Raw genomic sequence first — 110,984 nt, 5'->3', positions numbered from 1 at the left:
CGTGGCCGACCGGCGCAGCTCCTCCGGATGCATCGCGTCCACGAACAGGACGCCCGCGACCCGCTCCGGCCGGGTGTCGGCCAGCCTGCGCGCGACCAACCCGCCGAACGAGTGCGCGACGAGCACCACCGGCTCGTTCACCTCCAGGCCGTCGAGGACGCGGTCGAGATCCTCGGCCAGCCGGGGTATCGAGCGCGGGCCCTTGCCGGTGTCGCTCCAGCCGCACCCGGCCCGCTCGTAGCTGATCGTGCGGGTGTCGGCGGCCAGCGACTCCTGGACCCATGACCAGGTCTGCAGGGGGGACGCGAGCCCGCTCTCGAAGACGACGGTCGGCGCGGTGGTCGTCCGGCCCCGGATGAGGGCGTGCCGCTTCCCGTCTCCGACGTCGACGAGTCGTCCTGCCGGTTCGCTGGGAACGGTGCTGGTGCGGACCATGATCGTCACCGACCTCCTCGGATGATGGGTGCGTGCCCCGCCTCCCGGCGTGGTGCACCGTTCGGCGCGGCGGAGCCGTTGCTGCCGTTCGGTGAGTGCTGGGCCGGAGCCTGGGCGCTGAACTGGATGGACGTCAGACGCTGGTAGAGCGGGCTGGACCGCATGAGTTCGATGTGCGAACCGATCGACTGGACCCGCCCCTGGTCCATCACCACGATCTTCCCCGCGTCGACGACGGTCGACATGCGGTGCGCGACGCTGATGACACTGCACTCGTTCGCCACGTTGCGGATGGTGTTGCGCAGCGTCAGTTCCGACTCGGAGTCCAGATTGGACGTCGCCTCGTCCAGCAGCAGGACGGTGGGCCTGCGGATCAGCATCCTGGCGATGGACAGCCGCTGACGCTGACCGCCGGAGAGACCGACGCCGCTGTCCCCGAGCGGCGTCTGCAGTCCCTTCGGCAGCCTGCTCACCATGCCGTCCAGGCCGCTGAGCCACAGTGCCCGCTCGACCTCGGCGGTGGTGGCGTGCTCCTCGCCGTAGACGAGGTTGTCGCCGATCGTGCCGTGCAGGGTGGTGCTCTCCTGCTGTACGTAGCCGACGAGACCGCGCAGCACGTTCACCGGGATCGACTCGACGTTCTCGCCGTTGAGCAGGATCCGTCCGCCCTGCATCGGGTAGAAGCGCATCAGCAACTGCAGCAGCGTCGTCTTGCCCGCTCCGGACGGCCCGACGATCGCGGTCAGTCCGCGCGGTGGCACGGCGAACGAGACCCCGTCCAGCGTGGGCTCGTCCTCGTAGCCGAAGCTCACCTGCTGGAACTCGACGCCCCGCTTGCCGTGTACCACGGTGTCCTGCGCGGAGACGATCTCGCTGGGGCGTCCGGTGACCGCCGCCGCGTCGGCGGGCAGCCGCACCGGCGCCTCCTGATCGACCGCGGCGAGTTCGTTGATCCTGGCGATCGCGGCGCGGCCCTGCTGGAGCTGGCCGATCCCCATGAACAGCGTGACCAGCGGTGACACCAGGTAGAACAGGTACATGATGAACGCGGTCAGGTCGGCCGCCTCCATCGTGCCGGTGGCGACCCTGCCCATGCCGGTGACGATCACCGCGGCCAGTGAGGCCTGCAGGCCGATGCTCATCGCGGGGGACAGCAGCGAGCTGAGGGCGCTGACCTTGATGCCGGATCGGCGGGCCGACAGCGCAAGCCCGCCGATCCGGTTGCTTTCCAGGGATTCCGCGCGGCAGGCCTTGACCGTGGTCATGGCCCCCATCGCGCGGTGCAGGTCGGCGCCGAACTCGCCCATGATCGAACGCTGCTTCTGCGCGACCTTGCGCAGCCTGCGCGCCAGGATCAGCGAGAGCACGCTGGAGACCGTCATGCACAACGCGGTCACGCCCAGCAGCAACGGGTCGATCAGGAACATCAGGACGAGGCCGCCGATCAGCATGGCGGCATCGACCAGGATCGAGGCGAGGCTCTGCGAGAGCGCGATCTTCAGCATCGACGTGTCCGCGACGATGCGCGAGGAGATGTCGCCGAGCCGGAGCTTCGTGAACGCCTTGACGTCGGAGAACAGCACCTTCTCGATCAGCGCCGTGCGCGTCTCGTAGACGATGCGCTCACCGGTACGGCCCATCGAGTACGCCTGGAACGCGGTGAGCGCGGCCTCCGCGCAGAACAGTGCCAGCACCACGATGATCGGGATCAGCATGTCGGCGTTGGAGCCGACCGCGGAGATGAGCTGGCCGATCAGCGCCGGTTGGGCGAGTCCCGCCGCCGCGGCGAACAGGCCGAGCACCACCGCGCCGATGATCTTCCAGGTGTGCCTGCGGGTGATCGCCCCGACCCAGTCGACGTTGCCCTCGGAGTCGAGCCGGTGCGGTGCGACGTCACCGTGCGGGGCCGTCGCCTGTGCGGCGGTCATGGTCACTGCTTCTTCCCGCGTCCGAGGGCCCGCGAGCAGTAGATGATCGCCGGATACGTTCCGAGGAACGCCCAGACGAAGCGGTTGAGCCCCATGCCGACGGCGTTACCGACGTGGAAGCCCGCGCCGACGCCGATCAGCGCGCGGGCGATCGGCTTCGGGGCGACCAGTACGAGCGGGAACAGCGTCTCGCCGACGATCGTGACCTGGCCGAGCGCGCGGGCCATCCGCGGCCGGTCGCGCAGGACGGAGAAGGCCAGCTTGTGGCCGAACATCTTGGTACGGAAGATGTCCCGCACCGCGCTGCCGTCACGCCACACCGGGGAGATCGCTTTGGCGGCACCGGCGATGCCGTAGGAAAGGCAGGACTGCGCGGCGATGAACCACAGGCACGCCTGGCGGGCGCGCGGGTCCGCGCCGAACCAGCGGCTCAGCGCCAGCGTGGTCAGCGAGATCGTGAGTACGGTCTCCGAGCCGTCGGAGCCGTACGGGCTGCGGGCGTGCACGGCGAAGTTGGTCCCGGCCAGATACGTCGCCGCCGCGGTCTTGCTCTGCGCGGACGCCCTCGGGTTCATCAGGGTGGCGGCCGCGAACACGCGCATACCGAACAGAACCTGGATACCGGGCTTGTCGAAGACGGCGGCGAGAGCCTTCTCGGACTTGCCGGACATCCAGCGGTACCGGGTGCGGGCCGTCTCCCAGCTCAGCAGCTCTCCCCGGTCGAAGTCACGGGAGGAGGCGAGGTATTCGAGGGAGGAGACTGCGGCGCCGAGGCCGGTGAGTTGCTCGACGCGGTTGAGAGCGTGGTCCTGTTCGCGTCGGTCGATGGGCCTGGGGGACCGGTTCTTGCGAATATCGATAATGGCCACGCGAAGTCATCCCTGTCTGCGATGGAGGATTACCCTGACACCACGGAACTTCTCCGTCACACCACGTGCATCAGCAGAACTGTTGATTCTCGTGATCGGCTGAGCCGCAGTGGGTGCCGGGCGACGTGACGCCACGGAAATGGTTCGCCCGTGGCGTCACGTTGCATCAGCCGATCAGTTGATGCTGGAGATGCGCATGCCCAGCAGCTCGTCGACGGAGCCGTAGGCAGGCACCGGGCCGGTCGGGGTGACCTCGGCGGCGTGGTGGTCCTCGACCGAGTCCGAGATCAGGCCCGCGGTGAACACCGCGGCGGCACCGGCGGTGTAGGCCGCGTACGCCGGGGTGGCCAGAACCGGGCCGAGAGCGGTGGTGACCTGAAGCGGGTTCAGCACGCCATCCGCGTTCTCATTGGCGAACGCCTCAACATTGCTCATTGTCATCTCCTAGGTGCAGAGTTTTCCTTGCCTGACAAAACATATGTGTGCGATCTGGTCCGCTCATCCACCAGAGTAAGGATCTCGGATCGTGATTTTCCGTCCGTACGCCAGTAGATTGACGCCTTCACAACACGAATTGGGGTACGTAGTCGCCGAACTGCGCGTTGGTCACCTGACGTTCGGTGACCTGGCCGAACACCCACTGCTGCCCCACCGTTTCGCTGTCCCGCCAGCGCGATTCGAGTGGGTGTCCGATGTAGAGTGCGGAACCGCCTGCCTTCGTGAACGCGAATCGGACGGCTTCGTGCGCGGCCTGCTGGGCGTGCAGTTGTGCCGCGGCCAGGTTCGCGCGGGTGCCTCGGGGGATACCGGCCGGTGTACCCGTCGAATCGATGATGCGGGCGGTCTCCGCGAGCAGAAGTTCCCGCCCCGCGCGGAAACCCTGCACCACCCGGTTCAGATCCCTTCGCATGAGCGGCTGTTCCGCCATCCGCGAGACCGAGCCCAGCCGGGAACGGTGCCGCGCGGCGGAGGCGAACTCGTACAGGGCGCGGCGGGCCAGGCCCAGCGCGACGGCCACCGCTGCCTGCCGTCCGGCGGCCGCGAAGGGCAGCGTGCCGGAATACCCGCCGGAGGACGGTGGTGGGCCGAACGGGTCGATCACCCGTGCCGTCGGAACCGCCGCCTCGTCCACGTGCACGTCTCGGCAACCGGCGCCGTCCAGGCCGATGCCCGCCGTGGCGGAACCCAGTCGTACGGCTTCCGCGGGCAGCAACACGGCGGTCGGCACTTCGCCGGACCAGACCGGCAGGGCGAACCACTCCGCCTCGGCCGCGCCGGGGACACCAGCCCAGCGGCCGGAGATCCGGTACGCGTGCCCGTCGGCCTCGATCCGGCCCTCCGGCGACGGTGATCCGGTGACGAACGCGCCCGCGGTGACTTCCTCGCGCACGGCCTGCGGGGCCCAGTGCAGCAGGCGGGCACTCTGGGCCGCGGCGAGCAGCCAGCCCGCCGACCCGTCGGCGTAGGCGATCTCCTCGATGGCGTACAGCACTGTCCGCGGATCCGCGGTCTCCGTACCTTCCGTACCGGTCGCGGCCATTTCGAGCAGGCCGTGGGTCCGGAACGTGGGGAGCGCGGAAGCGCCCTCGGCGATGTCCGCCGCGGCCGCCCCGATCACATCCGTGGTCCGGTGGTCCTCTGCTTGCACGGCAACAGACATCGATCCCTCCGGGCTTCGCTGGTCAGGCCTGGGCGCCGGTGAACCGGTGCGCGTTGCGCTCGTACACGTCGTCGCTGACCGCCAGGTGCTGCCCGGCGCCGTACACATCGCGCAGGCAGCGCTGGAGCGCGGCACCGCTCTCTTCGAGTGCGGCGGGTCCGGCGAGTTCCACCGCCCGCTCGACGATCCGTTTCGCGGAGTCCACGGTTCGCCGCAACACCAGCGCGAGCCGGGAGCCCGCTGCTTCGCCGAGCCGTCCGCCGCCGTCCAGCACCGACCAGTGATCATCCACAGTGGACATGACCAGGCTTCGTCCGGCGGCCAGCTCGATGTCCAGCCGGGCCCGGTCGACGGCGGTGTCCGCGAGTGAAAGACCGGTGTGGCCCGCCGCGGTCATCACGGTGAGCTCGTCCAGCGCGCGGCGCGCGATACCGAGCGGCAGGCCGGCCATCAGCACTGCCTGGATGTTGTACGGGCTGAGCCGGTGCAGCGGATCGGTGAAGCTCGACGGCCCGCTGAACAGCGGGGCGAGCCGGGCCGCGGGCACCTCCACCTCGTCGAGCACAAGGTCGTGACTGCCGGTTCCGGCGAGGCCCGCGACGTTCCAGGTGCCCAGGATGCGGCCCGCCCGCCAGGGGACGAAGGCCAGCATCGGCCCCGGCACGCCGTCCGGTCCCGGTACGGTCACCCCGCCCATCAGCCAGTCGGCGTGCAGGCAGCCGCTGTTGAACCGCCACCGTCCGCTGATCCGGTAGGTCTCCTCGCCGATCCGCTCCGCCTTGCCGGAGATCGCGGTGGACCCGGCGAGCACGAAGCCGCCGTCCGGTCCGACCAGTTCGCGCAGGCTCGGTTCCGGCAGCCACGCCGCGTACGCCGACTGGTTGCCGATCAGCGTGCACCAGCCCGCGGCGGCGTCGGCGCGGCTCAGTTCCTCGATGGCGGCGACGATCGTGTGCGCGTGTGCGCCGAGCCCGCCCAGTTCGTGCGGGACACCGATGCGGAACAGCCCGGCCGCGCGCAGGCCGGCGACCGCCCCGGCGTCCAGGGTGAACGCCCTGGCGGAATGGCCGGCCCGTTCCCGCAGCATCGGGGCGAGCCGGGCGGCGGCGTCCACCGGGTCGCCGGAGTCGCGGACCTCGTCGAGTTGTTCGCTCCACCGTTCCACCTCGGCGGCGAACGACGGGGCCTGCCGCCACAGCGCGGCGATCGGCTCCGGCAGGGTGCCGGTGGGCTCCCAGCTCAGCGAGCACTTCTCCGACTCGTCGGCGACCGCAAAGCGGAGGGTGGCGCTACTCTCGGTTCCGTCCGTGGTCAGGGTGGCGGAGTGGCCGTCCCGGACGAAGCTGCACTCGCAGGATTCGCCGTCCCGGTCGAACCGGTACCGGGCCTGGTCGCCGTGCCGCTCGATCAGCGTCACGCGGGTGCCGGTGTCGCCGAGCCCGTTCCAGCTCGACGGCGTGCCGAACACGGTCCACGCACGCTGCGCGGGGACCGCGATCCTGGTGGCCTGCGGAAGTGACTGGTCCATGGTTCTCCGGTGCGTCTCGGCTGGGTGTCGACGCCAGGTTCCGACGCTAGGTGCTCGGAGGGGGCGTGACCTCAGTAGATCGACTGATTTAGTCCGCGGCCGTGCTGGAACTGGCCTGCTCCGGCTGGTTGTCGCTGTTTTGGTCCGCGGCCGTGCTGGAACTGGCTTGCTCCGGCTGGGGTTGGGTGACCGGTGCGGGTTCGCTGCCGGGTGCCGGTGCCGGGATCCGCCCGCTACCGCCGGACCACCGGGCCCAGCTCACTCAGTCCACTGTGGACGGCGTCGGCATCGCTCAGCACCACGGTCACCGCGTTCTCCGGTGCCAGATACCGCTTCGCGGCCCTGGTCACCTCGTCCTCGGTCACCGTTTCCAGTCGCGCCACGTGCTCGCCCACCCAGTCGAGGCCCGCGCCCTGGGCGTCGAGTTCGATCATCAGGTCCGCCACGCCGGCGTGCGAGGTCAGCGACAGCCGCTGGCCGCCGAGGGCGTAGCGGCGGGCACGGTCCAGCTCCACCGGGTCGATCGGCCGGGTGGACAGGGTCTCCAGTTCCTCGCGGGTCTCCCGCAGCGCCGCCGCGGTCACTTCGTTCGCCACGTCCAGAGCCACGATCACCTTGCTGCCGCCGCGGGTGTGCAGCACCATCGATCCCGGCGTGTACGTGTAACCGTTGCGTTCCCGCAGGTTCTCGACCAGGCGGGAGGAGAAGTACCCGCCCAGCACGATGTTCGCGAGCTGCAGGGCGGCGAAGTCGGGATGGCGCACTCCGACGCCCGGCAGCGCGATCCGCACCGAGGACTGCACCGAACCGGGCCGGTGCACGAGCTGCACCGGGCCCGGAGCCAATGGTGGCGTCGGCGGTAGGCCGACGGTGGCACCCGTGCCGTCCCAGCGGGCGAGTACCCGCCCGGCGAGGCCGAGGGTCACCACCGGATCGAGGTCGCTCACCAGTACCAAGGTGGAACCGGCCGGGCGGACCCGCTGGGCATGCAGTTCGGTCAGGTCGTTCCGGCCGATGGCGAGAACCTGCTCGGCGTCCGGTGTCGCCTCGCCGTAGGGGTGGCCGGGGTAGAGCAGGCCGTTGAGCTGCTCGTGGATGGCGAGCGCGGGCTGCGATTTGGACACCCGCATCGTCTGCGCCACCCGCGCTCGCGTGGCGTGCACCGGGGCGTCCGGGTAGGTGGCACCGGACAGCGCGTCGGCGAGCACATCGAGCAGCGTCTCGGTACCGGAGGACAGGGCCATGCCGCTGAGCATCAGGCTGTCGGCGTTGACCGAGGGAACCAGTTGCCCGCCGACGCCCCGCAACTCGGCCCGGATCTCGTCCGCCGTCCGGCGTCGCGTCCCGGCCAGCAGGGTCTCGCCGAGCAGCACCGCAGGAGCGGCGGGAGCGGCGGCCATCGGCACGCTCAGCCGGATGTCCGTCAGCGGCACCGGACGGCGAGCGGCGACCACGCGCAGCCCCGTCGGCAGCGTTGTTTCCCGCCACTCGGGCAGCACCAGCGACCCGTACGGCGAAAACTCGGGAACCGTCATGGCGTACCACCCGGGACGATTTCCACGGTCGCACGTCGTTCCGGCACCAGCGTCGAGGCGGCCGCCGCGAGCTGCTCGGCCGTCACGGCGTCGACCATCGCGGGCAGGTCTTCGGCGAAGCGGGGCCTGTTCCGCTGGAGGGTGCCGGCGGTGGCCCAGACGGTCCGGGCGCGCAGATCGTCGAGGTTACGGATCAACCGGGCGTTCATCCTGGCCCGCACCCCGGCCAGCTCGCCCGGCTCAAGGCCGTCGGCGGCCAGCCGGTCGGTCTCCTCGCGGATAACCTCCAGCACCGGCTCGACCTCGCCGTTCTCCGGCAGGTACCCGGCGATGCGGAACCCGGTCGGGGAGCGCACGCCGAACGGGTCGCCCAGCAGGTTCGCGGCGGCGTTCACCGTCATCACCGTGTGGTCGGTGTGCACGAGCCTGCGCACGAGGCGGGAACGTTCCCCGCCGGCCAGCACCTCCGCCAGCACCACGAACGGCAGGAACTCGGCGAACTCGCCGATCGGGTCCGGCACCCGCCAGCCGGAGGCGAACGCGGGCAGCGGGGTCAGCGGATCGTGCTCCCGGTGGTGCCGCGAGGCCGTCAGGTCCGGCTCGCCGAAGTCGGGACGATCCGGGGCGTCCCGGCCAGGAATGTCGGCGAAATGCTTGTGTACCAGGGAAAGAGTTGCCTCGGCGTCGAAATCCCCGGTGACCACCAGGGCCGCGTTCGACGGGCTGTAGAAGTGGTGAAAGAAGTCCTCGGCCTCGGCCACGGTGGCCGAGCGCAGGTCCTCGAACGAACCGTAACCGTCGTGGGCGTTGGGAAAGGTGTCGAACAGGACCGGGCACAGCCGGGTTTTCGGGAAGCCGCCGTACGGGACGTTCAGCACGTTGACCCGGATCTCCTCGGAGACCACGTCGATCTGGTTGCGCAGGTTCTCCTCGGTGATCCGCGGACCGCGCATCCGGTCCGCCTCGAGGAAGAGCGCTCGTTCCACCCCGCCGGAGGGCAGGATCTGGTGGTAGACGGTGCTGTCGGGGCGGGTGGACGCGTTGAAGCTGCCCCCGGTCTCCTCGATGATCCGCGCGTGCGCCATCTTCTCCAGGTTCACCGAGCCCTGGAACATCAGGTGTTCGAAGAGGTGCGCGAATCCGGTCCGGTCCTCCGGCTCCGAGCGGGTGCCCACGTCGTAGGCGACGGCCGTGCACACGGCGGGTACCGCGTGGTCGGGCATCAGCACGACGCGCAGCCCGTTGCCGAGCCGTACGTCGACGTCCTCGCTGATGGGAGCAGGTGCGGATGGCATCGCCTTCGATGATTGTCGGTCACCTGTGCGGGGGCATCCATCAAACTGCGCAAATGGCGAGGCTCGTCAGGCGCGGCGTCCGGTTACCACGTTCGTCACCGCCACGCTCAGCACGAGCAGACAGGACGTCAGCAGCACGGCCGTGACGGTGTGGCCGGTGAACGGCTCCTCGTTCCCCATCGCCCGCAACATCGGGTTGACCAGCGGAACCTGGCGCACCAGCAGCACCACGGCCAGCGCGGCGAGCGCCAGCGCGACGGAGTAGCCGGGGCGCGGCACCAGCATCCGCGAACAGGGCAGGCCGACCGCGATCCCGGTGAACGCGCAGGCCAGGTGCGCCAGCATCGCCGGCCACAGCTCGTCCGGTGCGAGCCCGCCGTGCACCACCGCCGCCCAGCCCGCGGACAGCGCGGCCACCGGCACGCACAGGATCAGCACGGCCAGCGCCGCCGAGGCCGTCAGCAGCAGCGGACGCCGCGCGTGACTGCGGGTGATGAGCTGCTGCACCGGGTCTTCCAGGTCCAGCAGGGCAACGGTGATCCAGCAGGCGAACACCGTCATCGCCCCCGCGCTGACGGCCGACTCGGGCGGGACGGGTGCGTTGCCGTCGGTGTAGAGCACCCCCAGCACGGCGACGTAGGCCAGCGCGGGCGGAAGGTAGCGCTGGGAGTGGCCGAGCAGCGCGAATCGGTAACGCAGTAGTCCGGTCACTCCGGCAGCACCTCCCGCGCGTCCGGCAGGTCCCGGACTTCCCGGACTTCGCGGACGGAGGCGCCGTTCCGCAGTGCCTCGGCCAGGACGGCGTCGCAGTGCTCGGCGTGCACCAGTAGTTCGGTGCGCTCGTCCCGGACCGTGCTGGAGATCAGGCCGTCCGGTGCCCATTCCGGGTCGGTGCCGGTCAGCACGATCCGCATCCGCGCTGTCGCCGGCGAGGTGGGTACGGCCGGGATCAGCCGTCCGCCGGAAAGCCGGTAGAGCGCGGTCGTGTGCGCGGCGGCGACCTCGGTGCGGTGCTCGCTGAACACGACCGCGCCACCCTGTTCGCGCCGTTCGGCGATGACGTCCGCCAGTACGCCGTGCGCGGAACGGTCGAGTCCGGAGAAGGGTTCGTCCATCACCAGCACGTCGGGATCGTGTAACAGCGCCTGCGCGAGCCCGACCTTCTGTGCGTTGCCCTTGGACAGTTCCCGCAACGGCACCGCCCCGTCCCGCTCGGCGCTGGTCAGTTCGAGCCGGCGCAGCCACGCCGCCGCCCGCGTCGAAGCGTCCCGAGTGGACAGTCCGCCGGCACGGCCGAGGTGCGCGAGGTACGCCGGGGCGCGCATCCGGTGCCCGGCAGGGAAGCGGTCGGGCAGGTAGCCGAGCACCGGGTGTCCGGTGCGGGTACCGGTGGACGGCCTGGCTACCGCCGCGAGGATCCGCAGCAGCGTCGACTTCCCGGAACCGTTGCCACCGAGGATGCCGATGACGTCGCCGCCCGCGACGTCGAGCGACACCCCGGCCAGCACGGCGGGCGCGCGGCCGTAGCGCTTCCCGACGTCGCGCAGGCTCAGCAGGCTGGTCGTCATGGATCGACGCTACCGCCATATGCGGCCGGGGTCTGTGTCGGTGGTGAAGGGGTATTGGTCGGGTGCGTTGCTGGGGTCTGTACCGGTGGCGAACGGGTATCGGCCGGGTGCGCTGCCGGCCGGTTTCGGTGGTGTCGGGCGTGAAGGGCGAGTACCTGGTGATGCGGTTTGCGGTGGCTTCGGGCGAGGTACTGGTCGGTCGGTTGGTACCTGCGTGTTCACGGCGAGGCGCAGCTTGGACGTGGCCTCGTGTCCGGACTCTGTCGGCGGGGCGTTGCCTGCGGCAGCGGTCGGCGTGGGAGCGAGGGCGGCGCGGTCCGGGGCCTCGCGTGTCGGCGGGTTGCCTGCGTGGCCGCCGACGGTTCTTCTGGGGCGCCGCGGCGTGTCCGGTGGGAGGCCCCAGGTTCCGGTATCGGCTTCGGGGTCTGGTTCGCTGGGCCGATACGTTCGTGCCGAGTGGGTTTCGTGGTGGTGTCTCGGGTTTCGGGCACGCCTTCGGCGCGCCGCGGGGAACTGCCGCTCCTCGGGTCGTTCGCCGTTGACGGTCACCAGCGGCAGTTCCCCGCGGAACGGTCTTCGCGGTCCCTGTTCGTTCGTGGTCACCTGGCCACTGCGGCCGGGTGCTACGCGCTGCGGGCTGGTCGGTTCGCCCGCTGCTCCGCTCCGGTGCCTGGTAACGCCGCTTGAGGCCGAGGTGGGACGTTCCGGTTTCGTCGGTCCGTCCGTGCCTGTGCTGGAGGTTGGCCCGGCGGATTTGGTCTCGTCGCTGGTGTTGGGATCGCGGACCGGTAACGCTTCGCTGGGACGTCGGCCGGTTCGGGGGCATCCGGCACCGGTCGTCCGGTGTGCCGCCGGGAGATGGGAACCCGCGTTCTCGTCGGCCGGCTTCTTCGTTCACCTCCTTGAACGGGTAAGCGGCGCCTGGCGGCTCGGCGGGTCACCTGCGGTTGGCGCGCCGGGCGCAACGGTGGGCTGGTGGGTCTGGCGACGGTTGGCCGGCGGTCCGTCAGCGAGGCTGTTTGGGTATGGCGCTGTCCGGGCGGGTGTCTACCTGACGGAGTTGGGTTACCGGCGGATGGCTACCTGAGGGCAGCGCTGCCTCGGTGCTGGTCTCGGTGCTGCTCGGTCGGCTCGCCCGCGAGGTCGACAAGTTGGCCGAGCAGGTCCCGGCAAGCTGCTGCGGCTTGGCGCTGCCTGTGGGCTTTGCCGGTTTTCGGTGGCAGGCATCGGTATCGCGCACGACGGTCACGCGTGCGGGCCGGTTCGCTGCGAAGTCGGCGTCGACTGGCTTCGTTCGGGCGGGGGCGTGCAGCGTCGGGGCGTCAGGGGTCGGGGGGTCGGGCGGTGTCGGTTCGGGTGCCGGTGGCAGGTCGCCGGGCGGGCACCGTATCGCTCGGGGGGGGGCGAGACGGTCACTCGTGTTGAGCGGGTGGTTCGGCTAGAAGGGTGCTGGCAGGTTGGTTGGTGGGTGGAGGGGTTGGGGTTGGCTGGTGTGGTGTTGTTTGGTGGGGGTGGTGATGTGGAGGGTTCCGGTGGTGTCTTGGTGGAGGTGCCAGCCGGGGGTGTTTTTGAGTTGGTGGTGTCGGCGGCAGAGGCTGGTGAGGTTGGTGTCGGTGGTGTTTCCGCCGTGTGCCCAGTTGTGGGTGTGGTCGATGTCGGTTGTGTGGGTGGGTCGGTGGCAGCCGGGCATGCGGCATTCGCGGTCGCGGGCTTTGATGAGTTCGGCCAGGGCGGTGGGTGGTCGGTAGCGGGTGCGTCCGATGTCGCGCACGGTTCCGGTGACCGGGTCGGTGACCACTTTGCGCAGCACGGAGTTGGGGGTGGTGGCGAGGTGTCGGGCGAGCCAGGCGGGGATGGGTCCGTGGCCGGAGAGTTCGGCGGGGTGCTGGTCGGCTCCGGCGAGGGTGGTGGCGGCGACGTGGATGAATATTTCGGTGCGTGTTTCGCTCTGGCGGTGGCCGAGGCAGAGTTCGGCGAACACGTCAGCACGGAGTTGTTCAAGGGTGCGGGTTTCCGTGGCGCCGCGGAGGGTTTTGGCGATGCGGTCCACGCGGGTGTAGATGGTGGTGGCGGTTTCGGTGGGCAGGTCGGCGATGAGGGTGCTCATGGCGTCGTCTTGGTGCACCAGTTGCAGGCTGCGTTCTTGGCGGCGTTTCCGGGCTCGTTCGGCGTGCCCGTCGGGGTCAACGTGTGCGACCTGGCGCACGACCGCGCGGCGAATGCTGGATGGATTCCGACCGTCCACTCGACCAGCCATTGCGGTGTCCACCGCAATGGCGTGCTCGTCGGACAAGGGTGCGGTGGCGTCGACGATTTTGGCGGCTTTGTAGGCGTCGATGACGCCGGTTTCCATTGCTGTCAGTGTTGCTGGTAGCCGGGTGGTCAATGCTTGTGCCATCGCGACCATTCGCTGCGCGCGGTGTTCGGTGGTCGCCAAGGTCAGTGCGATCTCGGTTGCCACCCCACGCGGGCCTTCGGATAGGGCAGCGAAGCGGGCCATGGCCCGCACCTGCACGGCGTCGGCACGGGAGCGTGCGGCCTCGGCATCCCGCATGACCCGTAGCAACCCCCGCCGCGACAACCGTCCGAGCCTGACACCGGTCGGCCCGCCGTGGTTCACACCGCTGTGGTCGACGCGCACTGTTTCTCGCGATTCCATGTCCAGAATCGTGGATAGCTGAACTTCGACAGATCCCCCATCGATCATGTGTTCATTGTAGCGGGCATTCACGAGAGTGGAAATAACACCATCAGGTGCCCCCAATATGTGAAAGTCCCATTCGTGGCCCGCCCTGTCACGCTAATGCCACACTAATCCACGAAAACGTGGCACCGGGCATGAGAAACGGCCACAAGTGACGCCTTCGTAGGGCGCTATGCAGGGGATTGGGCCGTTCGAGTGTGGCCGGAACCCCGCCTGGGTGGTGACAGCGCGTAGGTGAGGCTGGGTGCGAGCGCACTACGGCGGCATGCCGCGCCCTTGGGGGCAGGTGTCGCCGACCGCCGTGAGCTCGCGCGGCCGGGGACTCGAACGACGTCAAGCTGCCCGTGCGATCAGGAACCGGACAGCACCAAGTCGCCACCGGTGCCCCGCCCGACTCGGAACCAAGCAGCACCAAGCCGTCCGGCCCCCGCGCGATCAGGAACCCGACAACACCAAACCGACCAGCACCAGGCCCCGCGCAGCCAGGAACCGAACAGCGCCAAGCCGACCAGCGCCACCCATCCCGTCAAGCAGGCCCCCGAAGGACAACCGGACGCAGCAGCCGGGGTACGAACCCGAACGCGACACACCCAACCGGACGCGACACCCCACCCGCACCGAACCAGACAGCACCGAGAAACCCGTTCCGTGGGTAACTGTCGCTGGTGACCATCAACGGCGAACGCCCCGTGCAGCGACAGTTACCCACGGCGCGCCGAAGGCGTGCCCGAAACCCAAGTCACCACCCCGATACCCCCCAACCCGCAAAACCCAACCCCCAGCCAAACAAGCCCCCCGCCAAAACAAGCCCCCCGCCCCGCCAAACGAACCCCCCAGCAGAACTCAGCCCCCAGCGGAGCAACCCCCCAGCCAAACCCGGCCCCCGAACCAAGCCCCGAACCAAGCCCCCCGGAGCAACCCCCTCGTTCAGGCCACCGCGGACTTCTGCAAGGTTCTCGTCTCCCGTTCGAGCTCCGCGACGGTCGCCGGAGCGACGGCGTGCCCGGCGTCGGCCATCCAGTTGGCGAGCATCCGGTGACCGCCCTGGGTGAGTACCGACTCGGGGTGGAACTGCACACCCTCGACGGGAAGTTCCCGATGCCGCATACCCATCACCACCCCTGACTCGGTACGCCCCGTCACCTCGAACTCGGCCGGGATGGTGTCGGCCAGCACGGTCAGCGAGTGGTAGCGGGTTGCCGTGAACGGGTCGGGCAAGCCGGCCAGCACGCCCTTGCCCTCGTGGCGTACCTCGCTGGTCTTGCCGTGCAGCAATTCGTGCGCCCGGTCGACGGTCGCGCCCCAGACGACACCGATCGCCTGGTGGCCGAGGCAGACGCCGAGTACCGGAACTCCGCTGTCGGCACACCGCCGGACGACGTCCATGCTCTGCCCGGCCCGCTCGGGGGTACCGGGCCCGGGGGAGACGAGCACGCCGTCGTACTCACCGATCGTGTCGAGGTCGACTGCGTCGTTGCGCGCAACGACGCATTCGGCGCCGAGTTGGGCCAGATACTGGACGAGGTTGTAGACGAAGCTGTCGTAATTGTCGACGACGAGGACGCGCATCCCCCAAGGGTAACCGTCCACCCCGAGGCAACCAGCGCCCTCAGTACACGCTTAACCAGGCTGCGAAGCCAGGTCCGTGCGACCGACGGTGAGACTGGGCCGTGCAGCGAAGACCGGACAGGGCGACTCGGCCGGAACCCATACCCCGCAACTCGACCGCAACTCGACCGCGACTCGACCGTGACCCGGCAGCGGGGCCGGGCGGAGTGACCGTGGCAGGGGGCCGATCGCGAGACCGGGGCGGGAAGCCGAGACCGGACATCGCGGCCAGAAGGCGAGGCCGGCCGGTGGTTCCAGACCCGCGACGCTTACCGTGCCCAGGCCGCGAACCCAACCGTTACCGAGCCACGTAACCGGACTGGGTAACCGAGCCGCGTGACCGAGCCGCATGACCGAACTGCGTAACCGGACTGGGTAACCGGACCACGTGACCGGACTGGGTAACCGGACCACGTAACCGGACCGGGTAACCGAACCACGTAACCGGACCACGTAACCGAACCACGTAACCGGACCACGTAACCGGACCGCGTGACCGAACCGCGTGACCGGACCGCCAGGCCGAACCTAGACCCGATCCGTCCAGATGCTGGACCGTACGCCAGATCACAATGAAAGTTAGGCTGCCCTAATTTACCGTGGACGGTGCGAACCGAACTCGATTTCCGAAGAGGTGTGCCTTGAGCCGTCCATTCCGCGTGGCGATCGTCGGTGCAGGACCGGCCGGCATCTACGCCGCGGACATCCTGGACAAGTCTGACGCGCCCGTCACCATCGACCTGTTCGAACGCATGCCGGCCCCGTTCGGCCTGATCCGCTACGGCGTCGCGCCCGACCACCCACGCATCAAGGGCATCGTCAACGCCCTGCACAAGGTGCTCGACCGGCCAGGCATCCGGCTGCTCGGCAACATCGACTACGGCACCGATCTCAAGCTCGACGACCTGCGCGAGTTCTACGACGCCGTCATTTTCTCCACCGGCGCTTCGAGCGACCGCACCCTGGACCTCCCGGGCATCGACCTGCCGGGCAGTTACGGCGCCGCGGACTTCGTCTCCTGGTACGACGGCCACCCCGACGTCCCGCGCACCTGGCCACTGGATGCGTCCAGCGTGGCGGTGCTCGGCGTCGGCAACGTCGCGCTCGACGTGGCGCGGATCCTCGCCAAGACTGCCGACGAGCTGCTGACCACCGAGATTCCGCCGAACGTCTACCAGGGCCTCTGCGCCAGCCACGTCACCGACGTGCACGTGTTCGGCCGCCGCGGCCCGGCGCAGGCCAAGTTCACCCCGATGGAGCTGCGCGAGCTGGACCATTCGCCGAACGTCGAGGTGATCGTCGACCCGGAGGACATCGAGTTCGACGAGGGTTCGATCGCCGCCATCCGCGGCTCCAAGCAGGTCGACATGGTCGTCAAGACCTTGCAGGACTGGGCGATCCGCGACACCGGTGACCGGCCGAAGCGGCTGCACCTGCACTTCTTCCACTCGCCCGCGGAGGTCACCGGTGACGGTCGGGTCGAGGGCCTGCGCACCGAGCGCACCGAACTCACCGGGGACGGGAACGTGCGCGGCACCGGCGAGTTCCACGACTGGGACGTGCAGGCCGTGTACCGCGCCGTCGGTTACCTGTCGTCGGCGCTGCCGGAGATTCCCTTCGACCACGGCACGGGCACCGTCCCGAACGAGGGCGGCCGCGTGCTCGACCTGGACGAGGCGCACGTGCCCGGCGTGTACGTCACCGGCTGGATCAAGCGCGGCCCGGTCGGGCTCATCGGGCACACGAAGGGCGATGCCGCGGAGACGGTGGCGAACCTGCTGGCCGACGCCCCGGAGCTGCACCGCGCCGAGTACGACGACCCGGACGCGATCCTCGCCTTCCTGGCCGAGCGTGGCGTCCCGTTCACCACCTGGGAGGGCTGGGGCAGGCTCGACACGCACGAACGTGGCCTCGGCGAGCCGCACGGCCGGGACCGGGTGAAGGTCGTGGAGCGCGAGGAGATGGTGCGCGTCTCCCGGGAAGTATGACGCGCACGTCCGGTGAGCCCATGCGGCAAAATACGGATGGAGAATCGCAGGAATTGTGATCAATAACCGTAGGCGCAGCTCTGTCAATAGGCCGAACTGACGTCGATCCCGATCACGCAAAGTGTTTTCCTCCAATATTCGAACCCCGTATGTCATGCTGCGAAACATGGCCACAGTTCTGGTGACCGGCGCCGCGGGCTTCATCGGGTCCCACTTCGTCCGGTACTGGGTGGACACCCACCCGGAGGACGATGTGGTGGCGCTGGACGCCCTCACCTACGCCGGGACCAGGACGAACCTTGCCGGAGTACACCGCAGGATCAGCTTCGTCGAGGCTGACATCGCCGATGGGGACCTGGTCGGCAGGGTCCTCTCCGCGTACGAGATCGACATCGTGGTGAATTTCGCTGCCGAATCGCACAACAGTCTCGCGGTGGTCGATCCGACACGGTTCTTCCGCACCAACGTACTGGGCACCCAGGTGTTACTGGAGGCATCCAGACGCTCGGGAGTTCGCCGTTTCCATCACATATCCACCTGTGAGGTCTACGGCGATCTCCCGCTCGACGCCGACACCGCGTTCACCGAGGAGTCGCCGTACCGGCCGCGTTCTCCCTACAACGCGAGCAAGGCGGGCGCCGACCACGCCGTCCGCGCCTACCACGAGACCTTCGGCCTGCCGGTCACGATCACCAACTGCGTCAACAACTACGGCCCGAACCAGTTCCCGGAGAAGGTGCTGCCGCTGTTCGCCACCCGCGCGCTGGACGGTGAGCCGCTGCCCGTCTACGCGGCGAAGGAGAACCGGCGCGAGTGGATCCACGCCGCCGACCACTGCCGCGCGATCGATCTCGTGCTCGACGGCGGACGGATCGGCGAGACTTACCACGTCGGCACCGGCACCGAGGCCAGCGTCGAGCAGCTCGCCGACCTGGTCCTCGACGAGCTCGACCTGCCCGCCGACCTGAAGACCACCGTCGCCGATCGTCCCGGCCACGACCGCCGATACCTGCTCGACTCGGGCAAGATCCGCCGGGAACTCGGCTGGCGACCGGAGATCGACTTCGACGAGGGCGTCCGCGACACGATCCGCTGGTACGCGGGCAACCGGGACTGGTGGGCGCCCCTGCTCGAACGAGCGCCCGTGGTCGAGACGGCGTGGGCGTCCGGGAACTGAGAAGCCGGGAACCGAGAAACGATTGCCGCCAAGCAGGTACATCCGGCGGTAGCCCCTTGTCGCGGCCACATCCGTTGCAGTAGCCAGGAAGTTCAGGGTTCGACGGATGGAGGTTCGATGTCACTGGACGTGTCACCCACGTTGCTCGACAAGGCCGGACGTGGAGAGGTCGACGACGCTGAATTCGTAGCCTGTGTAAGGGATTCCCTGCCGTACGCCTGGGACGTGATCACCACGGTGATCGCCGACCTGGAAAGCTCGGGCAACGGTTTCGCCGACCACGAGATCCCGCCGCCGAGCGAGGCCGAACGTGGCCAGCTCCTGCGCGCGCTCGCCTCCGACGCGATCCGCGGCGGGCTCGAACGGCACTTCGACGTCCGGCTCGCCTTCCAGAACTGCCACCGCGTCGGCGCGTTCCGTCCGTCCGAAGTGGACAGTGATCGGTACCGTGCGTTCGTGTCGGCGCGCGGGCAGTTGCTCAACCAGAGCCCGGAACTGCGCGACTGCTAACGCAGAGCCGGTAGTACCTCGGCGCCGATCCGTTCGATGTTCGCCAGCGTCGAGTCGAGCGCGCCGGCGGCTTCCACCATCATGATCACGTGGGAGACGCCGGTGCGCTCCGCCGCCGAGCCCAGCCGGTCCACGCAGTACTCCGGGCTGCCCACCGGATGCAGCTCGCACAGCCGATCGGTGTAGGCCACCGGGTCCCGTTTCGAGCGCGGCCGCCCGTCCACGGTCACGTGCGCGGCGAGGCCCTCGGCCAGCCAGCCCGGCAGCGTGGACCGCACCCGGGCGACGGCGGCCTCCCGGGAGCCGCCGACCTCGCACAGCACCGTCGAGACGTGGCGGGCGTCGCCGCCGTGCGCGGCCACGGTCCGCGCCTTCTCCGCGTCGTCGGCGTGCATTCCCAGCAACATCGGCAGCCCGCGCCGCGCCGCCAGCCGCACCGAGGCCGATTCGGCTGCCCCGCAGGCCACGACCACCGGCACCGGGTGCGGTGACCGCGGCACCATCGGGACCTCGCGGAAGGAGAACCACTCGCCGTCCGCCCGCACCGATGGCGCACCCAAGGCGGACAGCAGCAGGTCCAGACCTTCCGGGTAGCCGCGCTCGTAGCGGTCCAGCCCGGTGCCGAACACCTCCAGGTCCTGCCACGGCCCGCCCCGGCCGACACCGAGCCGCAGCCTGCCGTCCGAGACGGCGGCCAGCATCGCGCACTGCTCGGCCAGCGCCACCGGGTGCGCCGTCGACAGCACGCTCACCGCCGTGCCCACGTCGATCCGCTCGGTGCGGCCGAGGGTGTACGCGGCGAGCGTGATCGCCGAGGGGCACACCCCGTACGGCATGAAATGGTGCTCGGCGAACCACACGTCGTCGAAACCGGCCCGTTCGGCTGCCCGCGCCGCCGTCACCGACCGGTGCAGGGCAGCCGCGTCGCTCTGCCCCGGAAAACGGCCGCAGAGCAGGAAGACGCCGAAGCGCACGCAGGCCTCCGCCGGACCTACTGGACGGAGACGTCGTTGAACGGCAGCATCGGCTCCACCCACGGGAACACGACGAACATCAGCAGGGCCACCACCCCGGCGATGAGCACCACGGCGGTCAGCACGCGCAGGGCGACCGGGCCGGGCAGCCGGCGCCAGATCCAGCCGTACATCAGCGGGCCTCCCCTTCGAGTTCCGGCGGCGCCTGGCCGGGATTCGCCGGGTCCTTGCGGTACTGCTTCGTCAGCACCGAGTGCACGATCAGCCGTTCCCGGTCGGAGAACTGCGGGTGGCAGGTGGTCAGCGTGAGCAGCGAGGCGCGCGCGGACGGCGTCGACTGGTCCTCCGGGCGGTACGGCACCGGCGCCACGGCGTCCCCGCGCGAGGGCAGCACGATCTTGCGGCCCGCCGTCGCCCCGTACGCCCCGCCACCGTCCTGCGTGGCGTCCTGCAGCGTGGTCACGCCGGTGCAGCGCGGATCGGTGCCCTTGCCCTCGGCCCAGCCCGCCGCCTCGTCCTGCATCGGCAGCACGCGGTAGACGAAGAAGTCCTCGGCGGTCTCCACGATGATCGCGTCGCAGGAGTTCAGCAGGTCCAGGTCGTTGAACGGCGCGCCCTTGCCGACCCGGTGCCCGGCGACGCCCACGTTGCCCGGCTCGCCGGGACGGGCGGTGCCCTTGTAGTGGCCGGGGCCGACCTCCAGCGTCTTCGCGTCGACGCCCTCCTGGATGGTGAACTTGTAGTCGGTGCCGAAGGACGGGATGTAGAGGCGCGCGAACGCCTGCCCGTCGAGCAGATCGGTCTGGAGCCGGCGCTCCTTCTTCCACTCCTCGTCCAGTGCGGCGCTCGCCTGGTTCTGCTTGTCGGCGGAGAACAGGTTCGTCACGTACAGCTCGTAGACGACGAACAGCAGCACCACCAGGCCTGCCGTGATCAGCAGTTCGCCGACCGTGCGGACGGCGCCACGCCCGGCGCCGCCACCACGGGGCTGCTCGGGCGGCTGGTCGGACGGGCGGCGCGGTGGCCGGGAAGGGGGATCGGGCGGCGGCGAGGTCTCGCCGCGCGGCCCGCGGGCTTCGGCCGGCGAGCCGACGGCGGCAAACACCTCGGTGGGCGCGTCCCGGTCAGCCCGCGCGCGTCCGTACTGACTGGAATCGACGTGCTTGGCCACCCAGGCTCCTCTCGAGCGATCCCGGCGTCGACCCGGCCGTGCGGCGTGTCACGATCGGGCAGCAAGGACGCTCGTCCCCGGTTCTGACGCGTCCTCGCTTACGTTAACGTGTTCAGATGGCGCTGGTTGCGCAACCCGGCCGAGCGTCAGCCCGCTGACCGATCACCGAAGACCGATCCGGCGGGAACGAACGGCCCGGCTGTACGAACGACAGCAGAACGAACACGCGAGGACTCCGATGCCCAAGTCCAAGGTCCGCAAGAAGACGGCGTACACGCCGCCGACAGATCGCCGCTCGCCGGTCAAGGTGCGCGCGGCGGGACCGTCGCACCCGCTCTACAAGGGTGTGATGTTCGGGCTGATGCTGCTCGGACTCGTCTGGCTCGTCGTGAACTACATCGCGGGCGACAAGATCCCGCTGATGACCGAACTCGGTAACTGGAACTTCGCGATCGGTTTCGCGCTGATGATCTCCGGCCTGCTGATGACGATGAAGTGGCGCTGACGGACGCAATTACACCGTGAGCAACCCGATGTTCACCAAAATTGGCCCATTCAGCCGATTGACGCCGAATTACACCGGTGTGACTAGTCCCCAGTGTGGATAACCCCTGTGGATAACCCTTCTGCGAGCTGGTCTCCGAAACCCGCCCTGCTCGTCATCGGCTGGCTGCTGGCCGCGGTCACGGCGACCGCGGCCGTCTTCACCGGGCTGGCCGGTGACCGGGGCGGGATGGTGCTGTTCGGCGTCGGCGCGCTGCTGTTCGCGGCGCTCTCGGCGTACGGGACCGTGCTGCGGCCCAAGCTCACCGCGAACGCCGAGGGCATCGCCGTCCGCACGCTGAGCGGCACCCAGCGGCTCGCCTGGACGCAGACCCGCGTCCGGCTGGTGCGTACCCGGCGGCTCGGCAGGGAGACGCCGACGCTGGAGATCGAACACGGCGACCTGTTGCTCGTCCTCGGCTGGATCGAGCTGGGCGCCGACCCGCACGACGTACTCGACGTGCTGGGCGCCTTCCGCGCCTGAACCCGCGGCTCTCAGACGCGGGCGCAGAAGCCGAACTGGTCGCAGATCTGCTGGGTGAGCTGGACGTCCCGGAAGATCACCAGGCCGGCCACGGCCACGGCGAGGAAGGCGACCGTGCCCGCCTGCCAGCCGTTGCGGCCCTTCTCCGGCGAGTAGACCATCGCCGCCATCGCCAGCCCGCCGAGCACCAGCCCGCCGAAGTGGCCGAGCAGCGAGATCCCCGGGATCGTGATGCTCAGGACGACGTTGATGCCGATGATGCCGAGCGCGCCCGCCGGGTTGAGCTTCAACCGGAAGACGGCGATCGCCATGGCGCCCATCAGCCCGTAGATCGCTCCGGAGGCTCCCGCGGTGCCGGTGTTGGGCTCGCCGAAGGCGAACACCGCCGCGCTGCCGCCCAGCAGGGAGATCGCGTAGACGGCGATGAAGCGGACCCGCCCCAGCAGGATCTCCAGATCCCGGCCGAGGACCCACAGGGCGAGCATGTTCATCGCCAGGTGGATCAGCCCGTAGTGCAGGAACCCGGAGGTGAGCAGGCGTAACCAGTCGCCGTCCCCGCTGATGGCGTACGGCCAGAGCACGCCGCTCTCGAAGAACGCCGAGGTCTGGTTCTCCATCGGGTTGCCCGACTGGACGGCGGTGAGGCCGTAGACGAGCACGTTGATCGCGATCAGGATCGGCGTGACGATCGCGGTTTTCGGCGCGATCGCGCCCGCGACCGTGCGCCGGCCGAAGCCCGAGCTGCGGTACTGCTTGTTCGCCGAGCGCTGCTGGGCCTGGCCGGTCTGCACGCAGTCGATACACTGGTAGCCCACCGACGCCTCGCGGAGGCAGTCCGGACAGGCAGGCCGGTCGCAGCGAGTACACCGCAGGCCGGTCTGCCGGTTCGGATGCCACCAGCAGGCCGGTGCGGCCTGCTGGTACTGAGGTCCGGTCGGCTGCTCGGGCGGCGGAGGAAACGGAGGTTGAGTCACGATTCCTCCAAGATACCGGCAGCCGGTCCGTCCATCAGCCCTTGGTGATCTCCACGCGCTCGATGACGATGTCGTCCAGCGGCTTGTCCGCCGGGCCGGTGGCCGTACGGCCGATGGCGTCGACGACGGTCCGCGACTCCTGGTCCGCGACCTCACCGAAGATCGTGTGCTTGAAGTTCAGGTGGGTGGTCGGCGCGACCGTGATGAAGAACTGCGAGCCGTTGGTGCCGGGGCCCGCGTTCGCCATGGCCAGCAGGTACGGCTTGTTGAACTGGAGCTCCGGGTGGAACTCGTCGCCGAACTTGTAGCCGGGGCCACCGCGGCCGGTGCCGGTCGGGTCGCCGGCCTGCAGCATGAAGCCGTCGATGACCCGGTGAAAGATCGAGCCGTCGTAGAACGGTCCGGACTTCTCGCCCTTCGCGTTGGGCTGCGTGTACTCCTTGCTGCCGTCGGCCAGACCGGTGAAGTTCGCGACGGTCTTCGGCGCGTGGTCGGGGAACAGGATGAGGTTGATCGCGCCCTGGTTGGTGTGCAGGGTCGCCTTCAGCGAGCCACCAACAGGGGATTCGTTGCTTTCGGTCACGCGACTCATCGTGCCATCTACAGCGAAATCGGCCGTTAAGGGGCACGATAGGCATTGCACGAGGTAGAAACGTGTCGAGGACGACTCGTGTGGGAACCCTGTGGACGTAGTGGACCGCAGCGGTCGACAACTTCAACGGAAACAAACGATTGACGAGGTGAAGGCCATGACTCGGGCCGCAGATTCGGTGGGTGAGTCGGTCAAGACCGGCTTGGTCGGCCTCCGCCGCCGCGCTGTCGAGGCGGGCAAGGCGGGTGCCGAAGCTACCGTCGGTGCCGCTCAGGCCGCGGAGAAGAAGCTGGGCGAGCGCGGACTGGCGCCGGGCCAGCTCGGCGAGGCGCTGGCCGGTACGGCCGAGAACGCGCGGAAGGAAGCGCTGAACGCCCGCAAGGAGGCAGCCAAGAGCACCAAGGGCAGCCGGAAGAAGGTCGCCCGCAAGGCGAAGAAGACGCGCAAGGAACTGGCCAAGAGCGGCGGCGCGGCCCGTCGCGAGGCGCTGGAGCGGCTCGAGGAGCTGCGCAAGCCCGGCCGCAGGGCGAAGAAGGCCGCGATCCGTGCGGCCAAGGCCGCGGGCGAGTCGAAGCGCAAGGGGCGCAAGGAGTTCAAGTCCGCGAAGAAGGACTTCCGTGCCGCCGTGCTCGACGCGAAGGTGGCCGCGAAGGGCGAGAAGAAGAGCCGTCGCTGGCCGTGGATCATCGGTCTGGCAGCCGTGGCCGCCGGTGCGGCAGCGGTGCTGCGCCAGAAGCCGGAGCCGCCCGTCGCCCCCGCGCCGCCGCGGGCCCCGGAGCCGGCGAAGACCGACGCGGCGAAGACGGCACCGCCTTCGGTGGTCAGCCCGCCCGCGGGTGCCGCTGGTACGAAGGGTTCCCCGGCGGGGGACGCTCCGGCCGCGCCGAAGCCCACGCCCGGCAAGCACGCCGCGGGTGACGCGCCGAAGGTGCCGCAGAACGGTTCGCAGCCGTCGAACAAGCCGAGTTCGGAGAAGAAGAACTAGCCGAAACGGTGTGGCCCCGCACAGGGGCCGTTACGCCAAAGGGCCGAGGCGGTTGCTCCGCCTCGGCCCTTTCGCTTGCTGTCGCTACGCCTCAGGCGGTGGCGGCGTGCTTGTCGATCAGCTTGCCGAGGCGGGGGAGGGCCTCCTCGACGTTCTTCTTGCCGTTCGGGCGGAGCTTGCCGTAGACCTTCTTGATGCTGTCCCGGCTGCTCTTCTCGGCGTGGCTGTCGGTGACACCGAGCAGCGCGTCGGCGGCCTCGTCGCTACGGCTGGTGAGGTAGGCGCCGAAGTCGTTGCCGCCCTTGGCGCGGTGGTCGGCCCAGAACGGCTCGAGCGCGGTGACGAACTCGTCCAGGAGGCTGTCCACCGCAGACTGGATGATGCCGGGCTTGATCTTCTTCACGGCCGCGTAGCCGGTCTTGATGACGGCGCCGGAGACGCCGCTCTTGTCCGAGACCTCTTCGTCGATCAGCGTCTGCAGGTCCGTGACCACCGCGGGACGGCGGGTGGAGTCGAGCAGGATTGCCTTGAGGGTGTCAGCCACGAATTCCTATCCTTCTTCACATCGAGCTACCAGGGGGTTAAACCGGGAGCCGCGCGCAATGCGCGAGACCGCACAGTCTCGGCCGCTGTGTGCGGCACTTGTGTGCGAGAGGGCCCAGGGTAGTACAAGCCGAATTTCGCTTTCACCAGGCGGGAACCTCCGCGCGCGATCAGAAGCCGAGACCGGCGATCGCCTGCGTGGCCACGGTGCGTGCCTTGATGCTCTGCTCCTGGTTACCGGTCACCAGCACGGCGTTGCCCTCCTTGGCCACGGCGTACACCGACCCGGACTCGACGGCCTGGTAGCCGCCCTTCCAGCCGGCCGGCTCGTTCGCCGGGTTCGAGGTGTCCACCGGGGCGGCCTGGTCGACCAGCGCCGTCGCCACGGCCGGATCGCCGCTGTACACGCGGACGGTGAGCTGGAGTTTGCCGCCGAGGGTGTAGAAGAAGCACGCCGGATGCGGGGTGTCGGCGGAGGTCTGGACCTTCGACACCATCTGGCCGTTGGCGTCGGCGACGAACGCCTCGTCCAGGTACGGGCACGGTCCGGATGCCGTGGGCTCCGGCTCGGGCGGCAACTCCGGCGCGGCGGAGGTGCTGGGTTCCGGGGCGGGCGTGGACCCCTGCGGCTCGGCGGGCTGCGGCTGGGAGCACCCGGCCAGCAGGGTCGCGGCCGCGATCGTCAGGAGGACTCGTCGCATAGCGCGGTCAGTCAACCAGATCGCCTGTCCCGCACCCGACCGGAGTATCCCGCGATGCGGCCGTGCGCCGGTCGTCTCGTACGGCTGGCGCGGCAAGGACGGGGTATCCCGCGATGCGGGCGTGCGACGATGACGGGCGCTGGATCGGCAGGTCGAAGGAGGGCACGTGCTCACCCCCGAGCAGTACCTCGGCGTCGTCGCCGAACGCGTGCAGCGGACCGGCGGCCGGGTGTACGGCGTCCCGTTCGGCCCGGTAACGGCACTGGTCGGGCTGTTCACCGAGTCCGTGATGATGTCCACCATCAACTACTGCGTTTTCGCCGCGCCGTGGCCCGAGGTGAACGCCTCGACGCTGCACCAGTTCACCGGGCACGCCACGCAGCACGCTCGCGCGAACGTCGTCGGCACCGTCGGCTGGACGGCCTCGTCGGTGGTGATCGCCGGGCTGGTCGGCAACCGGGTGCTTCCCGACGGTGCGGCCGCGGCGATGGCGAAGCCCGGCAATCAGCTCGCCGCCGAGACGCGGATGGTGGCCGTCGACGTCGGTGCCGGGCAGGTGCACATGTTCCGTGGTTCGCGGTTCTGGGGTGCCGCGATGCAGGGGTCGATCAACGCGCGCACGCACTTCGCCTTCCCGGAGCCCGCCGAGGTGTACGAGCAGCTCCGCTGGCAGGCCTGGCAGCGAGGGCCGGGAACGCCACCGCCGGGAATGCCACCGCCGCGAGGGTTTTCGCTTTAGGGCCTTGCGCCGATTGCGAGCTGTCCCTGTTTACGCGGATATCGTCACCGTACTTTGGAAGGGTTGACGATTGACATGCTGGGAAAAGCCGGTGTGACTTCCCGACGAACGGTGGGTTGTGGGCTCCCCGCGCACAGAACACGCTGAATACACAACTTTTAGTGACCATTCGGAGGCGATATGTTCACCAAGCGTCGCACCTGGACGGGTTTGGTGGCGGCGGTGGGGCTCGCAGTCCTCGCCACCGCCACGTCCGTCCCCGCCGGTGCCCAGACCGGCGACCAGGCCGCTGCCCCCGCGCGCGGCATCTACTCGGTGCAGGCGGACAAGGCCCAGCGCAACGCCATCGAGGCCGGTGGCGTCGACGTGCTCGGCCAGCGTGGCGGCGCGACGGAGTTCGTGGCGACCCCGCAGCAGCTCGACGAACTGCGCGCCGCGGGCATCGCCCCGACCCAGATCGGTGACCTGGACAAGCAGCTCGCCGAGCGCAACAGCCGCAACGGCGGCAAGGCGGCGGCCAAGGCGGACGAGTTCCCCGCGGGCGACGAGGCATACCACACCTACGACGAGGTCAACGCCGAGCTGGAGAAGGCCGCGACCGACCATCCCGACCTCGCGGCCGTGTCGAGCATCGGCAAGTCCGTCGAGGGCCGCGACCTCAACATGATCAAGATCAGCGACAACGCGGGCACGGACGAGGACGAGCCGGAGGTGCTGTTCAACTGCAACCAGCACGCCCGCGAGCACCTCACCACCGAGATGTGCATGCGCGTCGTCTCGCGGCTGACCGACGGCTACGAGACCGACGCCAAGGTCAAGGAAATGGTCGACGGCAAGGAAATCTGGGTCGTCCCGATGGTCAATCCCGATGGCGCGATGTACGACATCGAGGGCGGCGAGTACAAGATGTGGCGGAAGAACCGGGACGGTGAGGGCACCGACCTGAACCGCAACTGGGACTACAAGTGGGGTTGCTGCGACGGTTCGGACACCGACCCGGGCGGCGAGACCTACCGCGGCACGGCGGGCTTCTCCGCGCCGGAGACCAAGGCGCTGTCCGACTTCGTGCTCTCCCGCAACGTCAACGGTGCGCAGCAGATCAAGGCGCACATCGACTTCCACACCTACTCCGAGCTCGTCCTCTGGCCGTTCGGCCACACCGACGAGACGGTCACCGAGGACATGACCCAGGAGGAGTACGACCGCTTCGAGACCATCGGCAAGGAGATGGCGGGCACCAACGACTACACGCCGATGCAGTCGAGCGGCCTGTACATCACCGACGGTGACTCGAACGGCTGGATGTGGGGCTCGCAGAAGATCCTGAGCTACACCTTCGAGATGTACCCGGGTCAGGGTGGCGTGGACGGGTTCTACCCGCCGGCCAGCGTCATCGAGGAGCAGACGAGCCGCAACGACGCGGCCGTCGACATCCTCATCCAGAACGCCGCCTGACCGGCGCCGGAAGCACGAACCATCACGGCCCTGGCCGGTGGCACAAGCCATCGACCAGGGCCGCGATGTATTCCGACCACGCCGAGAGCATCCGTTCCACGTCGATCCGCAGCGGGCGTGCGCCGAGGGTGACGGTGGAGCGGTAGAAGTTCACCAGCGACCCGAGTGTCAGCACCGCCGTCGCCTCCAGGTCCACCCCGGGTCGCAGGTGCGGTCCGGACCAGCGGCGCAGCAGTTCCGCCATCGCCAGGTAGGCCCCGTCCGAGACGCGCTCGCGGAACAGGTCCCGCAGGGCGGCGATCCGATCGCCCTCGCGTTCCAGGATGTCGATGATCAGCCGTTCGGCGGCCAGCTCGTCCAGCATGAACCGGCCCAGTGCGAGCGCTTCCGAGCGGACGTCGCCGACCGGCAGCTCGACGAAGCGGTCCCTTCCGTCGCGCACGGCTTCCAGATGCCTGCGCACGGCCGCCTCCAGCAGTGCGTCCTTGGTCGGGAAGTGGCGGTAGAGCGCGCCGCGACGTGGTTGCAGGCCGGCAGCCGCCTCGATCTCGCCGACCGTCGTCGCGCGGAACCCCCGTTCGGCGAACAGCCGCAGGCCCTCGGCGATGAGACGCTCGCTGGTCGGCCGCGTCTCGGCGGTCTCCTCGTCACCGGGCGCTTCGTCCTCGGTGATCATGCGCGGCCCGGCTGACCGTCGTTGGTGCGGATCATCGTCGTATCGTGCCCAGCCGTACGCCCGGAAGCCAGCGCACAAGGTCGGACACGACGGGACAAAACGCGGATCGGAGGTACCCGGACGTACTCAGCCCGTGCGGTGCGAGAGTTCGGCGAGCAGCGCTCGGACCCGGCGGTCGATCTCGTCGCGAATCGGCCGGACCGCGTCGATGCCGTGGCCGGCGGGGTCGTCGAGCTGCCAGTCGAGGTAGCGCTTGCCGGGGAAGACCGGGCAGGCGTCGCCGCAGCCCATGGTGATCACGACGTCGGAGGACCGCACGGCTTCGGTGGTCAGCGGCTTGGGGAACTCCTGGGTCAGGTCGAGGCCGAGTTCGGCCATGGCGGCCACGACAGCGGGATTGATCGAGGCGGCGGGCGCGGACCCGGCGGATCGGACGACGACGCGGCCTCGGGCGTGCCGGTCGAGCAGCGCGGCGGCCATCTGGGAGCGGCCGGCGTTGTGCACGCAGACGAACAGCACCTCGGGCACGGTGGCTGCTTCGCTCGCGGCGACGGCGCTATCGGGGCTGCCTTCGTCGTGGTGTCGGGGCACGGTCATGGCCGGTTCCCGTGTGGGGTGGCGGAGCCGAAGCGGCGGCGCAGGGCGAGCGAGACGTACACGAGCCCGACCAGTACCGGCACCTCGATGAGCGGGCCGACGACGCCGGCGAGGGCCTGGCCGCTGGTGGCGCCGAACGTCGCGATGGCGACCGCGATGGCGAGTTCGAAGTTGTTGCCCGCCGCGGTGAACGCGAGCGTCGTGGTGCGTTCGTAGTTCAGGCCGAGCGCCTTGCCGAAGGCGTAGCCGCCGCCCCACATGATCGCGAAGTACACCAGCAGCGGCACCGCGATCCGGACCACGTCACCGGGACGGCTGGTGATCTGATCTCCTTGCAGGGCAAAGAGAACCACGATGGTGAACAGCAGTCCGTAGAGCGCGGCGGGCCCGATCCGGGGCAGGAACCTCGTCTCGTACCACTCGCGGCCCCTGGCCCTCTCCCCGAGACGGCGGGTCAGAAACCCCGCCACCAGAGGGATTCCGAGGAAGATGAGGACGCTCTTCGCGATCTGCCACCCGGACACGGCCAGATCGGTCTGCGCGAGACCGAGCCAGCCGGGCAGCACGGACAGGTAGAACCAGCCGAGCACACCGAACATGACGACCTGGAACACCGAGTTGAGCGCCACCAGCACGGCGGCGGCCTCACGGTCACCGCAGGCGAGGTCGTTCCAGATGATCACCATTGCGATACAGCGCGCCAGGCCGACGATGATCAGCCCGGTCCGGTACTCGGGCAGGTCCGGCAGCAGCAGCCAGGCCAGCGCGAACATCAGCGCGGGGCCGACGATCCAGTTCAGGACCAGCGAAGCCCAGAGGAGCTTGCGGTCGCCGGTGACGGTGTCGAGCCGGTCGTAGCGGACCTTCGCCAGCACCGGGTACATCATGATCAGCAGCCCGATGGCGATCGGCAGTGAGATCCCGTCGATCTCGACCGCGTTCAGCGCGGTGTCCAGGCCCGGGACCAGGCGGCCGCCGAGCAGGCCGATGATCATCGCGGCGGCGATCCAGACCGGCAGGAACCGGTCCAGGGTCGAGAGCTTGCCGACCACACCGGGCCGGCCGGCGTCTTCGGTGACGCTCATGCGGGCACCGTCGTGGAGCCGGCCGGAACCAGCACCGCGGACAGTCGCGCGAGCACCCCGGGATGCACGCGGTAATACACCCAGGTTCCGCGTCGTTCGCCGTCGATCAGGCCGGACTCCCGCAGCACCTTGAGGTGGTGCGAGATCGTGGGGCCGGTGACGTCGAAGGCATCGGTCAGGTCGCACACGCATGCCTCGCCGCCCTCGTGGGAAGCGATCAGCGAGAGCAGACGCAGCCGGATCGGGTCGGAGATGGCCTTGAACACCTTCGACAGTTCCACGGCCTGCGGCTCCGAGAGGGGTTCGCGGGCCAGCGGGGAGCAGCAGGCGTCCATCGCCATCGACAACGATTGCTTCGACATGTGTTTATGTTGACAGATGTCTATTCAGGCGGGCAACCTGAGCACGTCTTGTTTAGATGAACGTCTACTTAAGGAGCCCGTCCATGTCCCGTGTTCAGCTCGCCCTCCGCGTCGGTGACCTCGAAGGCTCGATCGGGTTCTACTCGAAGCTGTTCGACACCCAGCCGGCCAAGCGCCGCCCCGGCTACGCGAACTTTGCCATCGCCGAGCCCGCGCTCAAGCTGGTCCTGCTCGAAGGCGAGCCGGGCCAGGCCACGGTGATGGACCACCTCGGCGTCGAAGTCGAATCCACCGAGCAGGTCGACGCCGCGGCCGAACGCCTGACCGGTGACGGCATGAAGACCTTGCAGGAGAACGGCACGACCTGCTGCTATGCCGTGCAGGACAAGGTCTGGGTGCACGGTCCCGGTCGGGAGCCGTGGGAGGTCTACACCGTGAAGGATGACTCGGCCTCGTTCGGGCAGAACAGCCCGGCCGTCGTGGCTGCCGCTGCCTGCTGCACGCCCGTCGCCGCGACCGGCGAGGAAGCTCGGCCCGCCGCTCGCGACGCCTGAGGACATCGGCGGGCTACCTGTGGTCGCCGGCAACCATTGGGCGTACGCGGGCGCGGGCCGACGCTGTCCGGGGTTCGTCCAGGACCACGAGGCTTTCGAGGGGAACGTCCGGGGCGCCCGCGCCTCGGCGACATCGACCACCGGTGCGGCCTCCGGGAGTCCCCGAGCTGCCTGGGAACGCCGTCCTGCAACTCGGCGACGACGGTCGGCCGGTGAAGGCGAAGCACGCGGGCCGTGAGCACGAGGCGGGACCTCGTGCTCACGGCGGCTCAGCGGACGGCGCGCAGGAACGCCCGCCAGGCGGGGGCGGGTACGGCGAGGTGCCCGCCGGAGCGGTCCTTGGTGTCGCGGACGCCCACGTACGCGGCGTCCTCGGCGTGGCCTACCTCGACGCACTCGCCGCCGTTGCCGCCGCTGTGGCTGCTCTTGCGCCAGCCGGTGAACGCGATCTCGACGCAGCTTCCGCCGTTGCCGCCGCTGTAGCTGCTCTTGATCCAGGTGGAGCCGGTGAAGTCCGGGGCAGTCATGGCACACCCCTTCAGGTGGCGGTCTAGGTGTAGGACCGCGCCAGTTTATCGAGGAACTCGCGGGAGTCCTCCGGGGACAGGGCGTCACCCCGTAGGCGGCCGAAAACGACGCTGTACTGGGTGAACTCCTCGGGCTCCTTGAGGTAGGTCGCGCCGAACAGGTCCTCCAGGTACACGGTGGAGAAGTTCTGCTCTGCCAGGCGGAACAACTCGAAAGCTGCCGGGGTGGTGATGCGATCCGGCACGTCGAAAGGCAGTACCCGGATGGTGATGTTGGGCCGCTTCGAGGCTGCGATGAGGTGCTTGAGCTGCGCGCGCATGATGGCCTTGCTGCCCTGGATCCGGCGCAGCGCCGCCTCGCTGATCACCGCTTCCAGGCGGAGTGACGGGCGACCGGTGCGCTTGAGCACCACCTGGCGGTCCATTCGGGTGGCCACCTGTTTCTCGATCAGCCGCTCGTCCGCCTCCGGTTCCCAGGCCACGATGGTCGACCGCGCGTACCCCTCGGTCTGCAACAGGCCGGGAATCATGTCGATCTGGTACGTGCGGATTTCCGTGGCGTCCCATTCCAGGGCAAGGAAGCGGCGGAACCAGTCCGGCACCGCGTCCCGCTGCGCCGAGCGGCGGCGGCGACGGCGCTTGGGCTGCGCGTCGGCCAGCGAGACCAGGTACTCCTTCTGCTCCGGTGTCGCGCGGTAGAAATCCGCCAGCTTGGCGATATCGTCCGGATCGGCCGTCTGGTTGCCGTTCTCCAGCTTGGACAGCTTCGGGGTCTGCGCCTCGATGGCCTTGCACGCTTCGAGCGCGGTGAACCCGGCCTCCTCGCGGAGCCTGCGCAACTCGATACCCAACTGGGTCTTCAACAGCTCCGGATCGGATGGAATGTCCATTCCGGAGACTCTAGCAGTTGCCAGGAGAGAAAGTTTCTCGCTATGGTCCCCGGATGGATGAGAACGAGAAAGACTTCGAGACCCCCGCTGAGCCGCTGCGGTCGATGCTGGCGAACGCCGCCGAGGACCTGAAACCGCGACTCTTCGCCATCTACGGCACGGAGAAGCAGGAGCCGGACGAACTGGTACTCGGCTGGGGCATGGAGTTCGCCAACGACGACGGCGCCGTCTTCCGCAAGTGCGGCAGCCGCAGCATCCACACCGGCGACACGGCGGAACGCCTGTTCCGCACCCAGTCCATCGTCGGCGACGTCGAGCTGAAATGGCTCGACCGGTAGGACGGCCCGCCCGGTGACACGACAACGGGGCGCCGTGCGCGATGCACGACGCCCCGTCAACGAGGAACGGCGGTTACGGACCGGGCAGCGGGAAACCACCCGGCCGGGACGTCGAGGTCTCCGTCGGCGTCCCCGAGGGCGAATCGCTCTTGCCGACCAGGATCGAGATCGCCTGATCCTTGGTGATCTGCGAACCGGCCACCGGGTTGGACTTGGTCACCTTGCCCTCGTCGTCCCTGTCCGCGTCCGGGTCCGGCTGCACGCTCAGCTCGCCCTGCCAGCCCGCGTCCCGCAGCGCGGCCCGCGCCTCCTCCTCGGTCTTGCCCTCAAGGCGCGGGAGCTGGATCTGCTCCTTGGAACCGTTCGACACCTCAAGGGTCACCGTGCTGCCCTCGGGAAGCTGCGCGCCGTTCGGCTTCTGCGAGATCACCGTGTCCGCGGGCTGATCCGAGTCTCTGTCCGTCCGCTCGACGTTGAACCCGGCACCCTCCAGGCCCGCCTTCGCCTCGGCATAAGGGCGTCCCGAATAGTCGTTCACGGTGACCATGTCCTTGGTCTTGCCGACGACGATCGAGATCTTGCTGCCCCGCTTGATGTTGATCCCGGAGGGCGGGTCCTGACCCTGCTCGGCGAGCACCTTGCCGTACTGCTCGGTGTCCTCGACGTCGCGCTCCTCGACCTGGCCGAGCAGCAGCCCCACACGGGCGAGTTCCGCCTTCGCCTCATCGGTGGTCTTGCCCGCCAGGTTCGGCACGCCCACGTCCTCCGGCGAGGCACCCACCTGGACCACGATCCGCTGATCCGGCGGGAACAGACCGCCACCGGGAGCCGGGTCGGTGCCCAGCGTCTTGTCGATCTGGTCGGCCTCGCACGGCGGCGGCGCGTCGGGAAGCGGGGCGCACGGGACGTCCGCCCTGGCGATCGACTGGAACCCGGCGTTGCGCAGCGTCTGCTCGGCCTGCTCGTAGGTCTGGCCCTGCACGGCAGGGATCGCCCTCGGCTCGGGCGCGTTGCTGTCGAACACGCCGGTCCGCCACATGATGCCCGCGATGGCCAGCACGCCCACCACGGCGAGCGCGATCAGGATCCGGTTGCGGCGCTTGCGTTTGCGCGCGTCCTCCTCGTCCGGATCGGGGCCGTCGTAGTCGTCGTAGGCGTCGTAGGCACTGGATCGGCGACGGTCGTCCATCACCTGGGTGCGCTCGTCGTCCGACATCACCATCGGCGCTGCCGGACGCTGACCGGACAGCGTGCGCACCAGGTCGGAACGCATCTCCGCGGACGACTGGTAGCGGTTCGCCGGGCCCTTCGACAGCGCCTTGAGCACCACCGCGTCCAGCTCCGAGGAGACGACGGGGTTCACCGTCGACGGGGCGTGCGGATCCTCCCGGACGTGCTGGTACGCCACCGCGACCGGCGAGTCACCGGTGAACGGCGGCTCCCCGGTGACCAGTTCGTACAGCACGCACCCGGCGGCGTAGACGTCACTGCGCGCGTCCACGGTCTCGCCGCGCGCCTGCTCCGGCGAGAGGTACTGGGCGGTTCCGATGACGGCGGCCGTCTGCGTCATCGCGGACTGACCGTCGTGGATCGCCCTGGCGATACCGAAGTCCATCACCTTGACCGCGCCGGTCTTGGTGATCATCACGTTCGCCGGCTTCACGTCGCGGTGCACGATGCCGTGCCGGTGCGAGAAGTCCAGCGCCGCACAGACGTCGGCCATGACCTCCATCGCGCGCTTCTCGGTCAGCGGGCCCTCGGTCTTGACGATGTCGCGCAGCGTCTGGCCCTGCACGAACTCCATCACGATGTAGGGCAGCGGACCGTTCTCCGTCTGCGTCTCACCGGTGTCGTACACGGCGACGATCGCCGGGTGGTTCAGGGCGGCCGCGTTCTGCGCCTCACGGCGGAACCGTTCGAGGAACTGCGGATCGCGCGCCAGATCGGCGCGCAGCACCTTGATGGCCACCTCACGCCCGAGCCGGACGTCGTGGCCGTGGTGTACCTCGGACATGCCGCCATAGCCGAGCGTGTCGCCCAGCTCGTAGCGGTTGGACAGCAGTCGGGGGGCGCTCATCGACGTCCTCGCTCGTTCCTCACATCGGCCGCCCCGCGGGCGAATCGGGCTGCAAAAGCGTTCAGTACGCAGGCGTGTTTCGCCAGGTGGAACAGGTCGCTGCGGTGCTCGTCGCTCACTGGTCCGTGCCGTTCCGTTCCGTTCCGTCCAAGGTGTCCATCATGCCCCGTTCACCGTCGTCTTCAGGTGAACGCGCGAAGCCACCCGGCGCGTTGTCCTGTGTGTCCGGCGTTTCCCGCGTTTCCTCCGGCTGGGGCGTCCGATCGGTCGGGCGACCGGTCGGCTGTGCCGGGCGAGACGGTCGTTCCCCCGGAGGTGGCTGCTCCGGTTGTTCCACCACCGGCGGTTCCTGCTCGTCGGGCGGCAGCTCCCCGGCCGGCCCGCCACCGTTGTCCGGGGCGGTGGGCGTAGGGGTCGCCCCGCCCGGTGCCGGGTCCTCGTCCGACCCGACGAGCCGGGGCAACAGGATCGCCGCCGTGACGATCAGGCCCACCGCGACCAGGGCGACCGTGACCCAGATGCCAGTGTGACCGCGTTTCTGCTGCGGCAGCGGACCCACGCCGGTGTGCGGCCCGTGCTGCGGTGACACCGGCTGCATCGTCGGACGCGAGGCCGGGCCCACCGGCGCCATCGCCATCGTGTGCGCCGGTGCGGGAGCATAGGCGGCCAGACCGGACGGCGCCGGAAGCGGCAGCCCCGCACGGACCGCGGCCACCGCGCGGGCGAACTCCCCGCCGGTCGCGTACCGCTGCCGCGGATCCTTCACCAGCGTCGCCTCGATCAGCGCCCTCGGCCCTGGTGGGACGTCCGCGGGCAGCGGCGGCGGCAGGTCGCGGATGTGCATCATCGCGACCGTCACCGCGTTCTCCGAGAGGAACGGCCGGTAGCCGGTGAGACATTCGTAACCGCAGACCGCGAGCGAGTAGACGTCGCTGGTCGGCTCGGCGTCGTGACCGAGGGCCTGCTCCGGCGCGATGTAGTGCGCCGTCCCCATCACCATGCCGTTGCGGGTGACCGGGGCCGCGTCCGCCGCCTTCGCGATACCGAAGTCGGTCAGCTTCACCTTCCCGGCCGCGGTCACCAGGATGTTGCCCGGCTTGACGTCGCGGTGGACCAGCCCCCGCTCGTGCGCCGCCTCCAGCGCGTAACCGGCCTGCTCCAGGATGTCGAGCATCTTCGAGTAGTGGATCCGGTGCTCGCGCGCCAGGATCCCGGCCAGCGGCTCGCCCTCGACCAGCTCCATCACCAGGTAGGCGATCGAGTGCTCGCCGGCCGTCGTCTCGCCGTAGTCGTGCACGCCGGCGATGTTCGGGTGATTCAGCGAGGCCGTGGTCCGCGCCTCGGTGCGGAAGCGGTGCAGGAACTCCGCGTCGTCGGACAGCTCGGCCTTGAGCACCTTGACGGCGACGGTGCGGTCGAGGCGGGTGTCGTTGGCCTCCCAGACCTCGCCCATCCCGCCGACCGCGATCCGCCCGGAGAGGCGGTACCGCTCGGCGAGGAGCTGACCGGTGGACAGCATCGCGCTACCCACCTCCGAGTGCGGCGTCGATGGTGGACCTGGCGATCTCGGCCGCGACCGTGCCACCGGTCGCCGCGAGCCCGCGGTTACCACCGGACTCGACGATGACCGCCACCGCGACCTTCGGGTCCTCCGCCGGGGCGAACGCCGTGTACCAGGCGTGCGGCGGGGTGCTCTTCGGGTCGCTGCCGTGCTCGGCCGTACCGGTCTTCGAGGCGATCTTCAGGTCCGGGCGCTTGCCTGCCCCCTTCGTGTTGTCCTCGGAGGCCAGCATCATGTCGCGCAGGATGTCGGCGTTCGCCTTGGACAGCGCGGGATCGCCGGTCAGTTCCTCGGGGGAGACGTCGGAGATCGTCGACAGGTCCGGCGCCAGCAGCGACTTCACCAGGTTCGGCTTCATCGCGACCCCGCCGTTGGCGACGGTCGCCGCCAGCAGCGCGTCCTGCAGGGGCGTCAGCCGGACGTCCCGCTGACCGATACCGGTCTGATAGAGCTGCGGCTTGCCCGCCATCTCGCCCAGCCCGGACTGCGCCACCCGCAACGGGACCGTCAGGTCGTCCTGGCCGATACCGAAGTTCGCGGCCGTCTCGTTCATCTTGTCCGCGCCGAGGCTGCCGGACAGCTCCGCGAACGGCACGTTGCACGAGTTCGCCAGCGCGTCCCGCAGGGTGCTGCCCGGGCAGGGATTGCCGTTGAAGTTCTCCAGCGTCGTGTTGCCCGCGCCGGGCAGTCGCACGTTCGGCGCCGGGTTCACCGCTGTGTCCGGGGTCGCGCCGTCCTCCAGCGCGGCCGCGGCGGTGACCAGCTTGAACGTCGACCCCGGCGGATACGTCTCGGAGATCGCCCGGTTCAGCATCGGCTTGTTCTCGTCCTCGTTGTACCGCGTCCAGGCCTCTTCCTGGTCGGCGGCGACGTGCGAGGCGAGCTGGCTCGGGTCGTACGAGGGCGTCGACACCATCGCCAGGATCTCCCCGGTCTTCGGATCGAGAGCCACCACGGCGCCCCGGTAACCGCGGCTGGACATCTGCTCGTACGCCGTCTCCTGGGCGGCCGGCTTCACCGTCAGCCGGACGTTCCCGCCACGCGGATCGCGGCCGGTGACCATCTCGGAGAGCCTGCGGACGAACAGCCGCGGATCGGAACCGTTGAGCACCTCGTCCTCGGCGCGCTCGATACCGCCCGCGCCGTACCGCACCGAGTAGTAGCCGGTGACGGGCGCGTACGCGGGGCCGTTGAGGTACGTCCGCTGGAACTTGAGCCGGTCATCGACCGGCTCCACGCCCGCCAGCACCTGCCCGCTGTCCTGGGTGACGATCTGGCCGCGCTGACGCGCGTACTCCTCCAGCAGCACCCGCTGGTTGCGGCCGTCGGTGCGGTAGTCGTCCGCCTTGACCACCTGGATGTAGGTGGCGTTGACGAGCAACAGCAGCACCATCGCGAGCATCGCGACGCCGACCTTGCGCAGTGGTGTGTTCATCGGGCCGCCTCCCCTGAGCCGGTCGAGCCGCTGGGCCGCTGCACCATCACCGTGTGCGCGTCGGCGATCGGCGCCTGCGGTTGTTGCCGGGGTTTCGCGGGCGCCTGCGGACGGCGGGCCGCGTCGGAGATGCGCAGCAGCAGAGCCACCAGGATGTAGTTGGCCAGCAGCGAGGAACCGCCGTAGGACAGGAACGGCGTGGTGATACCCGTCATCGGGATCAGCTTGGTGACCCCGCCGACGATCACGAAGACCTGCATGATGATCGCGAAGGACAGCCCGCCGCCGAGCAGCTTGCCGAAGGTGTCGCGCACGGCCAGCGCGCTGCGCATCCCGCGCATCGCCAGCAGCAGGTAGATCATCAGCAGCGCGGTCAGGCCGATGAAGCCCAGCTCCTCGCCGATCGCCGCGGTGATGAAGTCCGTATTGGACGCGGGCACCATCTCCGGACGCCCCGCGCCCAGCCCGGTACCGCCGACCCCGCCCGTGCCGAGGCCGAACAGCCCCTGCGCGATCTGGTAACCACCGCCCGGATCGGAGTACGTCTCCAGCGGGTCCATCCAGTTGGCGACACGCTGCTGGACGTGCGTGAACAGCTTGAACGCGATCAGGCAGCCGACCAGGAACATGCCGACGCCGAGGACCACCCAGATGATCCGTTCGGTGGCGACGTAGAGCATCACCAGCACCACGCCGAAGAACAGCAGCGAGGTACCCAGGTCCTTCTCGAACACCAGGATGCCGAGGCAGGCGCCCGCGGCGATCAGGATCGGTCCGAGGTCGCGGGCACGGGGCAGCTCGATACCGGCGACGCGCTTGCCCGCCGCCATGAACAGATCCCGTTTCGACACCAGGAACGATGCGAAGAAGATCATCAGCAGGATCTTCGCGAACTCACCCGGCTGGATGGACGCGACGCCCATCTTGATCCACACCTTGGCGCCGTTCACCTCGGAGATCGAGGACGGCAGCACGGCAGGCAACGCCAGCGCGACGATGCCGATCAGCCCGGCGGTGTAGCCGTAGCGGGTGAGCGTCCGGTGGTCCTTGACCACGATCAGCACCGCGAGGAACAGCACGAGCGCCAGTGCGGTGAACACGACCTGCTTGCCGACCTCGGCGGAGTAGTCGTCGTTGTTCTGCGTCGCCTTCTCCGCCAGCGCCAGGTCGATCCGGTGGATCATCACCAGCCCGAGCCCGTTGAGCAGGGCCACCAGCGGCAGGATCAGCGGATCCGCGTACGGGGCCCACCGGCGTACCGCCATGTGCGCGCCCGCGAACAGGCCGAGGAAAGCCAGGCCGAGCCACAGGATCGAGAGGCTGAGCTCCTGCTCCTGGTTGGCTTCCACGAGCACCAGCGCGCCCGTGACGATGACCGCGGCGAACGCCAGCAGCACGAGTTCGGTACCCCGGCGGGTGGGTAGCTGCCGGGGCGGGCTGGTGGCGTACTGCGCGGCCGATGGGTCCGTGACCGGTTGCCCCATCAGCGTCCCCCGGAGGTCGGCCTCGGGCGGCAGTCCACCCCCGGCTGCCCGCCCTGCTGAGGCTGCTCGGCCGAGGTGGTCGGGGCGGGCGGTGTCGGCTCCGGCTGCTGACCGACGCCGCCGACGAGCCCGCCACCCGGCGCGGGCGAGGGCTCGGGCTGCGGGGCGGGCGCGGGCTCCGGGCAGAGTTCGAGCGTCATCTCCCTGCGCAGCAGGGCGATGTACTCGCGTGAGTCGGCGAGGTCCTCGCGCTGCACGCCGTTGGCGACGGTGGTGCGCGCGTCCTGACGAAGGTCGGTCAGCCGCAGTGGCTCGCAGAGCTGCTGGCCGGGCGCACAGGAGCCCTCGGCCTCGCGCTGTAGCGCGAAGCCCAGCGCGCTGCCGGACACGCCCTGGAAGACCACGACCTCCTGGTCCGGCCCCTCACCGACGTAGTAGTTGCTCAGCACGACGTACCGGGCGGTGATCGCCGCCGCAGCCAGCAGGATGATGGCCAGCCCGAGCCCGACGAGCCAACGGATCCGCTTGCGGCGCTTAGCTTTTGGGTCGGGTGGAGGCTCCGCGGGTTCCATGCGCGGCGGCTGCGGCTGGGGAGCCGTCAACGCTCGGGCGCGGGCCGCGGGCGAATCGCCCTGGGGAGTGTGCTCGTCGCTGCCGTCGCCGGCGGCCCCGCCCACGATCGGCGCGTCGTCACCGAAGTCGACGTCGACGACGTCGGCGATGATGACCGTGACGTTGTCCGTGCCGCCGCCCTTGAGCGCCAGCTCGATCATCCGGTCCGCGCAGTCCTGCGGGTCCGGGATCTGGATCGCCTCGGCCAGCGTCTCGTCGCTGACCATGCCGGAGAGGCCGTCCGAGCAGAGCAGGTAGCGGTCGCCGGAACGGGCCTCGCGGACCGTCAGGCTCGGCTCCACCTCGTGCCCGGTCAGTGCCTTGAGCAGGAGCGAACGCTGCGGGTGGACCGCCGCTTCCTCCTCGGTGATCCGGCCCTGTTCGAGCAGCTCGTTGACGAAGCTGTCGTCGCGGGTGATCTGGGTGAACTGGGAGCCGCGGTACATGTACGCACGGGAGTCGCCGACGTGCACCAGGCCCAGCCGGGAGCCGGAGAACAGGACGGCGGTGAGCGTGGTGCCCATGCCGTCCAGATCCGGGTCGCCCGCGACGAGTTCGGAGATGGCCGCGTTGCCGTGGCCGACCGCCTCACGGAGCTGGGAGAGCAGGTCGTCACCGGGCTCGTCGTCGTCGAGCGGCGCGAGCGAGGCGATGACGACCTTGCTGGCCACCTCACCGGCGGCGTGGCCGCCCATGCCGTCGGCGAGGGCGAGCAGGCGTGGCCCGGCGTACACGGAGTCCTGGTTGCTCGATCGCACCAGGCCCCGGTCGCTGCGGGCGGCGTAGCGAAGGACGAGAGTCATGGGCGCAGCTCGATCACCGTCTTGCCGATACGGATGGGGACCCCGAGTGGGACTCGGAGAGGTGCAGTGACCTTAGCCCGATCAAGATACGTGCCGTTGGTCGAGCCCAGATCTTCCACGTACCAATCCTCGCCACGCAGCGACACCCGGGCGTGCCGGGTGGAGGCGTAATCGTCGTCCAGCACCAGCGTCGAGTCGTCCGCCCTGCCGATCAGGATGGGCCGTCCGTCCAGCGCGATGCGGGTTCCCGCCAGCGCGCCGTGGGTGACGATGAGCTGGCGCGGCATCTTGCTGTTGCCGCGCTGCTTCTTCTCCTTGCCACGGCGCAGCGAGGGCATCGCCACCCGGAGACCGGACGCGGCGTAGAGATCCGAGCGCACCACCCGGAGGGCGGCCAGCACGAACAGCCAGAGCAGGATGAGGAATCCCGCTCTGGTCAGTTGAACGACCAGCTCTGGCACTTGTTGTGTCAGCTCCCGCCTAGTTTCGCGACCCACGACGTTCGGCTTGCCGCGGGTCCCCGCGGGTAATTCTGCGGGACACCCCGTCGTCGTCGAAGTCGGACCCCCGGATGGCGGGTCCGACTCGCGGGGTTGCACCCAGCCGGCGGAGCCGAGTTGCCGATTTCTCCCGGTCTCAGCCCTGGGTGCGGAACACCAGGGAGGAGTGGCCGACGCGGATGACGTCGCCGTCGGCGAGCTGCCACGTCTGCACCGGGGTGCCGTTGACGGTCGTGCCGTTCGTTGAGCCGATGTCGGCGAGAGTCGCGCTCTGGCCGTCCCAGGTGATCTCCAGGTGACGACGCGAGACGCCGGTGTCCGGGAGCCGGAAGTCGGCGTCCTGTCCGCGGCCGACCACGTTGCCGCCCTGCTTCAGCGAGTACGAACGGTTCGAGCCGTCGTCGAGCTGGAGGCTGGCCGCGAGCTGACGGTTGCCGCCCGGCGCGGCGGGCGGGGCGTAGCCGCCCTGCTGGCCGTACGGGTCCGGCGGGGCCTGCTGCGGGAAGCCGCCCGAGTTGGGCGGGGCGTAGCCGCCCTGGTCGTAGCCGCCGGGTACCGGGGGCTGGCCGTAGCCGCCCTGGTCGTAGCCGGGCTGCCCGCCGTAACCACCCTGGTCGTACCCGCCTTGGTCGTAGCCGGGCTGTCCGCCGTAGCCACCTTGGTCGTAGCCGCCGGGTGCGGGGGGCTGGCCGTAGCCGCCTTGGTCGTAGCCGGGCTGTCCGCCGTAGCCGCCCTGGTCGTAGCCGCCGGGTGCGGGGGGCTGGCCGTAGCCGCCTTGGTCGTAGCCGGGCTGCCCGCCGTAACCACCCTGGTCGTAGCCGGGCTGCCCGCCGTAACCGCCCTGGTCGTGACCGGGCTGTCCGCCGTAGCCGCCCTGGTCGTAGCCGCCGGGTGCGGGGGGCTGGCCGTAGCCGCCCTGGTCGTAGCCCGGCTGTCCGCCGTAGCCGTACTGCCCCTGGCCGTAGGGGTCGCCCTGGTCGTATTGGCCGTAACCGCCTGGCTGGCTCATTGCTCGGTCTCCTGCGTCGCTGGGTCGTGCTGACCGTCCTGAGCTACCGGCGTCGTTGGGTTTGACGTCGGGATCGACGGACGAGCGGGTCTTGAACTGTCCAGTATGCAGCGCCTCGTTGCGCTCGAGCGAAACTACGACGTCACCATAGGTGTCCCATCCGTGCTCGGCGAGGTGTTCGGCCACCGCGCCGGCGAGCACCTGGGTGACACGCTGTTCGTCGCCCGCCATTCGGTCGTGGTCCGCCGCGCCCAACGAGACGATGTAGTGATTGGGCGCGAGCAGCCGGCCACCGGCGAGCTCACGAACATGGTCCTCACTCTCTCGCTCCAGGGCCTGCGCCACTTCCTGTGTGACGACGTTGCCACCGAACATGCGCGCGAAAGTGTTGCCCACGAGGTCCTCGAGGCGCCGGTCAAAGCGCTTTGCTCGACCCATGCGGGACAACTCCTCCTCTCGCGCGTGTACTTCGAGACCCGATCGTATCTGGGTTCCGAGCCTTGGACAGCGGGGTGGGCGAAACCCGTGAAAGCAGCCTGATACGCTTCCCTAGCTTTCGCAGTCGCTCGGGCGAGTGGCGGAATGGCAGACGCGCACGGTTCAGGTCCGTGTGTCCGAAAGGACGTGAGGGTTCAACTCCCTCCTCGCCCACAACGAAAGGCCCCGGGACTCCCGGGGCCTTTTTCGTGCCCGGTGGACGTCACGTTCGGTGAGCAAATTCGGCCCGGAATCGGCTGATGTGATGCTCGGCACAGCGCGTGTTGCTACCCACAGAAATCACCTGCTTGGGCTACTCGCGCGCGTTGAAAGCAACACGACTTGTCGACTTGTAGGCCCGGCCGGGCGACCGGTTTCGCCCTCGGCGTGTTCGGCCGCGCCGTATCCGGATGATCACGGTGAGTGTCGTCTGCCGGCCGTCGCCGTCCGGACGGGGGTGCCGCCGAGACTCCCGCCGCCCCGCCGTGGGGCCGTCCGTCTGCCCAGTCCGCGGAACAACCGCGCGCAACCGGATCCGTTAATGGGCGGAGAATGGCGATCGGGAATGTCTGTCGCGCTTTCCGGGCTCGACACAAAGCGTCCCGGAGAGCGATTTGCCGGGCTTTTCGACGGGCCCGGCCGGAACCGCGCCGAACCGGGTTCCCGGCTCTCGGTCGGCCATCTCTCCGGGGTGGATTTGCCCGTGTGGCCAGGAACCCGGGCGAGGGTGGTGCGAGTTCGGTCGTGGTGACGGACTCGAACCGGGGCGTACGGGAATTCATGTCATGATGTGTTCACCCCGTTTTCGCAGGGCGACTTCGATACGACTTTGGTCGCGGGCCGAATGCCGTAGTTCCATCCTGCCGAATGGGCCTTACGGATCGGACTCGTCACTTTCTACGCTCTGTTCGTGACCCTGCGCATCAAGTCCCCCGGTCGGGTTCTGCTCGCCGCCGCCGTCGCCGGTGCGGCGCTCGCCACGACCGCCCTGCCGAGCAGCGCCGAGCCCTCAGCGCCGACGCCCGCGCCGACGGAGTGGCGCGAGGCGTTCTCGCCGGACGGCACCATGACGCAGGTCGAGGTGCCGGTCCGGCCGCCGAGTCCCGGACTGCCCGCCGCCGCGGTGCAGGCCGAGGTGGTGCCAGTGCAGGAGACCGGCCCGTCGAGCGAACGCTTCGATCTGGTCTTCGTCGGGGACGGCTACACCGAAGGCGATCTGCCCGGATACGGCGACGACGTCAAGGCGAAGTGGGAGGAGCTGGCGGCCGTGGAGCCGTTCGCCACCTACCGCGAGTACTTCAACGTCTGGCAGGTCAACGTCGTCTCCCCGCAGGCGGGCGTGGACCACGACCCGAGTTTCGGGTCCTCCGTGGACACCGCCCTGGACATGGGCTTCTACTGCATGGGCGGCAGCCCGGACACCCAGCGGCTGCTGTGCGTTGACGAGACGAAGGCCGGCCAGTTCGCCGGGCTCGCGCCCGAGGCCGACCAGGTGATCGCGCTCGGCAACACGACGACCTACGGCGGCGCGGGTGGTGGCACCGCCACGGCCGCGGGCAAGAACGAGTCGGCGGGCCAGATCGCGATCCACGAACTCGGTCACTCCATCGGCGGCCTCGCCGACGAGTACGACTACCCGAACGACCGATACACCGGGCCGGAACCGGACGGGCCCAACGTCTCCATCCAGACCGCCGAGCAAATGCAGCAGAGCGGTACCAAGTGGGCGCAGTACATCGGCCAGGAGTCGCCGGACGGCGGCACGGTCGGCAGCTACGAGGGAGCGTTCTACTACAAGACCGGTGTCTACCGGCCGACGGAGAACTCCATCATGCGCACGCTCGGACAGGAGTTCAATTCCCCGTCGCGCGACATCATGATCGAGGCGTTCCGGGCGAAGGTGCCCGGGCTCCCGTCGCGCTGACCGGCCGTTCTCCCGCCGATTGCGAACAGTTTCGCCTGTCGTTGGCATGCGATTGCCGATATGTCGGAGTTGACGAAAGGGTTGCCTTTATCGCGTTCCACCCGGCTCGTCGGCGGGTTGGCGAAGAATGCTGCCGGCAGCTGGGTTCAACGTGAGAGTTCTTTCGTGCAACGGCCTTGACATTACGGCTACGTCTCGGCGAACTCCTTGCCGTGCGGTCGATCCACGGCGACACGCTGCCCCGATCGGGTTAACTGATCTTCCTCCTCGCGCCACCGAAACGTGAATTCGGGACCTGGTAAAAGCCGCGTGAATCGGTGTGAGTAGAGTCCGCTCGCGCTGATCAAGTTCGGGTCACTCGCCGGTTGTGCGTGATTGCGTCTCTGGTCAGCGGCGGCCGGTTTCGTGCCGGCTTCCTGACTGGAGGATTCGCAGTTCCCGACTTCGGAAGAGGAGTGACATGGCCGTTCGGTCAAACTTGAAGCGAGCCGGTGCCGCGCTGGTCGGCGCGTCCGCCCTGGTGGCGTTGAGTGCCCTGCCCGCGAGCGCCGAGGCCACCAGCGGCCGCGTCGTGAAGGACGCCGGCGAGAACGGCTACTCGATCGACGTCGGCGGCGACAGGGGGCCGCTGGGCACCACGCTGATGGACCTGAAGCTCGCGGACAGCGACAAGGTGCTGAAGGTGTACTGCGTCGAGGTGAACGTCGCGGCCCGCTTCGACCGGGACATGGTCGAGCACGAGTGGGAGAAGTACCCCGGCGCCGAGTCGCCGTTCAACAAGCACCGCGACAAGATCAACTGGGTGCTGCACCACAGCTACCCGGTACAGGACGTCAAGGCCATCGAGAAGTCGGTCGCGGACGCGGGCATCAGCTTCGACGACGGGCTCGACGTCAAGGAGGCCGTCACCGCCACCCAGGCCGCGACCTGGCACTACAGCGACGGCCGGGACCTGAACAAGCAGAACCCGCTGCCGGACAACCAGGACGAGACCGGGGCCGCCCGGGACATCGTCAAGCTCTACGAGTACCTGACCGGCGACGCGAACAAGGGCATCGGCGACCAGCCGACCCCGGCGCTCGAGGTCGGCCCGAAGGAGCTCGACGGCGAGGCGGGCGGCAAGGTCGGCCCGTTCGAGGTCAAGACCAACGGTGAGATCACCGAGTTCACCAGCAACCTCCCCGAGGGTGTCAAGGTCACCGACGAGGCCGGTGCGGAGCTCGCGCTCGAAGACATCACCGACGGCGTGAAGTTCTGGATCGACGTGCCCGCCGAGGCCGAGGAGGGCAAGGGCGAGGTTTCGCTCAAGGCCCACTCCGAGGTCGCCACCGGCCGCCTCTTCGTCGCCGACGACTACAAGAAGGACCCGGCGCAGTCGCTGATCGTCGCCAAGTCGGACAAGAGCGACCTCAAGGCGCAGGTCAGTGCGAAGTGGACGCCGGGCACGCCGGACACCACCCCGCCGAGCACGACGACGCCCGCCCCGTCGACCACCGACAGCGCGGTCGTCCCGCCGGTCAGCTCGACCTCCTCGCCGAAGCCGAAGCCGGTCTCGAACGAGGACGACCTGGCCGACACCGGCGCCTCGATCATGACGCCGATCCTGATCGGCGTCGGCCTGCTGGCCGCGGGTGGCGGCGCGCTCTACCTGCAGCGCCGTCGCAGCGCCTGATCACTTTCCGAACGAGAGCGGGGCCGGTCCACAGTGGACCGGCCCCGCTCTCTGTGCTGGGTGACCGATGCGCCGGTCAGCCGGGGTTGCCGAGCACGGCGGTGTAGCCGTTGATCGCGGGCTGCCCGCCGAGGTGGGCGTAGAGCACGTTCGAGTCGGCACCGATCTCACCGCGGGCCACCAGGTCGAGCAGCGCGGCCATCGACTTCCCCTCGTACACCGGGTCGGTGATCATGGCTTCGACGCGGGCGGCGCGGTGGATCGCGTCGAGCGTCGCCTGGTCCGGGATTCCGTACGTGCCGCCGTGGTAGCGCTCGTCGAGCAGGATCTCGTCCTCGGCGATCTCCCGCCGCACGCCCAGCAGGGTCGCGGTGGAGCGGGCGATCCTGGCGATCTGTTCCCGGGTTCGCGCGGGTGCGGCGGAGGCGTCGATGCCGAGGATCCGGCGGGGCGTCCCACTGGCGGCGACGCCGGCGATCATCCCGGCCTGGGTGCTTCCGGTGACCGAGCAGACGACGATCGTGTCGAAGAAGACGCCCAGTTCCGCCTCCTGCGCTTCGAGCTCGGCGATCCAGTTCGCGAAGCCCAGCCCGCCGAGCCGGTGGTCGGACGCCCCGGCGGGGATCGCGTACGGCGTACCCCCCGTGCTCTCGATCTCGGCGACGGCCTGTTCCCAGCTCTGCCGGAAGCCGATGTCGAAACCGGCGTCGACGAGGCGGACGTCGGCGCCGAGCATTCTGGCGAGCTGGATGTTGCCGACGCGGTCGTAACCGGGATCGGACCAGTCGACCCAGCTTTCCTGGACCAGCACGGCTTTCAGGCCCGCGTAGGCGGCGGCCGCGGCGACCTGGCGGGTGTGGTTGGACTGCACCCCGCCGATCGAGACGAGCGTGTCCGCGCCCTCGGCGATCGCGTCGGCGAGCAGGTACTCGAGCTTGCGGGTCTTGTTGCCGCCGAAGGCCAGCGCGGAGTTGAGGTCCTCCCGCTTCGCCCAGATCCGGGCACCGCCGAGCTCCGCGGTGAGCCGGTCGAGACGGTGTACCGGGGAGGGCCCCAGCAGCAGCGGATACCGTTCGAACCCGTCTGTCCCCGTCGTGTCGTGCGCCTCGGCACCCCGTGTCGCGCGCCCCGTCATGCCGTGTCCTGCTTTCCGGCACCCTGTTCCCGGCGTTTCGGCAGGTCGAGCAGGGGTTGCAGGGTGTGCCAGTTCTCCCGGGTCGCCAGTGCGGCCGCCTCGGCGTCACCGGCGCCGCACAGCGAGACGATCCGCTCGTGCTGGGCAACCGACGCGCGGCCGGACAGCGAGGAGAAGCGCAGCCGTTCGACGCGCCGCAGCACCGGCGTGAGCTGGCCGAGCACCGAGACGACGGCCTGGTTGCCTGCCGCCGAGACGGTGACGGCGTGAAACTCGTCGTCGGCGAGCAGCGCCGTGTCCGGGTCGCCCGCCCGCAACGCGCCGGCGAAACGGTCGTTGGCCGCCCGCATCCGGTCGATGTCGGTGCCGGTCAGCAACGGCACCGCCTCCCGTACGGCCAGCTCGTGCATCGCCGCGACGACGAGCTGCGCTTCCCGGGTGCGGGTGAGGTCCAGCGGGCTGACCGTGGTCGAACGGCCGGGCCTGGTCCGCACCAGGCCCGCCTGTTCGAGCCGGGCCAGTGCCTCCCGGATCGGGGTTCGGCTGACGCCCAGCCAGCTTTCGAGTTCGTTGTCGCGCAGGCGTTCCCCGGGGGCCAGGGTGCCGTCGACGATCGCGTCGCGAAGCAGGCGGAACGCGCTGTCGCGGAGCAGGGATCGGGGGGAGACGTTCTGCGTCTCAGGTACCGGCATGCAATATATTGCACGCCGCGCAGGGGAAGAAGTCAAGAAGCGCCCCGCGGCCGGACCGGCCACGGGGCGCCCGCGAAGACCTCAGCTCACGCCGACGAGGTCCACCACGAAGACCAGCGTCTCGCCCGGCTTGATCAGCGGACTCGGCGACTGGTCGCCGTAGGCGAGCTGCGGCGGGATCACCAGGTGCCTGCGTCCGCCGACCTTCATCCCGGTGACGCCCTTGTCCCAGCCCTGGATGACGTAGCCCGCGCCGAGCGGGAACTGCAGCGCCTGCCCGCGGTTCCAGGAGGCGTCGAACTCCTCGCCGGTGGAGAACGAGACGCCGACGTAGTGCACGTCGACGGTCTGTCCCGGCTGCGCCTCCGGACCGTCGCCCACCGTGATGTCGGTGATCGTCAGGTCGGTAGGCGGGGTGCCATCCGGACGATCGATCTCGGGCTTTTCCAGCGCCATCTGGGTTTCCTCCTCGGATTGGTTACTTGGCGTCGAACTCGAACACTCACGCTACTCATTCGGAGCAGAGCCCGCCCGCGCCGTTCCCGGTGGTCCGGGCGCCGAGGAAAAGCGAAAACTCTTCACAAAATCTGGGTTTCTCGGTAACGTGCCGCGCGTCACGCTCGGGAAGGAGCAACGCCATGCGCAGGCGTTTGGGGACTCTGATGGCCGTAGGCGCCATCGCGGCCGGAACAGTGGTCGCGGTGCAGGGACCGGCGGTGGCCGCACCCGCCGTACCGGCACCACCGACGGACTACTGCGGAACGCAGTGCGCCGACATCCTCCCGCCCGGGCAGAACGGCAACGCCACCCTCGCCGGGATCCTGGCGCACAAGACGCTCGGCACCCGGCCCGCGCACTCGGCCGACCAGCTCGGCAAGTACGCCGACCTCGGCGACGGCTACCGCGGCCTCACCACCGACACCATCGGCCAGTTCTTCAACGACGCCTCCTTCGGCGTCCCGGACGAGGCGGTGGAGAGCACCGAGCAGCCCCGCGAGGACGTCACCATCACCCGGGACAAGGCCACCGGCGTCCCGCACATCGCCGGAACCACCCGCGAGGGCACCGAGTTCGGCGCCGGATACGCCGCCGCCCAGGACCGGCTGTGGCTGATGGACGTCCTGCGCCACGTCGGACGCGGCCAGCTCACCCCCTTCGCGGGCGGAGCCGAGGGAAACCGCGAACTGGAGCAGAGCTTCTTCGCCACCGCGCCGTACACCGAGGAAGAACTCCAGCAGCAGATCGACTCCGCCGTCGCCGGGAGCGGTGACCGCGGACAGCAGGCACTCGCCGACGTCACCGCCTACGTCGAGGGCATCAACGCCTACATCGCGAAGTCCGACAGCGGCCGGTACTTCCCCGGCGAGTACGTGCTGACCGGGCACAAGGACGCGATCACCAACTCCGGCGAGATCGAGCCCTTCAAGCTCACCGACCTGGTCGTGCTGGCCGCCGTCGTCGGCGCGCAGTTCGGCGCGGGCGGTGGCGACGAGGTGCAGGCCGCCGTCGCCAAGCTCGCCATCCAGGAGCAGTACGGCCTCGCCGAGGGCGAGAAGGTGTGGCAGGCGCTGCGCTCGGAGAACGATCCCGAGCACGTCAACACCCTGCACGACGGCCAGAGCTTCCCGTACGCGCAGACACCCGCCGATCCGCAGGGCACCGCGATGCCGGACGCGGGCAGCGTCGTGCCGCAGCAGCTCGTCTTCGACCCCACCGGTTCGGCCGCGGACGGGCAGCAGGCCCCCGCCGTCACCCCGGCGGGCAACGCCACCAACCCCGACGGGACGCCGAACCTGGACGCCGCCCGCGGCATGTTCGACGACGGCGTGCTGCCCGGCGACATGCTCTCCGGGGCACACGGCATGTCCAACGCACTCGCCGTCTCCGGGGAGCACACCGAGAGCGGCAACCCGGTCGCCGTGTGGGGACCGCAGACCGGCTACTTCGCCCCGCAACTGCTGATGCTGCAGGAACTCCAGGGCCCTGGCATCAGCGCCCGCGGCGCCTCGTTCGCCGGACTGAGCTTCTACGTGCTGCTCGGCCGTGGCCAGGACTACTCCTGGAGCGCGACCACCTCGGCCCAGGACATCACCGACACCTACGCCCTGGAGCTGTGCGACCCGAACGGCGGCACGCCGACCGTCGAGTCGAACGCCTACCTCTCCGGCGGACAGTGCGTGCCGATGGAAACGGTGGAGCGCAAGAACGCCTGGAAGCCGACCGTCGCGGACGGCACCCCCGAGGGTTCGTACACGCTGCGCAGTTTCCGCACCGAGTACGGACCGGTGACCTCGCGCGGCACGGTCGGCGGCGCGCCGGTGGCCTACGCGGCGCTGCGCTCCAGCTACCTGCACGAGGTCGACTCGATCATCGGCTTCCAGCAGTTCAACGACCCGGACGTGATCAAGTCCGCGCAGGACTTCCAGCGTGCCGCGTCCGACATCAACTACACCTTCAACTGGCTCTACGCCGACGCGGACGACACCGCCTACTTCAACTCCGGCGACAACCCGGTACGCGACCCGGCCGTCGACCCGAGCATGCCGATCAGGGCGCACGCCGGTTTCGACTGGCAGGGCTGGGATCCGGCAGGCAACAAGGCGCAGTACACGCCGTTCGAGCAGCACCCGAACTCGGTCAACCAGGACTACTACGTGAGCTGGAACAACGGGCAGGCCGAGGACTACGCGAGCGCCGGGCTGGAACGCGGTGCCGTGCACCGGGGCGACCTGCTCGACGCCCGCGTCAAGGGACTGATCGACAGCGGCACCAAGGTCAACCGCGTCAACCTGACGCAGGCGATGGCCGAGGCGGGCCTCGCCGACCTGCGCACCGAGCGCGTCCTGCCGCTGCTGATCCGGGTGCTGGAATCCAGCCCCGTCGACGATCCGAAGACGGCGGAAGCGTTGCGGCTGCTGAAGGAGTGGCAGGCGGACGGCGGGCTGCGCCAGCAGACCGAACCCGGCAGCAAGGCGTACCGGCACGCCGAGGCGATCAAGATCATGGACGCCTGGTGGCCGCTGCTCGTCGACGGCTCGTTCACGCCGTCGATGGGGGACGCGGCGTTCGAGGCGATGACGAACGTGCTGCAGATCAACCAGTCACCGTCCGGTTTCCAGAACGACACGCCGGGCGAGCACCTTGGCCAGCCACACCAGGGCTCGGCGTACCAGTTCGGCTGGTGGGGTTACCTGCACAAGGACCTGCGTTCGCTGCTCGGCGACGAGGTGCGGGCGCCGATGGGCACGCCGTACTGCGGATCCGGCGACCTCGGCGCGTGCCGTCAGGTGCTCGCCGGCAGCCTGAACGCCGCCGTTGACCAGCCGATCGCCCAGGTCTACCCGGGCGACGACACCTGCGAGGCCGGTGACCAGTGGTGCGCCGACGCGCTCGTGCACCGTGCGCTCGGCGGTATCACCCAGGACGAGGTCAGCACCCAGAACCGCCCGACGTTCCAGCAGGTCGCCGAGTTCCCCTCCCGCCGCCCGGCCACCCGCTGACCGCAGCCCAGCGCGCAATACGTCGACGTATTGCGATCCATCGTGCACAAGGCATCGCAATACGTCGACATATTGCGCTCCCGGAGACCGCAATATGTCGACGTATTGCGGTCTCCGGGAGAGCGGGGAGGGTGTGCCGCCGGGACAGCGTGACCTGCGTTCCACGTGCTGGTCGCCGCCGAGGCTCGCGACGGGGGTCCGAGTTACCGTGATCGGGTGAACGAGAACGAGTGGTCAGCGCGGACGCGAGCGATCCAGGCGGGCCGGCCGAGCGGCGCGGGTGAGCCGCTGAACACGCCGATCGTCCCCGCAAGCAACTTCGTCGCCGGCAGCGACCGGCAGTACTCGCGCGAGAACGGGACGCCGACCTGGGAGGCCTTCGAGGCCGCCGTCGGCACGCTCGAAGGCGGGACTGCGACGGCGTTCGCCTCGGGGCTGGCGGCCGTGAGCGCGGTAATCGACACCCTGCCGATCGGCGCCGAGGTCGTCGTCCCCGCGTACAGCTACGGCGGGACGCGGGCGTTGCTCGACCGGGACGAACGCCTCGGCCGGATCGCCGTGCGCAGCCTCGACCCCACCGACACCGAGGCGTGGGTCGCCGCCGCGCCGGAGGTGGACGTGCTGTGGCTGGAGTCGCCGACGAACCCGACGCTGGACGTGATGAACATCCGCGCCATCGTCGCTGCGGCCCGGGACAGCGAACGCCGCCCCAAGGTCGTCGTGGACAGCACCTTCGCCACGCCATTGGGCGCGCAGCCGCTGGTCGACGGCGCCGACGTGGTCGTGCACAGCGCCACCAAGCTGATCGGCGGGCACAGCGACCTGCTGCTGGGTGTGACGGTCTCGGCGGACGCCGAACTGACCGCCGAACTGCGCCGGTCGCGCACGCTCGGCGGGGCCACTCCCGGCGTGTTCGAGGCGTGGCTGGCGCTGCGTGGCCTGCGCACCCTGCCGGTGCGGTACGCCGCCGCCTGCGCCACCTCGGCCCGGCTCGCCGAACGACTGGAGGCACACGCCGCCGTCGAGCGCGTCCGCTTCCCCGGCACCGGGGCCATGATCGCCTTCGAACTCGCCGACGCCGCGGCCGCCGACAAGCTCTGCGCCGGCCTGCGGCTGATCACGCACGCCACCAGCCTCGGCGGCGTGGAGAGCACCGTCGAACGGCGCGCCGGACTGGAGATGGACAAGCACGTCCCGCCGGGCCTGGTGCGTTTCAGCGTCGGCCTTGAGGACCCGGAGGACCTGTGGCGCGACCTCGCCGCCGTCCTCGACACGCTCACCTGAGGCGGGCACGGATCGGGCGGACCACCCCGGAGAAGGAGTGGCCCGCCCGATACCCCCAGTGCCAGGGCGTGTCTGGCGATTCCGTGGTCGCGGTATTCGCGCCGAGGCGGCTCCTGGCGGCGTTGACGGAAAGCCCGAGTACGACGCCGGTACGAAGGCTTACCGCCGCCTTGCCAAAAACCACCTCGATCACGAATCCCATCGACCGAGAATCACCAGACACGCCCTAGATGACGCGAACCGCGTGCGTCGTCCATTCGTCCTTGCCGTAGAGCTCCCTGATGTGGACGCTCCTGCCGTCGCGCGGCGGTGCCGCCTCGACGATCGTGTTGCCGCCGAGGTAGAGCACGACGTGCGTGGTGCTCTCCGCCTGGTCGCCGTCGCCCCAGAAGACCAGGTCACCGGGCCGCAGCTCGTCCGGTGAAACCTTCCTGCCCGCCACGTACTGCGGCACGGTGGAGGCGCCGATGTCGATGCCCGCGCCCTTCCAGAACGCGTACAAGGTCAGTCCCGAGCAGTCGAAGCCCCTGCGGTCGTGGTCGTCGCCCCGCGCCGGGTCGCCGTCCGGGTGGTGGTGCACCCCGTACGAGGGCCCGCCCTTGCCGCCGGAACCCCATGCGTAGTCGTGCCCCTTGCCGACCTGCGACTTCGCCACGTCCAGCACGCGGGCGATCTTCTCCTCGCGGGTCCCGGTGGCAGGCCCGGCGGGCCCGTCGTTGCGGCCGTGCACGGCGCCGACGCCGGGCGCCGCCGGGACGTTCCCGCGCTCCACCTCCGCCAGGTGCATGCCGAACGCCACCGCGCCACCCAGCCAGCAGGTCATGGCGAGGCTCCCGGCCACGATGAGCTTCGTCCTTCGCTTGAGCGGCATCGTGACACCTCCTCGGTTCGCCTGGGTTCTTGCCGGTCCGGAACGGGCGGTCGGCGCGTCGGCCTGCTCTACGATGTGGTCTCGACGGGTCTGTACGAAAGTGCCTTACAGAGCCTGACAACACTTCCGAACTGGGGGTTACATGCCGGACGCCGGTCGGACGCCCGAGGAGGAACGGCGCAGGGAGGCGACCGCCGGGTTCGCGGCAGCGTTGCGGACGCTCCGCGCCGAAGCGGGCGATCCGTCGTTCCGGCGGATGGCGGCGGCCTCCGGCTACATCTCCCACACGACCCTGCACGAGGCGGCGACCGGTGCGCGCCTGCCCTCGTGGGAGACGACGCGCGAGTTCGTCAAGGCGTGCAACGGCGACGAGACGCAGTGGCGGGTCCGCTGGGACGAGGCGAAGAACGGCCCGCGCCCGGAACCCGCCGAGCCGACTCCGGTCCCGGAGCTGGTCCCGGAGCCGGTCCCGGAGTCAGCCTCGGAGACGGAACCCGAGCCTTCCGGTGGCCCGAAGCGGCGGCGTGGGTTGCTCGTCATCGCCGCCGTGCTCGTCTTCCTCGGCGCCACCGTCGCGGCCGTGCTGGTCGGCCGCGAACTCGGCCGGTCCGACGCGCCCGCCAACGCCGCCCCCAGCCCATCGCCGTCCCCGGCGTCGAACGGCCCCTTCTACCCGGGGGACCAGTCCCGCTTCGTCGACGACGTGACGATCCCGGACGGAACCGAGGTCAAGCAGGGCGAGATCTTCACCAAGGTGTGGCAGATCGAGAACACCGGAACCGTGAAGTGGACCGGCCGGTTCGTCCAGCGCGACGCGCCGCCGTTGCCGACGGGCGACTGCCAGACCCCGGAGCGGGTCGCCATCGGCGACACCCTGCCGAACGAGGAGGTCAAGATCGCCGTGCAGGTGCAGGCCCCGTCGCGGCCGATGACCTGCCGGGTCGCGTTCAAGATGGTCGACGGCCAGAACCGTCAGCTCTTTCCCGGTTCCCGGCCGATCTTCTTCGAGGTCATCGTCCTTCCGTGACCGTCACCGGAGGTCAGCCGAGGCCCGCCGAGGCGAAGGGGTAGTCCCGCGGCCGGGCAGCGTCCGGCGCGACCCAGCGCCGCATCCCCGCGTCACAGACCGCGTAACCCCAGTTCAGCAGCCGCTCCTGGGTGAGTTCCGGGGTACGTTTGCAGCGGCTCGGAAGCTGCGCGAGCCGGTGCGTCAGCTCGGCCGGGGCGGGCAGTGCGTCCGGCAGGCCGAAGTTGCCGATCCGGCTGTAACTGGCCCAGTAGGCGCCCGCGTTTGAACCGTCTACATAGGACTCGATGAGTTCGTGCTTGCGCAGGCTGCGCACCTGGTTGTCGATCACGTCCACCACGCGCAGCATGTGCCGGGCCCAGTCGCGGGCGATGTCGTTGGTGCGCGGCATCCGCAGCCCCGCGTCGCTGACCAGCAGCAACTCGCAACCATCCGTCGGTTCCAGGCCCAGGTTGTCGTACACGCCGCCGTCGGAGAGCACGACCTTCGCCGGACGTTCCGTGCGCCCGTTACCCGGCACGTCCCAGCGCGGCATCGGCACCTGTACCGGCGAGAGCAGCGGCGGGAACGCCGAGGAGGCGGCGACCGCCGTCGCCAGCGACACCTCCGGCGAGGTCGAGCCGCCGACCACCTTGTCGCCCATGGTGTCCCGGCTGAAGCGCCACAGCGCGCCCGTCTGCAGGTTGGCCGCGGTGAACACGAAACGCGGCTGCGCGGGCAGCTCCCGCAGGCCGATATCGCCCAGCACGTGCCGCCGGTAGGAGGCGGCGAGTTCCTCGCCCGCGCTGATTCCCGGCTTCACCATCGCCCGCAGCGCCACCCGTACGTCCAGACTGAGCCGGGCGGCCGCCCGCACCGGCTCCAGTACGTTCGCGTCGAAATTCCGTGCCACGCCGTCGATCCCGAAGTCCAGCGTGTCCCAGTAGCGGGCCAGGATCCCGGCCGCCAGCGAACCGCCGGACACGCTCGACACCACGTCCAGCCGGGGCAGCCAGCCGAGCTCGTTCAGCCGCAGCAAGGCCCCGGTGTGGAACAACATCGCCCGGTACCCACCACCGGACAGGCACAACCCCACTCCACCACCGCTGCTCATCGGGCAATCATAGAGTGACCAAGCGGCGACTTTCCGCGACACCATGCAGGTGGACCCGCAACGACCAACGGGTAGTCGGGCCGGTGACCGAGCGCGTACACGCGCTGCTGCGGACGGGGTCAGCCGTCGTACGGGGGCTGGCTCAGCGTGACGAGCCTGCCCGCCAGCGCGGCGATCCGCGGCGACGGGTCCATGTCCCCGGGTGGCTGCGCGTCGAGCTCCGCGACCCGGGCGAGCAGGTCGGCACCGAGCCGGTGCAGTTCGCCGCCGAGGTCGCGCAGACCCTCGGCGTAGACGTCCACTTCGGACCGGACGTGGGTCAGCAACACGGTCCGCTGGGTCAGCGTGCGATGCAGCCTGCGGACGCGATTGAGCAGTGCGGCGTCGGTCTCGTTCATACCCGCGTCAGCCATTCCCGTTCGCAGCCGGTGCATGTCGGGTCGAACCAGCGGCCGCCGAGTTCCGGGATGTCCCCGCGTGCGACGGTCAATTCCTTGCCGCACAAGGAAACAAAGCTGCCGCCCTCGGTCGGCGGTCGCCCCAGCAGGGCGTGCCGAAGCCCCTCCGCCTGCTGCCACCGCAACATCGTTCCTCCTTCGGTGCGCCTTCCGGTACTGCTCTTGCGTCAACCGTAGCCACTCGTACACTCTCGGCAATCCGGTTGCCACAACGAGACAGCGGAGGTTCTCGTGCCCCGGAAATCCCCCGGTGCCAAGGCGAAAGGGCTCGGCGCGCGGTTGCGCTCGTGCCGGGAGAACGCCGGGCTGAACCTGCGCGACGCCGCCGAGGCGATCGACTGGGACAAGTCGATGCTGTCCCGGCTGGAGACCGGCAAGCGGAACATGTCGGTGGAGGAGGTCGCGCAGTTGCTCGGTGTCTACCGGGTTCGCGGACAGCAACGCGACGACCTGCTCGCCATCGCCCGCGCCATGGACGAACCAGGCTGGTGGGAACAAAGCGTTCCGGAACTGCCTGCGGGACTCGCTACCTTGGCGGATTTCGAAAGCGAAGCCGTCAGAATCGCTGACTGGGCTCCGTTGCTGATACCTGGGCTGCTGCAAACCTCCGCATTCTCACGCGCATGGCTGGGTTCCGTGGGAGTCGCGGAGTCGGTGATCGATTCCCGGGTGCGAGCCAGGGCCAGACGACAACGCATACTCGCAGGTGAAGTGCAGTATGTCGCGTACGTGGGCGAAGCGGCGTTGCACACGGCGGTTGGCGGCGGCGTGACGGCCGCCGCCCAACTGGCCCACCTTCGTGAGGTCAGCAGGTGGCCGAATGTTTCGGTCCGGATCGTGCCGATCGGGTCGGTGCCCCCTCGGGCGCAGTTGGGTGCGTTCATCGCACTCGAGTTCGCCGATTCACCGACTGTCGTCCACGTCGAGTTGGTGAGGTCGAGCGTCTTCATGGATGAGGACAGGCAGACCGATCCCTACATCGGCACGTTGACTGCAGTAGATTCTGTTGCACTGAGTGAGACAGAATCGGCGGGTCTGATCACCCGATACCAGGCAAGGTGGAAAGACAGTGCGCAACGGATCGAGCTGGCGTAAGTCGAGCCACAGCGGAGAAGAATCCAACTGTGTCGAGGTCGCCGTGGCCGCTCGGGTCGGCGTCCGGGATACCAAGGACCGCGACGGCGGAACCTTGACGTTCACCCCCGACGCCTGGTCGGCCGCCCTCACGCACCTCCGGCACACCCCCAGCTAACCTCGCGTGTCGCGCCCCCCGACCCCTCGTGTCGGGCGGTACTGCACGCCGTGTCGGGCGCTACGTCATGCCGTGTCGTGCGCTCCGGCACCCCGTGTCGGGCGCTACGACATGCCGTGTCGCGCGTTTGGGCACCCCGTGTCGCGCGGTACAGCACCCCGTGTCGTGCGTTCCGGCACGCCGTGGTGGCAGGTGCCGGACACGAGGGTGTCGAGGCCCGTTGTCAGCGGGTGGCGGTCGCGTGCGGACTCGACGGGGACAGGCTGTATGCCTGGAGTCGGGTGGTCGCGCCGATGGCCGTGATCGCGCACCTCACCTATAGAGCCGGTGATCGACGAATTACTCGCACTGACCTGTTGAACCGAGGTGAGCGTTCGCTCATGGGTACCGGGCACGCACTTGCGCGAAGATGGCCGAATTTCTGCCGGCCGTTCAACGGGGGGCCTGCGGCGTCCCTGCGGTACGAGACTGTCCCGATGACCGGCGCGCGAACGGCGGCTTGTAGTTGGGCCCGGTCGTATCTTTTCCGCCGTTGGCCCATCAGGCCCGCACGGCGCCCGGGTACGTTCTCACCGGCCGACGTTCACTTGCGGTGTATCTGGACGCGATGGCCGTCAGGACCCTCGACGAAAGCGAAAGTCCCCCACGGCTGCTCATCTGGGTCAGAAACTTCCGCACCCTTGCCACGCAGCTCATCGACCGTGGCTGCGACATCGTCACAGGCGAATGTTAGATAGGCGCCCTCACCCGGCTGCTTGTTTTCGGCCGCAGCATCGTGCAGTGCGATAGTGGTCGAACCGTCTGGGGGTGCAACCTCCAACCAACGAGTGCCGCCCCCCATGTCTTGATCTGTGACGACTGAGAAACCCAGCACGTCACGGTAGAAGCCCAGCGATTTCTCCTGGTCGGACACGTACATCATGGCTGTACCGATGTGGGTGATCATTGCCCCAACACTACGTTCCCCGTAAGCGGACTGCTCGCGGACCGAACCGTCGAGATTGTTCGTCAGCAACCGTCCGAGCCAATTCAAACGTGCGGCCCCTAACCGTGTGAGGACAGCGAACGGTGGATGACGGTGGTGTCGAATTCGGCGTACCAGATGTGGTCGACGGCAACCGCCGCGTCCGGCAGCGAGGCCGCCGAGAAACGTCGGCTCCTCGATCTCATCGGCCTTCAGGACATGGCCAAATCTCTGCTGGCTGTTAAACGGGTGGCGGGCAGCGTCCCGGCGGTACGAGACTTTCCCGATGACCCCACTCATCGTGAACATTGCCGTGGACTGTGCCGATCCGTACCGGCTCGGCCAGTTCTGGAGCCAGGTACTGCACCTGCCTGTCGGTCCGGAGGACCAGCCCGGCGACGACGAGGTCGGCATCCCCATCGGCGAAGACCAGGAACTGCTGTTCATCAAGGTTCCCGAGCCGAAGACCGTGAAGAACCGGATGCACCTGTGCCTCCAGCCGCAGGTACGCCGGGACGAGGACGTCGAACGGCTGATCGCCGCCGGAGCGTCCGTCGTCGACGACCGGCGTCAGGACGACGGCACCGGCTGGGTGGTGCTGGCCGATCCGGAGGGCAACGAGTTCTGCGTACTGCGCAGCGAATCCGACCGAGCCGCGTGATCACGTCGTGGCAGCGAGGTGAGGAGACCTGGCCGACGCTGAGCGGGTTCATGCCGCGGGCACGGCGCGCAGCAGCCGGAGCTGCCCGATCTCGGCGGCGTTCTTCATCAGCTCGGCGTTCACCCAGCCGACCATGTGGGCCACGGTCATTTCGGGGTCGTTCTGCCACGGGAACGGCGCGGTACCGTCCAGTTCGGCGTCGGTGAGCCGGCCCAGCACGGCCAGCCAGTCCGCGCGGAGGCCGCGCAGCCAGTCGATGGTTGGCTGCCCGTCACCGGGCCACTTGATCTCCGTGCGGTCCCGCGGCGTTCGCTCCTGCGCGTGGTCGATCGTCACCGTCCACCACCAGCCGATGTGCCAGGTGGTCCACGCGATGGTGGGGATCGGGATGGGGTCCGGCTCGGTTTCGGCGAAATCCGGTACCCACGTCCCGTCGTCGCTCGATCGAACAGTCCAGGTGTGACCGGCCGGCTCCCAGCGGAAATCCTCGGAAGCCAACTGGTCGAGGTGTAGTTCGAAAAGCGACCAGACCAGGTCGAACTGCCAGCGCAGTAGTTCGAGGCGAGAAGCAGGCATAGGTAAATCTTGCCACCCGTCCGCACAGCCGCCCATCGGACTGGCGTGCGCGCTGATCACGCGGCCACCTGGCCTGGTCGGCTAGATCCCGTCACTTGCAGAAACATGTCACATGTGGGGTATTGCCGAGGGCAACGAGTTCTGCGTACTGCGCAGCGCGGCCGAACGCGCGGCGACATCCTGAACGATCAGCTCTCAGCCGTCGGTCGAGGAGAAGTCCGCGGTCAGCCAGCGATCCGGCCGGATCTCGACGTACTCGGGCTCGCCGTTGCCGTTGCCACCGCCGAGTTCCCACTCCGCCCACGCCTCGATCTGGTCGGCGGGAATGTACCGGCTGCCGATGCTGACCAGTTCTTCCCTCGTCGGCCGCGCCTGTTTGACGACGGTGCCCTCGACGGTGACGTACCGGTACGGCTTCTCCGTCCACTGAACGGAGAAGGACAGCGACCCGGCCCGCGCGATCAGGCGCGACTTGCGTCGGTCCTTGCGCGTGACGACGGCGAGGTTGCCGCCCGGCCGGTACGCGTACCAGGTCGGCAGCGCCAGCGGAGGCCGGTCACCGTCGTCGACCACGCACAGCACTCCGATATGTGGCTGCGCGAGGAAGTCCTCCCGTTCCGAGCGGGTCAGCCTTCCCGGTCGCCGTGCCTCGCCTGCGGTGTCATTCGCGGACATACGCACTCCTGAAGCCGAAGATCGTTGATGCCGGAACCGCGTGGTGGAGCCGGATATTCCACGACTGGTCGTCACGTTCTGAGCGGATGTCCCGATGGCAAGGGGCTGTGCGTCAGCGTTTCGCGGCGGACAGGCCGTCGAGGATCGCGTCGACGGTCTGCTCCGGTGTCTGTGTGGAGGTGTCCAGCCAGAGTCCGAGGCGTGGGGTTTCCTTGCGCAGCACGGAGGTCAGCGCGTCGACGCTCCAGTCGCCGTAGCCCGTCTAGCCGCGGCCAGCTTCACGGGCGGCAACAGCGTCGTCGTCCGGGTCGAGCACGACCACGTACACCGGGCGGCCGATCGAGCGGACGTAACCGTCGAGGTGGTCACCCAGGATGACGTCCTGCACCACGGCGGTGAACCCGGCGCGCGCGTACTCCTCGGCGACCATCGCGGAGATCCGGTAACGCAGCCGCAACTGCGCGGCCGCCTCGGTGTCGGCGTCCGGTGGGAGGTCGACCCGGCCGGAAGCGATCATCCGGCGGAAGACGTCCCCGCGGACGTGTGCGCTGCGCGGCAACCGGGCGCACAGGGCCTCGGCCACCGTCGACTTCCCGGACGCCATCACGCCGGTGATCACCACGACGGCACCGGTCTCGATCGCCACGGCACTACCCCTCTCCGGTTACGGATTCCCGGCCAGCCTGCCCGAACGCCCGACACGGGGTGCCCAGGGGCGCGACACGGGGTGCCCGAACGCGCGACACGGCATGTCGTAGCGCGCGACACGGGGTGGTGGTCAGTCGAGGAGGGGGGCCAGGCGGGGGCGTTCGGCGGGCGGCAGGTAGTCGGCGTAGTAGTCGTGCAGGGCGTGGCGGGCCAGGCGGGAGGCCAGTTCCCCGTCGCCGGAACGCACGGCCTCCAGCACCTCGGTGTGGTGGCGCAGCGAGGCACTCATCAGGGCCCGCCGGTCGTCGGCGTGGGCGAGTTTGTCCTCGATCAGGTCCAGCACCACGCCCCGCACCACCTCGCCGCAGACGACGATCAGCGGGTTCTGCGTGGCACGGGCGACGGCGTCGTGGAACGCGACGTCCGCGCGGCTGAACTCGTGGTAGTCCTCCTCGGCGCGCATCGCCTCGAGCGCGGCCTGCATCTCGGCGAGCTGGGTGTCCGAACGGAAGCGCGCGGCCAGCAGGTACGCCGAACCCTCCAGCAGCATCCGGAACTGCAACAGCTCGCCCAGCCCCATGTGCTCGGCCCTGGCCAGCCGGTGCATCGACTTCTGCAGGGTCGCGGCCGAGGCGCCCAGCACCTCCGGCCCGCGCGGGTCGCCCGGTTTGGAACGGATGACGTCCCCGGCCTGCAACACCCGCAGCGCCTCGCGCACGGTCGACCGGCTGACGCCGAACTGCGTCATCAGCTCCCGTTCGCCGGGCAGCCGTTCGCCGGGGGAGAGCTGCCCGGACAGCACCGCCTGCTCGATCTGCTCGACGATCCGCTCGTACGCGCGCACCGTCGTGACCGGCTCGAACCGCATCGCGCGCACCCCCTCCGACACCCCGGTGTCCGTGCACCGGGCCGGCCGTGAGCCCTTGACCTACGTCCCCGCCGATGTAACCCTAGGCTACTGGTCCGACCAGCATACTAGGTTCAGCGCTGGGGTTGGAGTTCTCATGAAGGTCCGTCTGGGTGCGATCGCGGCGGCGGTGCTGCTCGCGATCACGGGCTGCTCGGCGGGATCGAGCGCGTTCGTCGCCGGTGGCGACTCCGCGCTGGCCGTGGGGTTCACCGCCGAACCGCAGAACCTCGACTTCACCCGCACCGACGGTGCCGCGATCCCGCAGGCCCTGCTCTACAACGTCTACGAGACCCTGGTGAAGCTCGACGAGCAGGGACGCATCGGGCCCGCGCTGGCCGAATCCTGGACCGTCAGCCCGGACCGGCTGGTCTACGACTTCACCCTCCGGCCCGGCGTCACCTTCAGCAACGGCGCGCCCTTCACCGCCGAGGACGTCAAGTTCTCCGTGGACCGGGTGAAGACCGACTGGACGATCTCGGTGAAGTCCACAATGGACGTCGTGGATCGCGTCGAGGTGGTCGATCCGCTGCGGGCCAGGGTCGTGCTGAGCAAACCCAGCAACGCCTGGTTGTTCGGCATGACCAGCCGGATCGGCGCGATGTTCAGCCCCACCGGCGTCGGCGACCTGGCGAACAAGCCGATCGGCACCGGGCCGTACGTGTTCGCCCAGCGCCGCCGCGGCGACTCGGTGACGCTGAGCGAGAACCCCGCCTACTGGGGTGCCAAACCGGCCTACCAGACCGTCTACCTGAAGTACTACAAGGACGCGACGGCGCTGAACAACGCGCTGCTGAGCAACGGCATCGACGTCATCTCCTCGATCGTCGCGCCCGATTCGGTGCCCCAGTTCGAGAAGGACAACCGCTTCAACGTCGTCCAGGGCACCACCAACAGCGAAGTCGTGCTGGCGTACAACAACAAGCGCCCCGAACTCGCCGACCCGCGGGTACGCCGGGCGCTGACCCTCGCGATCGACCGGCGCGCGCTGCTGGACACGGCCTGGGCCGGGCGCGGCACGCTGCTCGGCAGCATGGTCCCGCCCACCGACCCCTGGTACGAGGACCTCTCCGGGGCCCAGCCGCACGATCCCGAGCAGGCGAAGGCGTTGCTGCGTGAGGCGGGCAAGGAGAACCTGTCCCTGCGGCTGCGGATCCCGAACCTGCCGTACGCGGTGTCCTCGGCGCAGGTGGTGTCCTCGGAGCTGAGCAAGGTCGGCGTGAACGTCACCATCGAACCGCTCGACTTCCCGGCCGTCTGGCTCAAGCAGGTGTTCACCGAGCACGACTACGACCTGTCGATCGTGCAGCACGTCGAGGCGCGCGACATCGTCACCTTCGGCAAGCCGTCGTTCTACTGGGGTTACGACAATCCGCAGGTCACCGAGCTGCTGGCACGGGCCGACGCGGGCACCCCGGAGGAGCAGGCGGGCGTCATGCGGGAGGTCGCGCGCACGCTCGACGCCGACGCCGCCGCCAACTGGCTGTTCCTCTTCCCGAACGTCATGGTGGCGAAGAAGAAGGTCACCGGCCTGGCACAGAACCAGGTCACCGAGTCCTTCGACCTCACCCGCCTGGGGCGTGCGTGATGACCTCCCGAGCACCCGCCCGGCACCGCAATACGTCGACATATTGCGGTCCTGGGAAGCGCAATATGTCGACGTATTGCGATGCCTTGTGCACGATGGATCGCAATATGTCGACGAATTGCGGTCCTGGGAAGCGCAATATGTCGACGAATTGCGGGAGGGTGCCGTGCTGATCCTCGCGTTGCGGCGGCTCGCCATCCTGGCCGTGAGCGTGGTGGTGGCCTCCGTCGTCGTGTTCTTCTTCATGGCGGTGCTGCCGGGCGACCCGGCGCAGGTCGCGCTCGGCGTCAACGCGACGCCGGAACTGGTCGCGCAGACCCGCGCGGAGTTCGGCATCGACCGTCCGCTGCTCACCCAGTACCTGGACTGGATCGGCGGCGTCTTCGCCGGCGACTTCGGTCAGTCCTACGTGACGCGCGAACCCATCGGGCCACAGTTGCTGGACCGGCTCGGCGTGACGATGTGGCTGGTGGGCGCGGGCATGGCGGTCGCCGCGCTGATCGCCCTTCCGCTCGGTACCGTCGCCGCCGTCTGGCACCGCCGCCCCGCCGGCACCGCGCTGTCCGGACTGTCCCAGCTCGGCGTGGCCGTGCCCGCGTTCCTCGCCGGGATCATCCTCGTTCAGGTGTTCGCCGTCCGGCTCGGCTGGTTGCCCTCCGGTGGCTGGACCCCGCCGAACCAGGACGCGGGCGCGTTCCTCAGTGGACTGGTCCTGCCCGCGTTGTCACTCGGCCTGGTGCAGGGTGCCGTGCTCACCCGGTATGTGCGTTCCTCGGTACTCGACGTGCTGCGTGAGGACTACCTGCGTACCGCCCGCTCGAAGGGCCTGCGGCCGTACCCGGCGCTGATCCGGCACGGACTGCGCAACGCCGCCGTCCCGGTGGTCACCGTGCTGGGCCTGCAACTCGCCACGCTGCTCGTCGGTGCCGTCGTGGTGGAGCGGGTGTTCGTGCTGCCCGGGCTCGGCAGCATGCTGCTCGACTCGGTCGCCTCCCGTGATCTCCTTGCGGTGCAAGGGATCGTGCTGGTGCTGGTGGTGGGCGTGCTGCTGGTGAACTTCCTGGTGGACCTGCTCTACGCCGTCGTCGATCCCAGACTGCGAGGTTCGTAGATGGCAGCCGTGCAGAACACCCACCGCTCCCGCCCGCTCGCCCTCGTCGCGGGCGCGGTACTCGTCGGCCTCGTCGTGCTGGCCGCGCTGGTGTCGTTCGTCTGGACCCCGCACGATCCGCTGCTCGTCGAGGCGAGCGCCCGGCTGCTCGGCCCGACCGGCGACTACGTGCTGGGCACCGACAAGTTCGGCCGCGACCTCGCCAGCCAGCTCATGGTCGGCGCGCGCACCACACTCTACGTCGGCGTGGTGGCCGTCGGGATCGCCGCCGTCATCGGCACACCGCTGGGCATCCTGGCCGGGATGTCACGCAACTGGCTCGGCGAGTTCGTCATGCGCGCAGGCGATCTCGTGCTCGCGTTCCCGGCTCTGCTGCTGGCGATCATGTTCGGCGCGGTCTACGGCGCCAGCACGCTCACGGCGATGATCGCGATCGGTATCGCCACCATCCCGTCGTTCGCCCGGATCGCCCGCTCCGGCACCCTGCAGGTGATGAGCACCGAGTACGTGCTCGCCGCCCGTGCCTCGGGGCGTTCCCGGCTGTTCATCGCCGGACGGCACGTGCTGCCGAACATCTCCGGGCTCGTCGTGGTCCAGTCCTCGGTGTCCTTCGCGATCGCCGTGCTGAGCGAGGCGGCGCTGTCGTTCCTCGGCTTCGGCACCGCCCCGCCGACACCGTCCTGGGGGCGGATGTTGCAGGAGTCGCAGGAACTCCTTGCCGTGCAACCACGTCTCGCCCTGGTACCGGGGATCGCCATCGCGATCGCCGTGCTCGGCTTCAACCTGCTGGGCGACGGGCTGCGCGACCGCTTCGACCCGAAGCTGGAGGTGCGGCGATGACCTTGTTGCGGGTACGCGACCTCGGCGTCACGGCAGGCGGTTCGGCGCTGGTGTCCGGAGTGGACCTGGAGATCGGGGCAGGCGAGCGGGTCGGGCTGATCGGCGAGTCCGGTTCCGGCAAGTCGCTCACCGCGTCCGCGTTGCTCGGCCTGCTGCCGGACGGCCTGACCGCCACCGGTTCCGCGACACTCGGCGAGGTCGAGTTGGTCGGTGCGGGTGAACGGACGATGTCGTCGCTGCGCGGACGCGAGCTGGCGATGGTGTTCCAGGAACCGATGACGGCGCTCAACCCTTCGATGCGGGTCGGGCGGCAGGTGGCCGAGGCGATGCTGGTGCACGGCACGCGATCCGGCCGCCGGGACGCCCACCGTCGGGCCGTGGAGCTGCTGGGCACGATGGGCCTGCCCGATCCGGAACGTACCGCGCGGACGTACCCGCACCAGCTCTCCGGTGGCCAGCGTCAGCGCGTGGTGCTGGCGATCGCGCTGGCGAACGATCCGCCGCTGCTCGTCTGCGACGAGCCGACGACCGCGCTCGACGTCACCGTGCAGGCCCGCATTCTGGACGAGATCCGTTCCCGCACAACGGAATCCGGCACTGCGCTGCTGTTCATCACGCACGACCTGGCCGTGGTGGCCGGAATGTGCGAGCGGGTGCTGGTGATGCACGAGGGGCGGGTCGTCGAGTCCGGCACCACGCACCAGGTGCTGAGCGCACCCGAACACGATTACACCCGGAAGCTGCTCGCGGCATCGGACCTGGAGACGGCATGAGCGAGCTTGCGAGCGAATCGGTGTGTTTGAGCGAGCGTGCGAGCGAATCGGAGGGCGCATGAGCCTGATCGAGGTACGGGACCTGCACCGCAGCTACCGTCGCCCGCGTAGCTCGCTGTTCGGCGGACGCGATTCGGTGGAGGCGCTGCGCGGGGTGTCCTTCGACGTGGAGGCGGGCGAACGGTTCGGCATCGTCGGCGAGTCCGGCTCCGGCAAGTCCACCCTCGTCCGGCTGCTCGCCGCGCTGGACACCCCCACCTCCGGCGAGATCCGCTTCGACGGCAAGCGCGTCAACGGCGTCCGCGAACGCGATCTGCGGTTCCTGCGCGAGGAGATGCAGATCGTCTTCCAGGACCCGATGGGCTCGCTGGACCCGCGGATGCGGGTACGCGACATCGTCTGCGAAACGCTCGGCCGCGCTCCGGACCGGCACGAGCGGGTCACCGAACTGCTCGACGCCGTCGGCCTGCCCGCCGACGCCGCGGGCCGCTATCCGCACCAGTTCTCCGGCGGGCAACGTCAGCGCATCTCCATCGCCCGCGCGCTCGCGCCCCGGCCGAAGGTGCTGCTCGCCGACGAGGCCGTCAGCGCGCTGGACGTGCTGGTGCGCAAGCAGATCCTCGATCTGCTCGCCGATCTGGTGGACCGCTTCGACCTGACGCTGGTGTTCGTCTCGCACGACCTCGCGGTCGTCCGGCACCTCTGCGACCGCGTCGCCGTGATGCGGGCGGGCGAGATCGTCGAGCAGGGCCCGGTGGACACCGTCTACGACGAACCGGAGCACGAGTACACCCGCGAGCTGATCGCTGCCGCGCCGAGGTTGCGTGACGCGCTGGCCCGCCTCGGCACGCAGCCGCAGAACCAGTCGCAGTCGTACGAGGAGGATTGATGTTCGAGGCGCCGTACCCGGCCGGGCTGCCGATCGGCGACGGCTGGGTCACCGTCGAAACCCACGAACCGGTGCGGTTTCCCTTCGACGGCAGCATCGTCGCGCAGGCCCCCGTTGGTAACGCCGACCTGGCCCGCCGAGCTGTGGACGAGGCGGTCGCGGCGGCGAAGGAGGTCGCGGCACTGCCCTCGCACGTCCGGCGCGCGGTGCTCTCGGCCGTCGGGACCGCGCTCGGCGAACGTCGCGGTGAGTTCGAGGACCTGCTCGTCCTGGAGACCGGCAAACCGCTCGTGGACTGCCGGGTCGAGGTCGCCCGCACGCTCGTCACGTGGCAGGCGGCGGCGGAGGAGGTCGCCCGGCTGCACGGCGAGACGGTGCCGCTCGACCTGCTGCCCTCGGGTGACGGGCTGCTCGGGTTCTGGACCCGGCGGCCGATCGGCGTCGTCATCGGCATCGCCGGGTTCAACTACCCGCTGTTGCTCGCCTCGCACAAGATCGCGCCGGCCATCGCCGCCGGCTGCCCGGTGATCTGCAAACCGGCGCCGACGACCCCGCTCGCCACCCTGTGGCTGCTCGACCTCGTCCGCCGGGCAGCCCAGGACGCGGGCGCGCCGCAGGCGATGGCGCAACTGGTCACCGGGGACGCCGAGGTCGGCTCCAGGCTGGTCACCGACGAGCGGGCGGGTGCGGTGTCGTTCACCGGTTCCGCGCCGGTCGGCCACCGGATCGCCCGGGACGCCGCGCCCCGCAAAACCCTGCTGGAACTCGGCTCCAACGCGGCGCTGGTCGTCGCCGGGGACGCCGATCTGGACGCCGCGGCGGACGCGGTGCTGCGCGGCGGCTTCTACGCTTCCGGGCAGGCCTGTATCTCCGTGCAGCGGGTACTCGTCGTCGAATCGGTCGCCGAGGAGTTCGCCCGCCGGCTGCTCGACCGGCTCCCCGAGGTGACGACCGGCGACCCGCGCGACCCGGCGACCCGGGTGTCCGCGCTGATCGACGAGACGTCCACGAAACGGGTGCTCGCCTGGGTGGACGCCGCCATCGACGCCGGGGGGCGGGTACTCGCCGGCGGCGGGGCGTCCGAGGGGATCGTCCGGCCGACGGTGCTCGCCGACGTGCCCGACGGCGCGGACTGCTGGGACGCCGAGGTCTTCGGCCCCGTCGTCTGCCTGCGCACCGTGTCCGATGTGGACAGCGCTTTCGAGGCCGTCAACGCCTCCCGTTACGGGTTGCACGCCAGCGTGTTCAGCACCTCGCTGCGTACCGCCATGCACGCCATCGACCGGCTGGAGGTGGGCGGCGTCGTGGTGAACGAGGTGCCCGGATTCCGCAGCGACACCATGCCCTACGGCGGCGTCAAGGATTCCGGTATCGGCCGGGAGGGCCCGCGTTTCGCGATCGAGGAGCTGACCGTGACCAGGATGGCGGTGATCCGGCCATGACCGACTACACGCGACTGTTCCGATTGGACGGACGTACCGCGGTGGTGCTCGGCGCGGGCAGCGGCATCGGCCGCGAGTCGGCGCAGGCGCTCGCCGCGCACGGCGCGACCGTCGTCTGCGCCGACCGGGACCTGGCCGCCGCCGAGGACACCGCCACCTCGATCGGTGACGCGGCGACTGCGTACCAGATCGACCTGCTCGATACCGATGCCGTGCACCGGGCCGCCGATGAACTCGGCGATCCGGACGTCGTCGTGCTGACCGCAGCGATGAACGTCCGCAAGCGGCTGCTCGACTACAGCCACGAGGAGTTCGACCGTGTCGTCCGGCTCAATCTCGGCGCGACCTTCGACGTCGTCCGGGCGTTCGGTGCGGGCATGGTGGAACGCGGACGTGGCAGCATCATCGGTTTCTCCTCGATCCGCGGTACCACCGTCGAGCCGGGCCAGGGCGTCTACGCCGCCACCAAGGCCGGGCTGGTGCAGCTCTTCCGCACCGCGGCGGCCGAGTTCGGCCCGGCCGGGGTGCGGGTGAACGCCATCGCACCCGGCGTCGTGGAAACCCCGCTGACCGCCCAGATCAAGGCGTCACCGGAGTGGTATCGCGCCTACGCGGAGAAGAGCGCGCTGGGGCGTTGGGCGCGTCCGGACGAGCTGGCGGGCGCCGTCGTCTACCTGGCCTCCGACGCGGCGAGCTTCGTCACCGGCGCGGTCCTGCCCGTCGACGGCGGCTGGACGGCGATCGACGGACGCTTCGACCCACCCGCCGCATGAGCTGGAGGTTCACTCGATGACGGAACCGACGGAGCTGGCCGAGCTGAGCGCGACCCGGCTGCGTGAGGAGTACGCGGCGCGCGGCCTGTCACCGGTCGAGGTGACCGAGGCGGTGCTGCGCCGCGCCGACGTGCTCGAACCGCGACTGCACGCCCTCTACGCCGCCGACCCGGACGCCGCGCGGGCCGCGGCCAAGGCGTCCGAGCAACGCTGGCAGGCTGGTACGCCGCTGGGCCCGGTCGACGGGATTCCGTTGACGCTGAAGGAGAACATCGCCACCGAGGGCACCCCGGTGCCGCTGGGCACGGCCGCCACGACCCTGCGTCCCGCCACCGAGGACGCCCCCGCCGCCGCCAGGATCCGCGAATCCGGTGGCGTGCTGATCGGCAAGACGACGATGCCCGACTACGGAATGCTCACCTCCGGGCTGTCCAGTTTCCACGCCGCGGCAAGGAATCCGTGGGACACCGAGCGCACGCCGGGCGGGTCCAGCGCCGGGGCGGGCGCGGCGGCCGCCGCCGGGTACGGCCCGCTGCACGTCGGCACCGACATCGGCGGTTCGATCCGACTCCCCGCCGGCTGGTGCGGCCTCGTCGGCCTCAAGCCCAGCTTCGGGCGGGTGCCGGTGGACCCGCCGTTCCTCGGTCGCGTCGCCGGGCCGATGACGCGCACGGTCGCCGATGCCGCGCTGCTGATGGAGGTGCTCTCCGGCGCCGACGTCCGGGACCACCTCAGCCTCCCGCCCGAGGAACTGTCCTGGCACGACCTCGACCGGCAACTCGACGGGCTGCGCGTGGGCCTGCAACTCGATCCTGGCATCGGCCTCGACGTCGAGCCGGCCGTGCGGGACGCCGTGACCGCCGCCGCCCGGTTGTTCGAGGCGCACGGCGCGATCGTCGAGAACGTCGATCCGTTCCTCACCCGTGACATGCTCGACGGGCTGGACCGGTTCTGGCGGGCCCGCGCCTGGGCGGACATGGCGGCGCTCACCGAACAGCGGCGGGCCACCGTGCTGCCCTACATCGCCGAGTGGGCGTCCGGGGGCGCGAGACTGTCCGGTGTCGAGGTGTACCGCGGGTTCACCCGGATCGACACGATCAGCGTGGCCGCGCTGCGGGCGACCGGGGCGTACGACCTCGTGCTCTCGCCCGCCTGCCCGGTGTCCGCCCCGGCCGCCGACGCGGCATCGCCGACCGGCGATCCGGCGCGGCCGTTCGAGCACATCGTGTTCACCCTGCCGTACAACATGTCCGGCCAGCCCGCCGTGTCGCTCAACTGCGGGTACACCCCCGAGGGCCAGCCCGTCGGCCTGCAGATCGCCGGACGGCGCTTTGACGACCTCGGCGTGCTGCGTGCAGCCGCGGCGTTCGAGCGCGTCCGCCCGCAGCAACGTCCCTGGCCGGGCGGTTTCTGACCACTCGATCCGCTCATAACGCCCCCTGCGCACTGTCCGGTTTGCTACGGTCGGCCGCGCCGAGCGGCCGCCCAGGGAGGAACAGGCGCCGGCGACCTGACACATCGACGACGGGGCCGCGATGCCTGATTTCACAGTGGACATCGGTGGCTTGGACGCCTTGCAGAAGAATTTGGCCCGGACCAAGGAAACATCAAGGGAGCGACGGAAAAGCTCGCGATTCTGGGCCCTGACTCCATCGGTTCGGACGAGCTCGACGAGGCGTGCGCGGATTTCAAGGAGGTCGGGGAGGAAGGCCTCGGCGAAATCCAGGAAGCGGTCGATCAGATCTCCGAAGGACTGGACAAAGCCAAGCAGGGCTACCAGGAACTGGAAGACGGCATCCGGGAGAACCTGCAGAAGATGTCCGCGAGCCTCGAGCAGGCGGGTGAGGTCTGATGGGCGCCGACAAGTACCCGTGCATCGGCTATGACCCGGCGCGCGGCAACGTCGACACGCTGGCGGGGCTGGCCACCGACCTGACCGGCACCGCCACCTACGCCGACGAGGCGCGCAACGCGCTGAACGCCGTCAAGGACAACCGCGACGTCTGGACCGGCGAGGCGGCGAAGAAGTTCGCCGAGAACATCGAGGACCTGCCCGGCTACCTCGGTGACGCGCACTGGGCGATGGAGCACGCGGGTAACGCGCTGAAGGACTGGGCGGACGAACTCAGGCAGTACAGAAGGACGCGGCGTCGATCGAGAACGATCTGCGCGCGGCGCTGGAGAAGGAAAAGCAGCTGCTCGCGGCCGCCGAACAGGCACACGCGACCGCTACCCAGTCGTTCAACAACGCCATCAACAACCCCAACGACTCGCCGACCCTGGGGCAGCAGGCCAATGCCGATTCGAACGCCTCGGCGGCGACCGACAAAGCGGCGGGCGAGGCCACCGAGTCGGTGGAAACCCTCCGGCGGCAAGCCGAGGAACGGGACCGGGTGATCAACTCGGCCGGCTGGGAGGTCCACCGGCGCTGGATGGTCGCGGGCGTCGTGCCGCTCACCCGTCCCGGGACCACGGTCACCTCGGGACCGTCGACGGACGAACCCAGGCTGCACGGCGTACAGCCCGCCGAATTGCGGGAACATCCCGCCGTGGCCGACCGGGCGCGGCGGTTCCAGGTCGAGCACGGTTTCGACCCGCTGGCGCCCGCCGAGCTGAATCTGCTTCGTACGCGGAACAACCACTGGCTTCGCAAGTTCCTCCGGCCAGGCTGGATCGCCGGGCTGTTGCTGGCCGTCGCCCCGTTCCCGCTGATCATCGGTCTGCAAGAGGAATCGGCGATCGCGGTGAACATCGGGGCCGCGATGGCGGTACTGGGGGTGGTGGCGGTCGGGTTCGCCTGGCGGATCAGGCTCGCCCGCAAGTCCGAGATCGGCGCCCACCTGGACGTCCTGCGTGAGTTCAAGGACCTGTACCGCACCAGCCGCTGACCGGTTTCCGTCAGTGCCGGTCGGAGAACTCGCTCCGCGATCATGTCGCCAGGGCGCCGCCGGACAACTCGCGTCCGAGTTTGTGTTCCACGCCCGTCAGGCGTAGGTGATCAGCGTCGGTGTCTCGGTGACGGTCACCGTCGCGCCCGGCGCCAGCGGCGTGGTCTGGCCGTCGACGCCGGTGGTGGACTCCGCGCCGGGACCGGCCGGGGTTCGCGCGGTGCCGCCGCTGGTCCAGCGGACGGTCAGCGGCTTGCCGTCGTCGCGGACGAACTCGCATTGCCACACGTTCTCCGGGAGGCCGATCCGCGACCCCTGCCCGCAGGCACGGCTCCGCGAGTCGGCCAGCCAGCGTTGCAACTCCGCCACGGCCAGCGCCGCTCCGGTCGGCTGGCTGCCCTCCGCCTGCAGGACGAGCGGCAACCGGCCGGAACCCCAGTTGTAGAAGTACATTCGCGCCAGCCCGAACTCCCGCCCGTACAGGCCGGCGAGGTAGAAGCGCATCGCGTGGTCGGCGGCCCGGCGGGGATCCAGCGGGCCCTGGAACTGGATGTCGTACGTCGTCCCGGTGTTCCACAGCCGAGGGTGCACCCCGGCCGCGTGCAGCACGTCGTCGATGTCGGCGAGCAGCCCCACCAGCGTTTCCGGCGGGTCGGCCGCGTCGCGCTGGTGCAGCTTCACCCCGGCCACGTCGCAGTGGTCGTACCCGCCGAGTTCGGCGAACCGGCGCAGCAGTTCGCGTCCCTGGGGCTGCCACAGTTCACCCATCGAGGGGCAGACGACCGTGGCCTCGCCGTCCTCGGAACGGATGATCTCCGCCGCCCGGCGCGTCATCTCCACCAACGTCTCGACCGAACCCGCGTAGAGCTTCGGATCGGTCGCGCTCACCCACAGCTCGTACGCCTCGATCCGGCCCTGGTACCGCTCCGTCAGCGTCCGGACGAACCGGTCCCAGTCGGCGAGATCGTCCGGCGGGCCGGAGCGGGAGCTGTCCCGGTAGACGCCCTTCGGGGCGTTCGGAGCCGCCCATTCCGGCGTGCCGCCGAGCGTGAACATGGACGGCAGTCCGGCCCGTCGCGCGCCTTCGACCAACCGGTCCAGCGTCGCCCAGTCGTAGGCGTCGCGGTGCGGTTGCAGGTTCGCCCAGCGGGTGCGGCTGTCCCAGAACCGCACGCTGCCGACCCGGAACGCCGGCATCGTCCCGGAGGTGCTGTTCATCGTCACGCCGAAGAATTCGGTGGGTACCGGCGACGGGTCGTTCACCCACGGATGGCCGGTGGGCACCTGTACGGACGCCGGATCGCCCGGGGCGCTCCGTGGCGCGCTGGAGGTCGCCGCGAGCAACGCCAGCACCGCGGCGAGCGCGACCGCGACGGGCAACCGGGAGCGGCGGCGAACCGGGGCGTCCGGTGGCACGGCGGAGATCTCGGCGGCGGGTTCCGGTTCGGCGGGCCGTTCGGTCGCCGGTCCGGTGGCGCGCCGCCAGCGGAGCAGGAGTTCGTGCAGCTCGTCGTCCGACGCGCCGCATTCCTGGGCGATCTTCGCGACCGACTGGTAGTCGCCAGGGACGCCCTTGCCCAGGCAGTAACGATGCAGCGTGGAACTGCTGGTGTAGGTGCGGCGGGCGAGTTCCGAATAGCTCAGCCCGCTGCGTTCCTTCAACGCCAGCAGTAGGTCCGCCAGCCCTTCGGACGCGTCCAACGCCCTCCTCCTCGCGTGTCCGGAAACCCGATCGAGGATCGCACAACGCGTCCCATCGATGGGGTGAATCCGCTGGACAGTGCCCATTCGGCCGTCCCATGCGGGATCGGGACGGGGAGAACCTTGCCGCGGTGGTGTCCGACTCGGCACGGTTGGTCCGTCGCCGGAAGGGGCCGGCGGGAACTCAATTTCGAAATGGGGGAATCATGAACGGCAAATGGAAGATGGGTGCGGTGCTCGCCGCGGCGGCGGTACTGCCGCTCGTGGGCGTGGGAGCCGCGCAGGCGGAACCGGAGGCGCCGGCCGACACCGTGGCACGGGCCGCGGCCGCCGCGGTGCCGGCGGGTAGCGACTGCGACCTGCCACCGTGGCACAACGACGTGCCGTACTTGCTGCCGTCGCCGTACAGCTTCGGGTACGGCACGTCGTCGGTCGCGATGACGCAGCTACGGATCTCGGACAAGAACCTCGCGACGGTCACGACCGAGAATTCCGACGTCCGGGTCTCGCTGGAGAACGAGGACGGACAGGTGTGCGGGCCGACCGGCGTGCACCCGGTTCCGGGTGGCTACTTCGCGGCCATCGGGTTTTTGAACAACACCGGGCACTCCGTGCGCACCTGCCTGCACCACCCGACCGGCGGCAAGATCTGCGGCAAGGCGAAGGTCGAGTAGCCACATTCAGGGGGCGGCGCGGCCGGTCATCGTCCGAGACGGTGACCGGCCGCGCCGTATGCGGATCACTCCGCCGATTCCCGCGCCACCGTGCGTGAGGTTCCCTTGGGCTGTTCGTGATCGATGGCCCAGCTGATCACCCGGCGCGGATGCAGGCGGATCACGTCGTGGCTGAAGAAGCCCGGTGCCACCGGGATGTCCCGCACCGACAGCACCTCCACGTCGCCGCGGATCTCCACACCTCGGCCCCAGCCAGGTGACACTTCGCCCGGATCGTCGGGGGTCATGTCGTCGACTACGAACGCCGCGCGCGGCCTCGACTGGGCGTTGCGGTACTTCTGGCTCCTGGCGTTCTCCGGCCCGCCGATGTCGATCGTCCCGTCGGCGTTGAGCCGGAAACCGACCGGCCGGATCTGCGGCACACCGTCGGGTCCGACGGTCGCCAGCCTGCCGATCGACTGTCCCGCGAGGTACGTCCGTTCCACTTCGGTGAGACCCATGCCTCCACGGTAGAACCTCGACTAAAGTAGAGGTCAAGCGTCCCGCGCAGGTGAAGAAGGCCCAGCTCGGCGGGCTTTTCGCCGTCCCAGCGCCGTTCGGGACGGTGAACCCGTTGCCCGGGCGGCACCGCGTCGGCGACTCTCGTTTCCTCGCCGAAGGGCGGGAGAAGCGAACAGAGCAGGGGGAAGCGAGATGCGTAGATGGAGGACGGCAGTGGTGGCCGCGGCGTTGGCCGCGGCATCGCTGGGACTCACCGGATCGGCGCAGGCGGGCGACGTCGACCGGTCCAGGACGGCACCCGAAGGGGTCGGCGTGATCCTCGTCGAGGAAGTGCCGGCGAGTGGCGAGGTCGGCGCGCTGGGGGAGGACTGCACGTGGCCAGCATGCGGTGAGGCGCACAACCGCACCGGTCGGACGTTGCAGATCCACCACAACTCGTCGGACCGGTGGTCGTGCCAACCGGCGTCCGATCCGGACGGTCCCGACCGGCGTGACCTGCGGTCAGGCCAGGACTCGACGAAATACTGGGAGGACACGGACTGCGTGCGGTCCACCAAGTGCGGGATCTTCTTCCGCGGCTGGTACTACTCGCCAGGCTCGTGGATCCGGCTCTACAACCCGACGTGGTTCTACAGCCTGAACTGCTGATCTTCAGCGGCGAGCGGCCGGGCCGGGAGATGATCTCCGGCCCGGCACCGCCGGGTGCGGCCGGTTCAGGACTTCGCGCCGATCGCCTCGTGCAGGGCGAGGATCCGCTGCGCGTTGGCGACGTGCAGGTTCTCGATCATCCGCCCGTCGACCGTGACGACGCCCTTGCCGGCGGCCTGCGCTTCGTCGAACGCGGTGATGATCTTGCGGGAGTTTGTCACCTCGTCGTCCGACGGGGCGAACACGCGGTTGCACGGTTCGAGCTGGCCGGGATGGATCAACGTCTTGCCGTCGAAGCCGAACCGCCTGCCCTGCAGGCATTCCGCCTCGAACCCCTCCAGGTCCTTCACGTCGTTGTAGACGCCGTCCAGGATGACCTTCCCGGTGGCGCGGGCGGCGAGCAGGCACAGCGAGAGCCCGCCCAGCAGCGGCCCCCGGTCCGGCACGAACTCGGCGTGCAGTTCGTTCGCCAGATCGTTGGTCCCCATCACGAGCACGGTCAGCCGCTCCGACGCCGAGGCGATTTCCTCCGCCCGCAGCATCGCGACCGGCGTCTCCAGCATCGCCCAGATCGCGGTGTGCTCCGGCGCGCCGCCGAGTTCCAGCGCGCGTTCGATGTTCTGCACGTCCCGCGCGGAGTTCACCTTCGGCACCACCACCGCGGCGGGGCCGGCCTTCGCCGCCGCCCGCAGGTCCGGCTCGTGCCACTCGGTGTCGATGCCGTTGACGCGGATCGTCACCTCACGGTCGCCGTACTCACCGGACGACGCCGCGGCGCACACCCGCTCGCGGGCCGCTTCCTTGGCATCCGGGGCGACGGCGTCCTCGAGGTCGAGGATGAGCGCGTCCGCGTCGAGACCCTTGGCCTTCTCCAGTGCGCGCTCGTTGGCGCCCGGCATGTAGAGCACCGAGCGGCGGGGTCTGAGTTCAGTCATCGAGTGAGTTCCTTCGTCGCCTTGTCGTATGCCTCGGCCAGTTCCGGGTCCTCCGCCGACAGTTCGTCGGCCAGTTTCGCGACCACGCGGCACTGCTTCACCGAGGCGTCGTCCTGCATCTTCCCGTCGATCATCACGGCACCCGTGCCGTCGCCCATCGCGTCGATCACCCTGCGCGACCACGCCACGTCCTCCGGGGACGGCGAGAACACCCGCTTCGCGATCTCGATCTGCGCCGGGTGCAGGCTCCACGCCCCCACGCAGCCGAGCAGGAAAGCGTTGCGGAACTGGTCCTCGCAGGCCACCACGTCGCGGATGTCCCCGAACGGCCCGTAGTACGGCAGGATCCCGTTCGCCACGCAGGCGTCCACCATCCGCGCGACCGTGTAGTGCCACAGGTCCTGCTGGTAGGTGGTGCGGCCCGCGTCGAGGTCCTCGCCGACCGGATCGGTGCGCACCAGATAGCCCGGGTGGCCGCCACCCACGCGGGTGGTCTTCATCCGGCGGCTCGCGGCGAGGTCGGCCGGGCCGAGCGAGATGCCCTGCATCCGGGGGCTGGCCCCGGCGATCTCCTCGACGCATGCCACGCCGGACGCCGTCTCCAGGATCGCGTGCACCAGCAACGGCTTCTCGATGCCGGCGCGCGCTTCGAGCTGCGCCAGTAACCGGTCGACGTAGTGGATGTCCTGCGCGCCCTCCACCTTCGGCACCATGATCACGTCGAGTTTGTCGCCGATCTCGGTGACCAGCGTGATCAGGTCGTCCAGCACCCACGGCGAGTCGAGACTGTTGATCCGGGTCCAGAGCTGGGTACGGCCGAAGTCGTTCGCCTTGGCGATCGCCACCAGGCCGTCCCGGGCGGCCTCCTTGCGGTCGGCCCGGACGGCGTCCTCCAGGTTGCCCAGCAGGACGTCGACCTTCCTGGCGATCTCGGGCGCCTTCGCGGCCATCTTCTCGTTGCTCGGATCGAAGAAGTGGATCATGCGGGAGGGCAGCGCCGGGATCTCCCGAACGGGATCGGGCGCACCCACGGCAAGGGGCGCGAAGAAGTCCTTCGGCGAGCGCATGCATCCTCCACAACGATGGGGTTCACCTGCGGTGACCCTAACCCCGCACCTGCCCGAAGCGCTGCGGTCAAGGTCACCCGCGCCCGGCTGCGAGCACCGTGGGAACCGTCGGCGCGCGCACGTACTCTCACCAGCGGGATCGAGGAGGAGGCGCCGTGGGGGACTGGCAGCTGTCCGGCTACACGGAGATCGAACGGCTCGGTGAGGGCGGATTCGGCCGCGTGGTGCTGGCCAGACACGACGATTCGGGCACCTTCGTCGCGATCAAGTACCTGTACGAGCGCTACCTCGCCGACGAGCTGTACCTGTCCCGCTTCCGGCAGGAGGCGTACCTGCTCCAGCGCGTCAGCAGTCCGCACGTCGTCCGGCTGTACCAGTTCGCCGAGACCCCGCAGGGCGCCGCGATCGTGATGGAGGCCGTGCCGGGGGTGTCGCTGCGGTCCGTCCTGCGGGCGGACGGCGTGCTCGCCCCGGAGGCCGCACTCGCCGTGCTGAAGGGTTCCCTGCTGGGGCTGGCCGCCGCGCACGAGGCCGGCGTCGCGCACCGGGACTACAAGCCGGACAACGTGCTAGTCGGCGGGCAGCGGGAGAGCAAGCTCGTCGACTTCGGCCTCGCCGTGCTCGATGGGCAGGCGGGCCTCGCCGCCGGAACGCCCGCGTACATGGCACCCGAGCAGTGGGCGGGACAGCCCGGTACGCCCGCAACCGACGTCTACGCCGCCACCTGCGTGTTCTTCCAGTGCGTGACGGGCCGCAAGCCGTATCGCGCCGAGGACCCGCAAGCCCTGCGCAACCTGCACGAGTACGCCCCGATCCCGTTCGGCGAGGTGCCGGAGGCGGTCCGCGGGCTGGTCGTGCGCGGCATGGCGAAGGAGCTCGCGGCCCGGCCCGCGGGGGCGCGGGCGTTCGTCGCGGAGCTGGAGTCGGCGGCGGCCGCGGCGTACGGCCAGGACTGGGAGGACCGTGGCCTGCGCAGGCTCGCCGAGCGGGCGGCCACGCTGGTCGCGCTGTCGCCGCTGGCGTTGCTCGGCACGGCGTCGGTGCTCGCCCCGGCCGGTGCGGGCGGGGTGGCGGCGAGCGTGCCCGTCGCGGCGGGGCCGGTCGGCAAGGGCGTCCTGGGCTCGGTCGGGGCCAAGGTCGCGACGATCGGCGTCGGCGCGGCAGTGCTGGTCGGTGGCGCGGTCATCGCCGTGACCACGATCGGTGCCGAGGAGACGCCCGCCGCCGCGCCGCCCCCGGCAGTGCTGGTCGCGGTGCAGACCCGCTCGGAGACGTCCAGCGACCCGGGTTTCGACCTGAACGCGAAGTACGTCGCGGTCTCCGGCTATCCCGATCCGGCCACCGACGGGAAGATCAACGCGCTGCTGATGGCACCCGTCGACGACTACGCGGATCAGGTCCGCGACCAGCTCCGCGCGACCCCGCCCGAGGGGACGGCCGAAATGCCGCACCTCACCTCCGAGGTGCGGATCCGTGCGCACACGCCCGACTTCCTGTCCGTCCGCTACGACTTCACGCTCGACTCGGACTTCCTCTGGCACTCGTCCTGGAAGCAGAGCGAGATCGTCAACATCGACCTGAAGGCGGCGAGCGGGCTGAGCCCGAAGGAGGTCCTCGCCGCGTCCACGCTCACCGACACCGGGACCGCTCTGCTGGTCGATCGCCTGCACGAGGTCAACGGCGGCGAACTCTGTCCTGGTTACGGCGACAGCGTCACAGATCGGGGCAACATCACCACCCGGGCGCTCACCGGCGAGCAGGGCAAGCGGCCCGGCGTACAGCTCGCGTTCGGCCCGGACGGTGCGGACGTGGTGATCTCGCAGTTCGAACTCGGCTACCCCACCGGCTGCGGCGTCACCAGGACGATCACGCTGCCGTACGAGCAGGTGACCGACCTGCTCGCGCCGGAGATGGCGGCCCGGCTGCCCTCCGTGCGGACGCTGCCGCGGCCGACGCCCGGTTCGCCGTCACCGGCTGCCCCGCCTGCTGCCTCGCCGTCTGTTTCGCCGTCCGCCGGGGTGCCCGCTCCGGGCGGCGACCCGCTGAGCGTCGGCAGGCTCACCATCGGCGTTCCGTTCGGCTGGACGGTGCAGGACCAGGGGCTCGAACGGGTCGTGGTGAACGGCGCGGACTGCCCGGATCCGCAGCGCTACAGCAATTGCGCCTACTTCCTGGTCACCGACAACGCACGGGCGAACGCCGAGCAGCCGAGCTACGAGCCGGGGCGGCCGTACCGGCGCAGCGCGAACGGCAGGGCCTGCAACGCCGCCGGGCGCAAGGACCTGTGGCAGGAGGGCACGGCGACGAAGGTGGAGTCCGGGCTGGCATCGGTCGGCGCCGTCGAGGCCGTCTACGAGAAGTGGACGGTCGCCTGCGTGCCCAAGGGAAGCGGTGAGACATCCGGGCCAGTGAGTGTCACGCAACGGCTGTGGTTCCTGCCGAAGAGCCAGGTCGTCGTCGTGGACGAATGGGGAAGCCCGGAGGTCGACCGCATGCTCGCCGAGGGGACGGTCGGCTGAGCGGCCGAAAACCGTTGACATACAACGGAAAACGCTTCCGTGTGACCTGCGACTCCCGGCGGCGCTGCGCGGAGTAGATGCCGTTCGGCCCGCGCTCACTCTTCCGGCGGCACGGTCGGACTGAAGTCGGATGACCGCCCGTCGACCGGTCACCGACCGTTCGACGCCGTCGATCGCAGTCGGGTCGCTGACCTGGCGATGACCCGTGTTCTACCTGGTAGCCAGGAGAGGTACAGCAGTGCACACGTCACCGCCGGTGTTCCAGGACGCGGGCGGCGGCCGAACGGTCCGCCCCGGGTCACCCGATCGGACCGGGTACTGCAGAGCGATACCGAAGCAGGAAGAGGGAGGCGGACTTCGTGGCGGTTACACCAGGGCACACCGCGATCACCGGCGGCTCGATCGGGAGCCGTCCGCGACCGACCCGAGAGGTGCCACCGCTCGAACTGCCCGCGAGCGTCGAGGAGCTGGCCGCCGAGGCGGCCGCCCAGCTCGGCTGGGACGGCGTCGTGCTGCCGCAGCAGCGGATCCTGGGCCGCAAGGTCTGTGTGGTCGCGCGGCTGCGCACCGAGGTCCACGCCGAGCGCATCGCGATGGGCGTGGAGCCGATCACCGACCGCACCACGGTGTCCACCTGGATGTGGCCGGAGATGGCCGGTTCGGTGCCGGGTGCGGCGGCGGAGATCGTCGGCGTGCTGGCCGTCGAACGGCACTGGCGTACCGCCATCGCCGCCACGGTCCCGTTCGCGCGGTACGGCGAGGCGGCGATGGTCCTGCCCTCCACCGCGGTACTCACCCGCGACTACGTCGACAACTGCCTGCCCCGTGCCCGCGCCTACGGCCTCGCTGTGGTGAGCGCCGACGAGGACGCGATCGTCGGGCTGGACCTGGCCGGGGGCGAGGAGCGGATCCTGCTCGACGAGGACGCCGTGTCCCGCTGGGTCAACGAGGTCGTCTACGAGCAACTGCTGGCCACCGGGGAGATTCCTGCGAGCGTCGACTGAGACGCATAGGGTCGCCGGTATGCGAGTAGTGATTGCGGGCGGGCACGGCAAGATCGCACTGCACCTGGAGCGGCTGCTGGCCGCCCAGGGCGACGACGCGGTGGGGATCATCCGTAACCCGGAGCACGCGGCAGACCTGCGCGATTCCAGCGCCGAACCGGCCGTTCTGGACTTGGAGCACGCCGAGGTCGCGGAGGTCGCGAAGGTGCTGGAGGGTGCCGACGCGGCCGTGTTCGCCGCCGGAGCCGGCCCCGGCAGTGGGTCGGACCGCAAGGACACCGTCGACCGCGCCGCCGCGGCGCTGTTCGCCGAGGCCGCCGAGCGCGCGGGCGTACGCAGGCACATCCAGGTCAGCGCGATGGGTCTCGACCGGGCGGACGACCCGGGTATGGACGAGGTGTTCGCCATCTACCTCAGGGCCAAGGCCGCCGCGGAGGACGACCTGCGCGCCCGTGACCTGGACTCGACGATCCTGCGGCCCGGCAAGCTCACCGACGAGCCCGCCACCGGCAGCGTGCACCTCGCCGACAGCGTTCCCGCTGGCGAGGTGTCGCGCGAGGACGTGGCAGCGGTGATCGCCGCCCTGCTGGCCGACGACACGACCTTCGGCCGCACCCTGGAACTCACCGAGGGCAACACGCCGATCGACGAGGCACTGATCCGCGCGTAGCTCGCCGGGCAGCCTCAGCCGGGGCCGAGCACCCGGTCGAGGTATGCGTTGCGGAACACCCCGTCCGGGTCGACCTCCTTGCGCACGCGCAGGAAGTCGTCGAAACGCGGATAGCGTTCGCGCAGCGCGGCGGCGTCCAGGTCGTGCAGCTTGCCCCAGTGCGGGCGCCCCCCTGCGGCGCCCGCGATCGCGGCGAACTCGGCGAAGTACCGCTCGTACGGCATCCCGGCGAACTGGTGGACCGCCACATAGGCCGAGTCGCGGCCGTAGGCGGTGGAGAGCCAGATGTCGTCGGCGGCGGCGACCCGGACCTCCACCGGGAACGCCACCGGCGTGTGCAGCCTGGGCACCAGTGCCCGCAGTGCCGCCAGCACCTCGGGCAGCGCCTCGCGTGGCACCGCGTACTCCGACTCGACGAACCGCACCCCCCGGTGCGTCACGAAGACCCGATGGGAAAGGTCGCTGTACTCCCGGGAGGACAACACCGACGAGGACAGTTTTCCCAGTCGCGGCACCAGTTTCGGCGCCGCGCGGCCGATCCGGCAGAGCGTGCCGAAGGCGACGTTCTCCATCACCTCGTAGTCCAGGAACCGGCGGAAACGGCTCAGCGGAGCCGTTTCGCTGCCGAGTGGGAGCCGGTTGTCGCACTTGACCAGCGCGTTGCGGCCGTAGGGAAACCAGTAGAACTCGAAATGGTCGTTGGCCGTCGCCGACTCGTCGAAACCCTCCAGCACGGACTCCAGCGGCGCTGGATATTCCCTGGCGGCGAGGGTGAAGGACGGTTCGCAGCGCAGCGTCACGGTGGTGATGACGCCCAGCGCGCCGAGGCCAACTCGGGCGGCGGCGAAAAGCTCCGGCCGGTCTTCGGCCGAGCAGGTGACCACCGAGCCGTCGGCGAGCACCAGTTCCAGTTCCGCGACCTGGGTGGCGATACCGCCGAACCGGGCGCCGGTGCCGTGCGTCCCGGTGGAGATCGCCCCGGCGATCGTCTGCGCGTCGATGTCGCCGAGGTTGGTCATGGCCAGGCCGAGGCGTTCCAGATCGGTGTTCAGCGTGCGCAGCGTGGTGCCCGCGCGCACCGTCACCAGGCCCGTGCGGGTGTCGGCCGAGGCGATGCCGGTCCAGCCGGTGAGGTCGATCGCGTCGGAGTCGGCGACGGCGATGGGGCTGAAGGAATGCCCGCTACCCCAGGTGCGTACCGTGCGTCCGTCCACAGCCACCCGGGTGACGGCCTCGGCGATCCCGGCGGTCTCGCGTGGCCGGTGCACCCGTTGCGGGTCAGCGGTCGCGGTGCCCGCCCAGTTCGTCCACGACGTCATCGGCTCGCCACGCTTTCGCTGGTCGGTCTCGTCCTCGTGTACTTCCGAGAACGATAAGTGAATTGTATTCGCGTTTCAACCGGGATTGTCGTACGGTTAACCTGTGACTGCTCCGAACGTGTACGACCTGGCGACGAAGGATCTCGACCCGCCGTTCGCCATTGTCGACCTCGCGGCGTTCGACGCCAATGCCGCGGACCTGGTGCGCCGGGCGAACGGCAAGCCGATCCGGCTGGTCACCAAGTCGGTGCGCTGCCGGGCGCTGCTGGAGCGGGCGCTCGCCGTGCCGGGCGTCGCCGGGTTGATGTGTTACTCGCTGCCAGAGGCGTTGTGGCTGTCCCGCCAGCGGGTCTGCGGTGACCTGGTCGTCGCCTACCCGACGGTGGATCATGCCGCCCTGCGCGCGCTCGCCGCGGATGAGCGGGCGCGCGGGGAGATCACCATCATGATCGACTCGCCGGAGCAGCTCGACCTGGTCGATGCGGCGCTCGGTCTGGACCACCCGGAGATCCGGGTCTGCCTGGAGCTGGACGCCTCCTGGCGGCCGTTGCCGAGGGTGCAGGTGGGGACGAGGCGGTCGCCGGTGTTCACCGTTCGGCAGGCCGTCGAGATGGCGCGCAAGGTGTTGTCGCGCAAGGGTTTCCGGCTGGTCGGCGTGATGGCGTACGAGGGGCAGATCGCCGGTATCGGTGACGCGCCCGGCAACGCGGCGCTCGGTTCGGCGGTGCGGTGGATGCAGCGCCGGTCGGCGGACGAGTTGGCGCGGCGTCGCGGGGCGGTGGTGCGCGCCGTCGGCGAGCTGGCCGAGCTGGAGTTCGTCAACGGCGGGGGGACGGGCAGCATCGAGTCGACGTCCGCGGATGGCTCGGTCACCGAGATCGCGGCCGGTTCGGGGCTGATCGGCCCGGCGTTGTTCGACGCCTACACGCGCTTCGCGCCGCGGCCCGCGGCCTTGTTCGCGTTGCCGGTGGTGCGCAAGCCGTCGAAGGGGATCGCGACCTTGTTCGCGGGCGGGTACGTCGCGTCCGGGCCGGTGGGGCCGTCCCGGCCGCCGGTGCCCTACCTGCCGGAGGGGTTGCGCCTGCTGCGTGCGGAGGGCGCGGGGGAGGTGCAGACCCCGGTGGCGGGCAAGGCGGCGCGGTCGCTGCGTGTCGGTGACCGGGTCTGGCTGCGGCACGCGAAGGCGGGGGAACTGGCGGAAAGGTTCACCGATTATCACCTGGTCGACGGCGATCGGGTGGAACGCACCGTGCCCACCTACCGCGGTGAAGGGGTTTGCTTCGGGTGAATTCGGAGCCTTCCGACCCCCCACCCGCCCTGGGGGGCGTCCCCGCTCCACCCTACCGCCGCCCACCCCCGGCGTAGGGCGATCGATCCGAGTTGTCCACAGGCAACGCCCGTTGTGGACAACTGTGATCAGTCGCCGAGCCTGCTCGCCAGATAGCCCTTGAGCAGGTACTTCGTCTCATCGACGACGGCCTGGTCGCCGGCCGGATTGTCGCGGAACGCGAGTTTCAACAGGCCGTCCGCGGTGGAGATGGCCACCGCCACCGGCAGCTCCAGCCGCTCCTCGTCGAGGCCGAACCGTTCCGCCAGCAACTGCACCACCGCTTCGGCGACGACGCCGTTGTTGTCCCGCTGATCGTCGAGCAGCCGGGTATCCACCACGTCGCCGAAGTGCACCTGCGAGAAACCCTGTACCTCGCGGTGCATCCGGAGGTAGATGTCCAGCATCCCGTCGACCAGATCCCACCAGTGCTGATGCTCGCCCGCGTTCATCTGCTCGCCGACCGCCGACATGAACCGTTCGAGGTTCCGCTGCGTCAGTGCCTGCACCACGGCCCGCTTGTCCGGGAAGAACTGGTAGAGCGAACCCACCGCGACACCGGCGCGCTTCGCGATCAGCGTGGTGGTCACACCGTCGTAGCCGATCTCCTCGATCAGCGCCGCGCTGGCGTCCAGCATGCGTTCGACTCGGTCCGCGCTGCGCTGCTGGACGGGCTGGCGCCGCAGCGGAGCCGAACCGGCCGACCTCGTCGTCTGACCATCGGTCATGTCGTGACTCCTCCCCCTGCTGGTCAGGGACAATAACCTGTCGACGGCCTTTCGCCCGGTCGAGGGAACACCTAGAATCCGAGAACTATTCACGTTTATTCGCTGGTTCCCAGCGTGGGGCTCGCGAAGCGGCGATGGGAGACACTTCGGTGCCACGACACAGCTTCCCGAACGAGTTCACCTGGGGCGTCGCGACGGCCTCGTTCCAGATCGAGGGAGCGACGCGGGCCGACGGCCGCGGACCGTCCATTTGGGACACATTCACCGGCACGCCCGGAAAGATAGCGAACGGCGAGAACGCCGACGTCACCGCCGATCACTATCACCGCTATCCCGAGGACATCGCGCTGATGCGCGACCTCGGCGTCGACGCCTACCGGTTCTCCTTCGCCTGGCCCCGAATCCAGGCAAGCGGCTCCGGGCCGGCCAACCCTGCCGGACTCGACTTCTACGACCGCCTCGTCGACGGCCTCTGCGAGGCGGGCATCGCGCCCGTCGCCACCCTCTACCACTGGGACCTCCCGCAGCCACTGGAAGACGCGGGCGGCTGGCTTTCCAGGGACACCGCCGAACGCTTCGCCGACTATGCCGCCATCCTCGGCGAGCGCTTCGCCGACCGGATCACCATGTGGATCCCGATCAACGAACCGATGGTCACCACCGTGTACGGCTACGCGATCGGTGAGTACGCCCCCGGCCGCACCCTGCTGCTCGACGCGATTCCCACCGCACACCACCAGAATCTCGCCCACGGCCTCGGCGTCCGCGCACTGCGCGCGGCCGGGGCGGGCAGCGTCGGCACGGCGAACAACCACGGCCCGGTCTGGCCGGTCACCGGCAACGACGCCGACCGCGCCGCCGCCCGGCACCTCGACGTGCTGCTCAACCGCCTCTACGCCGACCCGGTACTGCTCGGCCGGTACCCGGAGGAACTCGCCACCCACCTGCCCGAGGGCTACGCCGAGGACCTGCCGGTGATCGCCGAACCGATCGACTTCTACGGCGTCAACTACTACGAGCCGCAGGCCGTCGCCGCTCCCGGCGAAGGGAATCCGCTGCCGTTCGAGCTGCGCCAGGTCGAGGGGTATCGCCGCACCACCAACGACTCGCCGGTCGTGCCCGGCGCGTTCCGGGAACTGCTGACCGGCATGCTCCGCGACTACGGCGACGCCCTGCCGCCCATCCACATCACCGAGAACGGCTGCGCCTGCGCCGACGAGGTCGGCCAGGACGGCACCGTGCACGACCCCGACCGGGTGGACTTCCTCGACCAGCACCTCGACGCCGTCCGGTCCGCGATGGCCGAGGGCGTCGACGTACGCGGGTACTTCGTCTGGTCGCTGCTGGACAACTTCGAATGGTCCAAGGGATACGCGCCCCGGTTCGGCCTGGTGCACGTCGACTACGACACCCTGCGCCGCACCCCCAAAGACTCGTACCACTGGTATCGGAAGCTGATCGATGGCTAGGGCGGCCGGGCGGGACGTGGGCCCCAGCGCACTCGACGAGCCGAGGACCCCGGTGCGGCTGGGCTGGACGAGCCTGCTGTTCCTCGCCAACCTCGGACTCTGGTTCGCCCTCATCACGCCGATCCAGCTTCTCTTGCCGCAACAGGCCGAACTTCTCGACGCGGCGGCCAAGGAAACGATCTTCGGTCTCGTCGCGGGTGCCGGCGCGCTCGTCGCCGCCGTGGCCGCACCGCTGGCCGGCGCCGCCTCCGACCGCACCAGCTCACGCTTCGGCCGCCGCGGGCCGTGGGCGGTCGGCGGCGCCGTCACCGGCGGGCTCGGGTTCCTGGCGCTCGCCGGAGCACAGGACGTCCCGCAGATGACGGCCGGCTGGTGCCTCGCCCAGGCCGGACTCAACGCGACGCTGGCCGCGCTCTCCGCGGCACTGCCCGACCGGGTTCCGGTACTCCAGCGCGGACGGGTCGCCGGAGTCGTCGGGACCACCCAGATCCTCGGCACGCTCGTCGGAACGCTGGTGATCACCACCTTCATCGCCGGCCCGGCCGGCGGCTACCTCGTCTGCGCGGCCGTCGTGCTGGCCTGCGTCCTCACGTTCGTTCTCAGCACCGAGGACGCCGTGCTGCCCCGCTCCGCCGCGGCACGGCAACCGCTGGGCGCAGCGCTGCGCGGACTCTGGGTGTCGCCGCGCGAGCATCCGGATTTCGCGTGGGCCTGGGGCGGGCACTTCCTCACCCAGGTCGGCAACGCACTCGGCGTCATGTACCTGTTGTTCTTCCTCACCGACGTCGTACGGCTGCCCGACCCGGAGGGCGGTCTGCTGATCGCGATGGGCATCTACGCCGCGGCGGTCGTGCTCGGCGCCGTCGTCACCGGCACCCTGTCCGACCGGTCCGGGCGCAGGAAGCCCTACATCTACCTGTCCGTGGCCGTGATGGCCGTCGCGTCAGCGCTGCTCGCCGTCTGGCAGACCTGGCCGGGAACCATGCTCGCCGCGCTCCTGCTCGGGCTCGGCTTCGGCGTCTACGCCGCAGTCGGCCTCGCGCTGCTGACGCAGGTACTGCCCGCCGCCTCCGGTCGCGCCAAGGACCTCGGCATCCTGAACATTTCGAACTCACTGCCGCAGGTGCTCGCCCCGGTGATCGCGACGGTCGTGCTGACCACTCCGGCCGGCTACCGCGGCCTCTACGCCCTCGCCGCCGTGCTCACCCTGCTGGCCGGAGTCCTGCTGAGCCGCGTCCGCGCCGTCCCCTGAGTAATCCGCGACGGCCGATAAGCGACCAATGACGGCGACTCGTAAGTAAACGTCCACTAGCCGGATGCCAGCTTCGCCACGGTGCTTATTCAACGCGACGAGAACAATTGCCGGCAGGTCGGGTAACGCCTTACCGGCAGGTCGGGCTGGAATTCTGGGAAGGAATCGACGCGCTCACGCGATGCGCGAGTGCGCGCATCGGGGCTGCGTAAGGAGATCCTGGATGACCAGGTAGGAAAGCCAACACGTGGGTGGGCGTTGGGGCCGCGGACCGGTGCCGGTCGGGGGAGGGGGAGTGCAACGGCACCGGCCCGCGGAGTTTCGGGGCCGCAATGTGGGCGGGGAGCCACAGCTTGCGTTCTGCAATTTTTGGGCCAGTGGCCTCTGTGGATCAAGATAGCTGGCGGACAGCTACTCCGCTAGCCATTCGGGCGAACTTTTTAAGATTAATCGCAGAGTTCTTGCCGCAAGGGGTGTGGCTGGAACCGGCCACTGGAACCTCACGTTGTTGAGTTGTTTGGCCGACGGTCGGCTCGCCTCGTTCGGGGGTACGGACGAGCCAACCGTCGGGGACGGCGAGCTACCGGAGTCTTCCCAGCGGGGCTGCTGGTCGGCCGGAACTCGCCTGCCGGTGGGGCTATCGCGCCGATGCGGCGACGAGAGCGTGCCTGCCGGTGGTCTCGGCCGCCGGGACCCGGCGGGGAAGCGGTGCCTGGCGGGCCGGGGGCACCGTCTCCTGTTGCATGGCGGGCTCGGGGGCGCGTCGCCGACCGGGCCGGACGTTCTGCTGGGGCGCGAGGCCGCCGGCCACCAGGTGCTCATGTGCGACCTGCCAGACCGAGCACGGAGCCTTGCACCGGTGCCAGCGGGTGGAGCAGGTCGGGCAGTCACCACGCTCGTCGGGCTCGTGCGCACGGAGCATGGCCCGCCAGCCGTCGGTCAGCCGCGGCAGTTCGGACCGTGCCACCGAGACCAGAGATGCCGCGTCGGCCTGGTCGGCCAGGTCGGAGAGCATGTCGAGGCGTTCCCATACGGCATTGCGGAGAACCTGCCCGAGGATCTGATCCACGTAGAACTCACCGTCACCTTTCCGCCAGTTTGGCGGCCTCGTTGAGCGCGGCACGGAGCTGGCCGAGCTGGCCACCCGTCATCCGCGCGGTTTCGCCGGGGGGTCCCACAAGGACCACCTCGTCGTTGTCCACGAACACGGTCACGCAGCGCTCGCGGCTGATGAGATCGCCGCACTGGATGCGCCAGACCGTGTGCTTGCCCTCGTTCCTGCGCACACCGGAGTCCTTCGGGGAGGACGCCGCGGGTGCGACCGACAGGGCGGGGCGCTGGGCCGGACCGCGGTCCTCGCCGCGGGAGGAGCGCGCGGAGTTCGCGGTGATGTCCGCTTCCGCGGCGAGCGAGTCGACGAGTGCCATCGTCTGCTCCGATCTGCCCGGCGGCTTCCGCCGCGCTCCGTAACTGCCTGTCGTAGCTCTGAGTGATCGCGGACCGTGGCGGCTCGCTCACAGAGAACTGAGGACTACATTGCGGTGAAAAGCGAGCCGATAGAAGGTGGGATCGCCGTCATAGCGGCGACCGGGCCTGGTTCCACGTTAAGCGGTCGGCGGATATCGGCCCTGCCGATCAGACAGCACAAACGGGGTTTCGCGCGGTTGAATGAGGTTTGCCTACTCTTCTCGACGACGCCCAACGGACTGCGAGGGTGCGCAATGGACATCGGCAAGATCTCCAAGGTCTCCGAGACCCGCAAGGGTCACCCCGTCCCTCCTGACACGTGGGAGGAACGGGACATGCGCGATGCGCTGGCGGCCCGGGAGATCAGCACGGTGTACCGGCTGCTCCGCCGGGTCGGCATATCGCAGCGGCAGATCGCCGCGATGACCGGCCAGTCGCAGTCCGAGGTGTCGGAGATCCTCAAGGGCCGCCAGGTCATGGCCTACGACGTGCTCGCCAGGATCTCCGACGGCCTGGGTGTCCCACGTGGATACATGGGCCTCGCGTACGACGAGGCGACGGCGGTACAGGTCGTCAGCGCGGCAGGCGCGGTCGGCGGCGAGCAGGCAGAGGAGGGCGAGGCCGTGAAGAGGCGGAAGTTCCTCGCACACGCTGCCCAGGTCACGATGGGAGCGGCGGTCTTCGGATCCGCTCCGGAGGCCTGGGCCGCATCCCCGGCGCGCACCCCCGCGCCCGGTCGGATCGGCATGACGGACGTGCGCCAGGTGGAGGCCGCGACGCGGGCCCTGCGCGCACTCGACTACCAGTACGGCGGCGGTTTCTGCCGGGACGCCGTGGTCGCGCAGCTCTCCTGGGGCCAGCAGATGCTCCAGTCGAACGGCGCCGATCCGGTGAAGCACCGGCTCTACGTGGCGCTGGCCGACCTGCACAGCCTGGCCGGCTGGACCTCGTTCGACACCGGGCTGGTCGATTCGGCGCGCGGGCATTTCGCGAACGCGCTCGACCTGGCCAAACAGGGCGACAACCACCCGCTCGTCGCGAACGTCCTGTATCGGATGGGCCGCGTCTACCTGCACCAGAACGCGCCGGACGACGCGCTGAAACTCTTCCAGCTCGGCCAGATCGCCGCGCAGGAATCCGGCTCCGAGCTGGCCGTCGCGGTGCTCTGCGCCAACGAGGCCTGGGCCTACGCGATGATGGGCAACAGCACGCAGGCCACCAAGCTGCTCGGCCGGACGAAGGACGAGTTCTCCCGCGCCGACCTGGAGAACGCCGAGTCCTGGGTCAAGTTCTTCAACGAGACCGACGTCCACGCGATGATCGGCACCGTGCACACGGTGCTGGCGCAGACGGCGGACCCCTCGCACACGAAGTACGCCATTCCAGCGCTGACCAGGGCGATCGACTCCTACGGCGACGACATGGCGCGCAGCAAGACGTTCAACCTGAGCGCGCTCGCCACGAACCACCTGCTCGACGGCGACATCGAGCACGGTGCCAAGATCGGCCGCAGCGCGCTGGACTCGGCGGACGGGCTCAAGTCGGCGCGCGTCAAGGACCGGATGAAGCCCCTGCTGATCGAGGCCGAGCGGCGCAAGAACAACGCCGACGCCCGCGATCTCGCCGAGCGTCTCAACGCCTTCTACGCGGCCTGAGCGACGGCGAGCGGCCCACCTTGGACGGGCGTTTCACCAGGGAGAAGCTGGATGCCGCCCTGGCCGCCTTCTGCGCCCAGCTCGACCTCGACCCGCGTGACGCGACGCTGATCCGGTTCACCAACAACGCCGTGTACTCGCTCGCCTCCGCGCCGGTGGTGGTGCGGATCGTCGGCTCACGGACCCTGCGCCACCGGGCGGAGAAGGTCGTCGACGTCGCTCGTCACTTCGCCGAGCACGGCATCCCGGCCATCCGCCTGCTGCCGGGTGTCGAGCAGCCGCTCGTCGCCGGCGAGCACGTGGCCACGGCCTGGTCGACGGTGGTGCCCGCGCAGCGCCGCTCCACCGCCGCAGACCTGGCATTTCTGCTACGCCGCGTGCACGAGCTTCCGGTCCCGGACGGTCTGCCGGAGTGGAACCCGCTGGACGACGTGCGGGCTCGCATCGACGACGCCGAGGAACTCGATCCCGGCGACCGCCGCTTCCTGCTGCTGCGCTGCGACCAGGTGGACGGCGCGCTGGCCGGGCTCGAGTTCCGGTTGCCGCGCGGGCTCGTGCACGGCGACGCGCACCCGGGGAACGTGATCGTCGGGCCGGACGGTCCGGTGCTGTGCGACTTCGACTCCACCAGCGTGGGGCCGCCGGAGTGGGACCTGACGCCGCTCGCCGTCGGCCGGGAACGTTTCGGGGACCCGGCGGGCCGGTACCGCATGCTCGTCGACGAGTACGGCTTCGACCTGACGGCGTGGGACGGCTACCCGGTGCTACGGCTGGCCAGGGAACTCAAGTTGACGACCAGCGTGCTGCCGATCCTGCGGAGCAGGCCGCACGTCCGCGGGGAGCTGATGCGCAGGCTCGACGATCTGCGTGCCGGCCGTACCGGAACCCCGTGGTCCCGTTACCGCTGACGACCCGCGCCATTCCTACTTTCGGACCGGAAAAGGCGGCATTGGGCGACAGAATCGTGCCGTTCGTCGTTTGTGGATTCGGCATTTCTCACCGTTACCAATTCGGCCGGGCTGGTCACTCTGGTTGTGGACCGACGCGGCCAAATGTGCAAGTTGCAGCTCCGTAGCGTGACTGCCAGCGGGAACCTCACGAGACCGGGGCGCGGGTGAGCACCACGGCGAAGCCGAAAGCCAGCCCCATCACCGCCACTTCCAGAGCGGCCCAGGCGGCCAGCGCGGTGTGTTTGTGCGCCTCGATCTTCGGCAGCAGACGCCAGCGGACGTGCGCGCCGAGAATCGCGATCACCACCGTGCAGGTCAGTTTCAGCAGGACGAGCTGCCCGTACGGCGTGGTGAACACGCCCTCCAGGAAGCCGAGGTTCGGGTTCAGATTGATCTCGACGATGCCGTTGAACAGCCCGGTGGCCGTGGACAGCAGCAGGCAGAGCGTGGCGAGCTTGGAGAACCGCGGTAGCGCGTGCGCGAGTAGCGTCCGATTGCCGACGAGCAGGACGCCCATCGCGCCGAGCCCGCCGGTCCACGCGACGGCGCTCATCACGTGCAGCTCCATCGAAATCATCGTGTAGTCGTGGAAGTCCCAGTTCGAGGCGTGTCCGGTGACGGGCAGCGGCAGCAGCGTGAACAGGCCGACGCCGACGCGCACCTCGGCCGGCACCTTCTCGCCGTGCCGCAGCGACAACACGCCCAGCCACACCTGAACCAGTGCCAGCACGGCGATGATCAGCAGCGCCTTACCCGCGCCGACGCCCGCGACGTACTCCCACACGTCGCCCGGCCCGACGGTGCCGAGCTGCGGCCGGTACTCGGCCGTCTGCAGGATCAGCGCGACGAACGCCGTCACCGACCAGACCAGCGCGGCCGCGACGGCGGCGGGCCGGGCAAGCCGTAACACAGGTTCGGTCAGTTTCGGCCGGTCGTAACCGACCAGCACGGACAGCAGCGCCAACCCGACCGTCACGACCGCGGCGATGTCCAGCAGCACCCGGACGATCGGGATGGCGACCGAGACCACCTCGCTGACCTCCGTGACGCCCGGGACGGGCGCGGTGGCGGTCAGTGCCACCCCGATCAGCGTGGCCAGCAGCGCGGCCGTGACGAAACCGATCAGCGTGGAGTGGCGGACGTGCGAGGTGGTCCCGGCCCTGGTCATGACTTCGGGCTCTCCTTACCGGTCCGCAGCGCCAGCACCAGGCCGACGCCGAGCAGGAGTACCGCGCCGACGATCCACACCCACACCGGGACGCCGCCGGAGCCGGAGTCCGCTTCGGACGCCTGGGTCCCCGTTCCGCCGGAGGCCGCCGCGTCTGCCGGGGCGGGCGTGCCGTTGCCCGCCGTGGTGAGGGTGAACCGGATCTCGCCGGGGACGGGGTGACCGTCGGCGGACAGGATCCGGTAGCCGACGGTGTACTGGCCCGCCGGCCCGAGCGGGCGCACCGGTGCGGTGACGACGTTGCCCCGCACCGAGATCTGCCCCTCGGCCCACTGGCTGCCGTCCGGGCCGGTCACCGCGACCTGGTTGGAGTCGCCCGCCTGCACGTACTGGTCGAAGGTCAGCGTCACCACGGGCGGGGCCGCGGGCAGCGCCGCGTTCTCCGCCGGATCCGAGGACACCAGCACGTTGTGCGCCGACGCGGGAACGGCCAGGCCGAGCAGTGCGAACGCGGTCAGCAGTACCGCGACGGCCGCGCGCCTCATTTGCCGGCACCTGCCTTCCGCGCACGCAGGGTCGCCCCGGCGCCGATGCCCAGCCCGAGCGCGCCGACCGCCAGCCCGGCACCGCCGAGCCAGCGGGCGGTCTCGTCGGTGCCGGACGCGCCTTCCGCGCCGGACGCGGACGCGCCCTCGGCCGCCTGCTCCCCGCCGTGCCCGTGACCGTGGCCATCACCGGAGGCCGGGGCCAGCGTGACGGTCGGGGCCGGCTTGTCCGGTTCCTCGCCGTTCTCCGGGGTCGGCTGGTCCCAGTTGACGACCTTGCCGCTGGTGTAGGTCTGCGCGGCGGGCAGCAGCATCTCATCGACGTCGGCGGGCAGCGGACCGGCGGAGATCTCGAACTCCTGGTACTCGCTGCTGCCCGCCTTGATCTCGCTGCCGGGCTGCGCCGTCCAGCTCACCTTGGTGACGGCCTCGGTGACGTCGGTGCCGCTGGCGTTCTTGACCGGGGTGGGCAGGGCGGTCTTGACCACCTCCGCCGTCCAGCCGGGGACCGGCTTGGTGCGCACGGAGCCCAGCGCGTACTCGGGCTTGACGGTCAGCTCGACCTTGTTGGTGCCCGCGTCCTTTTCCTCGTTGGGCACGCGGAGCACGATCGCCCCGTAGCCGCCCTGCTGCGGTTCGTCGCCGTAGACGACGGCGGTGACGTGAGCGGAGGCGATGCCCGCGCCGAGCAGGCCGGTGGCACCGACGACGACCGCGGTGAACGCCGCGCGCCGGAAGACACGAAGTGTCGTCATGAAGGAAAACTCCTGAAATAGTCATGAAATCCCGGAGGAATCCGTTGTGATTCCTCCGGCTCTGGGTGGATTGCGTCGGTTCAGGAGAAGACCGGCGGTCCACGGACGCCGTGCGCGCGACGGAAGTACAGCTCGATCAGGGCCTGCCCGGCGCGGCTCCTCGGCTCCGGACGGGCGAGCGGGCCGGGCACGGGCAGTGACCGGAAGACGGTCGGCACAACGAGGCGCAGGGTCGCGGCCACGAGTCGCAGCAGACGCTCGGCGCGGGCCAGCACCACGGCGGTGAGCCCGGTGGCGAGCACGTGGGCCATCGTCATCGCCGTGCCGTCGGTGGCGGCCGAGATGGCGTGGCCGTGCCCGGCGAGTTCGGTCAGCACCACGTGCATGAGCAGCTGACCTGCGGCGAGGACGGCGAGGATGCCGAGCACGCCCCGGGTGCGCTCGGCAAGGAACGTGGACGTCCAGCCGATGATCGCGGTGAGCAGGATCGTCAGCGGGAGGTTCGGCAGGCCCCCGTCGGCGAGAGTGTGCGCGGTGGTCCCCAGACCCGCGGACGAGATGGCAAGCAGGCAGCCGCGTACTGTGCGTAACGCAGCGCGACCATCGGACCTCTTGCTCACCCGGCAAGGGTATGGGATCGCTGCCCGGTGTGGTGACCTCCCGGCTGCCACACGTGGCCCGCGCTACCGGAAATGGTTCTGAATCGTTGTCTTTGCAGGTCAGAGGTAATCTGAGAACCGGTTAACCGCTAAATCACCGAGAGGGGGCGGTTGCCGATCTTCGGATGATGGTGAAGCTTATTTCCACCAGTGACGGCTACGGGGGCCAGTGCTGATCGCGACTCGGTGGGTCCTCGGGGTTTATCCTGCTACACCGAATGGGTTACATCAGTCGTAAGGAGGTCGCGCCGACGGCGCGTACGCATGTCTACCGATTCCAAAGACATAAAACCTGAGCAGGACGCGGTTGTCGAGGACAGCCACGCCAATGCGCTCGACACGACCGGGTCGGGTCACCACGAGGAGGAGCAAGTACCTGCGCTGGCGGCCGACAAGCCTGCCGAGACCGACAAGGTCGTGTTCGCGGTGGCCGCCGCCCTGGCGCTGGTGGTCGTCATCTGGGGTGTTTCCTCCCCGACCAGTTTGGCGAACGTGTCCTCCACGCTGCTGAACAACGCGGTCATCCCGTTCGGTGGCTGGATCTTCGTGCTCGTGGCGACCGGCTTCGTCGTGTTCGCCCTCTGCCTGGCGATCAGCCGGTACGGCCGGATCCCCTTGGGTGCCGACCGGGAGAAGCCGGAGTTCCGGACTTCATCGTGGATCGCGATGATGTTCAGCGCCGGCATGGGCATCGGCCTCATGTTCTTCGGTGTCTACGAGCCGGTCTCGCACCTCGCGAGCCCGCCGCCCGGGACGAACGCGCCGGGGTCCGACGAGGCCGTGCACACGGCCATGGCCACCACGCTGTTCCACTGGACGGTCCACCCGTGGGCCATCTACGCCGTGGTCGGACTGGCGATCGCCTACAGCACCTTCCGCAAGGGCCGCAGCCAGCTCATCAGTTCGGTGTTCGCGCCGCTGCTGGGCAAGCGCAAGACCGAGGGCCCGCTGGGCAAGGCCATCGACATCATGGCCATCTTCGCCACGCTGTTCGGTTCGGCGGCCTCGCTCGGCCTCGGTGCCCTGCAGGTCGGTGGCGGTATGGCCTCGGTCGGCTGGATCGAGAACCCGGGCAGCCTGCTGATGGTCGCCATCATCGCCGTGCTGACGGTCGCCTTCATCGCCTCCGCCGTGTCCGGTGTGGCGAAGGGCATCCAGTGGCTGTCCAACATCAACATGGTGCTCGCCGGTGTGCTGGCGTTCTTCGTGCTGGTCGTCGGCCCGACGGTGCTGATCCTGAACCTGGTGCCGAACGCGATCGGCGACTACTTCCGTGAGCTCGCCGAGATGTCCGGCCGCGCCGGTGTCACCGGTGGCGACGAGATGCAGACCTGGTTGGGCGGCTGGACCGTCTTCTACTGGGCCTGGTGGATCTCGTGGACGCCCTTCGTCGGCATGTTCATCGCCCGCATCTCGCGTGGCCGCACCATCCGGCAGTTCATCATCGGCGTCATCGCGGTGCCGAGTGTGGTCAGCCTGATCTGGTTCGCCATCTTCGGTGGCGCGGCGATCGACCGTCAGCTCAACGGCGTGGACATCGCCGGAGCGGGCGGGGAGGAAGTGGCGACGTTCTCGTTGCTGCAGACGCTTCCGTTGTTCATTCCCATCGCGATTCTGGTGATGGCACTGGTGTCGATCTTCTTCGTCTCGGGCGCCGACGCGGCCTCGGTCGTGATGGGCACCCTGTCGCAGAAGGGATCCGTGCATCCGCAGAAGAAGGTCGTGATCTTCTGGGGTGTGCTGATGGGTGCGGTCGCCGCGGTGATGCTCCTGGTCGGCGGTGACGACGGACTGAAGGGCCTGCGAGATCTGACGATTCTCATCGCGGTGCCGTTCGTCGTGGTGATGGTCGCGCTGTGCGTCTCACTGTGGAAGGACCTTCGGGACGACCCGTTGATGAAGCAGGAGGACGCGATGATGAATTCGTTGCGTGAGCTGCACGAGGAGCGCAAGCAGGATCGGCTCAAGGACAAGCTCACCAGGCGAGGTCGCAAGTCGTGAACCTCTTCGAGTACATCGCGGACCGGTGGAGCAAGCTCTCGCTGGAGAGCCTCCTCCACGTCAGTGCCGTCGTGCAGTGCACGATCATCGCCGCCGTCATCGGAGTGCTCATCGGTGTCGCGGTGTATCGGAGTCCGATCGGATCGGCGGTGGCCACGGCGTTGGCCAGCACGATCCTGACCATTCCGTCGTTCGCCTTGCTGGGTCTGCTGATCCCGGTGATCGGCCTCGGCACCGGCCCCACCGTGGTGGCGCTGGTGCTCTACGCCCTCCTGCCGATCGTGCGCAACACGATCGTCGGGCTGGGCGGGGTCGACCCGGCGATCAGCGACGCGGCAAAGGGAATCGGGATGAACCGGTTCGGAGTGCTGACCAGGGTCGAGCTCCGGCTCGCCTGGCCGGCCATCCTGGCCGGCATGCGCGTGGCCACCCAGATGCTGATGGGTATCGCCGTCATCGCCGCCTACGCCAAGGGCCCCGGCCTGGGCTCGGAGGTCTTCTCCGGGCTGACGCGGGCGGGCAGCGCCAACGCTACGAACCAGGCCCTCGCCGGCACGCTCGGCGTCGTCATCCTGGCACTGGTGCTGGAAGGCATCTACGCACTGATCGCTCGCATCACCGTCTCGAGGGGTGTCCGTGGCTGAGACAACTGAAAACAACAAGGCCGTTTCCGGCGTCGAGATTCAGCTCGACCAGGTGACGAAGCGGTACCCGGGCACCCGGGAACCCGCGGTGAACGAGTTCACCATGACCGTTCCCGCCGGGCAGATCGTGATCTTCGTGGGCCCTTCGGGCTGCGGTAAGACCACGACGATGCGGATGATCAACCGGTTGATCGAGCCGACCTCCGGCAAGATCACCATCGGTGGCGAGGACGCGCTGTCCCTCAACGCCGACACCTTGCGCCGCAAGGTCGGTTACGCGATCCAGCAGGCCGGGCTGTTCCCGCACTTCACCGTCGCGCAGAACATCGGCGTGGTGCCGGGCCTGCTCGGCTGGGACAAGAAGCGGATCGACGACAAGGTCGAGGAGATGATGGATCTCGTCGGCCTGGACGCCGGCGACTTCCACGGCCGGTACCCGCGTCAGCTCTCCGGCGGTCAGCAGCAGCGCGTGGGTGTGGCCCGCGCGCTCGCCGCGGACCCGCCGGTGCTGCTGATGGACGAGCCGTTCGGTGCGGTTGACCCGATCACCCGGGGAAACCTCCAGGACGAGCTGCTGCGCCTGCAGACGGAGTTGCGCAAGACGATCGTCTTCGTCACGCACGACTTCGACGAGGCCGTGAAGCTGGGCGACAAGATCGCGGTGCTGGGCGACCAGTCCACGATCATGCAGTACGACACCCCGGACGCGATCCTGGCCAACCCGGCCAACGACACGGTCGCGGGTTTCGTCGGGGCCGGTGCCTCGCTCAAGCAGCTCACATTGCTGCGGGTGCGCGACGTCGAACTGTCCAAGCCGGACATCACCGTGTCGGTCAACGACTCGGTGTCCACGGCGAAGGAGCAGGCGGCCCGTGCGCGCGGCAGCTTCGTCCTGGTGCTCGACGACCGTCAGCGTCCGATCCGGTGGGTGAACACCCGCCAGCTCGGTGCGGCGACGTCGTTGCGGACCGCGGGCAAGCCGTTGCTGGACATGGTGAGCACCCAGTCCACGCTGCAGGACGCGCTGGAGGCGATGCTCGCCGAGGGCGGCAGCGTTCCGGTCACCGGTTCGCGTGGCGAGTACGCCGGCATGATCGACCTGGACACCGTCATCGCGACGATCCAGCAGCTCCGTCAGGAGCACGCGGACGATCACGCCGGCAGTGACGCATGAGCACCACCGACGTCGACACCGGGTTGTCCGCCGGATCGAGCTCGAAGCGGGCCGAACGGGTAAGGCTGCTCGCCCAGCCCGCCGCGGTCGTGGTGATCATCGCCGCGGTGCTGCTCTGGGCGTTCGGCAGTGAGCTGAAGGAGACCGAGAAGGAGACGCTGAACGCCTCGGCGATCTTCCAGGCGCTCTGGGAGCACCTGGTGATCACCGTCGTCGTCTCGGCGATCGTGGTGCTGGTGGCCGTACCGCTGGGCGTGGCGCTGACGCGCCCGGCGGGCAAGAAGTTCGCACCGTTGTTCCTGGCCATCGCGAACATCGGCCAGGCGGCGCCCGCATTGGGTGTACTGGTGCTGTTCTTCCTGGTCACCGGCGCGACGGGTGGCTTCTGGATCGTCGTCTTCCCGCTGGCGTTCTACTCGCTGCTGCCGGTGCTGCGGAACACGATGGTCGGCCTCGAACAGGTCGATCCCTCGCTGATCGACGCCGGCCGGGGTATCGGCATGTCGGCCGGTTCGGTGCTGCGCCGGATCGAGTTCCCACTGGCCATCCCGCTGGTGCTGGCGGGTCTGCGGACCTCGCTGGTGCTTGCGGTGGGTACCGCGACGTTCGCGGTGTTCGTCAACGGTGGCGGGCTCGGCACCATGATCGACACGGGCTACAAGCTCAACCTGCCCAAGGTGCTGATCACCGGTTCGGTGCTGGCCGTCGGCCTGGCACTGCTGGTGGACTGGCTCGGTGCGGTCGCCGAGCAGTACCTCGGACCGAAGGGACTGCGATGAGCACCAGGACGAAACGTGTCAAGGCGGCTCTCGCCGTCACGCTGGCGGGGTTCTCGCTGACCGCCTGCGGGCTGGAGACCAACGCGTCGATCCCGTTCCAGATCGAGCCGGGGTCGATCGCAGCCGTGCCGGCGCTGGAGGGCGTCGAGATCACGGTGGGGTCCAAGGACTTCACCGAGAACATTCTGCTGGGCTACATGGCGGAGATCGCGTTGTCGGCGGCCGGTGCCGAGGTCACCGACCTCACCGACATCAAGGGCTCCAACAGTTCCCGGCAGGCACTCGAGGCCGGGCAGACCGATGTCACCTGGGAGTACACCGGCACCGGCTGGATCTCCTACCAGGGCAACGAGAAGCCGATCCCGGACGAGCAGCAGCAGTACGACGCGGTGAACAAGGCGGACCAGGAGCAGAACGGCATCACCTGGCTCGACTACTCGCCCGTCAACAACACGTACGCCTTCGCCACCACGGCGGAGTACGCCGAGAAGAACGGCCTGAACACCACCTCCGACATGACGGAGTTCCTCAAGCAGAACCCGGCCGAGGCCGTGTTCTGCCTGGAAACCGAATTCGTCAGCAGGCAGGACGGGTTCCCCGGTGTGCAGCAGACGTACGGCTTCCCCTCGGGCGAGATCAAGCAGTTCGGTACGGGCGCCATCTACGCGGCGGTCGCCAGCGGCACCTGTCAGTTCGGCGAGATCTTCACGACGGACGGCCGTATCGCCGGGCTGAACCTGAAGGTGCTGGAGGACGACAAGAAGTTCTTCCCGCAGTACAACGCGGCCGCGACGCTGCGTACCGAGTTCCTCGAGCAGCACCCGGAGATCCGGGGCGTGCTGGAGCCGCTCGGCCAGGCGATGGACAACACGCAGATGATCGAGCTGTGCAAGCAGGTGGACGTCGACGGGCGCGATCCCGGTGACGTGGCGCTGGACTGGATGGTGTCGAAGGGCTTCGTGAAGTCCCCGGACAGCACCGTGCAGGCTTCCTGACCGGCAGCTACCGCACGACGAACGGGGCCCGTCACCGAATCGGTGACGGGCCCCGTTTCGCGTTCGTGGTCTCCGGCGCTGGTCTCAGACGCCGAGGCGGCCGAGAAGCTGGTCCTCGAGGCGGTCGAGTTCGGCCGCGACGGCCTTGTGCGCGGCCTTGCGACGGGCGCCTGGCATCCGCTCGGAGGCGCGGATGGTCGCCGCGAGCTGGCGCAGCGTGGAGTCGCCCTTGTCCGCGAACGCCGTGTCGTCCGCGGTCGCCTTCTCCGACTTGCGCAGTTCGGACAGGCCGGTCGCGAGCCCGGAGATCCGGGCGTGCACCGCGGCGCCCTTGCCGCTGAACTCGCCGAGCGAGTCCACGCCGACGCCCAGCTTGCGCGCCTGGACGCGGTCGTAGCTCTCCCTGGCTGCCCCGGCCGCGCGCACCGCGTACGGCGCCAGGATCGGGATCACGGCCGGTGCCAGCACCTTCGCCACGCCCACGGCGTTGCGGGCGCGCTTCGGGGTGAACTTGGGGGCGTCCGCGGACGAGGCGCTGACCGTGACGTCGCCGACGGGCTCGCCCTTCTTGCGCGCCTTCTTCACCGCCTTCTTGGCATCCTTCTTCGCCTGCTTGACGGACTTCTTCTCGTCCTTGTCGGCCCGCTTCTCCGCCTTCTTGGCGGCTTTCGATCCGGCCACGTGCGCCACGGCATCCACGGTCTCGCCCGCGAGCCCTGGCAGCGAGTGGTCGTCCTCTGCGTTCTTGCGCGTCATCCGGCCTGCACCTCCGTGGTTCGTCGCCGTCAAACCTACTGCTCCGCCGGGCGACGGGCATGTCGGCGGGGCCGGTGGGGGTGTCGGGGCATGCTCCTAGAGTGGTGGGGTGAGTTCCGAGGTGCTGCTGGATGCCGGGGCGGTGACCCGCTGCCGGCGTCGGGTGCACCTCGAACACGACGACTCGATGCGGGAGACGCCGCCACGCCCACTCGATCCGGCCACCGAGCAGCGCATCGCGGACGCGGCGGCGCACCGTGCGGACATCGCCCAGCGGCTGGCCGGGGCGACGGCGGGGAGCTGGGTGACCGTGCCCCGCGACCTGCCCACCGGGGCGCGCGGTGTGGCCACCGAACGGGCGCTGGCCGAGGGCGTCGACCTGATCTCCGGGGCGGTGCTGTCCGCCGACCTGGCCGCGGGCAGGCGGGGGCACTCCGAACTGCTGGTGCGCACTCCGCGGGGTTACGTGCCGGTGCTGGTGGTTCGGCATCGCATCTCCGACCGGGGCGCCGGGGCCCGCACCACGCCGATGACCGATCTGGATCCGGCGCACGCGCTCACCGACCCGCAGCGCAAGGTCCGGTCGCAGCCGCGCGACCAGCTCCGTCTCGCGCATCTGCGGCGACTGCTGGAGGCGGCGAGACACGCCGAGCCGGGGCGCGCGATCGGCGGGGTGATCGGGCTGGACGCGGACGTCGTCGTCTGGCACGACCTGGACGCGCCGACCTGGCCGGGCGGCAGCACGGCGATGGCCGAGTACGACAGGCGTTTCGCCGACCGGATCGCCATCGCCCGCGCGGCCGCCTCGGGTGCGGAACCGCTGGCCGAGCCCTCGCGCATCCTGGAGTGCCGCCGGTGCCCGTGGTGGCCGGTGTGCGAGGCGGAGCTGAAGGCGAAGCGCGACGTCAGCCTGGTGGTACGTGGCGAGGACGCGATGGAGCTGCGCAGGCTGGGTGTGTCCACTGTGGACCATCTGGCGGCGATGGATCCGGCGGACGAACCGCCGATGCAGTGGACGTCGAACTCGTTCACCGACTCGGTGATCCTGGCCAGGGCGTGGCTGGCGGATCTGACCGTGGTGCGCCGGGTCGTGCGCACCGAGGTACCGCGCGGCGATGTCGAGGTGGACGTCGACATGGAGAGCTTCGGCGACTCCGGGGCGTACATGTGGGGCTGCCTGCTCTCCGGCGCCGACGTCGGGATTCCGCACGGCTACCACGAGTTCTCCACCTGGGAGCCGTTACCGACGCCGGACGAGGCCCGTTCGTTCGCCCGGTTCTGGTCCTGGTTCACCGAGGTACGGGAGCGCACCGAGCAGGCGGGGCTGACGTTCCGCGCCTACTGCTACAACGCGCTTGCCGAGAACCGGTGGCTGTACGGCTCGGTGGAGCGGTTCGCCGGGATGGACGGAATTCCCTCCCGCGCCGAGGTCCGGTCCTTTGTGGAATCCGAGGAGTGGGTGGACCTTTTCCAGCTGGTCTCGGAGCAGTTCCTGTGTGCGCAGGGCAAGGGACTGAAGGTGATCGCCCCGGCCGCCGGGTTCCGCTGGCGTGACCCCGAGGCGGGCGGCGAGGCGTCGATGGGCTGGTACCGCGACGCCGTCGGGATGGACGGCGGCGAGCCGGACGCCGCCCAGCGGCTGCGTCTGCTGCGCTACAACGAGGACGACGTGCGGGCCACCAGCGTGCTGCGCGAGTGGATGACCGACCGCGCGATGACCGACGTCCCCTACATGCACGACCTCTGACCCCGCCCTCCCTCCCCGCCAAGGCCCGCAATATGGCGACATATTGCGATACCTCGTGCACAAGGCATCGCAATACGTCGCCATATTGCGGTCGCCGGCCCCGCAATTCGTCGACATATTGCGTTTTCGTGCACCGGATCGGGTGGCGGAGCGCTGATCGAACGGTGCGTGAGCGGTGGCTGTGGTAACAAGCGGCCGGGGTGACCGGTCAGCGTGGTGCCATGCGCAGCGAGCCGTCCATCCGGATGACCTCGCCGTTGAGGTAGTCGTGCTCGACGATGCCGAGGGCGAGCTGCGCGAACTCGTCCGGGCGGCCGAGACGCTTCGGGAACGGGATGCCCGCCGCCAGCCCGGCGCGGAACTCGTCGCTGACGGTGGCGAGCATCGGGGTGTCGATGATGCCGGGCGCGATCGTCATCACCCGGATGCCCTGCGAGGCGAGATCACGCGCGGCGGGCAGGTTCATCCCCACGATGCCGCCCTTCGACGCGGCGTAAGCGACCTGGCCGATCTGCCCGTCGTAGGCGGCGGCGGACGCGGTGTTGATGATGACGCCGCGGGCGTCGTCGGCGAGCGGTTCCGTCTTCGCGATCGCCTCGGCGGCGAGGGTGACGACGTTGAACGTGCCGATCAGGTTGATCTCGACGACCTTGCGGAACAGGTCGAGATCGTGGGCGCCCTTGCGGGACAGGATCCGGGCGGACGGGCCGATGCCCGCGCAGTTGACCACCGTGCGCAGCGGGACGCCGGAGCCGGCGGCGTGCTCGACGGCGGACCGCACCTGGTCCGCGACGGTGACGTCGGCCTCGACGTAGGTGACGCCGTCGAGCTGCTCGGCCTTCTCGATCGACGCGGCCAGGTCGAGGGCGAAGACGCGGGCGCCCTTGGCGGCCAGCGCCGCGGTCGTCGCCCCGCCGAGGCCGGAAGCGCCTCCGGTGACGATGGCCGCGGTGTCGGTGATCTGCATGTGTGCGTTCCTTCCTGACCGCGCCGGGGAACCGTGTCGCGCCCGCGCGGTGAGCGCCGTTGATCCTCGGACAGGTTAACGCTCGTTCGCGCGGCCGTCGCCGGTGTGCTCGCTCACTCGCCGGTCCGTCGCGCGGAGTACCCGGACGGGACGGTTCTCGTTCGCGTTCCGGCCAACTCCGGCTGGCACCGTTTCCTGCCATGATCGCTGCTCGGATCGTGGTTGTCGGGACCGGATACGTGGGGCTGACCACCGGGGCCTGCCTTGCCGGGCTCGGCCACCAGGTGACCTGTGTGGACGTGGACGAGGCAAAGGTCGCGCGGCTGGCGGCGGGCCGGGTGGACATCCTGGAGCCGGATCTGGCGGGGCTGGTGACGCGCGGGCTGAGTACCCGGCGGTTGCGCTTCGTCGTCGGCGCCGGAGAGGCCGTCCGGGACGCGGACGCGGTGTTCCTGTGCGTGCCGACGCCGATGGGCTCCGGCGGTGCGGCCGACCTGCGCGCGGTCGAAGCGGCGACCGCGGAGATCCGCGAGGTGCTGCCGCCGGGGAGCGCGCTGGTCACCAAGTCGACCGTGCCGGTGGGCACGTCCGCGCGGATCGCCCGCGCGCTGTGCCGCCCTGACGTCGCCGTGGTGTCGAACCCGGAGTTCCTGCGCGAGGGCACCGCGGTGGCGGACTTCCTCGGCCCGGAACGCATCGTGGTCGGCTCGGACGACGAGGCCGCCGCGCGCCGGGTGGCCGCCCTGTACGAGGACGTGCCCGCGCCGGTGGTGGTGATGGACGCGGCCAGCGCGGAGCTGGTCAAGTACGCCGCGAACTGCTTTCTCGCGGTGAAGCTGTCGTACGTGAACTCGATCGCCGAACTCTGCGAGCGGGTGGGTGCGGACGTGTTCAAGGTGACCGAGGGGATGGGGTACGACCGGCGCATCGGCGGCGCGTACCTGACACCGGGGCCGGGCTGGGGCGGCTCCTGCCTGCCGAAGGACACCGGCGCGATGCTGCGCTTCGCGGAGTCGGCGGGCTTCGACTTCGGCCTGCTCGCGGCGGCGGCGGAGGAGAACCTGCGGCAGCGGGACCGGATCGTCGCGAAGGTGGCCGGGGCGGTCGGCGGCACGCTGGCGGGCAGCCGGATCGGCGTGCTGGGGCTGGCGTTCAAGGCGGGGACGAACGACCTGCGCGATTCGCCTGCGCTGGGCGTCGCCTCGGTGCTGGGTGCGCACGGTGCCGAGGTGACGGCGTACGACCCGGCGATCGGCGGGCCGTTGCCGGGCATGTCGGTGGTGGACGACGCCTACCGCGCGGCGAAGGGGGCCGACGCGATCGTGGTGCTGACCGAGTGGGCTGAGTTCCGGCGGCTGGACTGGCCGTTCGTGGCGGAGCTGATGGCGGGCGAGTCGGTGGTGGACGCCCGTAACCTGCTCGACCCCGCGGCGGTGCTGGACGCGGGCCTGTGCTGGCAGGGCCTCGGCCGTCCGCGCCCCCGCGTGCACGCCCCCGCCTGAGACCGTCTCGGCGGATCGCGGCGGATGTAGTTAGCAAAGCGTACGATCTGGCGCATGTTCACCACGAGGCCGGAACTCGCCGGCACCCACGGCATGGTGGCGTCGACGCACTGGCTGGCTTCCTCGGCGGGCATGGCCGTCCTGGAGGACGGGGGCAACGCCTTCGACGCCGCGGCGGCCGCCGGGTTCGTGCTGCAGGTGGCCGAACCGCACCTGAACGGTCCCGCCGGGCAGGTGCCCGCCATCTTCGTCACCGCGGCCGATCGCACGCCGAGGGTGCTGTGCGGACAGGGCGTCGCCCCGGCCGCCGCGACCCCCGAGCACTTCGCCGACCTCGGCCTCGACCTCATCCCGGGCAGCGGCCTGCTGCCCGGCACGGTCCCGGGAGCCTGGGACGGCTGGCTGCTCCTGCTGCGCGACCACGGCACGAAGTCGTTGCGCGAGGTGCTGAAGTACGCGATCTCCTACGCCGAGCGCGGGGTGCCGGTGCTGGACCGGGTGGCCGCCACCATCGCCACCGTCGCCGGGTTGTTCGCCGACCACTGGCCCGGTTCGGCGGAACTGTGGCTGCCGGGTGGCGTGCCACCGGTGGCCGGGACGCTGCACCGCAACCCGGCGCTCGCCCGCACCTGGGGACGGCTGCTCGCCGAGGCGGAGTCGGTGTCCGGCCGGGAGGCGCAGCTCGACGCCGCCCGCCGAGCCTGGTCGCGCGGCTTCGTCGCGGAGGCGGTGGACGTCTTCTCCAGGCAGGCGTTCCGCGACGACTCCGGCCGGGACCACGCGGGCCTGCTGACCGGCGACGATCTGGCGAGCTGGGAGGCGACCTACGAGGACGCGCTGGTCACCGAGTTCGGCGACTGGGGCCTGGTGAAGTGCGGCGGCTGGACGCAGGGGCCCGCACTGGCGCAGCAACTGCTGCTGCTGGACGGCTTCCGTGACGAATTGTCCTATGTGGATGGTGTGCCGAGCGCACGGACCGTGCACCTGGCCGTGGAGGCGGCGAAGCTGGCCTTCGCCGACCGGGAGGCCTGGTACGGCGACACCGAGGTGCCGCTGGACCGCCTGCTGTCGGCGGACTACATCGCCGCGCGCCGGGCCTTGATCGGGGACGAGGCGAGCGCCGAGCTGCGCCCCGGACTCGACGGCCGGCTGCCCCGGATCCTCGGCGAGCTGCGCGGCGTGCAGCCCGCCTCGGGCGCGATCGGGGAGCCGACCGTCGGGCCGACTGGGCAGACCCGCGGCGACACGGTGCACATCGACGTGGTGGACGCGGCCGGGAACATGGTCTCGGCGACCCCGTCCGGCGGCTGGCTGCAGTCCAGCCCGGCGATCCCGGAGCTGGGCTTCTGCCTGGACTCGCGGGCGCAGATGTTCTGGCTGGAGAAGGGTCTGCCGAACACGCTGGCGCCCGGCAAGCGGCCCCGGATCACGCTCTCGCCGTCGATGGCGCTGCGCGACGGGGAGCCGGTGATTGCCTTCGGCACGCCGGGTGGTGACCAGCAGGACCAGTGGCAGGTGTGCTTCTGGCTGGCGCACACCGTCGCCGGGCTGAACCTCCAGCAGGCGATCGACGCTCCCGCCTGGCACACGACGGCGTTCCCCAGCTCCTTCTACCCGCGCTCCTGGGAGCCGAGGGAGATCGTGGTGGAGTCCCGGCTCGGTGAGTCCACAATGGACGAACTGACCGCACGTGGTCACCGGGTCGTCGACGCGGGGCCGTGGGCGCTGGGCAGGCTGTCGGCCGTGTCGCGCGATCCGGCCACCGGGATCCTGCGCGCGGCGGCCAACGCCCGCGGGATGCAGGGCTACGCTGTGGGGCGATGAGAGCGCGGACGAGACGACTGCTCACCGCCGCCCGGATCGGGCAGGCGCACTGGTTCTTCGGCAACCTGTACGAGGCGGTCGTGCGGTTGCCGGACAGTCTGGCCCGGGCGGATCCCAAGCCCTCGTCGCCGTTCGCGAAGGGCAGCCCGGTGCGGTACTACCTGCCCGCCGCTCCGGTCACGGTCGCGGTGACGCTGGCCGCGACGGTCACCGGCTGGGACGTTCCCGCCGATCGCCCCCGGCTGGCCACCTCCGCCGGCGCCACCGTCACCGGTGCGCTGCTGACGGCGTATCTGGTGCGGGCGGTGAACCTCCGGCTGTTCGTGGCCGGCCCGCCGGTGTCCGAGGCGGAGCGGGACGCGCTGCTGCGCCGCTGGTACCGGTTGAACGCCGTCCGCCTGCTGGCGGCGGGCGGCGCGCTGGCCGTGAACAGGAACTCTCGGTAAGTGGACCTCCAAACGGGCCGGCGGCACGCCGTTCGCGCCGAAGGAGCTGCCGGTGGACCACGGGAGCACCGGGCGTGGCCTCGGTGCTCCTGGCGCGTCGACGGCCGGGAGGTGGCCGTCCGGGTCCGCGAGTTCGCGGGCGGCTGGGCGGCGTTCACCCTCGACGTGCCCGAGGCCGGCCTGCTCGCGAACGGTATCGGCACCCCGCCCGGCGACCTCGACCTGCGGACGGTCGACCCCGCCGGACAGCATGGTTACGGCGTCGACCTCGCCGCACCGCTGCCGGTGGCGCCGCCCGGCGTCCGCGAGCGCGACTGGGCCAGCACCGGACTGCGCAACCCGAACCATGACGGCCCGCACGCCGATCACCTGGCGCTGCTCAGCCAGGGGCGATGACACAGAAGCGGTTGCCTTCGGTGTCGGCCAGCACCACGAAGTCCGCGTCCGACGGGTACTCCCAGTCCACTGTGGACGCGCCGAGGCCGAGCAGTCGCTCCACCTCGGCGGCCTGGTCGTCGGAGTAGAGGTCCAGATGCACCCGGGGACGTTCCTGCCACGGTGTCTCGGACAGGTCGAGCGAGACGTTCGGGCCCGCCCCGGACGCGGGGGAGAGCAGCGCCCAGGTGTCGTCCGCGTCCGCACGCGGGACGTACCCGAGCGCTTCGGTCCAGAACGCGGTCGCCCGCCGTACGTCCGACACGCCCATCACGATCGATCCGACCTTCAGCATGTTCGATCACGCCCCGGGGTTCGCGGGCTGTTCCCACAGCCAGAACTCGATGCCCTGGTCGTCCGCGCAGTCGGCGCTGAGTCCGTAGGGCTGACGCTCCGGCTCGCCCGCCGTGCCGCCGTGCGCGCGTACCCGTTCCAGCGCGGCCGCTAGGTCGTCCACGGCGTACATCAGCTTCCAGCCGACCTGACGGCCCGGTCCGCCCCACAGGCCACCCTGCACGCCGTTGCCCTCGACGGCCCAGCCGCCCTCGACGCTGCCGGGGGAGAACTGCCAGCCGAGCACGGCACCGTAGAACGCCTTCGCGGCGGTGTCGTCCGGGACCTGGAAGGTGAAGTACCCGGCCTCGCCGTGCCGGATGCCCGGCGTGCCGTCCGTGGACGGCGGCGGTGCCTGCGCGATGAGCCAGCGCTGGCCGAAGGGGTCGCGCATCGAGACCGAGCGGCCGTGCCCGGTGTCGCCGCGGTCGTCGACTTCCACGCCCCGGGCACCCGCCCGCGCGATCACTCTGTCCACATCGGACACCTCGACCCGGATGAGCGGTCCGCCCGAGGGGGCGACCGTGTTGCCCATCTCCGGGAACTCCTCGGCCATCATCAGCACCGAGTCGCCGATCGCCACCTCGGCGTGGCCGACCTTGCCGTCCGGCATCACGATCGGTTCGGCTCGTCTGCTCGCGCCGAACACCTCGACGTAGAACTCGATGGCCGCCCGTGCGTCGGTGACCACCAGGTACGGCGTCAGGGCGTGCATACGGGCGGAAATCTCGGTGGTCGTCATGTCTCCTCCGGTCAGCAGTTCGGCACGCAGTCGTTCCTTCAACGCCGACGCGAATTCCGGGTCGGGTTCGATCGCGTGCGCGGGCCTGTGGAGGGCGTCGAAGTTGTCGTACGGACCAGTCATCGCTGCCCTCCCTCGTACTCACGGCGGAATGCGGACCGCGCCCGCACCAGCAAGGCCTCCGTCGCATGGAGCGTCCGGCCCAGGTGTTCGGCGACCTCGGCGACGCCGAGACCGTCCAGGTAGCGCAGGGTCAGCGCCGCCCGGTGGTGCGGGCCCAGCCGGGCCAGCACCTGCCGGGCGAGCAGCGCGTCCAGTTCGGTGTCCCACGGATCGTCCGACTCCGGCTCGGTGTCGTGTACCAGCCGCAGGCCGCGTTCCTCGCGTTCCCGGCGACGCCAATGGTCGACCAGCTTGTGCCGGGCGATCCCGATCAGCCAGCCGACGCTCACCTCGACGCCCGGTTTGCGGGCGCCGGACACGGCACCGAGGAAGGTCTCCGAGGTCAGCTCCTCCGCCAGCGTGCGATTTCCGCACCGGGACAGCAGGTAGCCGTACACCTCCGGCAACGCCGCGTCGTACATCCCGAGCAGCGCGAACGCCGGGTCCGGACGTACCCGTGGCTCGCTCATACCCTCATCGTCGTACGGGGACTGTCTTCTCCGACGGGTCCGGCGCGACTTCTTTTCGCCGGTTCATCCGGATGGTCACCAGGTGCCGTCGTTGCCCACCCGTCCGGTAGACGCTCACCACCCAGGTCCCGCACGGCGCGGCCACTCGTCCGAGGTAGTCCTCGGCGCAGGCGCGGGTGTACCGCACCAGCCAGTTCTCCCGGCGGCTTTCCTTGTGTTCCAGGCAGAAACCCATGTCGTCGACGTGTTCGGTGAAGCGGTGTACCCGTTCGGGGCTGCTGAAGGGATCTGTGACATCTGAGATCGCTTGCTGATGTGCAGGCTGGAAGGATGTCGCTGTGCCCAAGCCCTATCCCCGTGAGTTCCGTGAGGACGTCGTGCGGGTCGCGCGGAGTCGT

112 protein-coding genes and 1 tRNA gene (1 of these 113 running past the window's edge) are annotated in these 110,984 nt (G+C 69.7%); 49 read left to right on the top strand and 64 right to left on the bottom strand.

Annotated elements, in window-relative coordinates:
• The 12 genes from CFN78_RS13390 to CFN78_RS13335 all read right to left on the bottom strand — a co-directional run.
• Positions 1–435 carry the start of an alpha/beta fold hydrolase gene (locus CFN78_RS13390; protein WP_094863310.1) on the bottom strand. It extends 504 nt beyond the left edge of the window, so the window shows 435 of its 939 coding nt (coding positions 1–435); its start codon is at positions 433–435; the stop codon falls past the left edge of the window.
• Positions 436–440: 5 nt separating this feature from the next.
• Positions 441–2,363, bottom strand: a complete 1,923-nt coding sequence (locus tag CFN78_RS13385; protein ID WP_094863104.1) for an ABC transporter ATP-binding protein — start codon at positions 2,361–2,363, stop codon at positions 441–443.
• Between the two features lie 2 nt (positions 2,364–2,365).
• Entirely contained in the window at positions 2,366–3,232 is an 867-nt protein-coding gene (locus CFN78_RS13380) for a hypothetical protein (RefSeq protein ID WP_094863103.1), read from the bottom strand.
• A 174-nt stretch (positions 3,233–3,406) separates the two neighbouring features.
• Entirely contained in the window at positions 3,407–3,667 is a 261-nt protein-coding gene (locus tag CFN78_RS13375; protein ID WP_094863102.1) for a hypothetical protein, read from the bottom strand.
• Between the two features lie 127 nt (positions 3,668–3,794).
• A complete protein-coding gene (locus tag CFN78_RS13370; protein ID WP_165777545.1) occupies positions 3,795–4,892 on the bottom strand; it encodes an acyl-CoA dehydrogenase family protein in 1,098 nt (365 codons plus the stop codon).
• A 22-nt stretch (positions 4,893–4,914) separates the two neighbouring features.
• Positions 4,915–6,420 (bottom strand): acyl-CoA dehydrogenase family protein, encoded by a 1,506-nt coding sequence (locus tag CFN78_RS13365; protein WP_094863100.1) that lies wholly within the window; start codon positions 6,418–6,420, stop codon positions 4,915–4,917.
• Positions 6,421–6,653: 233 nt separating this feature from the next.
• A complete protein-coding gene (locus CFN78_RS13360) occupies positions 6,654–7,955 on the bottom strand; it encodes a M16 family metallopeptidase (RefSeq protein WP_094863099.1) in 1,302 nt (433 codons plus the stop codon).
• Positions 7,952–9,250, bottom strand: coding sequence for a M16 family metallopeptidase (locus CFN78_RS13355; protein WP_094863098.1), 1,299 nt, complete (start codon positions 9,248–9,250; stop codon positions 7,952–7,954). The genes CFN78_RS13360 and CFN78_RS13355 overlap by 4 nt, the downstream gene beginning before the upstream one ends.
• A gap of 66 nt (positions 9,251–9,316) precedes the next feature.
• Positions 9,317–9,961 carry a hypothetical protein gene (locus CFN78_RS13350; RefSeq protein ID WP_094863097.1) on the bottom strand — a complete coding sequence of 215 codons (645 nt, stop codon included), beginning with the start codon at positions 9,959–9,961 and terminating at the stop codon, positions 9,317–9,319.
• Positions 9,958–10,818, bottom strand: a complete 861-nt coding sequence (locus tag CFN78_RS13345; RefSeq protein WP_094863096.1) for an ABC transporter ATP-binding protein — start codon at positions 10,816–10,818, stop codon at positions 9,958–9,960. The genes CFN78_RS13350 and CFN78_RS13345 overlap by 4 nt, the downstream gene beginning before the upstream one ends.
• Before the next feature lie 1,438 nt (positions 10,819–12,256).
• On the bottom strand, positions 12,257–13,525 hold the full coding sequence (locus tag CFN78_RS13340) for an HNH endonuclease signature motif containing protein (protein ID WP_240519435.1): 1,269 nt from the start codon (positions 13,523–13,525) through the stop codon (positions 12,257–12,259).
• Positions 13,526–14,449: 924 nt separating this feature from the next.
• The gene (locus tag CFN78_RS13335) at positions 14,450–15,091 is read right to left on the bottom strand and encodes an aminodeoxychorismate/anthranilate synthase component II (protein WP_094863095.1); all 642 of its coding nucleotides are present in this window, start codon (positions 15,089–15,091) and stop codon (positions 14,450–14,452) included.
• Between the two features lie 680 nt (positions 15,092–15,771).
• On the opposite strand from CFN78_RS13335, the gene CFN78_RS13330 reads away from it, so the two are divergent.
• The 3 genes from CFN78_RS13330 (at position 15,772) to CFN78_RS13320 (ending at position 18,805) form a co-directional block, all read left to right on the top strand.
• Positions 15,772–17,118: an FAD-dependent oxidoreductase gene (locus tag CFN78_RS13330; protein ID WP_240519434.1), complete on the top strand. Its 1,347-nt coding sequence runs from the start codon at positions 15,772–15,774 to the stop codon at positions 17,116–17,118.
• Positions 17,119–17,284: 166 nt separating this feature from the next.
• Positions 17,285–18,295, top strand: a complete 1,011-nt coding sequence (gene rfbB / locus CFN78_RS13325) for a dTDP-glucose 4,6-dehydratase (RefSeq protein ID WP_094863307.1) — start codon at positions 17,285–17,287, stop codon at positions 18,293–18,295.
• A 117-nt stretch (positions 18,296–18,412) separates the two neighbouring features.
• Positions 18,413–18,805, top strand: a complete 393-nt coding sequence (locus CFN78_RS13320; protein WP_094863094.1) for an SCO5389 family protein — start codon at positions 18,413–18,415, stop codon at positions 18,803–18,805.
• On the opposite strand, the gene CFN78_RS13315 is transcribed toward CFN78_RS13320, so the two are convergent.
• Genes CFN78_RS13315 through CFN78_RS13305 form a run of 3 tightly spaced genes read right to left on the bottom strand, consistent with a single transcriptional unit; the run spans position 18,802 to position 20,950 of the window.
• On the bottom strand, positions 18,802–19,779 hold the full coding sequence (locus CFN78_RS13315) for an LLM class flavin-dependent oxidoreductase (protein WP_094863093.1): 978 nt from the start codon (positions 19,777–19,779) through the stop codon (positions 18,802–18,804). The genes CFN78_RS13320 and CFN78_RS13315 overlap by 4 nt on opposite strands.
• A gap of 17 nt (positions 19,780–19,796) precedes the next feature.
• Entirely contained in the window at positions 19,797–19,952 is a 156-nt protein-coding gene (locus tag CFN78_RS29135; RefSeq protein WP_094863092.1) for a hypothetical protein, read from the bottom strand.
• Positions 19,952–20,950: a class E sortase gene (locus tag CFN78_RS13305; RefSeq protein ID WP_094863091.1), complete on the bottom strand. Its 999-nt coding sequence runs from the start codon at positions 20,948–20,950 to the stop codon at positions 19,952–19,954. The genes CFN78_RS29135 and CFN78_RS13305 overlap by 1 nt, the downstream gene beginning before the upstream one ends.
• 238 nt (positions 20,951–21,188) lie before the next feature.
• Between CFN78_RS13305 and crgA the strand changes: the two genes are divergently transcribed.
• On the top strand, positions 21,189–21,455 hold the full coding sequence (crgA, locus tag CFN78_RS13300; protein ID WP_094863090.1) for a cell division protein CrgA: 267 nt from the start codon (positions 21,189–21,191) through the stop codon (positions 21,453–21,455).
• A 108-nt stretch (positions 21,456–21,563) separates the two neighbouring features.
• Positions 21,564–21,977, top strand: coding sequence for a PH domain-containing protein (locus CFN78_RS13295; protein ID WP_094863089.1), 414 nt, complete (start codon positions 21,564–21,566; stop codon positions 21,975–21,977).
• Positions 21,978–21,988: 11 nt separating this feature from the next.
• Here CFN78_RS13295 and CFN78_RS13290 read toward each other — a convergent pair whose 3' ends face one another.
• Positions 21,989–22,951 carry a rhomboid family intramembrane serine protease gene (locus tag CFN78_RS13290; RefSeq protein ID WP_094863088.1) on the bottom strand — a complete coding sequence of 321 codons (963 nt, stop codon included), beginning with the start codon at positions 22,949–22,951 and terminating at the stop codon, positions 21,989–21,991.
• A 34-nt stretch (positions 22,952–22,985) separates the two neighbouring features.
• A complete protein-coding gene (locus CFN78_RS13285) occupies positions 22,986–23,543 on the bottom strand; it encodes a peptidylprolyl isomerase (RefSeq protein ID WP_094863087.1) in 558 nt (185 codons plus the stop codon).
• A gap of 157 nt (positions 23,544–23,700) precedes the next feature.
• Between CFN78_RS13285 and CFN78_RS13280 the strand changes: the two genes are divergently transcribed.
• On the top strand, positions 23,701–24,528 hold the full coding sequence (locus CFN78_RS13280; protein ID WP_094863086.1) for a hypothetical protein: 828 nt from the start codon (positions 23,701–23,703) through the stop codon (positions 24,526–24,528).
• Positions 24,529–24,619: 91 nt separating this feature from the next.
• Here CFN78_RS13280 and CFN78_RS13275 read toward each other — a convergent pair whose 3' ends face one another.
• Positions 24,620–25,072 (bottom strand): DUF6918 family protein, encoded by a 453-nt coding sequence (locus CFN78_RS13275; protein WP_094863085.1) that lies wholly within the window; start codon positions 25,070–25,072, stop codon positions 24,620–24,622.
• Positions 25,073–25,241: 169 nt separating this feature from the next.
• Positions 25,242–25,772 carry a DUF2020 domain-containing protein gene (locus CFN78_RS13270; protein ID WP_094863084.1) on the bottom strand — a complete coding sequence of 177 codons (531 nt, stop codon included), beginning with the start codon at positions 25,770–25,772 and terminating at the stop codon, positions 25,242–25,244.
• A 166-nt stretch (positions 25,773–25,938) separates the two neighbouring features.
• On the opposite strand from CFN78_RS13270, the gene CFN78_RS13265 reads away from it, so the two are divergent.
• Positions 25,939–26,511: a hypothetical protein gene (locus tag CFN78_RS13265; RefSeq protein ID WP_094863083.1), complete on the top strand. Its 573-nt coding sequence runs from the start codon at positions 25,939–25,941 to the stop codon at positions 26,509–26,511.
• A 180-nt stretch (positions 26,512–26,691) separates the two neighbouring features.
• A complete protein-coding gene (locus tag CFN78_RS13260; RefSeq protein WP_094863082.1) occupies positions 26,692–27,966 on the top strand; it encodes a M14 family metallopeptidase in 1,275 nt (424 codons plus the stop codon).
• Between the two features lie 22 nt (positions 27,967–27,988).
• On the opposite strand, the gene CFN78_RS13255 is transcribed toward CFN78_RS13260, so the two are convergent.
• The 4 genes from CFN78_RS13255 to CFN78_RS13240 form a co-directional block, all read right to left on the bottom strand.
• Entirely contained in the window at positions 27,989–28,642 is a 654-nt protein-coding gene (locus CFN78_RS13255; RefSeq protein ID WP_094863081.1) for a TetR/AcrR family transcriptional regulator, read from the bottom strand.
• 126 nt (positions 28,643–28,768) lie between these two features.
• Complete coding sequence (locus CFN78_RS13250; RefSeq protein ID WP_240519446.1) at positions 28,769–29,122, bottom strand: arsenate reductase/protein-tyrosine-phosphatase family protein; 354 nt, start codon at positions 29,120–29,122, stop codon at positions 28,769–28,771.
• A 113-nt stretch (positions 29,123–29,235) separates the two neighbouring features.
• Positions 29,236–30,324 carry an ACR3 family arsenite efflux transporter gene (gene arsB, locus CFN78_RS13245; protein WP_094863079.1) on the bottom strand — a complete coding sequence of 363 codons (1,089 nt, stop codon included), beginning with the start codon at positions 30,322–30,324 and terminating at the stop codon, positions 29,236–29,238.
• Positions 30,321–30,686, bottom strand: a complete 366-nt coding sequence (locus CFN78_RS13240) for an ArsR/SmtB family transcription factor (RefSeq protein WP_094863078.1) — start codon at positions 30,684–30,686, stop codon at positions 30,321–30,323. Before CFN78_RS13240 ends, arsB begins: the two co-directional genes overlap by 4 nt.
• 83 nt (positions 30,687–30,769) lie before the next feature.
• Here CFN78_RS13240 and CFN78_RS13235 point away from each other — a divergent pair, with 83 nt between their 5' ends.
• Positions 30,770–31,240: an ArsI/CadI family heavy metal resistance metalloenzyme gene (locus CFN78_RS13235; RefSeq protein ID WP_094863077.1), complete on the top strand. Its 471-nt coding sequence runs from the start codon at positions 30,770–30,772 to the stop codon at positions 31,238–31,240.
• A gap of 269 nt (positions 31,241–31,509) precedes the next feature.
• Here the strand turns inward: CFN78_RS13235 and CFN78_RS13230 are convergent, their stop codons facing one another.
• A complete protein-coding gene (locus tag CFN78_RS13230) occupies positions 31,510–31,767 on the bottom strand; it encodes a DUF397 domain-containing protein (RefSeq protein ID WP_094863076.1) in 258 nt (85 codons plus the stop codon).
• A 23-nt stretch (positions 31,768–31,790) separates the two neighbouring features.
• A complete protein-coding gene (locus tag CFN78_RS13225) occupies positions 31,791–32,657 on the bottom strand; it encodes a helix-turn-helix domain-containing protein (protein WP_094863075.1) in 867 nt (288 codons plus the stop codon).
• A 53-nt stretch (positions 32,658–32,710) separates the two neighbouring features.
• Between CFN78_RS13225 and CFN78_RS13220 the strand changes: the two genes are divergently transcribed.
• Positions 32,711–32,995, top strand: a complete 285-nt coding sequence (locus CFN78_RS13220) for a hypothetical protein (RefSeq protein WP_094863074.1) — start codon at positions 32,711–32,713, stop codon at positions 32,993–32,995.
• 73 nt (positions 32,996–33,068) lie between these two features.
• Here the strand turns inward: CFN78_RS13220 and pknB are convergent, their stop codons facing one another.
• From pknB to CFN78_RS13185, 7 genes are all read right to left on the bottom strand, one after another.
• Positions 33,069–35,072 carry a Stk1 family PASTA domain-containing Ser/Thr kinase gene (gene pknB / locus CFN78_RS13215; protein WP_094863073.1) on the bottom strand — a complete coding sequence of 668 codons (2,004 nt, stop codon included), beginning with the start codon at positions 35,070–35,072 and terminating at the stop codon, positions 33,069–33,071.
• A gap of 115 nt (positions 35,073–35,187) precedes the next feature.
• Complete coding sequence (locus tag CFN78_RS13210) at positions 35,188–36,591, bottom strand: protein kinase domain-containing protein (RefSeq protein WP_240519433.1); 1,404 nt, start codon at positions 36,589–36,591, stop codon at positions 35,188–35,190.
• 4 nt (positions 36,592–36,595) lie between these two features.
• Positions 36,596–38,068 carry a peptidoglycan D,D-transpeptidase FtsI family protein gene (locus CFN78_RS13205; RefSeq protein ID WP_094863072.1) on the bottom strand — a complete coding sequence of 491 codons (1,473 nt, stop codon included), beginning with the start codon at positions 38,066–38,068 and terminating at the stop codon, positions 36,596–36,598.
• Positions 38,065–39,552 carry an FtsW/RodA/SpoVE family cell cycle protein gene (locus tag CFN78_RS13200; protein ID WP_094863071.1) on the bottom strand — a complete coding sequence of 496 codons (1,488 nt, stop codon included), beginning with the start codon at positions 39,550–39,552 and terminating at the stop codon, positions 38,065–38,067. The genes CFN78_RS13205 and CFN78_RS13200 overlap by 4 nt, the downstream gene beginning before the upstream one ends.
• A complete protein-coding gene (locus CFN78_RS13195) occupies positions 39,552–40,967 on the bottom strand; it encodes a PP2C family protein-serine/threonine phosphatase (RefSeq protein ID WP_094863070.1) in 1,416 nt (471 codons plus the stop codon). Before CFN78_RS13195 ends, CFN78_RS13200 begins: the two co-directional genes overlap by 1 nt.
• Positions 40,964–41,428: an FHA domain-containing protein FhaB/FipA gene (locus CFN78_RS13190; protein ID WP_094863069.1), complete on the bottom strand. Its 465-nt coding sequence runs from the start codon at positions 41,426–41,428 to the stop codon at positions 40,964–40,966. Before CFN78_RS13190 ends, CFN78_RS13195 begins: the two co-directional genes overlap by 4 nt.
• A 175-nt stretch (positions 41,429–41,603) precedes the next feature.
• Positions 41,604–42,914: a DUF3662 and FHA domain-containing protein gene (locus CFN78_RS13185; protein ID WP_094863068.1), complete on the bottom strand. Its 1,311-nt coding sequence runs from the start codon at positions 42,912–42,914 to the stop codon at positions 41,604–41,606.
• A 130-nt stretch (positions 42,915–43,044) separates the two neighbouring features.
• Here CFN78_RS13185 and CFN78_RS13180 point away from each other — a divergent pair.
• The 3 genes from CFN78_RS13180 to CFN78_RS13170 all read left to right on the top strand — a co-directional run bounded on the left by CFN78_RS13180 (position 43,045) and on the right by CFN78_RS13170 (position 46,549).
• A tRNA-Leu gene (locus CFN78_RS13180) sits at positions 43,045–43,127 on the top strand.
• Positions 43,128–43,863: 736 nt separating this feature from the next.
• Positions 43,864–44,877 carry a M64 family metallopeptidase gene (locus tag CFN78_RS13175; protein WP_240519432.1) on the top strand — a complete coding sequence of 338 codons (1,014 nt, stop codon included), beginning with the start codon at positions 43,864–43,866 and terminating at the stop codon, positions 44,875–44,877.
• Between the two features lie 460 nt (positions 44,878–45,337).
• Entirely contained in the window at positions 45,338–46,549 is a 1,212-nt protein-coding gene (locus CFN78_RS13170; RefSeq protein ID WP_094863067.1) for a thioester domain-containing protein, read from the top strand.
• A 76-nt stretch (positions 46,550–46,625) separates the two neighbouring features.
• Here the strand turns inward: CFN78_RS13170 and CFN78_RS13165 are convergent, their stop codons facing one another.
• The 3 genes from CFN78_RS13165 to CFN78_RS13155 all read right to left on the bottom strand — a co-directional run bounded on the left by CFN78_RS13165 (position 46,626) and on the right by CFN78_RS13155 (position 48,832).
• Positions 46,626–47,684, bottom strand: a complete 1,059-nt coding sequence (locus tag CFN78_RS13165) for a 1-aminocyclopropane-1-carboxylate deaminase (RefSeq protein ID WP_094863066.1) — start codon at positions 47,682–47,684, stop codon at positions 46,626–46,628.
• Entirely contained in the window at positions 47,681–48,376 is a 696-nt protein-coding gene (locus CFN78_RS13160; protein ID WP_094863065.1) for a GntR family transcriptional regulator, read from the bottom strand. Before CFN78_RS13160 ends, CFN78_RS13165 begins: the two co-directional genes overlap by 4 nt.
• 81 nt (positions 48,377–48,457) lie before the next feature.
• Positions 48,458–48,832, bottom strand: a complete 375-nt coding sequence (locus CFN78_RS13155; protein WP_094863064.1) for an FKBP-type peptidyl-prolyl cis-trans isomerase — start codon at positions 48,830–48,832, stop codon at positions 48,458–48,460.
• 182 nt (positions 48,833–49,014) lie between these two features.
• Here CFN78_RS13155 and CFN78_RS13150 point away from each other — a divergent pair, with 182 nt between their 5' ends.
• The gene (locus CFN78_RS13150; protein ID WP_094863063.1) at positions 49,015–51,876 is read left to right on the top strand and encodes a penicillin acylase family protein; all 2,862 of its coding nucleotides are present in this window, start codon (positions 49,015–49,017) and stop codon (positions 51,874–51,876) included.
• A 216-nt stretch (positions 51,877–52,092) separates the two neighbouring features.
• Positions 52,093–53,160: a trans-sulfuration enzyme family protein gene (locus CFN78_RS13145; protein WP_094863305.1), complete on the top strand. Its 1,068-nt coding sequence runs from the start codon at positions 52,093–52,095 to the stop codon at positions 53,158–53,160.
• On the opposite strand, the gene CFN78_RS28725 is transcribed toward CFN78_RS13145, so the two are convergent.
• On the bottom strand, positions 53,153–53,362 hold the full coding sequence (locus tag CFN78_RS28725; RefSeq protein WP_133116342.1) for a hypothetical protein: 210 nt from the start codon (positions 53,360–53,362) through the stop codon (positions 53,153–53,155). The genes CFN78_RS13145 and CFN78_RS28725 overlap by 8 nt on opposite strands.
• Positions 53,363–53,386: 24 nt before the next feature.
• Positions 53,387–54,031, bottom strand: a complete 645-nt coding sequence (locus CFN78_RS13140) for a C40 family peptidase (RefSeq protein WP_094863062.1) — start codon at positions 54,029–54,031, stop codon at positions 53,387–53,389.
• A 142-nt stretch (positions 54,032–54,173) separates the two neighbouring features.
• Here CFN78_RS13140 and CFN78_RS13135 point away from each other — a divergent pair, with 142 nt between their 5' ends.
• Positions 54,174–55,058 (top strand): NBR1-Ig-like domain-containing protein, encoded by an 885-nt coding sequence (locus CFN78_RS13135; RefSeq protein ID WP_094863061.1) that lies wholly within the window; start codon positions 54,174–54,176, stop codon positions 55,056–55,058.
• Positions 55,059–55,071: 13 nt separating this feature from the next.
• Here the strand turns inward: CFN78_RS13135 and CFN78_RS13130 are convergent, their stop codons facing one another.
• The 3 genes from CFN78_RS13130 to CFN78_RS13120 form a co-directional block, all read right to left on the bottom strand.
• Entirely contained in the window at positions 55,072–56,151 is a 1,080-nt protein-coding gene (locus tag CFN78_RS13130) for a patatin-like phospholipase family protein (RefSeq protein ID WP_094863060.1), read from the bottom strand.
• 119 nt (positions 56,152–56,270) lie between these two features.
• Positions 56,271–56,549 (bottom strand): hypothetical protein, encoded by a 279-nt coding sequence (locus tag CFN78_RS13125; protein ID WP_094863059.1) that lies wholly within the window; start codon positions 56,547–56,549, stop codon positions 56,271–56,273.
• Positions 56,546–56,737, bottom strand: a complete 192-nt coding sequence (locus CFN78_RS13120; RefSeq protein ID WP_094863058.1) for an HC3 family zinc finger protein — start codon at positions 56,735–56,737, stop codon at positions 56,546–56,548. Before CFN78_RS13120 ends, CFN78_RS13125 begins: the two co-directional genes overlap by 4 nt.
• Before the next feature lie 103 nt (positions 56,738–56,840).
• On the opposite strand from CFN78_RS13120, the gene CFN78_RS13115 reads away from it, so the two are divergent.
• Both CFN78_RS13115 and CFN78_RS13110 read left to right on the top strand, forming a co-directional pair.
• Positions 56,841–57,704 carry a helix-turn-helix domain-containing protein gene (locus CFN78_RS13115; protein WP_094863057.1) on the top strand — a complete coding sequence of 288 codons (864 nt, stop codon included), beginning with the start codon at positions 56,841–56,843 and terminating at the stop codon, positions 57,702–57,704.
• The gene (locus CFN78_RS13110) at positions 57,679–57,861 is read left to right on the top strand and encodes a DUF397 domain-containing protein (protein ID WP_094863056.1); all 183 of its coding nucleotides are present in this window, start codon (positions 57,679–57,681) and stop codon (positions 57,859–57,861) included. Before CFN78_RS13115 ends, CFN78_RS13110 begins: the two co-directional genes overlap by 26 nt.
• A 583-nt stretch (positions 57,862–58,444) precedes the next feature.
• On the opposite strand, the gene CFN78_RS13100 is transcribed toward CFN78_RS13110, so the two are convergent.
• Together CFN78_RS13100 and CFN78_RS30100 are read right to left on the bottom strand one after the other, a co-directional pair.
• On the bottom strand, positions 58,445–58,807 hold the full coding sequence (locus CFN78_RS13100) for a VOC family protein (RefSeq protein ID WP_094863055.1): 363 nt from the start codon (positions 58,805–58,807) through the stop codon (positions 58,445–58,447).
• Positions 58,808–58,905: 98 nt separating this feature from the next.
• Positions 58,906–59,031 carry a hypothetical protein gene (locus CFN78_RS30100; protein ID WP_276307332.1) on the bottom strand — a complete coding sequence of 42 codons (126 nt, stop codon included), beginning with the start codon at positions 59,029–59,031 and terminating at the stop codon, positions 58,906–58,908.
• A gap of 80 nt (positions 59,032–59,111) precedes the next feature.
• On the opposite strand from CFN78_RS30100, the gene CFN78_RS13095 reads away from it, so the two are divergent.
• Positions 59,112–59,486, top strand: coding sequence for a VOC family protein (locus CFN78_RS13095; protein ID WP_094863054.1), 375 nt, complete (start codon positions 59,112–59,114; stop codon positions 59,484–59,486).
• A gap of 48 nt (positions 59,487–59,534) precedes the next feature.
• Here the strand turns inward: CFN78_RS13095 and CFN78_RS13090 are convergent, their stop codons facing one another.
• The 4 genes from CFN78_RS13090 to CFN78_RS13075 all read right to left on the bottom strand — a co-directional run bounded on the left by CFN78_RS13090 (position 59,535) and on the right by CFN78_RS13075 (position 62,253).
• Positions 59,535–60,062 carry a DinB family protein gene (locus tag CFN78_RS13090; protein WP_094863053.1) on the bottom strand — a complete coding sequence of 176 codons (528 nt, stop codon included), beginning with the start codon at positions 60,060–60,062 and terminating at the stop codon, positions 59,535–59,537.
• Between the two features lie 195 nt (positions 60,063–60,257).
• Entirely contained in the window at positions 60,258–60,737 is a 480-nt protein-coding gene (locus CFN78_RS13085; RefSeq protein WP_094863052.1) for a pyridoxamine 5'-phosphate oxidase family protein, read from the bottom strand.
• Positions 60,738–60,999: 262 nt separating this feature from the next.
• The gene (locus tag CFN78_RS13080) at positions 61,000–61,383 is read right to left on the bottom strand and encodes an AAA family ATPase (RefSeq protein ID WP_240519431.1); all 384 of its coding nucleotides are present in this window, start codon (positions 61,381–61,383) and stop codon (positions 61,000–61,002) included.
• 132 nt (positions 61,384–61,515) lie between these two features.
• Complete coding sequence (locus CFN78_RS13075; protein WP_094863304.1) at positions 61,516–62,253, bottom strand: FadR/GntR family transcriptional regulator; 738 nt, start codon at positions 62,251–62,253, stop codon at positions 61,516–61,518.
• Between the two features lie 136 nt (positions 62,254–62,389).
• On the opposite strand from CFN78_RS13075, the gene CFN78_RS13070 reads away from it, so the two are divergent.
• The 10 genes from CFN78_RS13070 (at position 62,390) to CFN78_RS13025 (ending at position 72,596) form a co-directional block, all read left to right on the top strand.
• Positions 62,390–63,880: an ABC transporter substrate-binding protein gene (locus CFN78_RS13070; RefSeq protein WP_094863051.1), complete on the top strand. Its 1,491-nt coding sequence runs from the start codon at positions 62,390–62,392 to the stop codon at positions 63,878–63,880.
• A gap of 166 nt (positions 63,881–64,046) precedes the next feature.
• Positions 64,047–64,991: an ABC transporter permease gene (locus CFN78_RS13065; RefSeq protein WP_094863303.1), complete on the top strand. Its 945-nt coding sequence runs from the start codon at positions 64,047–64,049 to the stop codon at positions 64,989–64,991.
• The gene (locus tag CFN78_RS13060; protein WP_094863050.1) at positions 64,992–65,831 is read left to right on the top strand and encodes an ABC transporter permease; all 840 of its coding nucleotides are present in this window, start codon (positions 64,992–64,994) and stop codon (positions 65,829–65,831) included.
• On the top strand, positions 65,828–66,604 hold the full coding sequence (locus CFN78_RS13055) for an ATP-binding cassette domain-containing protein (RefSeq protein ID WP_094863049.1): 777 nt from the start codon (positions 65,828–65,830) through the stop codon (positions 66,602–66,604). The genes CFN78_RS13060 and CFN78_RS13055 overlap by 4 nt, the downstream gene beginning before the upstream one ends.
• 58 nt (positions 66,605–66,662) lie before the next feature.
• A complete protein-coding gene (locus CFN78_RS13050) occupies positions 66,663–67,493 on the top strand; it encodes an ABC transporter ATP-binding protein (RefSeq protein WP_094863048.1) in 831 nt (276 codons plus the stop codon).
• Complete coding sequence (locus CFN78_RS13045; protein WP_094863047.1) at positions 67,493–68,935, top strand: aldehyde dehydrogenase family protein; 1,443 nt, start codon at positions 67,493–67,495, stop codon at positions 68,933–68,935. The genes CFN78_RS13050 and CFN78_RS13045 overlap by 1 nt, the downstream gene beginning before the upstream one ends.
• A complete protein-coding gene (locus CFN78_RS13040) occupies positions 68,932–69,708 on the top strand; it encodes an SDR family NAD(P)-dependent oxidoreductase (RefSeq protein WP_094863046.1) in 777 nt (258 codons plus the stop codon). The genes CFN78_RS13045 and CFN78_RS13040 overlap by 4 nt, the downstream gene beginning before the upstream one ends.
• Positions 69,709–69,724: 16 nt before the next feature.
• Positions 69,725–71,122, top strand: a complete 1,398-nt coding sequence (locus tag CFN78_RS13035; RefSeq protein WP_094863045.1) for an amidase — start codon at positions 69,725–69,727, stop codon at positions 71,120–71,122.
• 437 nt (positions 71,123–71,559) lie between these two features.
• Positions 71,560–72,105, top strand: a complete 546-nt coding sequence (locus tag CFN78_RS28720) for a putative T7SS-secreted protein (RefSeq protein ID WP_133116341.1) — start codon at positions 71,560–71,562, stop codon at positions 72,103–72,105.
• Positions 72,102–72,596 (top strand): hypothetical protein, encoded by a 495-nt coding sequence (locus tag CFN78_RS13025; RefSeq protein ID WP_133116340.1) that lies wholly within the window; start codon positions 72,102–72,104, stop codon positions 72,594–72,596. The genes CFN78_RS28720 and CFN78_RS13025 overlap by 4 nt, the downstream gene beginning before the upstream one ends.
• Before the next feature lie 96 nt (positions 72,597–72,692).
• On the opposite strand, the gene CFN78_RS13020 is transcribed toward CFN78_RS13025, so the two are convergent.
• A complete protein-coding gene (locus CFN78_RS13020) occupies positions 72,693–74,297 on the bottom strand; it encodes a helix-turn-helix domain-containing protein (protein ID WP_205660506.1) in 1,605 nt (534 codons plus the stop codon).
• Between the two features lie 206 nt (positions 74,298–74,503).
• Between CFN78_RS13020 and CFN78_RS13015 the strand changes: the two genes are divergently transcribed.
• On the top strand, positions 74,504–74,971 hold the full coding sequence (locus CFN78_RS13015; protein ID WP_094863041.1) for a hypothetical protein: 468 nt from the start codon (positions 74,504–74,506) through the stop codon (positions 74,969–74,971).
• Between the two features lie 65 nt (positions 74,972–75,036).
• Here CFN78_RS13015 and CFN78_RS13010 read toward each other — a convergent pair whose 3' ends face one another.
• Entirely contained in the window at positions 75,037–75,471 is a 435-nt protein-coding gene (locus CFN78_RS13010; protein ID WP_094863040.1) for a PPOX class F420-dependent oxidoreductase, read from the bottom strand.
• A 193-nt stretch (positions 75,472–75,664) separates the two neighbouring features.
• Here CFN78_RS13010 and CFN78_RS13005 point away from each other — a divergent pair, with 193 nt between their 5' ends.
• Positions 75,665–76,120 (top strand): hypothetical protein, encoded by a 456-nt coding sequence (locus CFN78_RS13005; RefSeq protein ID WP_133116339.1) that lies wholly within the window; start codon positions 75,665–75,667, stop codon positions 76,118–76,120.
• 65 nt (positions 76,121–76,185) lie between these two features.
• On the opposite strand, the gene CFN78_RS13000 is transcribed toward CFN78_RS13005, so the two are convergent.
• On the bottom strand, positions 76,186–77,055 hold the full coding sequence (locus tag CFN78_RS13000) for an HpcH/HpaI aldolase/citrate lyase family protein (protein ID WP_094863038.1): 870 nt from the start codon (positions 77,053–77,055) through the stop codon (positions 76,186–76,188).
• A complete protein-coding gene (locus CFN78_RS12995; protein ID WP_094863037.1) occupies positions 77,052–78,122 on the bottom strand; it encodes an HpcH/HpaI aldolase/citrate lyase family protein in 1,071 nt (356 codons plus the stop codon). Before CFN78_RS12995 ends, CFN78_RS13000 begins: the two co-directional genes overlap by 4 nt.
• A 155-nt stretch (positions 78,123–78,277) precedes the next feature.
• On the opposite strand from CFN78_RS12995, the gene CFN78_RS12990 reads away from it, so the two are divergent.
• From CFN78_RS12990 to CFN78_RS12980, 3 genes are all read left to right on the top strand, one after another.
• Positions 78,278–80,641, top strand: a complete 2,364-nt coding sequence (locus CFN78_RS12990) for a serine/threonine-protein kinase (protein WP_094863036.1) — start codon at positions 78,278–78,280, stop codon at positions 80,639–80,641.
• 359 nt (positions 80,642–81,000) lie between these two features.
• A complete protein-coding gene (locus tag CFN78_RS12985; RefSeq protein WP_094863035.1) occupies positions 81,001–81,645 on the top strand; it encodes a hypothetical protein in 645 nt (214 codons plus the stop codon).
• 19 nt (positions 81,646–81,664) lie between these two features.
• Positions 81,665–82,315: an NAD(P)H-binding protein gene (locus CFN78_RS12980; RefSeq protein WP_094863034.1), complete on the top strand. Its 651-nt coding sequence runs from the start codon at positions 81,665–81,667 to the stop codon at positions 82,313–82,315.
• Positions 82,316–82,329: 14 nt separating this feature from the next.
• Here the strand turns inward: CFN78_RS12980 and CFN78_RS12975 are convergent, their stop codons facing one another.
• On the bottom strand, positions 82,330–83,634 hold the full coding sequence (locus tag CFN78_RS12975) for a D-arabinono-1,4-lactone oxidase (protein WP_094863033.1): 1,305 nt from the start codon (positions 83,632–83,634) through the stop codon (positions 82,330–82,332).
• A gap of 103 nt (positions 83,635–83,737) precedes the next feature.
• On the opposite strand from CFN78_RS12975, the gene CFN78_RS12970 reads away from it, so the two are divergent.
• A complete protein-coding gene (locus CFN78_RS12970) occupies positions 83,738–84,922 on the top strand; it encodes an amino acid deaminase/aldolase (RefSeq protein ID WP_094863032.1) in 1,185 nt (394 codons plus the stop codon).
• Positions 84,923–85,050: 128 nt separating this feature from the next.
• Here the strand turns inward: CFN78_RS12970 and CFN78_RS12965 are convergent, their stop codons facing one another.
• Entirely contained in the window at positions 85,051–85,689 is a 639-nt protein-coding gene (locus CFN78_RS12965; RefSeq protein ID WP_094863031.1) for a TetR/AcrR family transcriptional regulator, read from the bottom strand.
• Between the two features lie 134 nt (positions 85,690–85,823).
• Between CFN78_RS12965 and CFN78_RS12960 the strand changes: the two genes are divergently transcribed.
• Both CFN78_RS12960 and CFN78_RS12955 read left to right on the top strand, forming a co-directional pair.
• Positions 85,824–87,158: a GH1 family beta-glucosidase gene (locus CFN78_RS12960; RefSeq protein ID WP_094863030.1), complete on the top strand. Its 1,335-nt coding sequence runs from the start codon at positions 85,824–85,826 to the stop codon at positions 87,156–87,158.
• Positions 87,151–88,410 carry an MFS transporter gene (locus tag CFN78_RS12955; RefSeq protein ID WP_094863029.1) on the top strand — a complete coding sequence of 420 codons (1,260 nt, stop codon included), beginning with the start codon at positions 87,151–87,153 and terminating at the stop codon, positions 88,408–88,410. Before CFN78_RS12960 ends, CFN78_RS12955 begins: the two co-directional genes overlap by 8 nt.
• Before the next feature lie 637 nt (positions 88,411–89,047).
• Here CFN78_RS12955 and CFN78_RS12950 read toward each other — a convergent pair.
• Both CFN78_RS12950 and CFN78_RS12945 read right to left on the bottom strand, forming a co-directional pair.
• A complete protein-coding gene (locus CFN78_RS12950; RefSeq protein ID WP_094863028.1) occupies positions 89,048–89,479 on the bottom strand; it encodes a hypothetical protein in 432 nt (143 codons plus the stop codon).
• A 13-nt stretch (positions 89,480–89,492) separates the two neighbouring features.
• A complete protein-coding gene (locus CFN78_RS12945; protein WP_094863027.1) occupies positions 89,493–89,837 on the bottom strand; it encodes a hypothetical protein in 345 nt (114 codons plus the stop codon).
• Positions 89,838–90,212: 375 nt separating this feature from the next.
• On the opposite strand from CFN78_RS12945, the gene CFN78_RS12940 reads away from it, so the two are divergent.
• Together CFN78_RS12940 and CFN78_RS12935 are read left to right on the top strand one after the other, a co-directional pair.
• Positions 90,213–91,532, top strand: a complete 1,320-nt coding sequence (locus tag CFN78_RS12940; protein ID WP_205660516.1) for a helix-turn-helix transcriptional regulator — start codon at positions 90,213–90,215, stop codon at positions 91,530–91,532.
• 20 nt (positions 91,533–91,552) lie between these two features.
• Entirely contained in the window at positions 91,553–92,440 is an 888-nt protein-coding gene (locus CFN78_RS12935) for an aminoglycoside phosphotransferase family protein (RefSeq protein WP_094863025.1), read from the top strand.
• Positions 92,441–92,627: 187 nt separating this feature from the next.
• Here the strand turns inward: CFN78_RS12935 and CFN78_RS12930 are convergent, their stop codons facing one another.
• The 4 genes from CFN78_RS12930 to CFN78_RS12915 form a co-directional block, all read right to left on the bottom strand.
• A complete protein-coding gene (locus tag CFN78_RS12930; RefSeq protein ID WP_094863024.1) occupies positions 92,628–93,650 on the bottom strand; it encodes a copper resistance D family protein in 1,023 nt (340 codons plus the stop codon).
• Positions 93,647–94,195, bottom strand: coding sequence for a copper resistance CopC family protein (locus CFN78_RS12925; protein WP_094863023.1), 549 nt, complete (start codon positions 94,193–94,195; stop codon positions 93,647–93,649). The genes CFN78_RS12930 and CFN78_RS12925 overlap by 4 nt, the downstream gene beginning before the upstream one ends.
• On the bottom strand, positions 94,192–94,950 hold the full coding sequence (locus tag CFN78_RS12920) for a YcnI family copper-binding membrane protein (RefSeq protein ID WP_094863022.1): 759 nt from the start codon (positions 94,948–94,950) through the stop codon (positions 94,192–94,194). Before CFN78_RS12920 ends, CFN78_RS12925 begins: the two co-directional genes overlap by 4 nt.
• Positions 94,951–95,030: 80 nt before the next feature.
• Positions 95,031–95,570 carry a hypothetical protein gene (locus CFN78_RS12915; RefSeq protein WP_094863021.1) on the bottom strand — a complete coding sequence of 180 codons (540 nt, stop codon included), beginning with the start codon at positions 95,568–95,570 and terminating at the stop codon, positions 95,031–95,033.
• 303 nt (positions 95,571–95,873) lie between these two features.
• Here CFN78_RS12915 and CFN78_RS12910 point away from each other — a divergent pair, with 303 nt between their 5' ends.
• From CFN78_RS12910 to CFN78_RS12890, 5 genes are read left to right on the top strand one after another with little or no spacing between them, the layout of a single operon-like run.
• Positions 95,874–97,610, top strand: a complete 1,737-nt coding sequence (locus tag CFN78_RS12910; RefSeq protein ID WP_094863020.1) for a BCCT family transporter — start codon at positions 95,874–95,876, stop codon at positions 97,608–97,610.
• Positions 97,607–98,254 (top strand): ABC transporter permease, encoded by a 648-nt coding sequence (locus CFN78_RS12905; RefSeq protein WP_094863019.1) that lies wholly within the window; start codon positions 97,607–97,609, stop codon positions 98,252–98,254. The genes CFN78_RS12910 and CFN78_RS12905 overlap by 4 nt, the downstream gene beginning before the upstream one ends.
• Positions 98,241–99,428 (top strand): ATP-binding cassette domain-containing protein, encoded by a 1,188-nt coding sequence (locus CFN78_RS12900; protein WP_094863018.1) that lies wholly within the window; start codon positions 98,241–98,243, stop codon positions 99,426–99,428. Before CFN78_RS12905 ends, CFN78_RS12900 begins: the two co-directional genes overlap by 14 nt.
• Positions 99,425–100,207 carry an ABC transporter permease gene (locus CFN78_RS12895; protein WP_094863017.1) on the top strand — a complete coding sequence of 261 codons (783 nt, stop codon included), beginning with the start codon at positions 99,425–99,427 and terminating at the stop codon, positions 100,205–100,207. Before CFN78_RS12900 ends, CFN78_RS12895 begins: the two co-directional genes overlap by 4 nt.
• Complete coding sequence (locus CFN78_RS12890; RefSeq protein ID WP_094863016.1) at positions 100,204–101,202, top strand: glycine betaine ABC transporter substrate-binding protein; 999 nt, start codon at positions 100,204–100,206, stop codon at positions 101,200–101,202. Before CFN78_RS12895 ends, CFN78_RS12890 begins: the two co-directional genes overlap by 4 nt.
• A gap of 84 nt (positions 101,203–101,286) precedes the next feature.
• Here CFN78_RS12890 and CFN78_RS29775 read toward each other — a convergent pair whose 3' ends face one another.
• Complete coding sequence (locus CFN78_RS29775) at positions 101,287–101,958, bottom strand: DUF6474 family protein (RefSeq protein ID WP_240519429.1); 672 nt, start codon at positions 101,956–101,958, stop codon at positions 101,287–101,289.
• Positions 101,959–102,067: 109 nt separating this feature from the next.
• Here CFN78_RS29775 and CFN78_RS12880 point away from each other — a divergent pair, with 109 nt between their 5' ends.
• Positions 102,068–103,705 (top strand): TM0106 family RecB-like putative nuclease, encoded by a 1,638-nt coding sequence (locus tag CFN78_RS12880; RefSeq protein ID WP_094863015.1) that lies wholly within the window; start codon positions 102,068–102,070, stop codon positions 103,703–103,705.
• A 208-nt stretch (positions 103,706–103,913) separates the two neighbouring features.
• On the opposite strand, the gene CFN78_RS12875 is transcribed toward CFN78_RS12880, so the two are convergent.
• Entirely contained in the window at positions 103,914–104,672 is a 759-nt protein-coding gene (locus CFN78_RS12875) for an SDR family NAD(P)-dependent oxidoreductase (protein WP_094863014.1), read from the bottom strand.
• Positions 104,673–104,872: 200 nt separating this feature from the next.
• Between CFN78_RS12875 and CFN78_RS12870 the strand changes: the two genes are divergently transcribed.
• The 4 genes from CFN78_RS12870 to CFN78_RS12855 all read left to right on the top strand — a co-directional run bounded on the left by CFN78_RS12870 (position 104,873) and on the right by CFN78_RS12855 (position 108,840).
• Positions 104,873–106,174 (top strand): UDP-glucose dehydrogenase family protein, encoded by a 1,302-nt coding sequence (locus CFN78_RS12870; protein ID WP_094863013.1) that lies wholly within the window; start codon positions 104,873–104,875, stop codon positions 106,172–106,174.
• 54 nt (positions 106,175–106,228) lie between these two features.
• Complete coding sequence (locus CFN78_RS12865; protein WP_094863012.1) at positions 106,229–107,998, top strand: gamma-glutamyltransferase family protein; 1,770 nt, start codon at positions 106,229–106,231, stop codon at positions 107,996–107,998.
• Positions 107,995–108,444 carry an anthrone oxygenase family protein gene (locus CFN78_RS12860; protein WP_094863011.1) on the top strand — a complete coding sequence of 150 codons (450 nt, stop codon included), beginning with the start codon at positions 107,995–107,997 and terminating at the stop codon, positions 108,442–108,444. Before CFN78_RS12865 ends, CFN78_RS12860 begins: the two co-directional genes overlap by 4 nt.
• Before the next feature lie 111 nt (positions 108,445–108,555).
• Positions 108,556–108,840, top strand: coding sequence for a hypothetical protein (locus CFN78_RS12855; RefSeq protein WP_094863010.1), 285 nt, complete (start codon positions 108,556–108,558; stop codon positions 108,838–108,840).
• Here the strand turns inward: CFN78_RS12855 and CFN78_RS12850 are convergent.
• From CFN78_RS12850 to CFN78_RS12835, 4 genes are read right to left on the bottom strand one after another with little or no spacing between them, the layout of a single operon-like run.
• Positions 108,824–109,174 (bottom strand): VOC family protein, encoded by a 351-nt coding sequence (locus CFN78_RS12850; RefSeq protein WP_094863009.1) that lies wholly within the window; start codon positions 109,172–109,174, stop codon positions 108,824–108,826. The two genes, CFN78_RS12855 and CFN78_RS12850, sit on opposite strands and share 17 nt — an antisense overlap.
• A gap of 6 nt (positions 109,175–109,180) precedes the next feature.
• The gene (locus CFN78_RS12845) at positions 109,181–110,077 is read right to left on the bottom strand and encodes a VOC family protein (protein ID WP_094863008.1); all 897 of its coding nucleotides are present in this window, start codon (positions 110,075–110,077) and stop codon (positions 109,181–109,183) included.
• Positions 110,074–110,586: an RNA polymerase sigma factor gene (locus tag CFN78_RS12840; protein ID WP_094863007.1), complete on the bottom strand. Its 513-nt coding sequence runs from the start codon at positions 110,584–110,586 to the stop codon at positions 110,074–110,076. The genes CFN78_RS12845 and CFN78_RS12840 overlap by 4 nt, the downstream gene beginning before the upstream one ends.
• A 4-nt stretch (positions 110,587–110,590) precedes the next feature.
• The gene (locus CFN78_RS12835) at positions 110,591–110,932 is read right to left on the bottom strand and encodes a hypothetical protein (RefSeq protein ID WP_133116338.1); all 342 of its coding nucleotides are present in this window, start codon (positions 110,930–110,932) and stop codon (positions 110,591–110,593) included.
• Between the last annotated feature and the right edge of the window lie 52 nt (positions 110,933–110,984).

Source organism: Amycolatopsis antarctica (genome assembly GCF_002262875.1).
In the GTDB taxonomy this organism is placed as follows: Bacteria; Actinomycetota; Actinomycetes; order Mycobacteriales; family Pseudonocardiaceae; genus Amycolatopsis; species Amycolatopsis antarctica.
Note: the sequence above shows the minus strand (reverse complement) of the source record. Positions and strands in the feature narration are given on the sequence as shown.

Coding starts and splice junctions, on each gene's coding strand:
- CFN78_RS13385 (WP_094863104.1), bottom strand. CDS start 2,363: ATGACCGCCGCACAGGCGACGGCCCCGCACGGTGACGTCGCACCGCAC.
- CFN78_RS13375 (WP_094863102.1), bottom strand. CDS start 3,667: ATGAGCAATGTTGAGGCGTTCGCCAATGAGAACGCGGATGGCGTGCTG.
- CFN78_RS13370 (WP_165777545.1), bottom strand. CDS start 4,892: ATGTCTGTTGCCGTGCAAGCAGAGGACCACCGGACCACGGATGTGATC.
- CFN78_RS13365 (WP_094863100.1), bottom strand. CDS start 6,420: ATGGACCAGTCACTTCCGCAGGCCACCAGGATCGCGGTCCCCGCGCAG.
- CFN78_RS13360 (WP_094863099.1), bottom strand. CDS start 7,955: ATGACGGTTCCCGAGTTTTCGCCGTACGGGTCGCTGGTGCTGCCCGAG.
- CFN78_RS13355 (WP_094863098.1), bottom strand. CDS start 9,250: ATGCCATCCGCACCTGCTCCCATCAGCGAGGACGTCGACGTACGGCTC.
- CFN78_RS13345 (WP_094863096.1), bottom strand. CDS start 10,818: ATGACGACCAGCCTGCTGAGCCTGCGCGACGTCGGGAAGCGCTACGGC.
- CFN78_RS13340 (WP_240519435.1), bottom strand. CDS start 13,525: ATGATCGATGGGGGATCTGTCGAAGTTCAGCTATCCACGATTCTGGAC.
- CFN78_RS13335 (WP_094863095.1), bottom strand. CDS start 15,091: ATGCGCGTCCTCGTCGTCGACAATTACGACAGCTTCGTCTACAACCTC.
- rfbB (WP_094863307.1), top strand. CDS start 17,285: ATGGCCACAGTTCTGGTGACCGGCGCCGCGGGCTTCATCGGGTCCCAC.
- CFN78_RS13320 (WP_094863094.1), top strand. CDS start 18,413: ATGTCACTGGACGTGTCACCCACGTTGCTCGACAAGGCCGGACGTGGA.
- CFN78_RS29135 (WP_094863092.1), bottom strand. CDS start 19,952: ATGTACGGCTGGATCTGGCGCCGGCTGCCCGGCCCGGTCGCCCTGCGC.
- crgA (WP_094863090.1), top strand. CDS start 21,189: ATGCCCAAGTCCAAGGTCCGCAAGAAGACGGCGTACACGCCGCCGACA.
- CFN78_RS13285 (WP_094863087.1), bottom strand. CDS start 23,543: ATGAGTCGCGTGACCGAAAGCAACGAATCCCCTGTTGGTGGCTCGCTG.
- CFN78_RS13280 (WP_094863086.1), top strand. CDS start 23,701: ATGACTCGGGCCGCAGATTCGGTGGGTGAGTCGGTCAAGACCGGCTTG.
- CFN78_RS13270 (WP_094863084.1), bottom strand. CDS start 25,772: ATGCGACGAGTCCTCCTGACGATCGCGGCCGCGACCCTGCTGGCCGGG.
- CFN78_RS13260 (WP_094863082.1), top strand. CDS start 26,692: ATGTTCACCAAGCGTCGCACCTGGACGGGTTTGGTGGCGGCGGTGGGG.
- CFN78_RS13255 (WP_094863081.1), bottom strand. CDS start 28,642: ATGATCACCGAGGACGAAGCGCCCGGTGACGAGGAGACCGCCGAGACG.
- CFN78_RS13250 (WP_240519446.1), bottom strand. CDS start 29,122: ATGGCCGCCGCGCTGCTCGACCGGCACGCCCGAGGCCGCGTCGTCGTC.
- arsB (WP_094863079.1), bottom strand. CDS start 30,324: ATGAGCGTCACCGAAGACGCCGGCCGGCCCGGTGTGGTCGGCAAGCTC.
- CFN78_RS13240 (WP_094863078.1), bottom strand. CDS start 30,686: ATGTCGAAGCAATCGTTGTCGATGGCGATGGACGCCTGCTGCTCCCCG.
- CFN78_RS13235 (WP_094863077.1), top strand. CDS start 30,770: ATGTCCCGTGTTCAGCTCGCCCTCCGCGTCGGTGACCTCGAAGGCTCG.
- CFN78_RS13230 (WP_094863076.1), bottom strand. CDS start 31,767: ATGACTGCCCCGGACTTCACCGGCTCCACCTGGATCAAGAGCAGCTAC.
- CFN78_RS13225 (WP_094863075.1), bottom strand. CDS start 32,657: ATGGACATTCCATCCGATCCGGAGCTGTTGAAGACCCAGTTGGGTATC.
- CFN78_RS13220 (WP_094863074.1), top strand. CDS start 32,711: ATGGATGAGAACGAGAAAGACTTCGAGACCCCCGCTGAGCCGCTGCGG.
- pknB (WP_094863073.1), bottom strand. CDS start 35,072: ATGAGCGCCCCCCGACTGCTGTCCAACCGCTACGAGCTGGGCGACACG.
- CFN78_RS13210 (WP_240519433.1), bottom strand. CDS start 36,591: ATGCTGTCCACCGGTCAGCTCCTCGCCGAGCGGTACCGCCTCTCCGGG.
- CFN78_RS13205 (WP_094863072.1), bottom strand. CDS start 38,068: ATGAACACACCACTGCGCAAGGTCGGCGTCGCGATGCTCGCGATGGTG.
- CFN78_RS13200 (WP_094863071.1), bottom strand. CDS start 39,552: ATGGGGCAACCGGTCACGGACCCATCGGCCGCGCAGTACGCCACCAGC.
- CFN78_RS13195 (WP_094863070.1), bottom strand. CDS start 40,967: ATGACTCTCGTCCTTCGCTACGCCGCCCGCAGCGACCGGGGCCTGGTG.
- CFN78_RS13185 (WP_094863068.1), bottom strand. CDS start 42,914: ATGGGTCGAGCAAAGCGCTTTGACCGGCGCCTCGAGGACCTCGTGGGC.
- CFN78_RS13170 (WP_094863067.1), top strand. CDS start 45,338: ATGGCCGTTCGGTCAAACTTGAAGCGAGCCGGTGCCGCGCTGGTCGGC.
- CFN78_RS13165 (WP_094863066.1), bottom strand. CDS start 47,684: ATGACGGGGCGCGCGACACGGGGTGCCGAGGCGCACGACACGACGGGG.
- CFN78_RS13160 (WP_094863065.1), bottom strand. CDS start 48,376: ATGCCGGTACCTGAGACGCAGAACGTCTCCCCCCGATCCCTGCTCCGC.
- CFN78_RS13155 (WP_094863064.1), bottom strand. CDS start 48,832: ATGGCGCTGGAAAAGCCCGAGATCGATCGTCCGGATGGCACCCCGCCT.
- CFN78_RS13150 (WP_094863063.1), top strand. CDS start 49,015: ATGCGCAGGCGTTTGGGGACTCTGATGGCCGTAGGCGCCATCGCGGCC.
- CFN78_RS28725 (WP_133116342.1), bottom strand. CDS start 53,362: ATGGGATTCGTGATCGAGGTGGTTTTTGGCAAGGCGGCGGTAAGCCTT.
- CFN78_RS13140 (WP_094863062.1), bottom strand. CDS start 54,031: ATGCCGCTCAAGCGAAGGACGAAGCTCATCGTGGCCGGGAGCCTCGCC.
- CFN78_RS13135 (WP_094863061.1), top strand. CDS start 54,174: ATGCCGGACGCCGGTCGGACGCCCGAGGAGGAACGGCGCAGGGAGGCG.
- CFN78_RS13130 (WP_094863060.1), bottom strand. CDS start 56,151: ATGAGCAGCGGTGGTGGAGTGGGGTTGTGCCTGTCCGGTGGTGGGTAC.
- CFN78_RS13125 (WP_094863059.1), bottom strand. CDS start 56,549: ATGAACGAGACCGACGCCGCACTGCTCAATCGCGTCCGCAGGCTGCAT.
- CFN78_RS13120 (WP_094863058.1), bottom strand. CDS start 56,737: ATGTTGCGGTGGCAGCAGGCGGAGGGGCTTCGGCACGCCCTGCTGGGG.
- CFN78_RS13100 (WP_094863055.1), bottom strand. CDS start 58,807: ATGATCACCCACATCGGTACAGCCATGATGTACGTGTCCGACCAGGAG.
- CFN78_RS30100 (WP_276307332.1), bottom strand. CDS start 59,031: ATGAGATCGAGGAGCCGACGTTTCTCGGCGGCCTCGCTGCCGGACGCG.
- CFN78_RS13095 (WP_094863054.1), top strand. CDS start 59,112: ATGACCCCACTCATCGTGAACATTGCCGTGGACTGTGCCGATCCGTAC.
- CFN78_RS13090 (WP_094863053.1), bottom strand. CDS start 60,062: ATGCCTGCTTCTCGCCTCGAACTACTGCGCTGGCAGTTCGACCTGGTC.
- CFN78_RS13085 (WP_094863052.1), bottom strand. CDS start 60,737: ATGTCCGCGAATGACACCGCAGGCGAGGCACGGCGACCGGGAAGGCTG.
- CFN78_RS13075 (WP_094863304.1), bottom strand. CDS start 62,253: ATGCGGTTCGAGCCGGTCACGACGGTGCGCGCGTACGAGCGGATCGTC.
- CFN78_RS13070 (WP_094863051.1), top strand. CDS start 62,390: ATGAAGGTCCGTCTGGGTGCGATCGCGGCGGCGGTGCTGCTCGCGATC.
- CFN78_RS13060 (WP_094863050.1), top strand. CDS start 64,992: ATGGCAGCCGTGCAGAACACCCACCGCTCCCGCCCGCTCGCCCTCGTC.
- CFN78_RS13055 (WP_094863049.1), top strand. CDS start 65,828: ATGACCTTGTTGCGGGTACGCGACCTCGGCGTCACGGCAGGCGGTTCG.
- CFN78_RS13050 (WP_094863048.1), top strand. CDS start 66,663: ATGAGCCTGATCGAGGTACGGGACCTGCACCGCAGCTACCGTCGCCCG.
- CFN78_RS13045 (WP_094863047.1), top strand. CDS start 67,493: ATGTTCGAGGCGCCGTACCCGGCCGGGCTGCCGATCGGCGACGGCTGG.
- CFN78_RS13040 (WP_094863046.1), top strand. CDS start 68,932: ATGACCGACTACACGCGACTGTTCCGATTGGACGGACGTACCGCGGTG.
- CFN78_RS13035 (WP_094863045.1), top strand. CDS start 69,725: ATGACGGAACCGACGGAGCTGGCCGAGCTGAGCGCGACCCGGCTGCGT.
- CFN78_RS28720 (WP_133116341.1), top strand. CDS start 71,560: ATGGGCGCCGACAAGTACCCGTGCATCGGCTATGACCCGGCGCGCGGC.
- CFN78_RS13015 (WP_094863041.1), top strand. CDS start 74,504: ATGAACGGCAAATGGAAGATGGGTGCGGTGCTCGCCGCGGCGGCGGTA.
- CFN78_RS13010 (WP_094863040.1), bottom strand. CDS start 75,471: ATGGGTCTCACCGAAGTGGAACGGACGTACCTCGCGGGACAGTCGATC.
- CFN78_RS13005 (WP_133116339.1), top strand. CDS start 75,665: ATGCGTAGATGGAGGACGGCAGTGGTGGCCGCGGCGTTGGCCGCGGCA.
- CFN78_RS13000 (WP_094863038.1), bottom strand. CDS start 77,055: ATGACTGAACTCAGACCCCGCCGCTCGGTGCTCTACATGCCGGGCGCC.
- CFN78_RS12995 (WP_094863037.1), bottom strand. CDS start 78,122: ATGCGCTCGCCGAAGGACTTCTTCGCGCCCCTTGCCGTGGGTGCGCCC.
- CFN78_RS12980 (WP_094863034.1), top strand. CDS start 81,665: ATGCGAGTAGTGATTGCGGGCGGGCACGGCAAGATCGCACTGCACCTG.
- CFN78_RS12975 (WP_094863033.1), bottom strand. CDS start 83,634: ATGACGTCGTGGACGAACTGGGCGGGCACCGCGACCGCTGACCCGCAA.
- CFN78_RS12965 (WP_094863031.1), bottom strand. CDS start 85,689: ATGACCGATGGTCAGACGACGAGGTCGGCCGGTTCGGCTCCGCTGCGG.
- CFN78_RS12960 (WP_094863030.1), top strand. CDS start 85,824: ATGGGAGACACTTCGGTGCCACGACACAGCTTCCCGAACGAGTTCACC.
- CFN78_RS12955 (WP_094863029.1), top strand. CDS start 87,151: ATGGCTAGGGCGGCCGGGCGGGACGTGGGCCCCAGCGCACTCGACGAG.
- CFN78_RS12945 (WP_094863027.1), bottom strand. CDS start 89,837: ATGGCACTCGTCGACTCGCTCGCCGCGGAAGCGGACATCACCGCGAAC.
- CFN78_RS12940 (WP_205660516.1), top strand. CDS start 90,213: ATGCGCGATGCGCTGGCGGCCCGGGAGATCAGCACGGTGTACCGGCTG.
- CFN78_RS12930 (WP_094863024.1), bottom strand. CDS start 93,650: ATGACCAGGGCCGGGACCACCTCGCACGTCCGCCACTCCACGCTGATC.
- CFN78_RS12925 (WP_094863023.1), bottom strand. CDS start 94,195: ATGAGGCGCGCGGCCGTCGCGGTACTGCTGACCGCGTTCGCACTGCTC.
- CFN78_RS12920 (WP_094863022.1), bottom strand. CDS start 94,950: ATGACGACACTTCGTGTCTTCCGGCGCGCGGCGTTCACCGCGGTCGTC.
- CFN78_RS12910 (WP_094863020.1), top strand. CDS start 95,874: ATGTCTACCGATTCCAAAGACATAAAACCTGAGCAGGACGCGGTTGTC.
- CFN78_RS12895 (WP_094863017.1), top strand. CDS start 99,425: ATGAGCACCACCGACGTCGACACCGGGTTGTCCGCCGGATCGAGCTCG.
- CFN78_RS12890 (WP_094863016.1), top strand. CDS start 100,204: ATGAGCACCAGGACGAAACGTGTCAAGGCGGCTCTCGCCGTCACGCTG.
- CFN78_RS29775 (WP_240519429.1), bottom strand. CDS start 101,958: ATGACGCGCAAGAACGCAGAGGACGACCACTCGCTGCCAGGGCTCGCG.
- CFN78_RS12875 (WP_094863014.1), bottom strand. CDS start 104,672: ATGCAGATCACCGACACCGCGGCCATCGTCACCGGAGGCGCTTCCGGC.
- CFN78_RS12870 (WP_094863013.1), top strand. CDS start 104,873: ATGATCGCTGCTCGGATCGTGGTTGTCGGGACCGGATACGTGGGGCTG.
- CFN78_RS12865 (WP_094863012.1), top strand. CDS start 106,229: ATGTTCACCACGAGGCCGGAACTCGCCGGCACCCACGGCATGGTGGCG.
- CFN78_RS12860 (WP_094863011.1), top strand. CDS start 107,995: ATGAGAGCGCGGACGAGACGACTGCTCACCGCCGCCCGGATCGGGCAG.
- CFN78_RS12850 (WP_094863009.1), bottom strand. CDS start 109,174: ATGCTGAAGGTCGGATCGATCGTGATGGGCGTGTCGGACGTACGGCGG.
- CFN78_RS12845 (WP_094863008.1), bottom strand. CDS start 110,077: ATGACTGGTCCGTACGACAACTTCGACGCCCTCCACAGGCCCGCGCAC.
- CFN78_RS12840 (WP_094863007.1), bottom strand. CDS start 110,586: ATGAGCGAGCCACGGGTACGTCCGGACCCGGCGTTCGCGCTGCTCGGG.